Genomic DNA, 115,343 nt, shown 5'->3' with positions numbered 1-115,343 from the left:
TTGCCAGCTTTACAATTAATTCATGCAGCTAAGGGGATGCATCGAGTATCCGGCGCTTTCGTAATGGAAAAGGGCGATGAGCGTTACATTTTTGCCGACTGTGCCATCAACATTAATCCTGATGAAGAAACTTTAGCTGAAATTGGCTATCAATCTGCTCTGACTGCCAAGATGGCCGAAATTGATCCTAAGGTCGCATTTTTGAGCTTTTCAACTAAGGGTTCAGCCGAAGGACCAATGGTTGATAAGGTACATGATGCAGCAGCTATGTTCCAAAAGGATCATCCAGAAATTCCAGCTGATGGTGAATTGCAATTTGATGCCGCTTTTGTACCTGCAGTTAGTGAAAAGAAAGCTCCAAACTCAAAGGTAGCTGGACATGCGAATGTCTTTGTTTTCCCAGAATTACAATCAGGCAATATCGGTTATAAGATGGTTCAAAGATTAGGTGGCTTCACTGCTGTTGGTCCAATTTTGCAAGGTTTAGCAGCTCCAGTGAATGACCTATCTCGAGGCTGCAGTGAACAAGATATTTATGATTTAGCAATTGTTACTGCCGCACAAGCTTTAGCAAAGGATGAAAAGTAATGACAAAGTTAGAAATTAATTCTGCTGATGGAATGCAGAAATTAGGTGCATCCCTAGCCAAAACGGCCCAGCCCCACGATTTATTACTATTAAATGGTGATTTGGGTGCAGGCAAGACAACCATGACTCAAGGATTAGGAAGAGCATTAGGCATACATCGGCCTGTTAAGAGTCCTACATTCACCATTGTGCGTGAATATCGAGAAGCTAAGTTGCCGCTCTTTCATATGGACTTTTATCGTTTGGAAAATGATGATTTATCCTCGATTGATTTGGAGGGCTATTTAGCAGAACCAGGTTTAGTGGTAATTGAATGGCCACAACTAGTAATGAATGATTTGCCAGATGAGTATTTGCAACTCACGATTACCAGAGTGGACGATAGTTGGGATTCAACTAAACGGGTTGTTGAATTTACTCCTCATGGTAAGCGCAATGAAGAATGGGTCAAAGCTGCGTTAACTGAATTTAATAAGTAAAGCAAAAATCTCTAGGATCAAAATTCCTAGAGATTTTTCATATCTGATAAACCAAATTTTTGATTGCTTCATCACCAAATTGCTCTTCTTGCTTGATTAAAATCCCAGCACATGCTTCACTATCACTTAATGCGTTATGGTGGTGCCACAATTCAACGTTTAAGGCCTCAGAAACTGTGTCTAATTTGTGGTCAGGCAGTTCTGGTTCGAGTAATTTACTGCTAGCTAAAGTGTCAATGACCAAATAGTGGGGCTCCTCAATACCGTAACGTGCCAGGCTTTGCCGCATGACATTAGTATCAAAGCGAGCGTTATGTGCGGCTACAAGCATTCCTGGTTGATACAATTCTTTAATGTGGGGCCAGACCTCTGCCATTGTTGGAGCGTTTTTAACGTCCTCAGCTGTAATTTGATGTATTTGAATATTTCGCGCGTCAAATGGCATTTGAGGATTAATTACTGTATAAAAGCGATCAACAATTTTATTATTTCTCACCATTACCAAAGCAAGTGAACAGGCACTTTCTGGATAATGGTTGGCTGTTTCAAAGTCCATTGCAATAAAATTCATAAAATTCTCCTTTTAAAAAAGTATATCATTAATATTAATGAAGCTAACGCCTTTATGCGGTAAAATAAAACAAGAAACTTTAAGGAGGCAACAGCGTGGAATTACTTGATTTGAAAGAAAAAGGGATTGATATTAAAGAGCAAATCCCATTAAGCAGATATACTTTTACTAAGACAGGTGGACCAGCTGAATATTTGGCCTTTCCTAAGACGACTGATGAAGTAGAACAATTAGTAAAAGTCACACGTGAAAATGAAATTCCATTAACAATTATTGGCAATGCCTCAAATCTAATCATCCGTGACGGCGGAATTGATGGGTTAGTAATTATTTTGACTGAATTAAAAGAGATTAAAGTAGAAGATAATCAAGTTACAGCTGATGCTGGTGCACGGATTATCGATACAGCTTTTGCGGCTGCTCATCATGGTTTGAGCGGAATGGAATTTGCTGCTGGAATTCCTGGTAGTATTGGCGGTGGTATTTTTATGAATGCTGGTGCCTATGGCGGTGAGATGCAAGAAGTAGTGCAAAGCGTTAATGTTTTAACCAGAGCAGGAGAATTTAAAACATATTCAAACGCAGAAATGAACTTTTCTTACCGGCATTCATTAGTTCAAGAAAATGGCGATATTGTATTAAGCGCCACTTTTGCACTCAAGTCAGGCGATAAGTTAGAGATCTTAGATCATATGCATTATTTAAATGCTTTACGTCGTTATAAGCAGCCACTTGAATATCCATCTTGTGGCAGTGTCTTTAAGCGGCCTACTGGGCACTTTGTTGGTCCGATGATTATTAAAGCTGGTTTACAAGGTAAACAAATCGGTGGCGCTCAAGATTCAATGAAACATGCAGGTTTTATCGTGAATAAAGGCGGTGCTACTGCAACAGATTATTTGAATTTAATTCATTTGATCCAAAAGGTAATTAAAGAAAAGTTTGACATTGACTTACACACAGAAGTTAGGATTATCGGCAAAGAAAAGTAAAATATTTTAGCAAAGACAAGCTACAGGCTGGAAGGCTTGCAGCTGTTTTTTATGTGAGGGATGGAAATGGATATTATCAAACTAAAACACATCACCAAAAAATATGATGATGGGTTTGTAGCATTAAAAGATATAAATTTAACTATTGAATCTGGTAAATTTTATTCACTACTTGGTCCTAGTGGCTCGGGAAAATCGACAATTTTGCGAATTATTGCTGGCTTTACTCAGCCATCTAGTGGTCAAGTCCTCTTTGATGGTAATGATATTACTGACCTTGATGCTTCAAAAAGACATATCAATACAGTTTTTCAAAATTATGCTTTGTTTCCACACCTGGATGTTTTTCAAAATGTGGCGTTTGGCTTGAAAATTAAGAAAAGACCAATGAGTGAAATCAAGCCAGCTGTTAAAGATGCTTTGCATATGGTTCGTCTAGACGGTTACGCTAACCGCGAAATTTCGGAACTTAGTGGAGGACAGCAGCAGCGTGTAGCTATTGCCCGGGCAATTGTTAATGAACCTAAGGTTTTACTATTAGATGAGTCGCTATCTGCTTTGGATAAACGTTTACGAAAAGACATGCAATTTGAATTACGGGCAATTCAGAAAAAGCTAGGCATTACCTTTATTTTTGTTACGCACGATCAAGAAGAAGCTCTATCAATGAGTGATGAAATTTTTGTTTTAAATGATGGGCAGATTCAACAAAGTGGTAATCCGGTAGCAATTTACGATGAGCCAGTGAATGACTTTGTAGCACGTTTTATTGGTGACTCCAATATTTTATCTGGTCGAATGATTCATGATTACGAAGTGGAATTTGCTAATAATAAATTTAAATGTGCCGATGGTGGGATGAAGCCTAATGAAAAGGTTGAAGTAGTTATTCGTCCCGAAGACTTGGATATTGTTAAACCAGAAGATGGGAAGATTGTGGTTACAGCACAGACGCAATTATTTTTAGGTGATCACTTTGAGATTAAGGCAATTGATGCCAATGAAAATGAATGGCTGATCCATTCTACTAATGGAGTTAAATTGGGACAACGTGTTGGGCTCTTTTTTGATCCAGAAGATATTCACGTCATGCGGTTAAATGAAAGCCAACACGATTTTGATGCTCGACTAGAAAAGTATGAGGCGGATGAAAATGAAAAATAAAAAGATGTTTTTTATGATTCCATATCTGCTGTGGATTATTCTCTTTGTCATTTTGCCGATTTTATTGATTCTCTGGTATTCGTTTACTGATAGTAATAACGCATTCACGCTCAGAAATTACGTTGAATTTTTTAAAAATGGTACCTTTTTAAAAATGATGCTTAATTCATTTTGGTATGCATTTTTGATCACCTTGTTGACGTTGGTAATTTCGTATCCGGCAGCGTATTTTTTAATTAAAATGAAAAACCAGCAGCTGTGGCTGTTATTGATCATTTTGCCAACATGGATTAATTTGCTGCTTAAAGCATATGCATTTATTGGCATTTTAGGTAATGACGGTTTAGTAAATAAATTTTTACATTTATTTGGTATTGGTCCCGTAAATATTTTGTTTACTGATTTTGCTTTTATTTTTGTGGCGACTTACATTGAAATTCCGTTTATGATTTTGCCAATTTTTAATGCGATTAAAGAGATTAATCCTGCAGTCATTCAGGCATCTGAGGATTTGGGTGCTAGTAAATGGCAAACTTTTTGCTATGTTTTATGGCCGCTTTCTCGTCCAGGAGTTGAAAGCGGCGTTCAGGCCATCTTTATCCCATCATTGTCATTATTTATGTTAACAAGGCTGATCGGCGGCAATCGGGTAATCACATTAGGGACTGCTATCGAAGAGTATTTTATGACCACAATGAACTGGAATATGGGGGCCACAATTGGAGTAATTTTAATCGTGCTGATGGTGGTAGTCATGTTGATTACTAGCAAAAAGGCTAGAAGAAAGAAGGTAGATTTATGAGAAACAGACATTTAATCGCTAAGATCTATCTTGTTTTTACTTTGATCCTATTATATGTACCCATTTTTTATTTGATTTACTTTTCATTTTCTAGTGGTAAAAACATGAATAAATTTGAGCACTTTACATGGGCTCATTATCAGACTTTATTTCAAGATAATCGCTTATTAGCGATATTTTTGGAAACTATCCTACTAGCGCTGTTGTCCAGTTTAATAGCAACAATTATTGGGACATTTGGTGCAATTGCAATTGCTGCGATGAAAAAAGAATCTAATAAGAAAACAACCTTAGCATTAAACAATGTCTTAATGGTGTCACCTGATGTAATTATTGGTGCTAGTTTTTTGATCTTTTTTACAGCATTGGGAATTGGCTTAAATTTTGGTTCTGTATTGTTAAGTCATATTGCCTTTTCTATTCCGATTGTGGTTTTGATGGTCTTGCCGCGACTTAATGAAATGGATATGTCGCTTATTGATGCAGCACGTGATTTAGGGGCGAATTCATGGCAGGTTTTTAGTGATGTTTTAATTCCAGTTATTATGCCAGGCATCTTTTCCGGTTTATTTATGGCGTTGACCTATTCACTAGATGATTTTGCCGTAACTTTTTTCGTTACTGGGAATGGTTTTTCAACTCTTTCAGTTGAAATTTATTCTCGGGCACGACAAGGAATCGATCTTGAGATTAATGCTTTAAGTACCGTAATGTTCATTTTTGTCTTGTTGCTTGTAGGAATCTATTATTTTATTACTACTAAAAAGGGCAGAAAGAAAAATCATCGTGTGATGGGAGGCCTAGTTAAATGAAAAAGATTATGATGGCAATTGCAGCTATTTTAATTGCCTGTGCAGGCCTTTGGGGTTTATCCCATCATTTGGAGAAATCGTCTATCGGGAAAAATAAACAAAACTTGATTATCTATAACTGGGGCGACTATCTAGATCCAAAGTTAATAAAAAAGTTTGAAAAGCAGACAGGTTATCATGTTGTCTATGAGACCTTTGATTCCAATGAAGCGATGTATACCAAAATCAAACAAGGCGGAACGGCATATGATTTGACCATTCCTTCTGAGTATATGGTAACTAAAATGCGCAAGGCTCATTTGCTTGATCAGTTGGATCAAAAGCAAATTCCTAATTTGAAATATATTGGCAAGAGTTTTTTACATAAGTCATTTGATCAAAATAATGATTATTCTGTGCCATATTTCTGGGGGACACTAGGAATTGTTTATAATGATAAATTCGTCAAGCCAGGAGCAATTAAGACTTGGAATGACCTGTGGAGTAAAAAGTATCGTAGGCAAATTTTACTAGTTGATTCAGCTAGGGATGCAATGGGGATGGCATTGGTTTCTTTAGGATATTCAATGAATACCACATCTAGTATTAAACTACATTTGGCACAAACTAAGCTTAATAGTCTGGGACCCAATATTAAGGCGATTATTTCAGATGAAATGAAGATGTACCTAGTGCAAAATGAGGCAGCAATTGGCGTTACCTGGTCTGGTGAGGCTTATGAAATGATGGAACAAAATCCTCACTTGCATTATGTTGTGCCTAAGCAAGGATCAAATTTGTGGTTTGATAATTTTGTTATTCCAAAAACTGTACAAAATAAAAAAGCTGCACTTAAGTTTATTAATTTTATGCTTGAACCTAAAAATGCAGCGCAAAATGCGGAATATGTTGGATATGCAACCCCAAATACCGCAGCCCAAAAATTATTGCCGAAAAAAGTTAGAGATGACCGGCAGTTTTATCCTACTCAAAGTACGTTGAAGAATCTACAGGTCTTTAGAGATTTAGGTCCTAAGAAGACCCAAGAATATAATGACCTATTTTTAGAATTTAAAATGTATGCACGGTAAATTGGGGCGGTTATAATTAAAGAAGAAAGGAGCAATCAATGCATTTTAATATTTCTAATCTGTTTACTTGGAATAATTTCTCCATTGCTTTAGATATTTTAATCATTTGGTATTTAGTTTACCGTTTGATCATGATGATTCGTGGTACCAAAGCAGTACAACTGGCAAAAGGGATCGTCTTTATCTTTATTGTTAGAATTATTGCCGGCTTATTGCAACTGCATGCGGTAACTTATATTGTGGACCAAATTGTTTCTTGGGCAGTAATCGGAATTATCGTTATTTTCCAGCCGGAAATTCGTCGTGGACTAGAGCGGCTAGGACGCACGCCGATTTTTAATGGCCGAGGTGAGAGTGCTCATACACAGTCGGTTAAGATGGTGCAGGAGCTCGATAAAGCGATTCAATACATGTCTAAAAGAAGAATTGGTGCCTTAATCACGATTCAACAAGATACGGGGCTAGATGATTATATTGAAACTGGAATCAAGCTGGATGCGGATATTTCTGGTGAATTGTTAATTAATATTTTTATCCCTAATACGCCGTTGCACGATGGTGCGGTAATTATTAATAATAATCGAATTGCTGTTGCGGCAGCATATTTACCACTGTCAGATAACAGCATGATTCCTAAGCGTTTAGGCACGCGTCACAGAGCTGCCGTTGGTATTTCTGAAGTTACCGATGCGGTAACGATCGTCGTCTCAGAGGAAACTGGTGGCGTAACTATTACTAGAAACGGGCGCTTTTTAGTAGATTTGTCTCGTGAAGAATATTTGAAGTATTTGAATGCTCAACTTGTTCCTAAGGAAGAGAAGAAGGTTCCATGGATTCGTCGTGTGATTAATAAAGTCTGGAAATGGGGTGCAGATCGATGAAAGACTTTTGGGATAAACGCTGGGTAATCAGAATAATCTCATTGTTGTTTGCGATCTTATTAGTGGTTTACATTGACTCTACTCAAACAGGTTTTGTTACACAGGGTGAATCTAAGAAGACACGGCAAACTGCTAATGAAACGCAGACAATTAGTGTTCCTCTGCAAGTTTCGGTTAATACAGATAAATACTATGTTGTTGGTTATCCTGAAAAGGTTAAGATAACTTTGGAGGGTTCGAATGCGTTAGTTACTTCGACTGTTAATACTCAAAGCTTCCGTGCTTATATTGATCTAACTCATAAGAAAATAGGTAAGCAAACCGTAAAGGTAGAAGTTACGGGACTAAATAGTCAATTATCTTACACGATTAACCCGGCAACAGTTAATGTTGATATTGAACGGCGAAAATCTCGTACCATGCCCGTTCAAATAGAGTATAATAAAAATGCTGTTGCTAATGGATATAATATTGGTACGGCTAGTGTTGATCCGCAGCAAGTTGAGGTTACTGGTGCTAGAAGCGAAGTAAATCAGATTGATCAGATCGTTGCCAAGTTGCCTTTACCTAATGGCATTAATCATGATTATGAGCGTCAAGTTATTTTGATAGCTGAAGATAAAAAAGGGCGTCAATTAAATGCAGTGATTAATCCATCTACAGTAAAAGCTAGTTTGCCAATATCGCTTTTCAAAAAGAAAGTTAAGCTAAATTTAAAGCCTAAAAATGAAAAAAATAATAAAGTCTATTCGGTTACTGCCAAGAATGATGAGGTAACACTGTATGGACAAAAGGAAACATTAGCAAAGATTAAGCAGTTGGATGTTGATGTAGATCTGAAAGGGATCTCATATTCAACTGTAAAGAATTACCCTTTAGTTTTACCTAAGGGAGTTGCTCGCGTTGATCCTGAAAATGTACAGATATCAATTAAAGTAAAGAATGCAAATAATTAATTTGAGAAAGGTTGTTTATTAAATGTTAAAATATTTCGGAACTGATGGTGTTCGTGGCGTAGCTAATCAAGGCTTAACTCCAGAAATGGCTTTTAAATTAGGTCGTGATGGTGGTTATGTTTTAACTAAGAACAAAAAAGACGGCGAACAAGCTAAGGTCTTAGTATCTCGTGATACTCGTATTTCAGGCCAAATGCTTGAATATGCCTTGATTTCAGGCCTTCTTTCAGTTGGGATTGAAGTGCTTGAGGTTGGCGTAATTACTACTCCAGGTCTTTCATACTTAGTACGAGCACAAGGCGCCGATGCAGGGGTGCAAATTTCAGCTTCACACAACCCTGTAGAAGATAATGGGATTAAGTTCTTTGGTAGCGATGGTTTGAAGCTTTCAGATGAAATGGAAGGCGAAATTGAAAAATTAATTGACGCTAAGGAAGATAAATTACCTCGTCCATCTGCTAAGGGATTAGGTACTGTAACTGACTTCCACGAAGGTTCAGCTAAATACTTGCAATTTATTGAAAATACTATTCCAGAAGACTTGGGTGGAATTAAGGTAGTTATTGATGGAGCTAACGGTGCTTCAAGCGCATTGATCTCAAGACTGTTTGCTGATTGTGGCGTTGACTTTACTACTATTGCAACTCACCCAGATGGTTTGAACATTAACGATCATGTTGGTGCAACGCATACTGAAAAGTTACAAGAAGAAGTTGTTAAGCAAGGTGCTCAACTTGGTTTAGCCTTTGATGGGGATGCTGACCGTTGCATTGCTGTTGATGAAAATGGTAATGAAGTTGATGGTGACCACATCATGTACGTACTCGGCTCATACTTGGCAGAACATGGTCGTTTGAAGAAAGATACCATTGTTACTACTGTAATGAGTAATCTTGGTTTTACTAAGGCTCTTGAAAAAGAAGGCTTGAAGAATGTTCGTACCCAAGTTGGTGACCGTTACGTTTCTGAAGAAATGCGTGCTCACGGCTACAATCTAGGTGGCGAACAATCAGGTCACGTTATTATGAGTGATTATCATAATACTGGTGATGGTATGTTAACCGGTTTGCATTTAATGCTCGTAATGAAGAAGACTGGTAAGTCATTAAGTGAACTTTTGAAAGACTTTAAAGATTACCCACAATGCCTAGTTAATGTTCCGGTTGCTGACAAGAAGAGCTGGAAAGAACACCAACCAATTCTTGATGAAATTGCTGCAGTGGAAAAGGATATGGCTGGAAATGGTCGTGTACTTGTTCGTCCATCAGGTACTCAAGACTTGCTTAGAGTAATGGCTGAAGGACCAACTCAAGAAGAAACTGATGCCTATGTAGACCGTATCGTTAAAGTGGTCGAAAAGGAAATGGGTAAGTAAAATCCTAATTGAATAATCGATAAGTAAAAAGTCGTGAGTTAAATCACGGCTTTTTGTATAATTAATGCTAGATGTAATTTTTAAGATCCGAGGGGTTAAAATGGCTATTAAATTGATCGCGGTTGATTTAGATGGAACTTTATTATCAAGCAATAATACTATTTTGCCAGAAACGCAAAGAATGTTGCGTGTCGCAGTACAAAATGGGATTAAGGTTGTTTTAGCTACTGGACGACCATTATCAGGAGTATTGAACTTTGCTAAGCAATTAGGACTTGAAGGTGATGATCAATACGCAATCGTCTTTAATGGTGCAGTAATTCAAACAATTTCTGGTCGTGTTTTAATGAGTCAGGAATTGAATTATCAAGACTTCAATAATATGTTGCGTTTTCAGCGTTTAAGTCATGTAAATGTACATTTTGAGACGACTAAGTATTTCATTACAACTGATCGGGATTTATCTGTGCAAATGCAAATTAATGCGGCTTTGACCGATAATATTATGAAAGTTAGAGACCGAAAAGAAATTCCAAAAGATTTTACTTTTAACAAAGTCGGTTTTACTTCAACTGAAGGAGCTGACCAGGTAGAAAAACTGTGGAATAGTTTCCCCGACTGGGCTTTTCAGACTTATGACATTGTTCGCAGTTTTGACAGTATTATTGAATTAAATGCCTTGGGAGCTTCAAAAGGTAATGCTTTAATGGATTTGGCTTCACGGCTAAAAATTGCCCAAAAAGACGTGATGATTTTTGGTGATCAAGGCAATGATCTTTCGATGTTTTCTAATCCCGACTTCATGAAAGTAGCGATGGGTAACGCCATTAGTGAGATCAAAGATAAGGCTGATTATGTTACTGATGATAATGATCACAACGGGATTGCAAAGGCTTTGAAAAAATTTGTTCTTTAGTAAAAAATTTGGATTTAGAAGTGATGTTTTATGGCAGAAACTAAAGACGATCGTAATTCTATTACCCAATCAGAATGGGAAGTTATGCGTATTATTTGGACCTTAGGAGAAGTTCGTACTGGCCAAGTAATCAAAGAACTACAAGGTAAAAAGGATTGGTCCGATTCCACAATTAAAACGCTAATGCGGCGTTTAGTGCAAAAGGGCTTGCTAAAGACGCGTAAAGAAGGCCGGTGTTTTGTTTATAAGCCGACTATTAGTCAGCGCAAAATGATGTCTGAAGTTACTTTACATATGATGCAAAACATGTGTGATATGCACAAGGGTGAGGTATTAATTCAGTTGCTAAAAGAAGCACCGCTTTCTAAGGGCGATATTAAGGCGATGCAGCAAGAACTTAAATTGAAAGAAAAGGATGCTCCTGACATGGTGCCTTGCAATTGTTTGCCATCTGAAAAAAGTAGATGTTAGGGGAAGATTTTTAGATGAAGAACATCGTCAAAATAATACTACGTTTGATAATGGTCGGCCTAGCCGCAGTATCTTTTTGGTTATTAATGACTAGCAATGTGAGTTTAAAAATAAACGATACACAGGCGATGGGCAAAGAAGTAATCAATCGAGTAGTGGATGACTCAGATAATCCTAATTTGAAGGCAGGGGTTGAGTTACTCGAAGCATCTGGTTTGGAAAAGACATTGTTAGAACAATTGCCGCCGAAATATCAAGTTAACTTATCGTATGCTGATCTATATAGATTGTGTGAAAAATATAATGATCAGGGAAAATTGACCACTAAAGATTTAGGCTTAACTAGTAAAAGTAAGTTGGAAGAAATTATCAATGAATATTTAGTCAAGCAAATTAATCATAAATTGAAGGAAGATTCAGAAGATGTGAACCATATTATTACAATTTATGAGTATTCAATTTTTGCAGTGGCTTTGTTATTTTTGTTAGCCGCAATTTTGATTTTATTTGGTCGCTCTTCGGCGTCAATTCCACTAGCACTAGCTACTATTGCTTCATTTGTGGCATTGTGGCTTGCCTCAAATGAGGCGATGACCGCATTGCAAAGTCGAGTTTATAGTGGCATTCTTGTAACTTTGTCGCAGGAGATTTGGGTTGGCTTAACAGTTGGAATTATTACGGCAATTATTTGGCCGGTTATAAATAGACTAACTAAGAGGAAGAAAAAGTAATGAAAAAAATTCTGTTTGTTTGTCATGGCAATATTTGCCGCTCACCAATGGCAGAGGCCGTGATGCAATATTTGTTAAAAGAAAATAACCTAGCAGATCAATATACTGCTGAATCTAAAGCAACTACGCAGGATGCTTTAGGTCATGGGATTGATGCTCGTGCACAACGGGAATTAGTTGCAAAACATATTCCATATGATCGTGGTCATCGTGCTAGTCAAATGACTCGCTCAGACTATGATAATTATGAATATTTAATCTGCATGGATGAAGAAAATTTCGCAGATATGAATCGCATTACTGGGGGAGATCCCAAGCATAAGGAACACAAGATTTTAGAGTTTGCTGGCTCTTATGCTGATGTCGATGATCCTTGGTATACAAATGATTTTGAAACAGCGTATAATGAAATTTATCGTGGCTGTGAAGGCTTAATTAAGAAATTAACGAAATAAAATAAGATGGGCATGAGCTCATCTTATTTTTGTACAATTAAACGGACAACATTTTCAGTTGTGCGGGTTACGTTTGTTGGTCCATCTTTTAGGGCTTGCTCAATATCTTCTGCTTTAGCAAGAATCCCGAAAATAGCGGTAAAACCCTCATCGTAGAGTTGATCAATACCTTGACCTAAATAGCCTGCTAAAGAAATAACTGGTACGTGATATTTCTGGGCTATTTTGGCAACTCCGAAAGGGGTTTTACCGAATTTAGTTTGAAAATCAGTTCCGCCTTCGCCGGTAAAAACATAGTCAGCGCCTTTGATCTTGGCTTCAAGCTTAGTTTCTTGGGCAATTAATTGCACGCCTGGATGAATACTGGCGTTAGTAAAGGCGATCAGGCCAGCGCCTAGGCCGCCAGCAGCACCACTACCAGAAATTTGGGCGACGTTTTTATCAATAGTCTGTTCAATTACTTGTGCATAGTGAGATAAATTTTGATCTAGAATTTTAACAGTTGTATCATCTGCGCCTTTTTGTGGGCCGAAGACGCTACTTGCACCATTAGGTCCAGTTAGAGGATTGGTTACGTCACTGGCTAATAAAAATTTGGTATCTTTAATACGAGGATTAATTGAAGAAAGATCAATATTAGCAATTTGATCTAAAGCACCGCCTGCTAACTTTTGGGTGATTTCATGATGATTTTGATCAAAAAATTTAACACCAAGTGCTTGTGCCATACCAGCACCGCCATCATTAGTACTGCTGCCACCAAGGCCGATAATAATCTTTTTGACGTTGTGCTTCAAAGCTGCGTTAATTAATTCGCCGGTTCCATAAGTTGTAGTCTTTAAAATTGTTTCGGGAGTTCGTTTACTTTTTGCAACATAGGAGAGACCACTAGCTTGTGCCATTTCGATGATTGCAGTTTGTCCATCACCTGAGATGCCATAATAAGCTGATACTTTTTGATTAAGCGGACCGGTAACATTTATTTGGTATTTTCGACCGTTTGTAGCATCAACGAGTGAATCAGTTGTACCTTCGCCCCCATCGGCCATTGGTACCGCAATTATTTGTGCATTGGGAATAACTTTTTGAATACCATTTTTCATTGCAATGCAGACTTCTTTTGCTGTCATGCTTTCTTTAAATGAATCAGGTGCAAGAACGAATTTCATTTTAATTACCTCGCTTTTTAGTTTATTGTAAAATATTTTGCATTTTTTCACAAAATTATATTGACACCGCTTACAATATTGGCTATTATAATAACTGTAAGTGAGCGAATTACTGATACGATCAGGTCTTAGCTATTACAAATAATGTTGCGTTGGTATATCATTATTTGTGATAGCTTTTTCTTTTTTTGCTAAGGTGGTGAATTATTATGAAATTTCTTAAAACATTTAATAATAGTGCTGCCTTAATTGAAAATAACCAAGGTCAAGAAGAAATAGTCCTAGGCAAGGGCGTAGGATTTGGTCTAAAAAAAGGTGATCCTGTTGATGAAAGCAAAATTGAACGTCGCTTCGTTACTAAAGACGAAGTGGATCAAGTTAAGGGCTTTGATCCTAAAACAATTGAAGTAACTAATAAGGTACTTCAGCTGGTCGAACCTCTGCTTCAGATTAAGTTCAATGACTTTCAGTATCTTGCTTTAGCAGATCACATTGATTTTGCAGTTACGCGAATTAAAGATCATATTGATATAGCTCCCGCTAACAATAGTTGGGAAGTTCAAAATCTTTTTCCAAAAGAATTTGCGGCAGCTAAAAAAGTGGTCAATCTAATTAATCAGGAGATGCAGATTAAATTGCCGCAGAGTGAGTCGGTTTTGATGACCTATCACCTGGTTAATGCTAAGAGTGATGTTTCTCAAGTACAAGAAACAATTCAGATTACAAATTTGATTCGTGGGATAATCGATATTATTCAATTGCAATATTCAATGCAACTTGATACGAGCTCCTTTAACTATAGTAGGTTTGTTTCGCATTTGCGCATTTTGTTAGTTAGATTTTTACGAAATAAGCAAAAGGAGGAGGCTTCACTTGATCCTGCAATGCTAGGTTTTATGAAAATCAAATATAGCAAAGCGTATGAGACAGCGGAGCGGATAACCACTTACTTACATGCAAAAATGGGATGGGATTTAGATTCAGATGATGAATTTTATCTTGTTTTACATATTTGGCGCGTAACTAGTCGTCAAGATAATTAAATATCTAAGTTACTTAGGTATGTTACTAAGAAGATTAGGCATGAACCCGAGTTACTGAAAGACGTTGAACATTTATGTTCTTTAGTTTTTGAGTAGCTTGGGTTTTTATTTTAAGGAGGAAAGGCAAATGGCTAAGAACTATGATGAATTAGCCAAGACCATCATTCAAAATGTTGGTGGCAAAGATAATGTGACCAGTGTTGTTCACTGTGCAACTCGTTTGCGTTTTAAATTAAAGGATGAAAAAAAGGCTAACGATGATGTTTTAAAAGATACAGATGGTGTTGTAACTGTTGTTAAAGCTGGTGGTCAGTATCAAGTGGTCATTGGTAATGAAGTTGCTGATGTTTACGATGCTGTTGTCAAAGAAGGCGGCTTTAATGGCGGTGGACAAGTTCCTGATGATGACGTTGAAGATAATTTTAGATTTGTGGATAAAGCCGTTGCTTTGATTTCAGGCATTTTTACAGATATTCTAGCTCCACTTAGTGCTGGCGGTATTATTAAAGGTCTAGTAGTTTTAGCAGGTGCAATGGGATGGCTATCTACTAAATCAGGTACTTACCAAATTCTATATGCAATTGGTGATAGTATTTTCTACTTCTTACCAGTATTCTTAGGGGTAACTGCAGCACGTAGATTTCACATGAATCAATTTATCGGATTAGCAATTGGTGCAACCTTAACTTATCCAACTATGGTTCAATTAGCTGCAAGTAAGACTGTTCTAGGTACATTGTTTAAAGGAACGGCTTTTGCCTCAGAGATTCACACGACTTTCTTTGGCATTCCGGTTATCACGATGAATTATACTTCTACAGTTTTACCAGTATTATTTACCGTTTGGTTTGCTTCAATTATTGAGCACTGGGCTAAAAAGTGGATTCCATCAGTTGTTCAAATGTTCTTGGTTCCAGTTGTCACTATGATTATTGCTTTACCAGTTGCATTTATAGTAATTGGTCCTGTAATGACTTGGGTTGGGGACGCAATTGGTGCAGTGATGTCAGGTGTTTACAACTTTAGTCCAATTATTGCTGGTTTATTAATGGGTGCTCTTTGGCAAGTACTTGTTATTTTCGGTGTTCACTGGGGAATCGTTGCCGTAACTACTGCAGATTTAGCCGCATTAGGTTATGACCCAATTCTAGGTTTATCTTGCATGGTTTGTTATGCGCAAATTGGTGTTGTTTTAGCTATTATCCGTCAAACTAAGGACAAAAAACTTAAAGAAACTGCTACTGGTGCATTTTTCTCAGGACTGTTCGGTGTTACTGAACCAGCAATTTATGGTATTACATTACCAAGAAAAACGCCGTTTGTTTTAAGCTGTATTGCTGGTGCAGTCTCAGGTGCAATCATTGGTGCCTTTCATTCAGTATTGTACATTATGCCATCAATGGGATTCTTTGCAATTCCGGCCTACATTAATCCTAAGGGAGGATCAATGACAACAATTGTCGGCGTAATTATTGCCGGTATTGTAGCATTTATAGCTGGTTTTGCACTTCAAATGCTCTTTGGTAAAAAATCAGTTGATGCTGAATATAATAAAAAACAAGCACAAAAAGTTGCTGACGCCGCTAATGAAGCAGCTAATATTACTAAGAGTGCTCCTGTACAAGCAATTTTAAGTGAAGAAAAGGAAAATCCTTCAACCAAATTAGTTTCACCATTAGACGGTGAAGTAAAACCATTGTCAGAAATTAAAGATGAAGTATTCTCAAGCGGTGCAATGGGGGAAGGCGTTGCTATTGAACCAAGCGAAGGTGTGCTTCATGCCCCAGCTGATGGTAAGATTGCTTTAGTTTTCCCAACAGGACACGCTGTCGGACTTAACACTACAGATGGCGCAGAAGTGTTAATGCACATTGGAATGGATACCGTTAATCTGCAAGGTAAGGGCTTCAAGACTTTAGTAGAAAAAGGTCAAGAGGTTAAAGCAGGTGATCCATTGGTTAAATTTAATATTAAAGAAATTAAGGCTGCTGGCTATGAAGTGACTACTCCAGTTGTTGTTACGAATTCTAAGAAATATGAATCTGTACAGCAAGTAGCTCAAGGTGAAGTTAAAGTTGGTCAAGAAATTTTGTCTTTGCAAGGCAGTAACGCAGAAGTTAAAACAACTGGTCAAGTTCAAACCAATTAGTCTATAATTAATGTAAATGCTTTCAGAAAAGGAGAATCATAATGTCATTTCCAAAGAACTTTTTATGGGGCGGAGCAACTGCCGCTAACCAAATCGAAGGTGCATATGATGAAGATGGTAAAGGCCTATCAGTAACAGATATTACTACTGCAGGTAGCTTAGATGCACCTAGAATGTTGACTTACAAGTTAAATGGTAAGTTAGAAAAAACACCAGGAGTTCCAGGTGCGGGACTTCCTGAAGGGGCAGTTGGTGCAATTGATCCTAATGAATATTATCCTAACCATGTAGCGATTGATTTTTATCACCATTACAAAGATGATATTAAGATGTTTGCGGACATGGGTTTCAAAACCTTCCGTTTATCAATTGCTTGGACTCGGATCTTCCCTAAGGGTGATGAGGAAAAGCCAAATCAAGCTGGACTTGACTTTTATCGCAGAGTATTTGAAGAATGTAAAAAATATGATATTGAACCTTTAGTTACTATTTCTCACTATGAAGATCCACTTTACCTCAGTGAAAAATATCATGACTGGCAAGATCGTAAAATGATCGATATGTATGTGAAATATGCTAAGACTTTGTTTGAAGAATACAAGGGATTAGTTAAGTACTGGCTTACTTTTAACGAAATCAATTCAACCCTGTTGATGCTTAGTGCTTTTGGCAATAATGTGACTGATGATAAGGCATACCAACATGCATATCAGAAATTGCACTATCAATTCGTAGCTAGTGCTCGGGCAGTTAAGTTGGCTCATGAAATTGATCCTGATTATGTGGTAGGGAATATGATTTGTGGGATCGTTGATTACCCATTAACCCCAGATCCAAAGGATATTTTGGCTAACCGCCATATGTGGGAACAAAATATTTTCTACTGTGGGGATGCACAATGCAAGGGTAAGTATCCAACATTTGCTAAGCGTCTTTGGAAAGAACACAATGTTCACTTAGACATTACTGAGCAAGATAAGAAGGATATGTTGGAAGGTAAAGTTGATATGTACACCTTTTCTTACTACATGAGCAACGTTATCACAACTCATGAAGTAAAAGATAAGGTTGGCGGTAACTTCGCCGCTGGTGCTAAGAATCCATACCTTAAGTATTCAGAATGGGGTTGGGCAACTGATCCAGATGGCTTGCAATACTACCTTGAAGTTATGTATGACCGTTACGAAATCCCAATGATGGTAGTTGAAAATGGTCTAGGTGCCGTTGATAAGATTAGTGATGATGGTAAGATTCATGACGATTACCGCATTGATTACCTTAGAATGCACATTAAGGCAATGAATCGTGCGATCGAAGATGGCGTTGATGTCCGTGCCTACACTACTTGGGGCTGTATTGATGAAGTATCAGCTGGTACCGGTCAAATGTCTAAGCGTTACGGTTTTATCTATGTTGATCGTGATGATGAAGGTAAAGGTACTTTAGATAGAATGCCAAAGGATTCTTACTACTGGTACAAGAAAGTTATTGCTTCAAATGGTGCAGATTTAGATTAAAGCTATACTAGTTAAAAAGATGATGAGACAGCAGATCTCATCATCTTTTTATTCTAAAATTAGAAGTTTTGTGTACAGGGCTGAGCAATATTTTGATAAAAATGTCAATATACCATATAAAATTTAAAAGCGTATAATTAATTCTATCTGTTTTATATAGGAGTTGACATTTTGAATAGAAAACACAGAAGGAAATTTTGGGTGACGATTGGAATTATCGTTGCTGTATTAGTTGCGTTCATTGGAGTAGGAGAAGCATATTTTTTCAATGTGGCCTTTGTGCCTGGTAAAAAAGCTGTTTTGAATAAATACTCGAGTAAAAATAAAAAAGATCCGTTAGCGGAGAAGAAGCGCTGGTATGAAGATGCTAAAAAACAGAGATGGTATATTAAGTCTAATACTGGTGATTATCGGCTAGATGCAAATTATATTCCGAAGAAAAATTCTGATAAGGCGGTTGTTTTGTTGCACGGCTTTACCAATAACAAGGATACGATGGGACCGTATGCAGCAATGTTCCATCAAATGGGTTATAACGTGTTGATGCCAGACGCGCGTGCACATGGACAAAGTCAGGGAAAGTATATTGGCTATGGTTGGCCTGAAAAGTATGATGTGCGTAAATGGGTGAGAAAGTTGATTGCTGAGGAAGGCAAAAAGCAGAAGATTGTCATCTTCGGTGTCAGCATGGGTGGAGCCACGACGATGATGGCAAGTGGTATTAAGATGCCGAGCCAGGTTAAGGCTTATATTGAAGATTGTGGCTATACTAGTGTTAAGGATGAATTTTTGCATGAAGCTAAGGATATTTATCATTTGCCCGGTCCAGTTGGTCCATTTTTTGTGAATGGATTGAGTGTTATTGCTAAAGCAAATCTAGGCTTTTATTTAGGGGATGCTTCGGCGGTTAATTCTGTCGAGAAAAATAATAAGCCAATGTTGTTTATTCATGGTGGGAAAGATCCGTTTGTGCCGACGAAAATGGTTTATGCAAACTACAAGGCAGCTAAAGGGCCAAAACAGTTGTGGATTGCTAAAAAGGCAAAACATGCTCGTTCTTTTGAGACATACCCTAGAGAATATCAACGTCGTGTAAGTGAATTTTTGAAAAAATATGTATAAGAAAAAGGAAGGTGCGTGCCTTCCTTTTTGAATAAAATAATTTATTATTTCGTAGCATTAGCTGGCTTTCTTCTACCAACTAACCAAGTCAAAATCAAAGCAACAACTGCTTCGATAACAATCAAAGCAATTCTCATCGGTAATTTTGCGCTACCTAACCAAATATCTAAGATGATTGAACCGATAATCAAGATTCCCATCCAAATCCATTGAGCTTTATCAAAAGCAACACCGTATTCAACTTCACGACGTCTAATACCTGGTAAGATAGCACCCAAACCAATTAAGACAACTACGGCAACGATATTAATGATTAATTCATACCACCATAAGCCAGTTCCTTGCTTAACATCTTGTGGTGCAAAGCCAAGGATAGTTGCAGCAGCAGTGACTAATAGTAATAGTAAACCGACAAGCCAAGCTAACTTATCGTTTTTAATATAAACATATTGTGATGGAAACTTCTTGGAATTCTTTCTAATTCGCATAAATGAGTAGAAGATCCAGCAGGTTACACCTGGTGAAATAATTGAGTTAAGGTTCAATAACCAGTTAAAAATATCATTCATATCAGGTAGGAAAATACCCAAGATCATAATGAATGATGAAAGAGCAACAGTTAAGATATAGCCGTTAACTGGCAAGCCATTCTTATCCTTTTTGCGCAAGAATTTAGGCATGTACTTGTCACCAGTGTCTGAAATCAACATTCTGGTCATCGCGTCAAGCAAGACGGCAACCAAAGCACAGTTGAAGAACAATGATGTCCAAGCCCAGAAGTAAAGCAAGAAGTGGCCCATGCCGAATTGTTTACCTAACATATCGAAGAGGTAGTAAGCACCATTCATCTTCAAGTCATTAGGAATATGGTTAGCGTCGAAGTAAATACCTAAGGCAAATGAACCTAAGATAGTCAAGAAGGCAGTCATTACGGCTAAAGCAATCATGGCCTTAGGAAAATCAGTTTTAGGTTTTTTCATCTTGGTTACGTATGGTGCAACCAATTCACAACCATTCATGGCGTAAATCAACATACCAACTGTTGACCAGTAGTGTAAGTTGAAGTTAGGCACAATTGAATGGAAGCCAAAGTTTTTGGTTGCCATATGGCCACCAGATTTAACCAAGCCGAAGAAGGCTAAAATCACGAATAAGATAACCATGATAATCATCAATCCACCACCAATCGTGGAAAGAAATTCCATTGAGTTAGAAAAGTGGTGTTCGACAATGATAAAGACAATAAACACTACAAAGGTTAAAATTGCAAACAATGAAGTTGGAATCTTATCTTGGAAGTCTTTAGTTCCAGTTACAGCCCAACCCAAGTCAACGATAATTTCATTGGCAGAGTCAACTGCATAAGGAATGGAAGCAGCCCAATAAGTCCAAGCCGTGAAGTAACCTAAGAATTCACCGTCAGTACCACGTACCCATGAAGAAAGTCCGCCGCCTTCTTTATCAAAAGTAGAACCTAGTTGCCCTACCATTAGTGAATAAGGTGTGACATAAAGTAAACACATGATAATCCAAGAGGTGATAACAGGCATCCCTTGGTTTTGAAAGTTGTACATGATATCGTCTAAACCGATAACTGTACATAAAGCCATTAGGGTCAAAACAGGCCAAGTGATGGTCTTCATTTTATTTGTTGAAGTTAAATCGTCCAATTAATTCTCATCCTTCTCTTTAAAAACTTTTACTCTCTTAAAAGAATAAGAAGGCTGGCGATTTGTTTTTACATTTTTCGTTCATTTTTTCTCCTCATTGTGAAAGTATCTAAATAGATTCTAACTATTATATGTGTTGATGACTAGTGTTAAACGCTTTCTATTTTTTTGATAAAAATGCTTCACTTATTAAATGTAAGTTGTATAATAATTACTGACGAAAAGTAAGAGACTAATAAAGCAAATTGAAAGGAAGAAAAACGTATGACTGGACAAGTAATGGCAATTGGAATTATTATTTTGGCGTTGGGATTGTTAACTAGAGATAAGAAGCCGGTGCCTCAAAGAATAGAAAGACGTAGATAGAGGTTTAATATGGCAAAAACATCACAAATTATTCGTAATAAGCAAAAAGCAAAATATTCAACTAGAGAGTACACCCGTTGTGAACGCTGCGGGCGACCACATTCAGTTTATCGGAAGTTTGGTTTATGCAGAGAATGCATGAGAGAATTGGCTCATCAAGGTCAACTTCCAGGTGTTAAGAAGGCTAGTTGGTAAACTTCACAATGAATAGGAGAAATTGATTATGCAAGTACTTGTAGCAGGTGCAACAGGTCGTGTTGGTAAGGCTGTCATTAAAAGATTAGTTGATGAAGGATACGATGTAATTGCTGCAGCTAGACGTGAAAATGCTGTAGAAGTCGTCGATCCAGAACATGTGACTGTTCAACATTTAGATTTTCATGATTCATTGGCAAAGATTGAGGATGAAATTGGTCATCCAGATGCAGTGATTTTTGTAGCAGGTTCTCGTGGAAAGGACTTATTGCAAACTGACTTAAATGGCGCAGTTAAGCTGATGAAGGCTGCTGAAGCTAATGGCGTTAAGCGTTACGTTCAACTAAGCTCCGCCTTTGCGCTTGACCAAGACAAGTGGGCAGAAATTCCTTCTCTTGCAAGCATTATTGATTATGATATTGCTAAGTACTTTTCTGATGAATGGTTAATTCATAATACTAATTTGGATTATACGATCATTCAACCAGGTAACTTAATGGAGAAGCCAGCAACGGGTACGACATCATTTACTCCAGAAGGTGGAGAAAATTCGATTGATGATGTTGCTCAGGTATTGGTTGATAGCCTAAAGTATGATAATACGATTCATCAAGTAATTATTATGCATGATGGGGACACACCAATTGATGAAGCATTAAGCAAAGTTAAATAATTTATAAAACGGGTCAAGTTTAACCCGTTTTTTGTTAAAGTAAGAAGTAAAAAAGAGAGAAGAAATAGCAATGGATAAATTTCATTTTACTAAACGAGAAAAAATCTTTTTACTGCTTGCTTTATTGGTGCTAGTTGCATTGTTCATTTCTAGTTCAATGACTTATCAACAGCAGGAAATTCATGACAATAAAATTAACCGTTATTTTGGCTGGTTAGAGAATATCGTTGCTGGCTGGGATTTTACTTACGGTGGTCGTATTCACAATGTGCAAGTTGATGGTCGAGCAGGGCTGGCCCAATTTGTTTTACGTAAAATGGCTCACTTTGGTTCTTATTTTTTACTAGGTGGTTTTGGCTATTTAGGATTAAGAAGAATTTTCAAAATCAAATGGGTAGCACCAGTTTTAACTTGGTTTATGGCAATTGCATTTGCTGCGTTTGATGAATATCATCAATTTTTAACAGGTGATAGAACACCGAGCGTGCACGATGTAATGCTTGATGGAGCAGGGGCTTTAACGGCAATTTTGCTGATAATGCTAGTATTGTTTATTAAACACAGATTTTTTGACCAGAAAAAACAAGTTTAAATGGTTGACACCATTGAATTTTAAAGTACTGTGAGTTAAGATAATAACGTTAATTAATATTAGAAAAAAGAAAGAAGGATCCTTATGTCAGGACATTCAAAATGGCACAATATTCAAGGCCGCAAGAATGCGCAAGACGCAAAGAGAGGTAAAATTTTCCAAAAGTTATCTCGTGAAATTTATATGGCTGCAAAGAGTGGTGGTCCTGATCCTGATGGGAATCCTACATTACGTATGGTAATTGATAAGGCACGTTCAAACAACATGCCTAAGGATAACATCAAGCGTGCCATCAAGAAGGCCGAAGGTGGTTCAGAAGAACACTACGACGAAATTACTTACGAAGGTTACGCTCCAGGTGGTGTTGCAGTCTTTGTTGAAGCTTTGACTGATAACAAGAACCGTACAGCTTCAGACGTTCGTGTTGCTTTCACTCGTAACGGTGGTTCACTTGGTGCTACTGGTTCAGTTGCTTACATGTTTGACCGTAAAGGCTACATTGTAATTGATCGTTCAACTACTGATGCTGATGAAGATCAAGTATTACTTGATGTTATGGATGCTGGTGGTGACGATCTTCAAACTAGTGATGATGCATACGAAATCTACACTGATCCAAAGCAATTTGCAGGTGTACGTGACGCCTTAATTAAGGATGGTTACAAACTAGCAGATGCTGAATTAACTATGATTCCACAAAACACCACTCCAGTTCCAGCAGATAAGAAGGAACAATTTGAACATTTAGTTGATGCTCTTGAAGATAGTGACGATGTTCAAAATGTTTATACTGCAGCGGCTGATGAAGATTAATTAGTTAATGATGAAATAGCTTAGCCAATGGCTAAGCTATTTTTTTGTGTACTTTTTTAATTACTTTTTAATCTTGAAATGCTGTTAGATCAACGTTTTTTAGAGTTGAGAAAATTTTTTTTGTTTTTTTCAATTTCTCACAAAAAAATCGACTTTTTTTGCGTAATAAATAATGTGAGGCAAAAAAGGAGGATTTTTATGAAGATCAAAGAAATTGTCAGTGAATTATTGATTGAGGCAATTAAAGTTAAAGCAAGTGATATTTTCTTTTTCCCGAAAAAAGAAAACTTGATGGTTAAATTTCGGACCGGTAAGGGTCTAATTGAATATGCAGGTTTTACTTTGGAGACGGGAAAGGAAATTATCAATTTTTTTAAGTACAGTGCTCAGATGGATATTGCAGAACATCGTCGCCCGCAGGTTGGCGCAATGACATATGAGAATGAAGGACATGAATATTTCTTGCGTTTATCTAGCTTAGGAGATTTTTCCGATCAAGAGTCACTGGTTATTCGAGTCATCTATGGGATTGACCATAGTCAATATTTTATTCCAGAGCAGCTGGGAACAATTGAAAAGCTGGCTAAGAGTCGCGGATTGATTATTACTAGTGGTCCAACTGGCTCGGGCAAGACAACGACAATGTATGAAATTGCTAAGAAAATGAGCCAAAACAAAGTAGTGATGACAATCGAGGATCCTGTTGAAATTCATGAGTCTTCTTTTTTGCAAGCACAAGTCAATAACGAAGCGGGAATTGATTACCAAAACCTGTTAAAGGCGGCATTACGGCATCGTCCAGATATTTTAATTATTGGAGAAATTCGTGATCAAGGAACAGCACGTTTAGCAGTTGATGCAGCTTTAAGTGGACACCTGGTTTTTGCGACAGTTCATGCTAAAAGTACTTTGCAAACTATTTCTCGACTAGAGGGATTAGGTATTAGGTGTGACGAACTGACAAATTGTCTAACTGCAGTGTCGTATCAGCGATTATTAGTCAGTCAAGGAAAATTAAAGTGCTTGATGGATATTGCGGCAGATTCTTTGCTAAAAAAAGAGCTAGGCAAATCGGTTCGTGGTGAATTCGTTAATTGGCAGGAAAATCTAGAGCGTTTATGGAAAGGAGGAGAAATTAATCATGAAGTATATTGGCAATTCCAAAAAGGATAAGTTAAATGGCGAAGAACAATTGGCCTTTTTGGATTATTTAAAACATAGTTTAGATAATGGTTTTTCTTTGCTCAATTCAATTGAATTAATGCCGGCATTGTGGCCAAAAAGGTGTCAGTTGATGGAAAGAATGGCTAGTCGCATGAAAGAAGGAGCAAGTTTTAGTACTGAACTGCATAAACTAGGCTTTTCTAAAACGACAGTAACTCAGGTTAATTTGGCTTTACAGCAAGGAAACCTAGTTGAATGTTTGCAGCATTTAGCAACGTTGAATCGACTAAAACAGGAGCAGATGAAAAAACTGCGGGCTGAATTATCTTATCCGTTGGTTTTAGCGATAATGATGGTGATTTTACTGGTCTTTATGCAATCGTTTATTTCGACACAATTCAGCGATAGCAGTGATCATTCAGGAGATATGGTCATGATTGGTCTGATCATTATTGTATTGCTGGGCTTATATTTTTTTGCTAAGATCGTTACTTTGCTCAATAAACAGGATTATTCATCAATGAAAAAACTGAGTAAATATCCGTTAATTGGGCAGGTAGTTATGCTGTATATTCATTATTTGTTGGTTTATGACATTGGACTGCTGCTAGCTAGTGGCTTTTCATTGCAGCGAATGTGCGAATATGCGGCAGATCAAGAGAAAGGTTCATTGCAGCAAGCACTGGGACAAAAGATAGGGCACGATTTAGCTGAAGGAAAAAATTTAGAAGAAATTATTAATGCAGAGGATTTTTTGCCTAATAGTTTATTAGTTTTATTGCAGACTGGCTCTGAGCGAAAGAGCTTGAGTAAGCGCTGTTTGTTATTAGGACGTAGCCTATTTTTGGATTTAACTGAAAAAATTGAGAAATTAGTCGTCAATGTTCAACCAGCTTGTTTTATTTTAATTGGCTTATGCATTATTGGAATGTATTTGAAGCTGTTATTACCAATGTATTCAATGATGCAAGGACTATAGAAAAAGTGACGTTAAAGATAAAAGTAAAAAAATAGAGTGAAGAAGAGGATTAAGTTAAAAATGAAAGAGAAGATGAAGAAGTATTTAGCAAACATTATGGCTAAGCGCCGCAAGCAAGAGGGTTTTACTTTGATTGAAATGGTTGTGGTAATTGCCATTATCGTGATTTTGATTTTGCTAATTGTGCCTAATTTGATTAATCAAAAGAAGAATGCTGAAACTAAAACTGCGGATGCATTTAGGACTACTGTGCAAACGCAAGTTGAGTTATATAAGGATAAATATGGTGAACCTAAAGATTTTGAAGATCTAAAAAAGGACGATTACTTAACTGGTGATCAAATTACTAAAGCTAAAAAGAATTTCACGTTAGACAGTGGCGAAGTTGTTGAAAAGAAATAAATTAGCCGGCTTTTCCCTACTAGAAGTAATAATTACACTTGGTGTTTGCTGTGGCATTTTGTTGATTGGTAGTTTGCAGTTAAAAAGATATCAAGAAAAACTGATTTTTGATAATACTGTTAAAAGAGTTACGACGGCACTTGATCAAACTTCGAGGTACAGTACGATCAAGGAGGTTACTATTGGCGTATCATATCTAGCTAGATCCAATCAAATTTTATTCTCTGGCGGAAAATATCACAAAAGTATTCCAGTTGATCAAAATATCAAAATTACTGGCTTGGATCATTTTAAATTCAACCTGACTGGTTATTCTAAACCAGGTACGGTGACTTTTAGTGGCTACGGAATGGAAAAAAGCCTGAAATATCAAATGCTGTGGGGGAGAGTAGCGGAATGATAAAAGTTAAAGGATTTCTAGTAATTGAGAGCTTTATAGCAATTATAATTGCTGTGATTGCTGTTAGTTGCTTTTATATAACTGTAGCTGAAAATCAGAAAAATGGTCGTGAGATGGAATTAAAAACAGATCGTGCTTATGCTTACCATATACTGACTAAAACTGACCTGGAGCAAGTAACAGTTCACGATCGAATTTATCAAAAGGCAGGACGTAATCATGTTTGGGATGCAACGACTAAACAAACTTTTGCGGTCAAAGAGTAAAGGTTTTATGTTAGCTGAAGCAATGTTTTCGCTTTTTATTACTATGATGGTGCTGCTAATTTTACAAAATTTATTGTTGAGTGTTAAAAAAGCAAACTTGAATCAAAATCAGCATGTCAATGAAGTAGCCTATGCTTATGTACAGCTAGAAAATTTTATGCGGGCTGACAAAATTAAGGCAGTGTATCCGGTGACTAAATTAGCTACGAATAATAGTGCTTCCTTTAAGTGCATCGATCAAAAAGGCGATGCAACTACTTACCGAATTGAATACTATAAAAAGAACGTACTTAAAGTATCTGGTGCAGGGAAAGGCTATATGCCGTTATTATTTAACGTTGAAAAGGCTGCTTTTAAAACCACTAAAGATAGCATCATTATTAGGGTAACAGAGAAAAATAAGGGTGCATCAGATTTAGTTTTTCAGCTTGATGAGGAACAGGAAAAGAAAAATGCTAAAACCAAAGAAAAAGACACATAACGTAAAAGGCAGTGCCTTACTAAGTAGTGTATTAGTTTTAATGACCACGCTTTTGTTTATCAAAATGTATCAAGATATTTATCATGCTAGCATGGAGAACAATCGCCTAATTATCGAATGCTTAACGGATGATTGACTTTCCTTGCACCTCTTTATCCCTTTCTATAAAATAATTAAGGTATGGAGGGACCGCTATGGAAAATTTTGAAAAACTTTTTAATCAGTTTTTAGACTGTGTGCAAACTTTGCAAACGGCATTAAATGTTTCATTTACAGAAGCCTTAGTAGAGACTTTTGATAACTTAGAAAGTGGCAAGATTAAGGTTGAAAATGGTGCACCGGATGAAAAAACAGTGGCTGAATTAAGTCAAAAGTATCAAGCAATAGATTATGACGAAATTAGCCAAAAAGAAAAGGCTCAAGTCTTTACTTTTCTAACTTTAAAGGCAGTTAATGATGATGGCTTTGATGTTAACCAAATGCCTACTCCACCTGCAATTGCTACAGTAGTAGCAATGTTGATGCATAAATTATTAAAAGATCAAAAGATGGAAATCGTTGATCCTGCTGTGGGTACAGGGAATTTGTTGTTTTCAATTATTTCTCAACTTAAGGCACTCAATCATTCTAAGGATAATTATCAATTGGTAGGGATTGATAACGATGAAGATATGTTAAGTTTGACAGATGTGGCTGCGCATCTGAATAATATTGACATTGAGTTATATCATCAAGACGCTTTAATGCCTTGGATGTGTCCTAACGCTGATGCAATTGTAAGTGATTTACCTGTAGGCTATTATCCAGTTGATGAGAATGCCAAGAATTTTGAAAATCAGGCTAAGAAAGGTCATTCTTTTGCTCATTTGTTGTTAATCGAACAAATTATTAATAATTTAAAGCCTAATGGCTATGCCTTTTTGGTAGTTCCTAAGTCTATTTTGTCAGGCAAGATTGGCGCTGATTTTATGCCATGGTTAACTAAGAAAGTTTACTTGAAGGCAATTGTAGAATTGCCAGATGATATGTTTAAGAACAAGTTTAATCAAAAATCGGTTTTAGTTTTCCAAAATCACGGTGATGAGGCTAAAGCAAGCGAAGTTTTACTTACCAAACTCGGTTCCTTGAAAAAAGAAGAGGCTTTAATTCAATTTAATGTTAAACTTAACGAGTGGTATGCAAAGATTAACCATTAATTGATAAAGCACTTATTTTTTTGAAAGAAGAGGAATTAATTTTTATGAAAAAAGTTTTGGCAATTAACTCTGGTAGTTCATCTTTTAAGTACAAATTATTCTCATTACCAGATGAAAAGGTTCTTGCCAAAGGAATGGCTGATCGTGTAGGTCTTGAAAATTCATCATTTGAGATTAAGTTAGCTGATGGTACTAAGCACGTTGAAAAAACTGAAATCCCAGATCAAGAAGCTGCAGTTAGCTTATTGATCAAGTTTTTAAAAGGATACCATGTTGTTGAAGAACTAACTGAAATTGTCGGTGTAGGACATCGTGTTGTTAATGGTGGAGAGTACTTTAAGGATTCTACTATTATTACTAAGGAAAATCTGCCTAAGATCTACGAATTGTCAGATTATGCTCCGCTTCACAATCCTGCTGAGGCTCGCGGAATTGAAGCTTTTATGAATGTTTTACCAAATGTGCCAGAAGTTGCGGTTTATGATACTACTTATCACCGTAATCTTGATCCAGTACATTATTTGTATTCACTTCCTTATGAATATTATGAAAAATATGGTGTACGTAAATATGGTGCTCATGGTACTTCAATTCGCTATACAGCACCGCGTGCTGCTAAATTATTAGGTAAAGATTTAAAAGACTTAAAGTTAGTCATCTGTCACTTGGGATCAGGCGCATCAATTACTGCAGTTAAGGATGGCAAGTCTTACGATACCTCAATGGGCTTTAGTCCAATTGCCGGAATTACAATGGCTACTAGAACCGGTGATATCGATCCTTCACTCGTGCAACATCTAATGAAGGTAGAGCATAAGTCGATGGATGAAATGATTTATATCATGAATAATAAGTCTGGTTTGTTGGGCTTGTCAGGAATTTCACCAGATATGCGCGATGTGCGTGAAAGTGATAGCGAACGGGCTAAGTTAGCAAGAAAAATTTTCATTAATCGTATTATTCGCTACGTTGGTGCTTATATTGCCGAAATGGGCGGCGTTGATGCAATTATCTTTACTGCTGGTATTGGTGAACATGATACTGGTGTGAGAAAAGCGGTTCTTGACGCTTTCGCATATATGGGTGTTGTTGTAGATAATGAAGCTAATGAAAGTGTTAGTGAAGGACTAATCACAAAAACAGATTCCAAAGTTGCAGGAATGGTTATCCCAACTAATGAAGAATTGATGATTGAACGTGATGTGGTACGTTTGACTAATATTGATTAAGCATTTTTATCGCATGTAATGTGTGTCTATGCTATAATGAATAAGTATCTCAAGGGGATGTTTTGGGATTCGACAGGCGTAGACCCGCATTGACTGCGGTTCGTAGGTTACGACTACGTAAAAACGTTACAGTTAAATATAACTGCAAATAACAAAAATTCTTACGCATTAGCTGCTTAATTTAAGCGCATGTGTTGCTCCTTGTCGGTTTACTCGTGGCTGACACCGAGTATCAACTTTAGCGAGTTACGTTTAACTACCTCACCTGAATAGTTAAAAAGAGTCTTAACAGGTTAGCTAGCCCATCCTAGCCCTGTTATATGGCGTTTTGAGCTAGTGAAGTTCAAGTAATATAACTATGATCGTAGAGGTCAGTGACGAGATGCGTTTGGACAGGGGTTCAATTCCCCTCATCTCCATAGATAGAAAGATGCTTTGTTAGGAAAGTATCCTAGCAAAGCTTTTTTGTTATTTTTTTACTATAACTTTTAGTTATTTACTAATGCTAAAATAAGTATTAAACATTATTGGCAAGGGCTTGTACAATTATCATAGTTAAAAACGAAATTAAGCATATTAAATACACGGAGAAAAATAATGAGAGGAATTAAGAATAGATATTTTGAAGGGGAAAGAATCCTTTACGGCTTAAATGACGCCAACTTAGAAGGTATAACTTTTGGTGAAGGTGAATCACCATTAAAAGAAGCAACAAATATTACTTTAAAAAATTCAATTTTTAAGTGGAAATATCCTCTTTGGTACGATGAAAATGTCAATGTAGAAAATACAACTTTCGAAACAATGTCTAGAAGTGGTATTTGGTACACTAAAAATATTTCAATTAAAAACAGTGCGTTGCAAGCACCAAAGTTGTTCAGAAGAGCTAGTCATATCATTTTAGATAATGTTCATTTTGCTGATGCTGAAGAAACAATGTGGACTTGTGACGATATTAGAATTACTAATTCTCAAATCAATGGTGATTATTTTGGTAAAGATAGTAAAAATATTTACCTTGATAATGTAAGTGTAATTGGCAACTACGTCTTTGACGGTGCCGAAAATATTGAAGTTCATAATTCAACTTTTGTATCTAAAGATGCGTTTTGGAACTGTAAGAACGTTACAATTTATGATTCAATTATTGATGGTGAATATTTAGCTTGGAATACTAACAATATTAAGCTAATTAATTGTAGAATTGAAAGTGATCAGGGATTGAACTATATTGATCAACTTGAAATCAAAAATAGTTCACTCATCCATACAGATTTGGCTTTCGAAAAAGTTTCTAACATGGATGTGGAACTGGATGCCAAAATTGATAGTGTAAAGAATCCAATTTCAGGTAAGCTTGTCGCTCCTGAAATCGGTACTTTAATCATGGATCCTAACAAGATTGATCCTGCAAAGACGATTATTGATTGTCCAAAAATTGGTAAAAAGGTTGATCAATCAGATATGAATCAAGAACCAAAGGACTGGTGATAATATGCAATATGATTTTGTAAATGCTCCAGACAGAACGCATACTGATTCTGTAAAGTGGGATGTTAAGCCAGGCGAATTGCCAATGTGGATCGCAGACATGGACTTTAAGACTGCACCGGAAATAACTGCTGCGATGAAAGAAAAAATTGCTTTGGGTGCATTTGGCTATGAATTTCCTAAAGATGATTACTTTAATGCAGTAGCTGATTGGTATGAAACTGAACACAACCATCGTCCAAAAAATGAATGGATGATTTTTACTACAGGTGTTGTACCAGCAATTTCTTCAATTGTTCGTCGTATTTCACACATCGGTGACAATGTCTTAGTACAAGAACCTGTTTACAATATTTTTTATAATTCCATTTTGAATAATGGACGTCACGTTTTATCAGGTGATTTGCAATTCGACGGTGAAAAATATGCAGTCGATTGGCAAGACTTAGAACAAAAGTTAGCCGAGCCTTTGACTACCTTAATGATTTTCTGCAATCCTCATAATCCAGTAGGCAAGGTTTGGACGGCAGAAGAAGTACAAAGAATCGCAGATTTGTGTCACAAGCATCACGTAACTTTGCTCTCAGATGAAATTCACGGCGATTTAGTTAGAAAGGGCCCTGATTATACACCAGCATTTTCAGTTGAGGTTCCAGCTAAGCAGAGCGTGATCTCACTTGTTTCACCAAGTAAGACCTTTAATGTGGCTGCTCTTCATGCCGCTACTGCAATTGTTCCAGACGAAAATTTGCGTGAAATGGTGAGCCGCGGCTTAAATAGCGATGAAGTAGCTGAACCTAATCTGTTAGCTATTCCCGCAACCATTGCTGCTTATGAACAAGGCCATGACTGGCTGAAGGGATTGAAAGCACAATTAAATGATAATTTTGATTATGCCGCTGAATTTATTCAGGCTAAAATCCCAACTGCAAAGGTGATTTCAGGTACCGCTACTTACTTAATGTGGATTGATGTACATGAAATAACTGATAACTCAGAAAAACTAGTTAACTTTATTAGAGAAGAAACTGGTTTGATTGTTTCTGCCGGTAGTATTTATCGCGGTGATGGTCATGACTTTATCCGGATTAATTTGGCTTGTCCACTAGAAATCGTAAAAGATGGGATGCAAAGATTAGCAACAGCCATCCATAAGTATAATAAATAGCTTTACATGTAAACTAAATAATATACATAGATTGCAGAAAATGGTTTCATTTATTTTGCCTTAAAGTATATACTTTAATTGAGGTGATTTAAATGGAACCATTATTTTTAACCCCGTACTTTAGACCAAAAATTTGGGGCGGACGCAAATTAGATGATATTTTTCACTATGATATTCCAGAAGGAAAAGTTGGAGAAGCTTGGATTATTTCAGGTTACAAGGATGACGCGTCAACTGTAACAGATGGGCCACTTAAGGGAATGTCATTGCGGGATGTTTACTTGAAGCATCTGGAATTGTTTGGCAACCCTAAGGCCAAGGAATTTCCATTATTGGTAAAATTCTTAGATGCTAATGATAATTTATCAGTTCAAGTACACCCGGATGATGATTATGCTCGCAAAGTAGAAAATGATTCTGGTAAGACTGAGTCTTGGTATGTAATGCAAGCTGATCCAGGTGCTTATATTATTTATGGTCATCATGCAAAAAGCCGTGAAGAATTAGCTGATATGATCCACAAAGGCGAATGGGATAAGCTGCTCAGAAAAGTTCCGGTTAAAGCAGGCGATTTCTTCTATGTGCCAGCAGGTACAATTCATGCTTTAACTAAGGGATGCTTAGTAATTGAAACTCAACAGTCAAGTGATGTAACTTACCGCTTGTATGACTACGATCGTGTGGGCAAGGATGGTAAAAAGCGTGAGCTTCATACTCAAAAGTCAATTGATGTGACCACTGTTCCCCATGTTGATCCTAAGTTAGATGTTAAGACTAGCCAAGATCAAGATGCAGAAATTAAGACATTGGTTGAACCACCACTTTCACCACACTTTTATTTGTGGCAAATTGACCTTGATGGTACTTGGAAGACCGGCTTAAAGGATCATCCATACCTGTTAGTTTCCGTTATCAAAGGCGAAGGAAAATTAGAAGCTGATGGCAAGTCATATGATTTGAAGATGGGAACTAATTTAATTATTCCAAATGAGATGAAGAATTTCACTTTCACTGGTAAAATGAGAATAGTTATGTCTGCACCAGGTGAGGAATAACCGTTTAAATTTATCAGAATTAGGAGTGAGAAATCGTGATCTATGTCGCTTGTGGCTTAGTTATGGTGGCGGTAGGGTTGATTTGGCTGATTACGCCAGCCAAAAGGCCCAACCGAATTTATGGCTATTTATCTTATCTTGCGCAAGTTAACCAGGATAGTTTTAAGTTTGCTCAGAAACGGGCAAGCTGGTATTGTATCCTGTTTGGGTTTATTCAAGCACTGTTAGGAGTAATCATTCACTATTTGAATTGGGATCGCTATTTTCTCATTTGGCTGTTAACATTTTATTTATTTATCTTATTGCCAATTGTTTATACCGAAAAAAGTTTGAAAACATTTTTGTCTAAACGACATGAATTGCCACATGACTATGTCGATCCTGATCAAGTGAAGCATAAGAGAACAAAAGGATTTAGGGATTGATAATGAGTTTGAGAATATTAATGGTTGAAGATGACACTTCCGTAGCTGAAATGATGGGAATGTTTTTCAAAAAAGAAGGTTGGCAACAAGACATTGCTGTCGATGGTGTCGAAGCCGTCGATATGTTTAAAAAGAACGCGGATAAGTATGATCTGATTACGTTAGATTTGAATTTGCCAAAAAAAGATGGGATTCAAGTAGCTAAAGAGGTACGGGCAATTTCGCCGACAGTGCCAATTATTATGCTTACTGCTCGTGGCAGTGAATCAGATCAAGTGTTGGGGCTAGGTATCGGAGCTGATGAGTATGTCACTAAACCATTTAGCCCAATTGCTTTGATTGCCCGCATTAAGGCTTTGCATCGCCGCGTGATGATGGAAGAAGAACCAGCTCATACTCAAGAAGATAATGAAGACTATGAGATTACGACCGATCATTTGAAGATTTCAAAAAATAGACGAGAAGTTTTATTTGATAATCAGCCGGTAATGGGTTTGACACCAAAAGAATTTGATTTGCTGTATACAATGGCACAAAAGCCTAGACAAGTCTTTTCTCGTGACCAATTACTAGAACTAGTTTGGGGCTATGAGTATTATGGTGAAGAAAGAACTGTTGATGCTCATATTAAAAAGCTTCGACAGAAATTAGAGAAGGTTGGTGCCAAGGTGATCCAAACTGTCTGGGGCGTCGGTTACAAGTTTGATGATTCGCAGGTCAAATAATGAAATTAATTTACCAAAATATGTTGAGTTTCTTACTCATTATTGTGACAACTATCTCGATTATTGGTTACTCGGAGATTGGTTATGCGCGTAATCAAGCTTATACGCAAAACTACCAGCGGATGGAAAGCTATGCTAATTCTTTGGGAAACTTGGCGGAAGCTGATAGCCAAAATGGAACTGCATTACTTAGCAATAACTTCTTGAATCAATTAGAATATGTTCTTCGTGGTGATGATGCTCATTTACGTATTTTTAATGATAAAAATGAGCAGATTTATCCCAAAACAAAGGCTAGAATTCAGCTTTCGCGAGAAGTTTTTACTACTTTAAAAAATGGGCAAGAGATTAGAATTCAAAATAATCATAATGAAAATTCACCGATTAGTTCAACTAAGGATGCCTACACGGGGGTTTTGGTTCCATGGATGAATGGCAAAAATCTTGTTGGCATTGTTTGGATAGGATCGAGAGTAAAGCATGTTGAGCGACCGATTTTAATGGCTAAACGCAATTTGTTGCGTGCATTGTTAATTACTGTAGCGGTTGGATTGTTGCTGAGCTTTATTATTTCTTATTATTCAACTAAACGAATTAAGCGATTATCACGTGCTACGCAAAAAGTTGCATCAGGTAACTTTAATGTGCAAATTGAGCATAAAGATAGCGATGAAATTGATCAATTGGCTGAGAATTTCAATAAAATGGTGCAGGCTTTGAAGCAGTCGAACGAAGAGGTTAAGGCTCAAGAAGAGCGACGAGACCAATTCATGGCTGATGCTGCTCATGAAATGCGGACGCCATTGACAACAATTAATGGCATTCTAGAGGGCTTGCAATACGATGCTATCCCAGAGGATTCTAAACCGAAGTCAATCGCGTTAATGCAGCGCGAAACTAAACGATTAATTCGGTTAGTCAATGAAAATTTGGACTATGAAAAGATTCGAAATAATCAAATTATGCTGGTTAAGACTAACTTTAATGCCACAATTATTCTGCATGATTTGAAGTCGCAATTAAAACAAAATGCAACTAAAGCCAACGATGAGCTGGTTGTAGAGGCACCTGATCAGTTGCCTATTTATGCAGATCGTGACCGTTTTACCCAGGTAATGGTTAACTTAGTTCAAAATGCGATTCAATTCACTCATGATGGCAAAATTATTATTTCGGGTAAACGGATAGAGCATGGAACACAATTATCGGTTAAGGATAATGGTATTGGCATGAGCAAGAATCAGACTAAGTATATTTTTGAACGCTTTTTCAAGGCTGATCCATCGCGTGCTCGAATGGGAACTGGCGAATCAGGCTTGGGACTTGCGATTGTTTCTTCTTTGATTAAGCAACATGGTGGCAAAGTAGAAGTATTTTCCACACCAGGTAAAGGTTCCACATTCACCGTGACCTTTTATGACAAGGGCTATGAACAGTTTGTAGCTAAAAACTAAAAAAAGAACGCACAGTTTTTCTTGAAAGGTCTGTGCGTTCTTTTTAGTTATTGGTATTTTCTGAACTGTTTTTGTTTTTCTTATTCTTATTCTCTTTAATATTTTTAACGCTGTCAGGAACTTGGGTAATTTCTTGTTTTCTATCCTTTAGTTCAGCGGCATCAGTACGGTAAAGATTAGTAGTTGTACCGCGATGTCTGCTATAAAGCGAGGTGGAATTGCCAGCTAATTCATTTCTGATAGCGATCATTTTTTGATAATTGACGGAATAATCAAATTGGGTTGGATCAGTTGGAACAAAGTCAGTTGGGGTGTAGAAGCGTAACAAATTGTGGTTGTTTAATAAATCAGAATAGTGTAATGATGCCTTGGCCTTTTGTGCTAGCTCAGAGATTTCTTTTTTCTCTTGAGGAGTAAAATTAATGATTTGTTTACCGCTAACTCGGTCATAAACGGTACCTTTGATTCCTTTAGCACCAACTATGATATATCTGGAGCTGACAATGGTCCCATTACGAAAGACGATCCAATTTTGTCTTTTAGGCGAAAGCATGTCGCTACCGAATTGGACATAGTTTTTATTGTTAATACCGAGCAAATGCATCAGTGTTGGCAAGACATCAATTTCACCAGCAATTTCATGGTTAATTTTTCCTTTCAAATTATTGGCATGAATCATGAATGGAACACGCTGCATTTGAACATTATTGTAAGTATTCCACGTGTCAGAGCTTTCACCAATAATTGGTGCTAAGGTTTCATTTTCAGAATTACTTAACCCATAGTGATCACCATAAATGACTACCATTGAGTTTTTGTAAAGACCAGAAGACTTTAAGTAGCGGAAAAATTCACGCAATGCCTCATCTAGGTAGTGGGCAGTTTCAAAGTAATTGTTGATAGTTTGGTCGGCAGTGTTTGTAGTCTTAAAGTTAGGGTCCTTGTCTTCTTTATCTAAGTTAAACGGAATGTGGTTGGTTACCGTAATGAACTTAGCATAGAAAGGCTGCTGCATCTGCTCTAAATATTTAACGCTTTCGGCAAAAAGCAGCTTATCTTTTAACCCATAGCCGCTTGCATCTTTACTTTGGGAGCTATAGTAATTTTTATCAAAGAAATAATTATAGCCCATATTTTTATAAACATCATTTCGATTCCAAAAACTACCGACGTTGCCGTGAAAGACAGCGGAAGTATAGCCATCTTGACGCAAAATTTGCGGTGCAGCTTGAAAGGTGTTTTCCGAACCTAAAGAAGTGAATAAAGATCCGTCGGGAATACCGTAAGTACTAGTTTCTAGCATGTTTTCCGCGTCACTGGTTCTACCTAGACCAACTTGGTGGTAGAAGTTGTTAAAACTGAGCGTATGTTTATTTTGATAAAGTGAATTTAGAAACGGCGTCACTTCTTTGCCATTAACCTTAAGATTAATTAAAAATTGCTGGAAACTTTCTAAGTGGATGATAATCACATTGCGGTTTTTCTCAATACCAAAATATGAGGAAGATGGAGCAGCATTTTGTTTTTTGGTGAAAGTTAAAATCTGGTTCAAGTCTGCAGCGTTGGCATTTTTAGTGACTTGAACATTTTGCGCACTCTTGAAGCAATCATAAGCGGTAAAGGTGTCAATACCAAGGTATTTAACGACATAGGAGCGATCAAAAGTGTTGCGCAATAAGCGCGGACGAGAAGTTTCTGCCAAAAAAATGTTAAGGGTTAGGATAAATGCACCTACTGAGGTAATCGCAAAGGGAGTGGATAAACCATAAGATCTTTGATCAATTTTGATTTTATGAATGATCAGTAAAGTAACAATAACGATCAAATCAATCCAGATAATAATGTCTGTTGGATGCAGAAGAGCAACGGTACTTTTACCTAGACCCTGCGAAACTTTACCAACGTTAGACATCGTTTTAATTGTTAAAAAGTCCGAAAATTGACGATAGTAGATAATATTTGCAAAAAGCAATGCCGTATTGGCAAAATCTAAAATTAACATTGTGATGTAAGAGATCAGCGGTTTAGGAATATAAAAACCGAAGCTGATTAAAATGATGGCGGACCCTACGGGGCTGAGCCACATAATGAAATGTTGATACGGGTCGCTCAAGCCTAAATTGAAATCAAAATAAGCTGCAAAAATATATTTCAGCCAGAAACAAACAACTAAAAGGGTTAAAAAGCCCGTTCGTGTTTGAATAAAACTGATAATTTTCTTTTTTTCCATATAATGCTCCTTTAACATCTTTTAATTTTAATGGTTCACCTCTTTTAAAACAATAATTTGCTAAGAGTTATCTTTTTTTTAAGATTTTCCAGCCGTGAAAATAGGTATAATCTATAATGAATATTTTGGAAAGAGGCAAAGTATGCTATTTTTGGGCCCACTTTATAGTTTTTTAGCTAAACAGTATGCAACTAATATTAACCACTTTGCATTAGTTAAATTAACCTTATTAGCGCTGGATAAAACAATATTTTATTTTTTAATTTTTGCTGTATTGCGTTTAATTTGGCTTCTTTTGGTGCGCCGCAGAAGATCAATTAGGTCTGAAGCTAGCGTTTGGGTCTTTTCTTTTTACATAATCTTAGTTTTGATGCTGACAACTTTTAGAAATACCTACTTTCCGTGGCAGCTTGATTTTAATTTCTCTAGGCCATTGAGTGATATTAACTTGGTATTCATGAAGGAAACTTGGAAATTAGTCTATGCTCCCAGTCATTTGGATTTCTTTTATAATTCTTTTGGCAATGTCTTGTGCTTTGTGCCGTTTGGCATTTTTTTCCCCATTGTTTTTTCAAAAAGAGCAACGTTTTTAAGGACGGTACTGATGGGGATGCTGTTTTCAGTGGGAATTGAGACTCTGCAGTTTTTGCTGGTGACGGGGGTTAGCGATATTGATGATGTTTTCTTCAATACTTGTGGAGCAATTTTGGGTTATGTGATTTTTAAAATTGTCAAAAAAGCCTGAATGCGCTTATAATGTACTGGTATTTATAAATCAAGATTGTTAAAATAGGTTTGTGAAAAATATTTTATTTAGTTAGGAAGCAGATTTATGAGTTTAATTAAATTTGATAGTAGTAAACTAACACAATTTGTTCATGAAAATGAATTAAGCGAAATGCAAGCTATGGTTAACGCTGCTAATACTGAACTTCGCGATGGAACTGGTGCAGGTAACGATTTCCGTGGTTGGCTTAATTTGCCAGTTGACTATGACAAGGATGAATTTGCCCGCATTAAGAAGGCAGCCAAGAAGATTCAATCAGATTCAGAAGTTTTGATTTGTATTGGTATCGGTGGTTCTTACCTTGGTGCCCAAGCTGCAATTGAATTCTTGAACAGCAATTTCTATGGCAAGGAAAAGAACGGTATGCCAACTGTTGTCTTCTGTGGTAACTCACTTTCAGGCTCATACCTTTATGACTTGATTGAATGGTTAGGCGACAAGGACTTCAGTGTTAACGTAATTTCTAAGTCAGGTACTACTACTGAACCATCAGTAGCCTTCAGAATCTTCAAGGACAAGTTAATCAAGAAGTATGGTAAGGAAGAAGCTGCTAAGAGAATTTATGCAACTACTGACCGTCAAAAGGGTGCTTTAAAGACTGAAGCTGATGCAGAAGGTTACGAAGAATTTGTAGTTCCTGATGATGTTGGTGGTCGTTACAGTGTTCTTTCAGCTGTTGGTTTACTTCCAATCGCTGCTTCAGGTGCTGACATTGACGAATTGATGAAGGGTGCTGCAGACGCACGTGCTGACTACACTGATACTGATTTGTCAAAGGCAACTCCATACCAATACGCAGCACTTCGTAACATCCTTTACCGTAAGGGTTACACTACTGAAATTGTTGAAAACTATGAACCAAGTTTAAGAATGTTCGGTGAATGGTGCAAGCAATTAATGGGTGAATCAGAAGGTAAGGATCAAAAAGGTATTTACCCATCAAGTGCTAACTTTACTACTGACCTTCACTCACTTGGTCAATACATCCAAGAAGGTTTACGTAATTTATTTGAAACTGTTATCCGTGTTGAAAATCCACGTCATGATGTTAAGATCCCAGGCGATGAAAAGAACCTTGACCAACTTAACTTCTTGGAAGGTAAGAGCTTGAACTACGTAAACGATCGTGCTTATGAAGGTGTTGTTTTGGCTCACACTGATGGTGGTGTTCCAGTTATGACTGTTAACATTCCAGACCAAAGTGCACATACTTTAGGTTACATGATTTACTTCTTCGAATTAGCAATTGCTATTTCAGGTTACTTGAACGGTATTAACCCATTCAACCAACCAGGTGTTGAAGCTTACAAGCGTAACATGTTTGGTTTACTTAACAAGCCAGGTTACGAAAACTTACACGACGACTTAGCTAAGCGTCTTTAATATTAGATATACTCAGCATATTTGATAGTATGCGTATTAATATAATTAGCTGTGCTAATTAAAGAAAGAGTAGGAAACAAAGGTTTTTTGCTCTTTCTTTTTTTGTGGAAAGGATTTTTGTGTGAAAGAGAATACTAAAAATGTTTTAGCAGTATTATCAGCTGCGTTTATGTCATTTGTCGGAATTTTGACGGAAACTAGTTTAAACGTCACTTTTCCTACGATGATGAAGCAATTTGGTGTCGGTTTGGATATAATTCAATGGACGACAACAGGATATTTATTGGCGATTGCGATTATTATGATTTGTTCTTCATATTTGAATGAACGTTTTACTGCGCGGCAATTGTTTATTGTTGCTTGCGTTGGTTTTATGATTGGAAGCGTAATTAGTGCTGTAGCACCTAATTTTCCTATTTTACTGTTAGGTCGGCTGATTTCAGCTCTAGGTGCAGGATTAAGTACACCGTTGATGTTTAACTTAGTAACCGAAGTTATGCCTCGCGAAAAATGGGGCGTTTACATGGGAATCGCCGGCTTAGTAGTAGCTATGGCACCGACTTTAGGACCAGCATTTGGCGGTATCACTACTTTTTATCTTAACTGGCGCTGGATTTTTGGTTTTGTTACAATTTTTGCGATCATTGTTTTTGTTGCCGGGCTATTTGTAGTCGGTAAGTATCATGAACAAACTAAAAATAGTTTTGATTGGCTATCATTTATCGTTTTAGCTATAGCATTTATTACTTTGACATTAGGCGTAAATCAAATTAGTAATGGATTTGCTAATCCTTTAATGTGGATTTTATTAATTGTGACTGCAATTTTAATTTGGTTATTTGTTAGATTATCTAAAAAATCATCCAAGAAATTGTTAGATCTAGCCGTATTTAAGCAAAAAGCGTTTGTTTATGGTGCGTTAGCTTACTTTTTATTGCAATTTAATAATATTGGTATCAGTTTTGTATTGCCTAACTACATCCAAATTGTCGGAAAGCAAACATCTTTAGTTGGTGGTTTGATTTTGCTACCAGGTAGTATTATTGCAGGGCTACTCAATCCATATTTTGGTAGCCTATATGATAAAAAAGGAGCTAAATTGCCACTTTATTTAGGTGGCTTCTTAATGGCGATCAGCTGCTTGTTATTTGCTATTTTTGGCTTAAATTTGACTGTGATGATGATCATTATTATTTATGGCATCATGATGTTAGGACACAGAATGTCATTTTCTAACACGCTAGCTGAAGCTTTGAAGGTAGAAAAAGGAGCATTGCGCGCCGATGCAACCGCAGTTTGTCAGACTAGCCAGCAATTAGCCGGTTCTGTAGGAACAACTATCTTAGCAGCAATTATGTCGATTTGGCAGAAAAAGGGTGCAGCGTCCTATGCACTGGCGACAGCTCAAGGTAGTCAGGCAGCCTTTTATTTTACTTTATTAATGGCATTAATCATTTTAATTAGCTACTGGAAAATGTTTAAAGCAGAAAAATAATATTTGACTAGTACATTAGCGTTAAAATAAGTTATAATACTAGGCGGATGATGAAATTTAGTGAGAGATAAAAAGACGACTGACACACAGCCGTCTTTTTCTATAATTTATATTTTGGCGTTTTCGTTGATAAAACTACGGATAATTTTTTCGCGCATAGCTAAGAAAACAGTGTTGTGTCCAGTCGGATGGACTCGATTGGTCAATAAAATTAGACCAGAGCGTTTGATGCGATCAAGAATAATTAAAGTACCAGTAAAACCGGTGTGCAAAATGATCGGATAATTTTGCTTTGGATCAAACCGAAGGTCCCATCCCCAAGAGCGTGGTTTTATGCCTTGGGGATTTTTATTATCAAATAGCTGGCTGACAGTCTTTTGACTATAAGGTAAAACATCCTTTAGTCCTAAATAACCTTGGGCGAAGGTAACTAAGTCTTGAAGATTGGAAAATAAGCCAGCAGAACCGCAATCTATTCCAAGTTGTCTAGCTTTAGGATCATGTGGAATACCTTGCAAGACATGGCCATCAACTAGGGCAGTAGGCACGCAATCATCCTTTTGTGGTGAAAAAGTAGTATTTTCAAGCGGCATTTGATTGAGGACTTGCTCTGTGACTACTTCTTGGACAGGTTTACCAAAAATCTTTTTAATAACTAATCCAAGTAAGATAAAGTTTGTATCGGCATACCGCATCTTGTGTTCAAATTCGTCAGTTACTGGCAGATTGATAATTGCTTGTAGTAAGGCATCATGATCTAGTTTGTCGCGGTGGGGGATCCAGCCACGAATGCCACTAGTATGGGTTAGCAAGTGATAAAGGCGTACACGCGGGTCTTTAAATTCAGGAATAAATTGCTGCAAGGGCTCAGTAAAGTTAAGTTTGCCTTGGTCATAAAGCTTAAGCAAGACATTTTCTGTTGCTAAAACCTTAGTCAAACTAGCTAGGTCGTATTCTGCAAAAGGGCTCAGCTGAGTAACTTCTGGGTAGATACTAGCAAAACCAGTAGTTGATGTAAAAATTTGCTTATTTTTGATAAAAGTGTAATTGACGCCTGGAACAACGCGTTCAAAAACCATTGATTCAATTAAATGCTGTGTTTTATTAAAGTCGATCATGTTTCACCATCCATTAGCATTATTATAGTCAAAATTACTTGACAAGCATAGAAGAAAAAAGCATAATTATAAATGTTGATTCGCCCGTTGGTCAAATGGTTAAGACGCTACCCTCTCAAGGTGGAGTTATGAGTTCAATTCTCGTACGGGTGATTTACTGGGATATAGCCAAATTGGTAAGGCACAGGATTCTGGTTCCTGGATGTTTGGGTTCGAGCCCCAATATCCCAATAATTAGAAAGGCTGTAGCATTAGAGCTACAGCTTTTTTTGTACACAAAAAAGGATTCCCGCGGGAATCCTTTCTATTTACATACCAGCCTTAATGATTTTCTTTTCGGCCATCTTCTTTCTAAGTGCAAGCATTGCAGTATAAGTTGAAAGAATATAGACCTTCTTAGTTGGCAGTTTTTTAATTTCTTCAATTAGGCTATCATCATCTGGATTAGTACTCATTTGTCCTGGATCAAAGCCAGCAATTTCAAGTCTAAAGCCCATATCATGCCAGCGTTGACCACCGACGAGGATCTTTTTAATCTTTTCTTTGTCTAATCCTTCAAAATCAGCATCCCAAATCCAAGAAGTATCAATTCCATCAGCGTGGTTGGCATTAAGCAAGGCAACTAGTGAATAATCATCTTTTTCTGTATTAAGCATGTGCAAGACTTCATCCAAACCAACTGGGTTTTTAACTAGAATTAAATCGATATCCTTATCGCCATAGTGAATTAATTCTTGACGACCAAAGATCCGTTTATTTTCTGCAAAAGCTTGAGCAACTTCAGCTTCAGTTAATCCAAAGTGGCGTGCAACAGAATAGGCGGCTAAGGCATTATAAATGTTATAAGTACCACCAATATTAATGGAATATTGCTTGTTGCCCATTTGGAACGTTGAGCTATTAGGTGTTTGATCAATAATCTTGTTAACTGTAAAAGTTAAATCAGGACGGTGGTAGCCACAGTTAGGACAGAAGAAGTCACCTAAGTTGGCATAAATACGTTCATGATAATGTAAAATGTGGTCGCATTTTGGACAAAGAACACCATCGGTATTGACTGGAGCCTTGAAGTCGTTTTCAGGTTTGTCATCAGGAAGTTTAAAGCCATAAAAAATTTTCTTATTAGGCAATTCAACTGATGAAAAAATGCTTGCATCTCCGTTAGCGATAATTGTAGCGTCAGGTGCTAATTTAATACCATTAACGATCTTGTCATAAGTGGTATAGATTTCACCATAACGGTCCATCTGATCACGGAAAATGTTGGTTAATACAAAGACGCTAGGATGAAGTAATTTGGTCACCATTTTAACATTTGCTTCATCAACTTCTAGAACAGCGATTTTTCTTTTAACTCTCTTGTGCTTGTGAGCCAAAAAAGCGGTCACTATTCCTTGTTGCATGTTGGAACCAGATGGATTAGTTAACACATCACCATACTTTTTCTTTAAAGCTTCAACAATCAAAGCAGTAGTCATTGTCTTACCATTAGTTCCCGTGACAATAACAGTTTCATAGCCTTTGGCTAAAGAATTTAAAACTTCTGGATCAATTTTCATTGCTAATTTGCCTGGAAAACTGGTGCCGCCCTTAAGGGCATTATGCAAAAACCAATAGCTTGATTTACCGGCAACTTTAGCAATTCCTGATTTAAAACTCATGTACATCCCTCACTTTAAAACTATGTCTAAGTTTAGCATAGAGCGAGGATGAAAACGAGGTTTAATACCTACACAAATTTATTTTTTCCTCTATACTATTAAGGCGAAGACTTTTTGTTAAAAGGGAGGGCCAGCATGGCGCAATTATTTTTTCGTTATGGTGCAATGAGCAGTGGCAAAACAATTGAGATCTTGAAAGTAGCTCACAATTATGAAGCACAGGGGCGCAAGATTGCCCTAATGACCAGTGGCTTGGATAATCGTAGCGGTGTAGGAACGGTTGCTTCTAGAATTGGACTTCACCGAGAAGCAATTCCAATTACTGCTGATATGAATCTATTTGATTATATTAAAAAGATGAACAAAGCAGATGTTGCTGATGGTGATGGTAAACTAGCTTGTGTGTTAATTGATGAGGCACAATTTTTGAAGAGACATCATGTCTTAGAATGCGCTAAAATTGTAGATGTGTTCAATATTCCAGTAATGACCTTTGGCTTAAAAAACGATTTTCAAAATCATCTATTTGAAGGTAGTGAAAATTTATTGATTTTTGCTGATAAAATAGAAGAGATGAAGACCATTTGTCATTATTGTGGACACAAGGCAACAATGAATTTAAGAATTAACAATGGCAAGCCTGTTTATGAGGGTGAACAAGTACAAATTGGTGGCGATGAAAGTTATTATCCTGTTTGTCGCTATCATTACTTTCACCCAGGTGTTGAAAGATAGAGAGGATTTTTAGTTTATGGATAAAGTTATGGCTCAATTAGAGGGTCTAGTAGCTCACTATGAAGAACTTCAGGAAATGATGGCCGATCCTGAAGTTATTAATGATACTAAGCGCTACATGGAGATTTCTAAGGAAGAAGCCGATTTGCGTGAAGTAGTACAAAAATATAAGAAGTACAAAGAGGACAAAAAAGAGATTGAAGATAATAAAGAAATTATCTCCAGTGAAACTGATCCTGATTTAATTGAAATGGCTAAGGAAGAAAATTCTGAAATTGAGAAAGAAATTCCCGAGCTTGAAGATCAAATCAAGATTTTGATGTTGCCTAAGGATCCTAACGATGATAAAGATATTATCATGGAAATCCATGGTGCTGCCGGTGGTGACGAAGCTTCTTTGTTTGCTGGCGATTTGCTTAGAATGTATGAAAAATATGCTGAACGTCAAAACTGGAAGGTTTCAATGATTGATTCAGAACCTACTGAGGTTGGCGGCTATAAACGTGTGGCAATCATGATTACTGGTGACAAGGTTTATTCGAAATTAAAGTATGAAAATGGTGCACACCGTGTTCAACGGATTCCAGTAACTGAATCTCAAGGACGTGTTCATACTTCAACTGCCACTGTTGCTGTTATGCCTGAATATGAGCAAGTAGACATTGATATTGATCCTAAGGATATTCGTGTTGATGTTTACCGTTCAAGTGGTGCCGGTGGTCAGCACATTAACAAGACCTCTAGTGCCGTTAGAATGACTCACTTGCCAACCGGGATTGTAGTTGCAATGCAGGATCAACGTAGTCAACAACAGAACCGTGAAAAGGCAATGCAAATTTTGAAATCACGTGTTTATGACTATTATGAAAGTCAAAATCAAGCTCAGTACGATGCTAAGAGAAAGAATGCAGTTGGTACTGGTGATCGTTCCGAAAGAATTAGAACATATAACTATCCACAAAATCGTGTGACAGATCACCGCATCGGCTTAACCATTAACAAGCTTGATCGTGTGATGAACGGTGAACTTGATGAAATTATTGATGCATTAATTCTTTACAACCAAACTAAGCAATTAGAGGAGTTGGCTGATCAAAATGCCTAAAATGACTTTAAAGCAGATGCGTATTAAAGCGGGTGAGAGTGCTGAAAATGCGCGTCCTGAGGATGTTGATTATGTTCTAGCAGAGCGCTTAGGCTTGACACCAAGTGAATTTGAACTGAAGCAAGAAATGGACTTAACTGCTGACCAGATTAAGCAGGCCAATAAAGATATCGAAAAATTGGCTAAGGGCATATCTCCACAGTATATTTTGGGTTATGCTTGGTTTTTGGGCTATAAAATTATGGTGCAACGCGGTGTCTTGATTCCTCGTTTTGAAACTGAAGAATTGGTTGAATGGGCATTGCAGACACTTAAATCAGGTGATCAAGTCCTTGACTTGGGTACCGGTTCTGGCTGTATTACCGTGGCTTTAGCTAAAGAAGCACAGAAAAAAGGCATTACAGATTTAACTTTATATGCTAGTGATGTAACGGATACTGCCTTAAGAACAAGTGAGGAAAACTTTTTAACTTATGATCTTGATGTAACTACTCGTAAAGCCAACGTGCTGTTGGGCTTAGAAGAATTTGATAAGATCATCTCTAATCCGCCGTATATTAAGACAAGCGAAAAGAATGTAATGGATGAAAATGTCTTGCAAAATGAACCTAAAGAAGCTCTTTTTGCTGGCAAAGATGGTCTAGACTTCTATAAGAAATTTGCTAAGCAAGTGCGTGAGCATTTGAATAGCCATGGAGAATTTTTCTTAGAATTTGGTTTTAGCGAAGAAGAACAACTGAAGGAATTGTTTGCTAAAGAATTGCCTGATTTTGAAATCGAATTTAGAAAAGATATGGCCGGCAAGCCACGCATGGTTCATGGAAGGTGGCAAAAATAAGAATGATGGAAACGAAGATTTTTAAAAAAGATCAAATCAATGATGCAGTTAAGTTGTTAGCTAAGGGTGAATTGGTTGCTTTTCCAACTGAGACAGTCTATGGTCTAGGTGCAATTGCAACCAAAGAAAAGTCTGTGAAGGGCGTTTATGCTGCTAAGGGACGTCCAAGTGATAACCCATTGATCGTTACTGTTTCTGACGAAGAAATGATGGCTAAGTATGCTAAAGAAGTTCCAGAAAGAGCTAAGAAATTAATTAAACATTTCTGGCCAGGTCCTTTGACATTGCTATTGTTTGTTAAACCAGGAACTCTGCCAGATGCAGTTACTGGGGGACTTGATACTGTAGCATTTCGTTGTCCTGATGATCAATTGACTCATGATTTAATTGCTAAATTGGGTTATCCAATTGTAGGACCATCGGCTAATACCTCAACTAAGCCTAGTCCTACTACTGCAGAGCACGTTTACCATGATTTAAAAGGGAAGATTGCCGGAATTATTGATGATGGCCCTACTCGTGTGGGATTAGAATCGACAATTATCGACTTATCGGTAGAAACACCAATCGTTCTTCGTCCTGGTGAAATTACTCCAGAAGAGTTAAGCGAAGTTTTAGGTGAAAAAGTTTTAATTAACACGGGCAAAGTGTCAGACAAAGATATACCTAAGGCACCGGGGATGAAATACCGTCATTATGCGCCAAGTGAGCCGGTAGTCGTGGTTGATGATCCTGCTGATTTTGCAAAAATTGATTTTAATGAAAAAACTGGTGTAGCAGCTTTAGCGCCAGTTTTAGCTAAAATTAATTTACCTCAAGCAAATAAATTTGATCTGGGCAACAATTTAGTTGATGCCGACCATAACTTATTTAGTGGCTTGCGCTATTTCGATGATCAAGATGATATCGAAACTATTTATGTACAAGGATTTCATGAAGGTGAAGAAAGTTTAGCTTACATGAATCGATTGAATAAAGCTGCAGGTGGACATCATTTCAATAAATAAAAAATAAAACGCAAAGGGCTTTAAACCCTTTGCGTTTTTGATTAAAATATTTAATGATCATATTATTTTTTATAGGAGGCATATATGGGAAAGTTCGTAGTTTTGGATCACCCATTGATTCAACACAAGTTGACTATTATTCGTCGCAAGGATACGGGGTCAAATGAATTCCGTCGCATTGTTGGTGAAATTGGTGGGTTAATGACCTATGAAATCACTAGAGATTTGCCACTTGAAGATGTTGAAATTGAAACACCAATGGGTAAGACTGTCCAAAAGGAAATTGCTGGTAAGAAGTTGACAATTGTGCCAATTTTACGTGCCGGTATGGGGATGCTTAATGGTGTCCTTGAAATGGTTCCTTCAGCTAAGATTGCCGTTATCGGGATGTACCGTGACGAAAAGACTTTGAAGCCACATGAATATTTCTTCAAGGCTCCAAAGGATATTGCTGAACGTGAATGTTTAGTCGTTGATCCAATGCTTGCAACTGGTGGCTCAGCTAATGATGCCATTGCTGCATTGAAGAAGCGTGGTGTTAAGGAAATTAAGCTTGCTGTTTTGGTAGCTGCTCCAGAAGGTATTAAGGCAGTTCAAGAAGCAAATCCTGACGTTGACATTTATGCAGCTGCTGAAGATGACAAATTGATGGATAATGGTTATATTTTCCCAGGTTTGGGTGATGCTGGTGACAGACTATTTGGTACTAAGTAATCGTCCTTTTTAGAAAAATATTTTCTCTAATGCGCTTTCATTTTACACAAAGACCTTTTTTGGTGTTAAGATGATTTACGTGTTCGAGTTTTATTCAGCACGAGAAGGGAGGTCACGAAGTAATGGAGAAATCATTTGTTTTTAAATTCATGGGCTTGAATTTTGAACTTTCTGGTATTATCGGTTCAACGCTAATGGCTTTAGCAGTTTTATTTATCTGCATTTGGCTTTCAAGAAAAGTTGAAATGAAACCCAATAAGAGACAAAATGTGTTCGAGTATTTACTTGATTTCACTAACGGCATTGTTAAAGATAATGTTAGCGACAAGGATGCTCAAAATCACCTATCACTATATGCATTTGTTTTATTCCTGTTTATTTGGTTTATGAACCAATTAGGGATGTTCATGGAAGTCAAAGTTGATGATTGGATGTTTATTAAATCACCAACTGCTGATCCAGTAGCGACAATGTCGTTTGCAATGATGACCTTGCTTCTATCGTTCACATTCGGCGTACAACGATTTGGTGTTGGCGGATATTTGAAGAGCTATACGCAACCAGTTGGTTTTATGCTTCCAATTAATTTAATTGAAGAGTTTACCAACTTTTTAACCTTATCATTACGTCTATATGGGAATATTTATGCTGGTGAAGTTTTGCTAACTTTAATTGGTAATGATCTAGCACATGCTGGTGGACCATTTACGTTAGTTTTGGCAGCTCCATTAGCCATGATTTGGCAAGGTTTCTCTGTCTTCATTGGCTCTATCCAGGCATATGTTTTTGTAACTTTATCAATGGTTTACATTGGTAAGAAGGTTACTACAGAATAAATTTTTGGAGGTATAAATTTATGTCAGAAGCTTTTAAATATCTTGCTGCATCCATTGCAGCTGGTTTAGCAGCTTTGGCTGCATCATTGGGTAACGGTAAAGTTATTTCAAAGACTCTTGAAGGTATGGCTCGTCAACCTGAAAGTGCAGGTAACTTGAGAGCAACAATGTTTATTGGTGTTGGTTTGATCGAAGCCGTTCCTATTTTAGCTATCGTTGTTGCCTTCTTGATTTTGTTCCTTTAATAAAAAGAGATAATTTTCTGTTTAAAGGAATAGTATTAAAGAGAGAAGGGCAGTAAATGACTATTCAAACATTATTTGCAGCCTCACATATTTACTTAGGTAATGCTATCTGGTATTTGATCTGTTTTGCCATCTTGATGCTTCTTATTAAGCACTTTGCTTGGGGACCAGTATCAGATATGATGGAAAAGCGGCGGCAAAAAGTTATTGATGACTTGGATTCAGCTGCTAGTGAACGAAAGAAAGCTGAAACGCTTGCTAATGAGCGTGAAGCTGCCTTGAAGAACTCAAGACAAGAAGCAACACAAATTCTCTCTGACGCTAAGAGTAACGCGCAAAACACAAGTAAAGAAATCGTAGCAAATGCAAACGAAGATGCTGCAGCAATTCGCAAAAAGGCTAATGAAGATGCCGCTCAGGCAAAAGCAGACGCTTTGAATTCTGCACGCGATCAAGTTGCTGATATTTCTGTAGCAATCGCTGAAAAAGTAATTGCTAAGAATTTATCTGCTAAAGACCAAAAAGATTTAGTCGACCAATTTATTAAGGGGTTGGATGATTAATGGCTTTAAGTAGAGAAGAAATTGCAGCACGCTACGGTGCCGCACTATTTGGTTATGCGCAAGACAATGATGCATTAGACACTGTTTATAATGAAATGGTGGAATTAAAAAAGGCTGCTGAAGCCAATCCACAAATCATTAGTGTCTTGAGCGATCCTATTTTAAGTAATAAAGATAAAAAGGATCTTTTGACTGCAATTGAAAAAGATTTTTCAGATGAGGTTCAAAACTTTTTGAATTTGTTACTTAAATATGATCGTTTTGCTGATTTGATCGATATTATTGATCGCTTTGTCTTACTTTATGATAATGAAAAGAAGGTCGCATCTGGCGTTGCAACTACGGCTGTTAAGCTAGATGATGATCAACTCAAACGTTTAGGTGAAAGTTTTGCTAAGAAATATAACCTAAACGTGGTGCGTCTAGAGAATAAAGTTGATCCAAGTATTTTAGGCGGCGTGGTTCTTCAAGTAGAAGATCGCGTGATTGATGGATCAGTTAAGAATAAACTGAAGAAGATCCGTGCGCAGATAATTGATAAAAATTAAAAGAGGTGAAACCATTGAGCATTAAAGCGGAAGAAATTAGTTCCTTGATCAAGCAACAACTTGAACATTACGACGATAAGCTCGACATCAGCGAAGTTGGTGTTGTAACTTATGTTGGTGATGGTATCGCCCGTGCTCACGGACTTAACGATGTTTTGTCTGGTGAGTTATTGAAGTTTGATAACGGCTCATACGGTATTGCACAAAACCTTGAATCAAATGATGTAGGTATCATTATTTTGGGTCAATTTGACAATATTCGTGAAGGTGACCGTGTTCAAAGAACTGGACGAATCATGGAAGTTCCTGTTGGTGACGCCTTAATCGGTAGAGTAGTTAACCCATTGGGTCAACCAGTGGACGGTTTGGGTGAAATTAAGACTGACAAGAGTCGTCCAATTGAAGCCAAGGCTCCGGGGGTTATGGATCGACAATCAGTTGATCAACCACTTCAAACTGGTATTAAGGCTATCGATGCCTTAGTTCCAATCGGTCGTGGTCAGCGTGAATTGATTATCGGTGACCGTAAGACTGGTAAAACTAGTTTGGCCATCGACACTATCCTTAACCAAAAGGGGCAAGACGTAATTTGTATTTACGTTGCTGTTGGTCAAAAGGAATCAACCGTTAGAACTCAAGTAGAAACTTTAAAGCGTTTTGGCGCAATGGATTATACCATTGTTGTTGAAGCGGGCCCAAGTGAGCCAGCACCAATGCTTTATATTGCACCATATGCTGGTACTGCTATGGGTGAGGAATTTATGTACAATGGCAGGGATGTATTAATCGTATTTGACGACCTATCCAAACAAGCCGTCGCTTACCGTGAACTTTCCTTGCTTCTCCGTCGTCCGCCTGGTCGTGAAGCTTATCCAGGTGATGTCTTCTACTTACACTCACGTTTGCTTGAACGTAGTGCTAAGTTGAATGACAAACTTGGCGGCGGTTCATTAACAGCTTTGCCAATTATTCAAACTGAAGCTGGGGATATTTCTGCATATATTCCAACCAACGTAATTTCAATTACTGATGGACAGATTTTCTTGCAAAGCGATTTGTTCTTTGCTGGTACTCGTCCAGCCATCGATGCTGGTAACTCAGTTTCTCGTGTTGGTGGTAACGCCCAGATCAAGGCAATGAAGAAGGTTGCTGGTACTTTGCGTACTGACCTTGCAGCTTACCGTGAACTTGAAAGTTTCGCTCAATTTGGTAGTGATCTTGATCAAGCTACTCAAGCTAAGTTGAATAGAGGTCAAAGAACCGTTGAAGTATTGAAACAACCACTTCATGATCCAATTCCTGTTGAAAAGCAAGTTGTGATTCTTTATGCTTTGACTCACGGATATCTTGACGCTGTTCCAGTTGAAGATATTGCTCGTTTCCAAAACGAATTATTTGATAACTTTGACAGCAGTCATGCTGATTTGCTCAAGACAATTCGTGAAACTGGTCAATTGCCAGATGATAAGAAATTGTCAGCAGCAATTGAAGAATTCAGTGAGAGCTTTACACCAAGTGAGAAATAGGAGGTAGAATATGCCTGCATCTTTACTTGAGTTAAAGAAAAAAATTGCTTCAGTAAAACAAACTGGTAAGATTACAGAAGCTATGAGAATGGTCTCTGCTTCAAAGTTGAACCAAACTGAAAATCGTGATAAAGGTTATACCGTTTATAACGACCATATTCGTAGAACTATTTCTCGTTTAATTAGCTCAGAAGTAGTTGATAATCTACGTGAAAAAGACGTCTCAATTGATAAGAACAATGTTGCTCAAATTGATTATACTGATGTCTTTGGTTTGGGGATTACAGCAGATATGATTCAGCCACGTAAGAATATCAAGACAACAGGTTTCTTGGTAATTTCAGGTGACCGTGGTCTTGTAGGTTCTTATAACAGCAATGTCATTAAGAATATGATGAGTATCTTTGAGGACGAACGTGCTCAAGGACACGATATCAAAGTTCTTGCTGTAGGTTCGGTTGCGGCACAATTCTTTAAAAAGAACAATATTAACGTTGTTTATGAAAAGAATGGTGTTTCAGATGTACCAACTTTTGATGAAGCATTACCAATTGTTTCAACCGCAATTAAGATGTTTTTGAATGGTGTCTATGACCAGCTTTACGTATGTTATACTCACCACGTTAACTCATTATCATCTGCTTTTCGTGTTGAAAAAATGTTACCAATCGTCGATTTAGATATTGGTGTCAAAGAAGCTGAAGCACATAAAGAATTAGAATACGATATTGAACCAGATCCAAATCAAGTGTTAATGAAGTTGTTACCACAATATGCGCGTTCTACTATTTACGGTGCTATTTTGGATGCTAAGACTGCCGAACATGCTAGTTCAATGACAGCCATGCAGAGTGCGACTGATAATGCTAATGATCTGGTATCAAACTTAACTACAAAATTAAATCGTGCTAGACAGGCACAAATTACTACTGAAATTACTGAAATTATCAGTGGTGCAAATGCCTTAGAGTAAACTTAGAGTAATAAAGAAAAGGAGGTAGATGTTTTGAGTGAAGGTGAAATCGTTCAAGTAATCGGCCCAGTTGTCGATGTTAAATTCCCAATTGATAAGAATTTACCTGATATTAACAATGCCTTGCGTGTAATTAAGTCAGAGGATGAAAGCATTGTCCTTGAAGTTACACTTGAGCTTGGTGATGGTGTCTTAAGAACGATCGCCATGGAATCTACCGATGGTCTTCGTCGTGGTATGAAAGTCGAAGATACTGGCGGTCCAATTTCCGTTCCAGTTGGTGAAGATACTTTAGGACGCGTGTTTAACGTTTTGGGTCAACCAATTGACGGTGGTCCAGAATTTTCAAAAGATCACCCTCGTGAAGGTATCCACAAGGAAGCACCTAAGTACGCAGACTTGACTACTAGTCGTGAAATTCTTGAAACTGGTATCAAGGTTATCGACTTGCTTGAGCCATATGTACGTGGTGGTAAAGTTGGTTTGTTCGGTGGTGCCGGTGTTGGTAAGACTACTATCATTCAGGAATTAATTCACAACATTGCTCAAGAACATGGTGGTATTTCCGTATTTACTGGTGTTGGTGAAAGAACTCGTGAAGGTAACGACCTTTACTTCGAAATGAAAGCTTCAGGCGTTTTAAGTAAAACGGCCATGGTATTTGGTCAGATGAACGAGCCGCCTGGTGCCAGAATGCGTGTTGCGTTAACTGGTTTGACACTTGCTGAATACTTTAGAGATGTTGAGGGTCAAGACGTGTTGCTCTTTATCGACAATATCTTCCGGTTTACTCAGGCTGGTTCAGAAGTTTCAGCTTTGCTTGGTCGTATGCCAAGTGCCGTTGGTTATCAGCCAACTTTAGCAACAGAAATGGGACAATTGCAGGAAAGAATTACTTCTACTAAGAAGGGTTCAATTACTTCAATTCAAGCCGTTTATGTTCCTGCCGATGACTATACTGACCCAGCTCCATCAACCACATTCGCACACTTGGATGCTACTACTAACTTGGAACGTAGCTTAGTAGAACAAGGTATTTATCCAGCTGTTGACCCACTTGAATCTTCATCAAGTGCCCTTGACCCTGAAGTTGTTGGTGAAGAACACTATGAAGTAGCTACTCGAGTACAACATGTTTTACAACGTTACCATGAATTACAGGATATTATTTCTGTTTTAGGTATGGATGAATTGTCTGATGAAGAAAAATTGATCGTTGCACGTGCACGTAAGGTCCAATTCTTCTTGTCACAAAACTTCTTTGTTGCAGAACAATTTACTGGTGTACCAGGTTCATATGTTCCAATTAAGGAAAGCATTAAGGGCTTTAAGCTTATTTTGGATGGTCATCTTGATGACTTACCAGAAGATGCCTTTCGTGGTGTCGGCCCAATTGAAGATGTTTTGAAGAAAGCACAAGAAATGGGTGTAACTCCAAGTGATCCAGAAGCTAAAGCTTTACTAGAAAAGTAGGGTGATGTCAAATGGCAGATCCAGAGAAGCTTTTTAAAGTAGATGTTGTAACTCCTAATGGAATGATTTATTCACATCGTGGAAGTATCGTTGATGTACGTGCCGTTGATGGTGAACGTTCAATCATGTATAACCACGTACCACTTTTAACTCCACTAGTTATTAGTGAGGTTAAGATTAAGCGAAGCCGTGAAATGGATTCAGTAGTTGATCATATTGCGATTTCCGGTGGCTATATTGAGTTTTCGAATAATGTTGCTACGATTATTGCAGATAGTGCTGAACGCGCAAGAAACATTGATGTTTCTCGTGCTGAGGCAGCGAAGCAACGCGCTGAGCAACGTTTGAAGGAAGCACGGGAAAAACATGACGAACAAACTATGGCACGTGCTGAAGTTGCTTTAAGACGAGCAATGAACAGAATTAGCGTGTACAACACTAAAGGTCACTAGAAGAAGAAAGAGACGAATGCACAAAATGCTGCATCCGTCTTTTTTTGTCAAAATTGAGGAAAATATATGTTTCAATTAGGCATTCATGCCATTATTAGTATCATTATATATTTGATTGCGATTGGCTTATCTTTTCAAGCAGTTAAAGCAATTCAACTAGATAAAATTATTCGTAAAGGCCATGTTTTTGAAACGCAATTATTATATTTATTTATTGCAATTGGCTTAGGCTTTTTAGTTGGCAATTTTGTCATTACTTTTATCGATACTTCAATGCAATTGAGTAATTTGTTTTAAAGATTGTGTTAAAACAAGGACAGTAAAGGAAAGTCATGATTATTTATGGTAAAATGGACGATGAATAATTATGGAGGGTTATCGTGGCACGAGATATAGGAATTGATTTGGGGACAGCAAACGTACTGATCAATGTCTCTGGTAAAGGTATCGTATTAAATGAACCTTCTGTTGTAGCTGTAAATACCGATACAAACAAGGTAGTTGCAGTTGGTTCAGAGGCATATGAGATGGTGGGAAGAACTCCAGGTAATATTCGAGTAATTCGCCCCTTGAAGAATGGGGTAATTGCTGATTTTGACATTACCGAAGCAATGCTGTCTTACTTTATTGAAAAATTAAATGTAAAAGGCTTTATGTCCAAGCCAAATATTTTGATTTGTGCTCCTACTGGAGTTACTTCAATTGAACAAAAAGCAATTATTCAGGCAGCTGAAAAGTCTGGTGGCGGCAAGGTTTATTTAGACTTTGAACCTAAAGTTGCGGCTGTTGGTGCAGGCTTGGATATTTTTAAACCGCAAGGTAATATGGTGATTGATATCGGTGGTGGTACCACTGACGTTGCAGTTTTATCAATGGGTGAAATTGTAACTTCTCAATCATTACGTTATGCTGGCGATCGGATGAACCAGGCTGTCATCAGTTACATTAAGAATAAGCATAATTTGTTAATCGGCTCTAGAACTGCTGAACAAATTAAGATTGAAATTGGTAGCGCCTTTGAACCAGACCAAGATGAACAAATTACTGTTCGTGGTCGTGACGTAGTTGATGGTTTGCCTAAGCAGACTACAGTTACTGCACCAGAGATTCAAAAGGCTTTAGAACCAGGCTTGATGTCAATCCTTGCAGCAGCTAAAGAAGTATTGGAAACAACTCCACCAGAGCTTTCAGCAGATATTATTGATCGCGGAATCATGCTAACAGGTGGTGGAGCCCTATTAAAGAATATTGATAAGTTGATTTCTTATTATTTGCAAGTTCCAGTTTTAATTGCTGATCATCCATTGGAAGCAGTAGCTTTAGGAACTGGTACTTTGCTTAAAAATATTGAAAAGCATCAACGTCACTAAGTGAGGAAATTACTTGCGTAAGATTTTGATTTTTATTGTACGTATTTATCAGACAGTGATTTCACCGTTATTACCACCAAGTTGTCGTTATTATCCCACGTGTTCTAATTATATGATTGACGCGTTGAAAAAACATGGCCCAATTTTAGGGTTAATTATGGGAATTTGTCGTATACTAAGGTGTAACCCTTTTATTAGGGGCGGGGTAGATCCAGTTCCTGATAATTTTACTATTTTTCGAAATCCACATCCGGAACGATATGAAGACCCGATTATATCTTCTAAGTTTCATCCGGATAGCAAGTAGGAGGATTTATGTCTAAAAAATTAGAAAATATTGATATTGAAGTTAATGAACTTAAAGGAAAGAATTTACCAACTTGGGAAGTTATTATTCCTAACAAGAAGTCCATTGGTTTAATTGAAAAGGTGGAAGGTCGTTATCGCGCTACTACTTCTAAGACTAGTAATATTTTATTTGCTAATAGTCTTGAAAGCAGTATTAACGATTTACTTTCATACTTCACCTTACATGAAAAATAAAATTTAAGTAGTGATTGTTTAATGGCAAAAGTTGAAAATGAAACGAGTCTATTCGATCGATTAGCCTGGAATATTATTATACCAGTGCTACTCTTGGCTTTAATTAGCTTGTATTGTATCTATGTTGCTGCATTAGGTGATCCTAGTCATATTGGTTCACCTGTTAGGGCAGTAGTTATGCAGGCATTATGGTACTTGATTTCAATTGCAATTATTGTGGTTGTGATGCAGTTTGATGCAGAACAGTTGTTTAAGATTGCGCCAATTTTCTTTGGAATCGGAATATTTTTGCTGATTGCGGTGCTATTCTTATATAACAGAAGCGTAGCTGCAGATACAGGTGCGAAAAGTTGGTTCAAACTAGGGCCCATTACTTTTCAGCCTTCAGAAATTATGAAGCCAGCTTTTATCTTGATGTTGGCTCGAGTGGTCAAAGAGCATAATGATAAATATGGTCACACGATTAAGACCGATTGGTTGTTATTAGGCAAAATTATTGCTTGGCTGGCACCGGTAGCAATTTTACTAAAGTTACAGAATGACTTTGGTACTATGTTAGTATTTATTGCCATCGTTGGTGGCGTGGTTTTAGTATCAGGGATTTCTTGGAAAATTATTGTACCGTTATATGGTATTGTGATTTTAGCAGCTATTGGGGTTATTGTATTAGTAACTACGTCGGCTGGGCAATCATTGTTGAGTCATTTCTTTCAAGCATATCAATTTGAACGAATTAAGTCTTGGCTCGACCCATCTGGTGATACTTCATCAGGAGCTTATCAGTTATGGCAAAGTATGAAGGCAATCGGTTCGGGTCAGCTATTTGGTAATGGCTTTGGCAAAGCTAGTGTTTATGTTCCAGTTCGTGGATCAGACATGGTTTTCTCGGTAATTGGTGAAAACTTTGGTTTTGTCGGCTGTGTAGCATTGATTTTGATTTATTTATACCTGATTATTCAAATGGTAAAAATCTCGTTCGATACCAGAAATGTATTTTATTCATACATTGCAACTGGTGTTATCATGATGATCTTGTTCCACGTATTTGAAAATATTGGGATGAATATTGATTTATTGCCATTGACAGGTATTCCATTGCCATTTGTTTCTCAGGGTGGTTCAGCTCTGATGGGAAACATGATTGGGATTGGATTAATCTTGTCGATGAAGTTCCATAATCGTGATTACATGTTCAGTACGGCTGGCGATTTTTAGAAATAACATTAAAAAAATACCTCCAAAAATTCAAATCTGAATTTTGGAGGTATTTTTTTATCGGTTATTAAAGCTAAATAATTAGCCTTGCAAAGCATCCTTAACTTCTTCAGTACGACATACCAAGACGTCACATTTAGAAGTTCTAGTTACATATTCAGTAACACTACCGATGAGCAGACGTTCAACGGCGTTCAAACCAGTAGCACCCACAACGATTAAATCAATATTGTGCTTCTTAGGGAAGTCATGTCCAATGATTGTCTTAGGTGAACCAAATTCAATAGAGTAGTGAACATCTTCAGCACCAGCCTTAGTAGCACGAGCTTGGTAATCCTTCATTCTCTTTTCAGCATCTTTAGAAACTTGTTCTACCATTGCTGAATCAAAACTTGAAACATTTTGGAAAGAACGAGTATCAATTACGTGTAAGATTTCTAGTGTTGCATGGTTACGCTTGGCGATGGCTACAGCCTTGCTGAAGGCCAAGTCAGCTTCTTTTGAACCATCAACTGCAACTTGAATATTCTTGTATTGTGAAAGCATATATAAGCACCTCTTCCTATATTCTATTTTACCAAAATTTTGCTTGTCATTAGTGAATTATTATTCTTTATTTTGAGTAATTGATAAACCAAAAGCCAAAATAGTTAATGAAGCTAAGAATAAGGTGATTAGATTTAAATATTTATTACCCATAAATAGCAAAATAATCCCTAAAATACTTTCAGCTAAAAGGGCGACTGAAGTCCACTTAAGAATATTGCTCAAGCGTGGATCGCCACCAATGTCATAAATTAAAAAATGTCCGTTCCTTCTGTGCCACATGTACCATGAGGTTAACAGTAGGAGAAGGATAAAAATAATCATTACAATCTTTATTGCCATTTAACAGTCTCCACTATAGAAAAAGACGGTCAATTGAGACCGCCTTTTTTAATATTCTAAAGAAATCCGAGTTGTCTAAACATAGCATAATGACGCTTGTTGAACCCGCAATGTTCAAAATTTTAGCTGGCATCGCAGCGAATATGGATCCTGCAACAAGGCAGTATTCCGATTCGGTAGTTATTTGCCAACTCCCACGTCTTATAGTTTGATCGGTCAACTTTATACATTTAAGCTTGTCGATCAACTCAGATCACTTATTATAATACGCATATTACAGGTGCTTGTCAACCATATTGAATGCGCGAGATTAGTGATTATTGCGCAAGTTATCAGATTGCATTTGTTTTAATTTTTGATAGGTTGCCTTATATCTAGCTTCGATTTTAGAATTGCCTTTAGGTGCAAAGTAGCTGGCATGAAGTAGGTTATTAGGCAAGTATTGCTGTGCTACCCAATCATTTTGATAATCATGAGGATAAAGGTAGTTCACGCCATGTCCAAGCTTTTTGGCACCAGAGTAATGAGCATCTTTTAGGTTGGCGGGAATTGAGTCAACTTTTTTGGTTCGAATATCAGCTAGTGCAGCATCAATTGCTGAAATGGCACTATTGCTTTTGGCAGAAAGAGCTAACTCAATAACCGCATTAGCCAGTGGAATTCGTGCTTCAGGCAAGCCAACCATTTGTGCAGCTTGGATGGCTACTATAGCGTGTTCAGCTGCGGCTGGATCGGCTAGTCCAATATCTTCGTAGGCAATTACTGCTAGTCTTCGACAGATAGAGACTAAGTCACCAGATTCAATTAATCGGGCAAGATAGTGCAGCGCTGCATCTGTATCAGAGCCACGAATTGATTTTTGAAATGCTGAGACTAGATCGTAATGTCCATCACCAGAAGCATCAAAGTTTTGCACCTTCATTTGAATTGAATCAGCCATTTCTTTTTGAGTGATGATAATTTTTTGATCATCTTGGTGTTTATCTTGCAATTCTTGCTTAGTTGAAAGAACAGCTAATTCTAAACTATTCAAAGTAGACCGCAAATCACCGTTGCCTTTTTCAATCAAAAGAGCACGCGCATCATCTGTTAATTCAACATTATATTTGCCTAGACCTTTTTCTTTATCGTTCAATGCGCGATCGATTGCATGAGAAGCATCATCTGTAGAAAGAGGCTTTAATTCAAAAATTTGGCAACGTGAACGAATAGCAGGGGAGATCGAAATATAAGGGTTCTCGGTAGTTGCCCCAATTAAAATGATTTGTCCCGATTCTAGCAAAGGCAGTAAGAAGTCCTGCTTAGTTTTGTCCAAACGATGAATTTCGTCCAGCAATAAGACAACTGTCCCACTCATTTTGCCTTCTTCGGCTACTTGTTGCAATTGCTTTTTGCCGTCAGTAGCTGCATTGAGCTTTCTAAAGGCATATTTAGTTGAGCCTGCAATAGCACTAGCAATACTTGTCTTACCGATGCCAGGAGGGCCGTAAAGGATCATTGAAGACAGAAGTCTAGCTTCCACCATTCGGCGAATAATTTTGCCTGGACCAATCAGATGCCTTTGACCAACAACTTCGTCTAAATTAGTTGGTCGCATACGATATGCTAATGGTTTCATTTACTTATCTCCGTGAAAAAGTTTATGCCAAAAACTTTCTTTTGTTTTAGGTGCGGCTAATTCTTCTTTAGGAAACTCAGGTGGATAAACTTGCTTTAGCTCAATTCGTGGTCGATTGATAGCGTTTTTCGCTACAACTAGTACTGCCGTATCATGTGGTCCTGTTTTTGCGGTTTCATTGTTAACTAAAGTGAAGGGAATATCATAGTTGCTGCAACTGGCTTCAACGTCTCCCAAGAAGCCATCATCAGTGATATTGCCATTGATCAAAATAGTATAGCCCTTAAAGTCAGTGATATGTTTAAGAAATAGGGCAGTTAATTCAGGATTTTTAACTTCAGTATTGTCCATACGGATTAAGCAGCGCTCACGTAATGAACCTAAAAATCTGCGGCGTTCATCAGGCTTAGTTTGTGGAGTAATACCTTGAGCTGCTTGTTCAACACGTTTATTTAAATCTTCAGTCATCTAATCATCCTTTCTTTTTATGTACTTATTGTAGCAAAGAAAAAAGCCTTTCTCGATTGAGAAAGACTTTCGACAAAATAAAATGTAAAAATTAAAGTAACTTGTTGTACCATTCAACAACTAAGGCTTCATCAATTTCTGGTTCCATTTCGTCACGTTCTGGTAAACGTACAAGAGTACCTTCCATTTTGTTTTCATCAAATGAAACAAATGATGGACGAGCAGTAACTGCTTCTAAGGCATCCTTAACTTGTTGTAAGTTCTTTGACTTTTCCTTCAAGCCAATAGTTTGACCAACCTTGACTTCGTATGAAGGAATGTCAACACGCTTGCCATCAACAGTGATGTGACCGTGGTTTACTAATTGTCTAGCTTGTTCTCTAGTAGTAGCTAAACCAAGACGGTAAACAAGACTGTCCAAACGACGTTCAAGCAAGATCATGAAGTTAACGCCGTGTTGACCTTCACGGATCTTACCAGCGCGAGTAAACAAAGTTCTAAATTGACGTTCGTTTAAGCCGTACATCCAACGTAACTTTTGCTTTTCGTGCAATTGTTGACCGTATTCTGACAAACGACCGCGGTTGTTAGGACCGTGTTGACCTGGAGCGTAGTTACGACGAGAAATTTCCTTACCAGTACCTGAAAGGGAAATACCCAATCTTCTTGAACGTTTCCAACTTGGACCTGTATATCTTGACATAAAAAATCCTCCATAAAATTTAAACAATAATTTTTGGAGTAAAATATTAAGCATAAGTTCAACATTCGTGCATCTTGGATTTACATTTTCGCCCAATGCAGCGCGGGTTACTCGTTCACTAAAGCGTTTCAAGATGTTGACGTTCTTGTCACTTATTGCTGCAAATATTTTACACGAATAGTATTATATAGAGTTCAGAATAATAAATCAAGAAAATAGAACAGCTTTTTGCACCTATTAGGGTCAGGTTTTGTTATAATTATGATAGTTTTGGAGGATAAACTATGTCATCAATTCAAGCTATTATAATTATTGCCGTGGTGATCCTAATCATTGTCGTAGTTGCAGCAATGCTATTGATCAATCGTAAACAACTAAAAGAAATTGAAGCGATTGATGCAGCAGTGACTGAAATTGAGAAGATGCATCTAGAAGATGATATTACGCGACTGGATAAAATGGATTTGGCCGGCGAAAGTTTAACTACATTAAATACTTGGCGCAAGAGCTACACTGAAGCAGCTAAGAAAAAATTACCGCGAGTGCATAAGCTAGTTGAAGAAGCTGCTAATGAAAATGCAACTTATCGCTTGTTTAAAGCAAGAAAGAATATTAAACAAGCACAGGAGATTATCAAGCCAACGCTCGAAGATGCTCGTAACACCAAGGCAGTTTTCACGGAACTACTTGAATCAAATAAGGAAAATCAAATTCAATATGATGCTTTGATTAAAGTTTATCGTGAATTAAGAAAAGATATCTTAGCCAATTCCTTTGAATATGGTGCTGCGATTGATCAGGTTGAAGATCAACTAGCATCAATGGAGAGTGACTTTGAAGAAGCAAAAAATCTTTCTTCACAAGGTGATCATGTTGAAGCTAAGCGAGTTTTGTCCAAGATTCGGATGTTTTTGGGTAACTTACAAAAACGCTTAAAACCGCTAAAAGAGGGCTATCATCAACTTGAAGTAGTGTTCCAAGATCAGCTTAAGGAATTGTCTGATGCTTATAAAAAAATGATTTCAGAAAAATATTACCTTACTAGCGTAGATGTTTTGGGCAGAATCAAGGAAATTCATGATGAAATTGATGGTGCGCGCAAATTGCTAGCTGAGACTAAGGTGAATGAATTAGCCAAGGAAAATAAAAAGATCTCTGGCGAAATTGACGATCTATATGATGTTTTAGCTAAGGAATACAAGGCAAGACCATTTGTTGAAAAAAATCAAAGTAAAATGCTGACTTTGATCTCACATCAGCAAACCGCGTCAAAGAAGCTGGTAGAAAAGTTGCGGCATATTGATGAGAGCTATGAATTGACTCATGGCGAATTGGAAAAGAGTAAAGACTTAGAAAAAGAAGTCAATGAAATGTACCATCAGTACACTATTGATACACAGAATATCGCAGATGGTAAGGGTGTTTACTCTGCTATTCAAGATTCATGGCTCCAGATGCTAGATCGCCTGCGTGAAATTGATGCAGAGCAGGCTAAGATGTCAACTGACGTTGATGGACTTTATGATTCTGAAAATGTAGCTAATGATTCAATCAAGCGCTTTAAGCAAGAAGTTTCATTAGTTTACCGTCGACTTGAAAGACGAAATTTGCCAGGTAATCCTGATAGCTTTGTTCAAATGTATACTTTGGTGGTCAACGAGATTGGTCATGTCAGCAACGAATTAAGTCAGGTCCGGATTAATATGGAAAAGATCTCAGCTGAATTAATTCAAATTTCTGATGATGTGGAGCGGCTTAAACGTGAAGCAGATGACATCATTAATTCCGCTAACCTAGTTGAATTGACGATGCAGTATTCAAATAAATATGCAGATAAGGATTCAATTGCGCAAGCACAAAAGACAGCAATGCAGCTATATAATGAATATAACTATAAGGAAGCCCTTGATACAATTGCTACAGCAATTGAAAAGGTAGAGCCAGGTAGTTATCAACGACTTGAAAATGCATATTATTCAGAAGAGAAGAGTAATTAATTGAAGCGATTCATTATTTAAGCTAAAATTGAAAAGTCATGAAACGGTCAAGTGATTGACCGTTTTTTAAATGAAGGGGTAATGATAGTGATTTATTTTGATAATAGTGCAACAACAAAGATAGATCCACAAGTATTGGATACTTACAATAAAGTAGCGACTAGTATTTGGGGCAATCCTTCGAGTTTGCATAAGATGGGTGATCGTGCACACCAATTGCTTGAGGCGTCACGTAAACAAATTGCTGATTTGCTGGGGACTAAGCAGCATGAAATTTTCTTCACTTCTGGTGGAACAGAATCAAATAATGCTGCAATTAAGGGGACCGCAATTCAAAAGCGTGAATTTGGTAAGCATATTATCACTTCTAGCGTGGAACATGCATCTGTAGCCAATAGTTTTAACGCGTTAGAGAATTTGGGTTGGCGCGTTACCAGATTGCCAGTTGATAAGGAAGGCCGAGTTAACGTTAATGACTTAAGAAACGCGATTGATTCTGATACAACTTTGGTTTCAATCATGGGCGTTAATAACGAAATTGGCACCATTCAACCAATTGATGAGATTAGCGATTTGCTTGAAAATTATCCAACGATTCAGTTCCATGTTGATAACGTTCAGGCACTTGGCAAAAATATTTGGGATAAGATTTTCACACCAAGAGTAGACCTCTCAAGCTTATCTGCGCATAAGTTCCATGCACCACGTGGTATAGGTATTTTATATAAAAAAGAGGGCAAGATGCTCACACCTTTACATGATGGTGGTGGCCAAGAAAAGGGCCTGCGTTCAGGTACTGAAAACTTACCAGCAATTGCGGGGATGGCTAAGGCAATTCGTTTGCTTTTGCAAGATGAACCAGAAAAGGCCAAGCGTGAAGCAGAAATTAAGGCTAAAATTGTTGATTATCTAAAAGATAAACCAGGGATTGATATTTTTTCACCAGTAAGCGATGGCTTTGCACCACATATTCTTTGCTTTGCTCTAGAGGGAATTCGGGGCGAAACTTTGGTTCATACGCTAGAAGATCAAGATATTTATACTTCAACTACTTCTGCTTGTGCATCAAAGACGGCAGATGAGGCTAGCACCTTGGTTTCTATGCGAATTGATGATAAGATTGCTACTAGTGCAATTCGTTTAAGTTTTGATGAGACGAATACGCTTCAAGAAGCGGATGAATTTATTAAGGTCTTTGACAAGATCTATAATCATTTTGCTAAAATTAATCATTTGGGAGAAAATTAATGGAATACACAGAAGTTATGGTTCGCTATGGCGAGCTTTCAACTAAGGGGAAGAACAGAAAGGACTTCATCAATCGCTTAGCAAGTAACGTTGAAAAAGTTCTTAAGGATTTCCCACAAATTGAATTTCATCCTCGTCATGATCGGATGCACATTGTCCTGAATGGCGCATCATTCAAGGATGTTGACCAACGTCTGAAGAAGGTATTTGGAATTCAAACTTACTCACCAGCAATTAAGATTCCTAAGACTCTTGAAGATATTGAAAAGACTTCTTTGGAATTGATGCAAGAGACTTTTAAGCCAGGGATGACCTTTAAGGTTAATACTAAGCGTAGTGACCACAAGTTTGAATACGACACTAATCAATTGAATAATCTGGTTGGTGACTACTTGTTTGATCATATGGATGGCTTGAAGGCTGAAATGAAGCATCCTGATTTGGTCTTGAGAATTGAAGTACGTCAAGATGCCGTTTATATTTCTAATCAGTTGCTTCATGGTGTTGGCGGGATGCCCGTTGGTACTGCTGGTAAGGCTGTGATGATGCTTAGTGGTGGGATTGATTCCCCAGTTGCTTCATGGCTAGCCCTTAAGCGCGGAGTAGATATTGAAATGGTTCACTTCTTTAGTCCACCTTACACTACTGAAAAGGCATTGGCTAAGGCTAAGGAATTGACTGGTATTTTGGCAAACTACGCTGGTAAGATTAATTTTATTGCCGTACCGTTTGCTGAAATTCAAGAAACGATCAAGGAAAAACTGCCAGAAGGCTATTTGATGACTGTGCAACGTCGTTTTATGTTGCAGCTTGCTGACCGCATTCGTGCACAACGTGGCGGCTTGGCTATCTTTAATGGTGAGTCAGTTGGTCAAGTTGCTTCTCAAACTTTGCAATCAATGGTGGCTATCAATGATGTAACTACTACTCCGGTTATTCGCCCAGTTGCAACAATGGATAAAACGGAGATTATTGCCAAAGCTGAAGAGATTGGTACCTTTGATTTATCAATTCAACCTTTTGAAGATTGTTGTACAATTTTTGCTCCACCGCGTCCTAAGACTAAGCCAAAGCTAGATAAAGCGCGTGAATATGAAGCTCGTCTTGACGTTGAGGGCTTGATTCAGAGAGCTTTAGATGGTATTGAAGTTACGCCGATTTATCCAAATGAAAAGTTTTTGGATGATAAGGCTCAGGAAGACGCTGACTTGTTATAGAGGATTAATTTCACTGGTGTTTTTGAAATTTAATATGATACAGTTTAATTATTTAGAAAGATATGGTGTTAATATGGAAACTTCTAGTAGTATTATGTATTGATTTAAAGTTAATATAATAGGCACGCGCAAAACGCGCGTAAAAACGGTCGATTTCGTTTTCGACCGTTTTTTTGCGCGTGAAAGAGTATAATTATAAATAAATAGTTTAGAAACGGTGATCTAAATGAGAGAAACCAAAAATTTAGAATTTAAAGAGAAATTGACGAATACTTTTCTGAAAACGGTTAGTGCATTTGCAAATTATGGCAATGGAAAGATTAAATTTGGAATAAAGGATGATGGATCAATCGTTGGTGTGAAAAATCCAGTTGAATTTTGTTTAAATGTTGAAAATAAAATCAACGATTCGATCACACCAAATCCAGATTATAATTTAGAAATTGATCCTAAAACTAATGTGGTTACTTTAACAGTAAAGCAAGGTGTTAATCCTCCATATTTATATAAATCAAAGGCCTATAAGAGAAATGATAGTGCTTCAATTGAAGTTGATCGATCTGAATTATCACAGTTAATCTTAATTGGTGAAAACAGAACCTATGATAGTTTAACCGCGATGAACCAAGATTTGTCATTTAACATTTTAGAAGAAGTATTAAAAGAAAAGATAGGAATTAAAAGTTTAACATCTGATATATTGATTACGCTTAATTTAGAGCGTAAGGATACTAGTTACACTAACGCCGGTGAGCTTTTGGCAGACAAAAATAATTATCGTGGAATTGATATTGTTCGGTTTGGTGAAAGCATTAATATTATGCTTGATCGAGCAAGTTATGAGCATGAATCTATTCTTAAAGAGTATAAGCAAGCAATTCAAAAATATCGTCAGTATTATCAACATGAAGAAATACAGGGAGCAACGCGAAATATTGTAAGTCAGATTCCAGAAGAAGCTTTTCGTGAGGCAATAGCCAATGCCTTAGTTCATCGAGTTTGGAACATTAACTCGCAAATTAAAATTTCTATGTATGATGACAGAATTGAAGTAGTATCTCCAGGTGGATTGCCACAAGGACTTAGCAAAGAAGAATATCTTTCAGGTCAGATTTCCATTTTGCGTAATCCAATTATTGCTAATGTTTTCTTTAGGTTAGGATTAATTGAGCAATTTGGTACAGGTGTAAGAAGAATAAATGATTCTTATAGAAGTAGTTTGGTTCAACCGCAGTTTGAAATTTTTGAAAATTCGATAAAGATAATATTGCCAGTTTTAAAATTTATTACGGACGATCTGTCTAATGATGAAAAGAAAGTATATCAAATAATTCATGAAGGTGCGGATACTACGAAGCAAATTAGCCAAATGAGTAAGTTTGGTAAGACGAAAGTTTTGAAGATTTTGCGGCAACTAGAAAAACAAGGTTATATTAGAAGAATGGGTGAAGGCAGAGCTACAAAATATATTTTAAGCAAATAATCGCGCGCAAAACGCGCGTAAAAACGGTCGAAAACAAAATCGACCGTTTTTGATTAGTGTCGCAATTCGAAATTGGGTTAACTTTCTTATATAATTAATATTAATCAACATATAAGAACGAAAGAAAGACATAATGCGCATAGATAAATATTTGGCCAATATGAATGTTGGCTCACGAAAAGAAGTACACCAATTAATTAAAAAAGGAATTGTTGCGGTTAATGATGTGATTGTTAAAACGCCAAAGCAGCAAGTTAAAGAAAGCGATCAGGTCACTGTTAACGGAGATGCTGTTGCTTATCAAAAATATCATTATTTCTTATTGAATAAACCTAAAGGTGTTTTGTCAGCGACGGAAGACCGCAGTCAGCCAACAGTGATTTCCATACTGGCGCCGCAAGATCGCTATCAAGGAATCGTACCCGTTGGTCGTTTGGACAAGGATACTACTGGCTTGCTCCTTTTGACGAATGATGGTCAGTTGAATCATGAATTGCTTGCACCTGGTAAGCATGTTGATAAAGTTTATCGTGCTGAAATTGCTGGTGTAGCTAATGATGCAACTGTTAAAACTTTTGCTTCAGGAATGACACTAGGCGATGGGACCAAACTGCAGCCAGCAGAATTGAAGATATTATCCCAGGATGAAGAGCACAATAGGTCTACAACTGAAATTAAAATTCGTGAAGGTAAATATCACCAGATCAAGCGTATGTTTGGTGCGGTAGGGATGAAAGTCGTTGAGCTAGAGCGAATTTCGATGGGAAAGTTAACCTTGCCTGCTAACTTAAAGCGGGGAGAATATCTGGAATTGAAGTTGGAAGATATAATAAAGTGATGGCAAAGATCAAAGAATTCAATGAAGATCCGGAATGGAGTGATTATATCATGGATTACGAAGAGAAAATACTGGAGCGAGAACAAGACGCGCGTGAGGAAGGCTTGATAAAAGGGCGTGAGGAAGGTAAAGAAGAAGGCTTCAAAGAAGGCATAGTATACGGGATTCACAATTTGATTACCATAATGCGAGATTACGGTGAGAATAATCAGAGAATTCTTCAACGGCTTAAACAGAAGTACGGCTCTGATTTTACTGATGAACAATTAGAGAACTTCTTGAAACAAAATTAAAACATCAAAATTAATGGCAATAATCCCTTATTTAGAAATTCTAAATGAGGGTATTTTTCTATTTAAAGTTTTAACTTTAATAATGAAAACGTAGAGCTTAAAAACAATGATATAATTAAGACCATATCAGTTAAATATGTTGAAATCCAGGACCTCTTGTCTGGATTTTTTATTAGGAATAATTATGGAAAAAATCAAAACAGCAATCTATTCAGAAGATTTTGTTCAATTAGTAAAGTATGTTCTAATTGGCGTATTAGGGCTAGTCGTTGATTTTGGAATTTATACAATTTTGACGCATTTCAAGATGAATGTTGAAATAGCTAACATTATTTCGTCTACCTGCGGGATCATCAATAACTTTTTATGGAATTCTTATACTAACTTTAAAGTTCATGATCGCATGATATTAAGATTTATTTCTTATTTTATCGTTGGCCAGATTACCACAGTGTTTACTACGATTTCCCTATTTGTTTTCGTTACCAAATTGGGTTATCCGCACTTAATGGTCAAGGTTATAGCTACTTTTATGGCTACTTTAATTCAATTTGTAATAAATAAAGTAGTTACTTTTAGAAAAGTTAAGAAAGAAGAAATCTAATGGAAAAATTATCAATTGTGGTCCCTTGTTTTAATGAACAAGAGACAATTCCACTTTTTTATCCAGCAGTGCAAAAAGTATTAGCTAAAATGCCCAAAGTGACGCCCGAATATTGGTTTGTAGATGATGGCTCCAATGATAACACACTGACCGAATTGAAAAAATTGCATGAGCAGGACAAACATGTTCACTATATTTCTTTTTCTCGTAACTTTGGTAAGGAATCCGCTATCTATGCGGGCCTATCAGCTGCAACGGGAGATTATATTGTCTTAATGGATGTAGATTTGCAAGATCCGCCTTCACTTTTACCAAAAATGTATAAAATTTTGCAGACTGGTGACTATGATGCAGTTGGCTGCAGACGAGTAGATCGTAAAGGGGAAGGTAAGTTTAAGTCTTTCTTGAGCAATCAATTTTATAAGGTGATTAATCGCATTTCTAAAGTGGAAATTGTTTCAGGCGTACGCGACTATCGCATGATGACCAGGCAGATGGTTAACGCAGTTTTATCAATGAAAGAATACAGCCGCTTTTCTAAAGGTATTTTTGCTTGGGTTGGTTTTAAGACTAAGTATCTTGAGTACCACAATGTCGAGCGCGTAGCTGGTGAAACTGATTGGACGACTCACAAATTATTCAAATATGCGTTGGGCGGGATTGCTGATTTTTCTCAAGCACCGCTTAACTTAGCTGTTTGGATTGGGACAACTTCATTCATTTTGTCAATTATTGGTCTCCTGGTTGTGATTGTTCGTAAACTAATAGTTCCTGGTTCTAGTATTTTGGGTTGGGCCAGCACAATTTCAATTATTTTATTGATTGGTGGCTTGCAGCTTTTGTGTATCGGAATTATTGGCCGTTATATTGGTAAAATCTATTTACAAGTTAAAGAACGACCAATTTATATTGTGAAGGAAAAGAAATGAGAAAGAGCCATAAATTGTTGAATGTCTGGGATATAATTCTCAGACATTTTTGTTTGTAAATTTTAATTTCTCACAAAAAAAGCGTGCTTTTTTGCGTAATAAATAGTGGAGAATAATTCTGTCCTACTATTTATGAAAGAGGTGCGCAATGGAAAATACGCATACATCACGATTCATGAAAAGCAATACCAAAGTCATTTTGTATCATGGAAGCAATCAGGCTGTTTATCAGCCTCGTATAAATAAAAATGTTTTTACAACTGATTTTGGTAATGGCTTTTATGTGACTTCTAATCGTAGACAAGCAGAAAAATGGGCAAAGCGTAAGGCTAGATATTCAGGTCAACCGACATTAAATAGATATGTATTCGATGCTGATCAACCCGACTTGAAAATATTAGTTTACCAAGCAGATATTGATTGGATTAAGTTTGTCATTCAAAATAGAATGAATAATATAAAAGATAATTCTGATATCGTCATTGGCCCAACAGCAGATGGTAAACTTTTTTCTGTTGTTAATTGCTGGAAACATGGTAATCTAGATTTAGATGAGGCTCTGCTAAAATTAAAACCGAGTGTTTATTCGGAGCAGTATTGTTTCAAGACAGAAAGAGCTCTCAAAGCTTTAACGTTCATAGATAAGGAGTTGGTTAGATGATTCCCGAAATTAGTGAAAAGCAATTTCATCAGCAACTAGCTGAAGCAATTAGCGACTTAATTGCTAAGAGATTAAACATTTATCCTAAGCAGGCTCTAAATTTATTTGAGAAGTCACGTGTTTATAAGGATTTAATGAATTCAGATGATGAATTTGATCAAATGATGCCAGCTGATTTTTTTGATTTGTGGCAAAATGAGCGTTTAGTCGGTGTACCAGTTAGTTCGGCCGATATTGCTAACGGATTATTGAAAGATAAGAAGTACAAATGATTATCTTATTGCTCGAAATGGAGTGATTATATCATGGACTACGAAGAGAAAATACTGGAGCGAGAACAAGACGCGCGTGAGGAAGGTAAAGAAGAGGGACTTAAACGAGGCGTCAAAATTTTAGTTTCTTCACTTAAAAGAGCTGGTAATACCAAGCAAGAGATCATGCATCTCCTTGAACAAAATTACGGTTCTGATTTTAGCGATGAACAATTAGAAAACTTCCTAAAAGAAAGTTAAAATAGCTTGCCAACTACCTACTTGATATGGTTTAATTATGTACAAGTAAATAGGGAGTAATCGGCATAAATTGTATTTACGGCGTCAGAACGAAATTTATTTTCCGCTGTAAGTTTAAATGATGAGACTATTGACTAAACAGTGTTTTAGCCAGTAGTCTCTATTTTTTTGCTTAAATTACTCTTATGTTTAGGGAGGGCTTTACATGGAATACTATCGTCAGAAAAAAGACGAGATAGCTAAAGAGTTAAATACCGATTTAAAGCAGGGGCTGAGCGCTAAAGAGGCTCAAGAGAAATTAGCTCAAGTTGGTCCAAATGCTTTAGTTGAAGGAAAGAAGAAAAGTACTTTTCAGGTCTTTTTAGAACAATTTAAAGACTTAATGGTGATCATCCTAATTATCGCGGCAATAATTTCTGCTTTTACGGGCAGTCTGGAAAGTACGTTGGTAATTATTGTTGTATTGATTCTGAATGCGATTTTGGGTACGGTACAACATGTTAAGGCGGAAAAGTCGCTAGAATCGCTAAAGTCATTATCTGCGCCAACGGCTAAAGTTTTGCGTAATGGCCAAAAAATGGAGATTGAGGCCAAGGACTTGGTACCTGGCGACATTCTTTTGTTAGAAGCAGGTGACTTAGTTACTGCAGATGGTCGAATTTTAGAAAATTATTCTCTGCAAGTCAACGAAAGTTCATTAACTGGTGAATCGACTAATGTTGACAAGTTGGACACTGATTTTGAAAAAGAAGTGCCGCTGGCTGATCGGGTTAACATGGTTTACTCCAGTTCCTTAGTAACTTATGGGCGTGCTACGGTTGTGGTAACGGCAACGGGGATGCAGACTGAAATTGGTAAGATTGCTTCCTTGATGAATGAAACTAAGGAACGTCGCACTCCGCTGCAAGTATCACTTGACCAGTTTTCATCACGATTGGCTACTGCTATTTTAATCTTGTGTGCTGTGATCTTTGGTATTCAAATGTGGCGTGGTCAACCGCTGCTTGATTCACTGCTATTTGCAGTAGCTTTAGCTGTTGCTGCAATTCCTGAAGCTTTGAGTTCTATCGTAACTATTGTGCAAGCAATGGGTACGCAAAAAATGGCTAAAGAAAATGCTATTATTAAAAACTTGGCAGCCGTAGAATCTTTAGGGTCTGTATCAGTAATTTGTTCAGATAAGACTGGTACGTTAACTCAAAATAAGATGACTGTTGAGGACATCTATATTGGTGGTAAAGTTTTAAAGCCAAATGAGCTGGATTTGAGTAATCAACTTCACCGCTACTTGTTGTATGATGTAGTACTTAATAATGACTCTAGTCTGTCAAAGGGCAAAGCAATTGGCGATCCAACTGAGTCGGCTTTACTTGAGATGTACCGCCAAGTGCCAGGAATTGACTTAGGTAACGGTGTTTTAGGCTTATCAGAACAAGAATTACGCGAACATTCTAAGCGTCTGGAAGAAGTACCATTTGACTCAGATCGTAAGCTGATGAGTACTAAGCATTTGATTCATACTGTACCAACTATTTTTGTTAAAGGTGCAATTGATGTGCTCTTGAAACGCTGTGTCAATATTCGTTTCGGCGATGAAATTCGTCCAATGACTGAAGAAGATCGTAAAGAAATTTTGGCACAAAACAATTACTTTTCAGAAAATGGTTTGCGTGTTTTGGCTTTTGCTTATAAAGAAAGTGATGAAGAGCTTTCTACTGAATCAGAAGATGGCTTAACTTTTATTGGCCTTGTTTCAGAAATGGATCCACCACGTGAAGAAAGTGTAGCTGCAGTTGCTCGTGCTAAGGAAGCCGGGATTAGGACTGTGATGATTACTGGTGACCATAAGGTGACTGCCGTTGCAATTGCTAAGAAAATTGGTATTTTCAATGAAGGTGACATGGCTTTAACCGGCCTTGAATTAGATGCTTTGAGCGATGAAGAACTTGATCAAAACATTGAGAAGATTTCGGTTTATGCTCGTGTATCGCCTGAAAACAAGATCAGAATTGTTAATGCATGGCAGAGAAAAGATCGTATCGTATCAATGACTGGTGACGGTGTTAACGATGCCCCAGCCTTGAAGAAGGCCGATGTTGGTGTCGCGATGGGGATTACTGGTACTGAAGTATCTAAAGATGCTGCCAGCATGATTTTAGCTGATGATAACTTTGCTACAATCATCAAGGCTGTTGCTAACGGACGAACTGTTTATGAAAATATCAAGAATGCGATCGGCTACTTGTTGTCTGGTAACCTTTCTGCGATTATCACAGTTTTGTTTGCTTCATTAGCTGGTTTACCAGTGCCATTTGTAGCTGTGCAGTTGCTCTTCATTAACTTAGTAACTGACTCACTTCCAGCACTTGCAATCGGGATGGAGCCAGGTGATCCAGATATTTTGAAGCGTAAGCCGCGTGATCCTAAGGCTGGTATTTTGGACAAAGCCTTTGTGAGTCAAATTACTATTCAAGGTTTGATCATTTCAGTAAGTGTTATTGCAGCATTCTTGATTGGCTTAAAGGATAATCCTGCTGTGGCTACTACTATGGCTTTTTCAACTTTGACTTTTGCTAGATTGTTGCATGGTTTCAATTGTCGTTCACAACATAGTATTTTCAAGATCGGTTTCAAAAATAACTGGTATAGTTTAGCTGCCTTTGCTTTAGGCACCGCTTTGCTTTCCTTAATCTTATTTGTACCAGCATTGCATAGCTTGTTTGCGGTAACACCATTGACTGGTCAAGAAGTATTATGGATTGCTGGTTTAGCATTGATCCCAACTATTTTAATTCAAGCAGTTAAGATGATTAGAAAGTAGAATATTTTAGATAATCCTCATGAAGTAGTAACTACTTGATGAGGATTATTTATATTTTAAACAGATTTTACGTATAAAATGCAAAAATATGATAAAATTTAGCCTGAATAAAACAATTTTAGGTGAATAATTATGAATAAAAATAAATTATACTTTTTAAAATTAGAAATTCAAAATCATCCGCTATTTGAGGATGATCTTGAATTTTCACTGGTCAGTGATGCAAGGGTTACTTCTAATACCTCTGATCGATTAACTCACTTGCTCGGCAGTTTATGGGTGAATAATTTAATCACTCTAGTAGGGACTAATGCTACTGGAAAGACTACGATCATGAAACTCTTGATAGGAATTCTTCAAACAGTTGTGATGGAAAAGTCAATTGATCAAACTAAGCTAACGGATGTGCTAATAGGAAATGAGCCTATTAGTGTTACAACTTATTTTTATGGAACTGATCATGTAGTTTATAAGGATAGTTTAGTTTTCAAGTTAAAGAAAACTTTAAGTAAAAGCTGGCATATTGAGTCTGAAACGGTATATCGAAAAAAGGTAACTGTTAATCTTTCAAAGAAAAAATTATTTGATTTCAAAAATATAAAACCAGAATTAGACAGAAAAGAATTAGGCGACCTAGCTTCTTCAATTTTGTCGTCTGATGATTCGATTTTTAGAGCGATTATTTCGAAAAATAAGTATTATCCTCAAATACCATTTGATACTTTGTTCTTTACTGACTTTAATGCATTGATGTATGGTTCTGGCAATGTGCCTGGAGAAATTTTAAACTTTTTAGATCCAACAATTGAATATCTTAAAATTGAAAACAAGCCTGAGGGCTCTGGTGCTACTAAACAATTGTTTAAGCTGAAGTTTAAAGGGAAAGATACAGAGATTGCAGAAAATGATTTTACAACGATTGCAAAATACTTGTCTTCTGGTACAGCTAAAGGGATAACTCTTTATGGCGAGGTAATTAATGCACTTTCCGTTGGTGGCATCATCTTTATTGATGAGTTGGAGAATCACTTTAATCACGCTATTGTAGATTCTTTTATTGAGTATTTTACTAATCCTAAAATCAACATAAATAGAGCTACTTTGGTATTTAGTACGCACTATACTGAAATTTTGGATAAAATTGAAAGAACTGATGAAGAATATATTACTAAGAGAGAAGGCAAGATTCAGCTTCAAAGATATTCAACTGCTGATGTAAGAAGCGATCTAAATAAAGCCGATGTTTTTGAATCAGATTATTTAGGTGGGACAGCTCCAGATTATGATGCCTACATGGCTTTAAAGAAGGCTACAGAAAAGGCGGTTAAAATGGATGAGTAACTCTACAGATCTAATCGCTATTATTGTAGAAGGTCATACTGAACGAGCAATTATGGAAGTTCTATTGGAACACGATGCACTAAAATTCAACGAGGATGATCTTCTTGAAGGTGAAGTAATTAGAGCACGAAATGCTAAAAAGTTTGCTAAAGAATTTTTGAATAAAGGGTTTAGAAGTAGAAAGGTTAAAATTTATAGGATACTTGATTCCAAAACCGAAAAGTTTAATCTTCCAGAAGTGTATAAAAAGAAAGTATCCGAAGTAGTAGAACTTCGTACTAGACCTGAGATTGAAATTCTAGACATTCTTTATCATCAAGACTATCAGCGATATACAAATAACTATAAAAGTAAAGTGAAGCCTAGTGATTTTGTTAAGCAGTATTATCACGATCTTAAGAGTGTGAAATCTTATGATGAAAATTATTATTTTTGGAATAGTCACTATGATGATTTAATCAACGTGTTAAAACAATATAAGCAATATCATTCATCGGAAAAATGTATTGCTGATTTATTAAAAGAATAAAGACATATGGCTAACTTAATTACGACTAATTCCTAACCCTTTTTTCTGAGTGAAGTTCATGCTATAATCATAACCAAAGCAAGAATCAAGAGGGGTCGACTTTATTAACAGAGAAAAGCCAGACAGCTGAGAGGCCGAAGGTTGACTAGTAGCTTGATTAGCTGATTAATTGAAAATAAAAAGTAGGTTAATCCGGTATACGCCGTTATCGTCTTCAAGAGAAGCATGTTTGATACATGCTTAACGTAGGTGGTACCGCGGTTTAACTGATCGTCCTAGACAATATGTCTAGGACTTTTTTATTGGAGGAATTTTATGACAGATTTAGCACCTAAATACAACCCAAACGAGGTTGAAAAAGGTAGATATCAAACCTGGCTTGATGAAGATTTATTTAAGCCATCAGGTAACAAAAAAGCTCACCCATATTCAATTGTTATTCCACCACCAAATGTAACTGGTAAGTTGCACTTGGGTCACGCTTGGGATACTGCAATTCAAGATACTTTAATTCGTTTTAAGCGGATGCAAGGCTATGATACTCTTTACCTTCCTGGTATGGACCATGCTGGTATTGCTACCCAAGCTAAGGTCGAAGCAAAATTGCGTAAACAAGGCAAAGACCGTCACCAAATGGGACGTGAAGCTTTTGTTAAACAGGTTTGGGATTGGAAAGATGAATACGCATCAATCATCAAAGGTCAATGGGCTAAGATGGGTCTTTCACTTGATTATTCAAGAGAGAGATTTACTTTAGACAAGGGTCTTTCTAAAGCTGTTAAAAAGGTTTTTGTTCAGCTTTACAATGAAGGCTTAATTTATCGTGGTGAATACATCATCAACTGGGATCCAGCACTTCAAACCGCTTTAAGTGATATCGAAGTTATTCACAAAGATGATAAGGGTGCCTTTTACCATATTAAGTATCCATTTGCAGATGGTTCAGGTTATGTAGAAATTGCTACTACTCGTCCTGAAACGATGTTTGGTGATACTGCTGTTGCGGTAGCACCTGGTGATAAGCGCTACAAGGATATTGTTGGCAAAGAATTGATCTTGCCATTAGTTGGCCGCCATATTCCAATTATTGAGGATCAACATGTTGACCCAGAATTTGGTACTGGTTTAGTTAAAATTACTCCAGCTCACGACCCTAATGACTTCCAAGTAGGTAATCGTCATAACTTGAAGAGAATCAACGTGATGAACGATGACGGTACGATGAACGAAGAATGTGGCAAGTATGCTGGTATGGATCGTTTCGACTGTCGTGAAGCCTTAGTTAAAGATCTTAAAGAAGAAGGCTACTTGATTAAGATTGAACCAATCGTTCACTCAGTAGGTCACTCAGAACGTTCAGGTGTTCAAGTTGAACCACGCCTTTCTAAGCAATGGTTCGTTAAGATGAAGCCACTTGCTGACAAAGTTTTGGAAAATCAAAAGACTGATGGCAAAGTAAACTTTGTTCCAGAACGATTTGAACAAACTCTTGATCACTGGATGGAAGATGTTCACGACTGGTGTATTTCACGTCAATTGTGGTGGGGGCACCGAATTCCAGCTTGGTACAATAAGAAAACTGGTGAAACTTATGTAGGTGAAGAAGCACCTAAGGATATTGAAAACTGGGAACAAGATCCAGACGTACTTGACACTTGGTTCTCAAGTGCATTATGGCCATTTTCAACTTTAGGTTGGCCGGATACTAATGCGGAAGACTTTAAGCGCTACTTCCCAACTAATGCCTTGGTAACTGGTTACGATATTATCTTCTTCTGGGTATCAAGAATGATGTTCCAAAGTTTACATTTCACCGGCAAGCGTCCATTTAATGATGTTGTTTTACACGGTTTAATGCGTGATGAACAAGGTCGCAAGATGAGTAAATCACTTGGTAACGGTGTTGACCCAATGGATGTAGTTGATAAATACGGTGCCGACGCCCTTCGTTGGTTCTTGCTTAATGGTACTGCTCCTGGTCAAGATACTCGTTATGATCCTAAGAAATTATCTGCTGCTTGGAACTTCATTAACAAGATTTGGAATGCAAGTCGTTTCGTAATTATGAACTTGCCAAAAGATGCTAAGCCAGCTCATATGCCAGATGCTTCTAAATTTGATTTATCAGATCGTTGGATTTTCGATCGCTTGAATCACACGGTTAGTGAAGTAACTCGCTTGTTTGATGAATATCAATTTGGTGAAGCTGGTCGTGAAGCTTACAACTTTATCTGGAATGACTTCTGTGACTGGTACATCGAAATTTCTAAGGTTGCTTTGAATGGTGACGATGAAGAATTAAAGGCAAGAAAGCAAGAAAACTTAATTTGGATTCTTGACCAAATCTTGCGTTTGCTTCACCCAATTATGCCATTTGTAACTGAAAAATTATGGCTTTCAATGCCACATGAAGGTAAGTCAATTATGGTTGCTGAATATCCAACTACTCACAAGGAATTTGAAAACAAGCAAGCAGATCAAGACATGGCCTTCTTAATTGAAACTATTAAAGCAGTACGTAACATCCGCATGGAAGTTAATGCACCAATGTCAAGTCAAATCGACATCATGATTCAATTAGACGATGAAGCTAACAAGCGCGTTTTGGACGAAAATGCTGATTATGTTGAAAACTTCTTGCATCCAAAGGAATTGACTGTAGCTAGTGAAGTTGAAGCACCAAAATTAGCTAAGACTGCTGTAATTCCAGGCGCACAAATTTTTGTTCCATTAACTGAACTTGTTAATGTTGACGATGAGCTAGAAAAGATGGAAAAAGAAGAGAAGCGTCTTGAAGACGAAGTTGCTCGTTGTGAAAAGAAGCTGGCTAACAAAGGCTTTGTTGATCACGCTCCAGAAGCTGTTGTCAACAAGGAAAAAGAAAAGAAGGCTGACTACGAAAGTCAATTAGCCGGTGTTCGTGAAAGAATTCAAGATTTGAAAGAGAGTAAATAATTGAAATTTACTAAAGCTCAAGAAGTAATCGATTACTTATATGCTTTGCCTCATTTACATCCTAAAAATAATTTGTCTTTTATTAAGCGGTTATTGTTGGAATTAGGCAATCCTCAAGATCTAGTTAAAACGATTCACATTACGGGCACTAATGGTAAAGGTTCAACTTCATACTATTTATCAAACCTACTAAAAAAGGCTGGTCAAAAGACTGGCCTTTTTGTCTCACCGTATGTCTATGAATTTAATGAGAGAATACAGTTAAATAATCAAAATATTAGTGATCAGGATTTAGTTAAAACAGCTAATATTGTGCAGGGTACTTATGAGAAATTGCAGCAGCAGGACTCAACTTTTTCGTTAGTAACCTTTGAATATGAAGTCGCACTGGCTTTCGTCTATTTTGCTCAAAAAAAGTGTGATTATGCTGTTATCGAGGTAGGAATTGGTGGAGAACATGACAAGACTAATGTAATTATGCCAGAAGTAAGTGTTATTACTACAATTGGTCTCGATCATGAAAAAATTATTGGACCTACAATTCAGGATATTGCACGTGAGAAAAGCGGCATTATTAAGGCAAAAAGACCAGTAGTTTTAGGTAACGTGCCAGAAGTTGTTTGTCCAATTTTGAAAAGTAAAGCCGAAGAAGAACATGCGATAGTTTATCAATTGGGACGAGACTTTAGTGTTTTGCTTGATAATCAAATTGTTTATCAAGATCACAAAAGAAAGCTAGTTTTTGCTTTACGACCACAAGTTGAAGCCTATGATATTGCCGTTGCCTGCCAGGCGTTCTTTTTGTTGAAACTGCCTTTATCAAATGAAGAAGTTGAAACAGCGATTAATCAAACGATTATTCCAGGGCGCTATCAAATTTTACGAGAAAATCCGCTAATCATTTTAGATGGAGCACATAATATTCAGGCAATGAGTAATTTGCTGGCAGTCGTTCATCGTATGACCCAGCAAAAGCATGGCAAGCTTTATGCTTTAGTGACTATGATGAAAGATAAGGATCTTGAGCAGGTGTTTAGCTTGTTTGATGATAAAGATGAAGTTTTACTGACAACTTTATCTTATCCGCGAGTAGCTAAAAAAGATGATTTTCCAATTGATGTACAAAAAAGATATAATTATGAAAAAGATTATCGAGCTGCTTTTACCCAGCTGCGAGATCACTTGGGAGCTAATGATATTTTAATTGTTAGTGGATCCTTTTATTTGGTTAGTGCTATTTTAAATTGGAAAGGAAAACGTGATGCGCGTACAAGGGCTAGATGATGATATTCAAGGCATTATCTTTGATATGGACGGTTTGCTAGTTAATTCAGAGAAGCTGTATTGGGATGCTAATATTCAGGCGGCAGAAGAAGAGAATTTGGGTACGCCGCGGGATGCTTATCTCAAGTTAACTGGTGCTACAGTTAAAGAGATGCAGGATTTTTATCATAAATATTTTAAAACTGAAGCAGACCGTGATCGTTTTATTAAGCGAACTGATGACTTGGTGTGGCAATGGACTGATGAGGGAAAGTTAAAGCTGCAACCTGGTGTTCAAGAAGCATTAGACGAATTTGAAAAGCGTGGCTTGAAGATGGCGATTGCTTCAAGTAATTATGAAAATGTAGTTCAGCATGCTATGTGGGCGACTGGAATCAGAAATTATTTTGATTTTCATCTTAGTTATCTTGATGTACAAAGAGGTCACATTAAGGCTAAGCCGGCACCAGATATTTATCTAGAAGCAGCTAAGAAAATGAATTTATCTAAAGAAAATATTTTAGTTTTTGAAGATTCATCAACCGGTGTTCAAGCAGCTGCTAATGCAGGGTTAAAATGTGTGATGGTACCAGATTTGAAAGCACCATCTGTTAAAGATAAGCAGAATGCAACGATGATTTGTCAAAACTTTTTTGAATTTCTGAAAAAAATTTAGCTCTTTTTTGCGTAATAAGTAATGAGGGGGATTTTATGTTAAAAAGAAAACCAAATCATTACTTTGTCAAAACAGATTTAGAGCTATTGACACAATTATTTGAACAACTAGAAAATAAAGGAATTCATACGTTGCAGGACTTAAATGTTTTTCTGAAAAACGCAGGGTTAAATTCGTTTAATGATCTATTAAAGTTTATTACCAGTTCAGAATGCTCGGATGAACTTGCTATTACGGCTGAGGCAGTACTAGATCGTTTGCGCTGCGCTTCACCTAAGAGAAAGACAATTTTGACATCTAGCATTGAAGTAGGTACGTATTTAGCTGATAAGCTGATAGGGCACAAGCAGGAAGAATTGTGGGCATTGTATATTGACAATAGCAACCACATTATTGCTGAGAAGAAACTATTTCAAGGGACTTTGAATAGATCAATTGCTCATCCGCGGGAAATTTTTCGGTGGGCAGTTATTTATGGCTGCTCTGGAATTTTTATTGCTCATAATCATCCTAGTGGTAAATTAACGCCATCTGCAAGTGACTTGGAATTAACTGAAAGTTTACGTCAAGCTGCAAAAATGATGAAAATTGATTTCTTAGACCATTTTATCGTGGGAGAAGGTCAATATTTAAGTTTGCGTGAGAAAAATTGTTTTAAAGTTCTTTAAAATTTGTGTGAAAGGCGCCTTTAAAGTTATAGTATGCTATAATTATTCAAGATTTAGAGACCGCAACAATTAAGGAGAGATTTTTGTGTTTGGATTAGGTACAAAGAATATTGGTATCGATTTAGGTACAGCCAATACACTTGTTTACATGGAAGGAAAAGGAATTGTCTTAAGAGAACCTTCTGTAGTAGCAAAGAATACACAAACAGGCGAAGTAATCGCTGTTGGTTCAGAAGCTAAAGAAATGATTGGTAGAACGCCAGGTAGTATCGTAGCTATCCGTCCAATGAAGGATGGTGTGATTGCTGATTATGATACTACAGCAGCAATGCTTAAGTACTTTATGGAAAAAACTGTTGGTAATTCTAAGCCATCAGTAATGGTATGTGTTCCTTCAGGTGTTACTGAAGTTGAAAAACGTGCTGTAATTGATGCAGCTAGAGTTGCAGGTGCGCGTGAAGCATTTGTAATTGAAGAACCGTTCGCAGCTGCAATTGGTGCTGGCTTGCCAGTTATGGATCCTACTGGTTCAATGGTTGTTGATATCGGTGGTGGTACTACTGATGTTGCTACAATTTCATTAGGTGGAATCGTTTCATCAACTTCAATTCGTCAAGCCGGTGATAAGTTTAATAATGCGATTATTAACTATGTTCACTCAAACTTTAACTTATTAATCGGTGAAAGAACTGCAGAAGACATTAAAATTCAAATTGGTTCAGCTTCAGTTGAAAAGGCTAAAGAAATTGAATCAATGAATATTCGTGGTCGTGATTTAGTAACTGGTTTACCAAAATCTGTTGATATTGAAGCAGTTGATGTTGCCAAGGCTATTCAAGATGTAGTTCAAGACATTATCGTAGCTATTAAGGAGACTTTGGAACAAACTTCACCAGAAATTGCTGCCGATGTTATTGATCATGGTATTGTTTTAACTGGTGGTGGTGCACTCTTGAAGAATTTGCCAGAAGTTATTTCTGAAGCAACTAAGGTTCCTGTGTTTATTGCTCAAGATCCACTTGATTGTGTAGCAATTGGTACTGGTGAATCACTCAAGAATATTGAAGTAATGCGTAGAAGTCGCAAATAATAAAAAAGCCGGCTGTTGCCGGTTTTTCTATAGGATCAATTCTTAATGAAAAAATTTCTGCAAAATAAAAAGTTATTATCAGCATTTATTATAGTAGTTGTTATTTTAGCCGTTTTGGGTGGTAGTGTTAGCTTGCGCAATAGGCGCAATACACCTTTACTGATTCAAAGCTTGGGTAACGATGTCGTTGCTTTAGGTACTAGAATTGTTGATGTACCAGTAGGGCTCGTGTCAGGCGGATTAAATAGTGTTCATGATATTTTAAATACGCAAGAAGAAAACAATCATCTAAAGCGAGAAGTTACTAATTTAGGCCAGACGAAGGCTCGCAATTCAGCTCTTGAAAAAGAAAATAGGCAATTGAAGTCTGCATTGAAATTAAAAGATACGTTAAGTGGCTATACCATGGTCAACGCCTCTGTTATTTCTCGGTCGCCTGATACATGGTCAGATTTATTAGTGATTAATAAAGGAAGTTCAGCTGGAATTAAAAAGAATATGGCTGTCATGTGCGATGGCGGTGTTATTGGTCGAATTGTAGAAGCAAATGCTGCTTCTTCCAAGGTGGAATTACTTACTACTACTGATGAGTCGGCTAATCGCTTCTCTGTTCAAGCGGATGCTGCGAATGGAAAAACAGTACATGGTATTATTACAGTTACTTCCAATAATTATCTTGCCTTTACACAGGTGGTTGATGGTCGCAAACTGAAGGCCGGCACGAGAGTTTATACTAGTGGTATGGGCGGTAACTCACCAAAAGGCTTGTTAATTGGGACAGTTACTACGACAACTCGTGATTCATTTGGTCTATCTGATCAGATTAGAATTAAACCAGCAGGTGATATTAGTGATCCATCTGTTGTAACTGTAATTGAAAGACAGGTGGCTAATTAATGTCTACGTTTCGAAAATGGGTTTTGGCAATTGGCTTATTTATTGCATTGGTAGTAGACGGTGTATGTGCACTTTACTTACATCAGTTTATGACTTATGACAACTTTGCAGCGTCAAGCGTCATTTTGCCAATCAGTGTAATGTTGATTGGTCTGTTTGATGATACTAATGATAATGAAATTTGGTTAGCATTAGGTGCAGGAATTGTTGCTGATATCTATTTTTATGGCATTATCGGTGTTTATACAGTTTTCCTACCTGCAAGTTGCTGGATCTGTCAAAAAACAGCTCGTTTTTTACCGGAAATGTTATGGGCTAGATTAATTGTCGTTTTATTAGGAACTGCAGTTTTTGTTGCGTATAGTTGGCTCATTTTTAATATGGTGGGTATTAGTGCTGCATCAGCACACGTATTATTAATGAGCATTTTAGTCAGTTTAGGTTGGGCAGTTGTCTTCTTTTTTCTCTTGTATTGGATTTGGGGCAATTTAGCTCAGGATTATCCATTCTTAATTGATTTAAACGCTTATCGAGTTTAAAAAAGACGCGGAAGATTTTTTCTTTCGCGTCTTTTTAATCCTTAAAAACTTTGAAGTGAGATAGCAGCTTGAGCAATAACAGCTGCTAAAGTAATAATTGCCATGATCCAAGCCATTGCAATAGTTAATTTTTGAAAACCTGATTTCTTTTTCTTTTTTCGTGCCATAAACAGCCCTCCTATTTGAACAATATTTTATGCTTATTAACGGTTTTTTTCAAATCAATTATAGTTTAGAATAAAAAGAATGGAGGAATGCTTATGCTTTATATTTTCCTAATTCCAATTATTGGCTTAGTAGTTGCTTTTTTTATCAATAAAATTTTCCCTAAAGCACAGTTTAGAGGGTACGATGTTATGCCATTTTTCTTTCTTTCAGCTTGTGGATTAATTACTTTACATATGAATAAACCTTCTTTTTTACCTTATGGTTTTTTATGCTATTTTGTATTAGTGATTGTTGTGTCGCTGAACGATGCAATTAGAAATAAAAATATTTCTTTAGGAAAAACAGTTAGAAAATTATGGGATTATTTGACTGCCTGTACTGTTTTCTGGTATATCGGACTTTTATTGATGCTAGTGTTATAAAATAAAATTACTTGTATATGCTTAAGTCGCAAAATTTCAATATTTTGTGACTTTTTTTTATTTTGAAAAATCACAATAAAAAAGAAATTTAAAAATTTGTATTTTTTTCTTATGAATGTGGTAGAGAGTGGGGAATTGTGGTAAATTATTTAGTGGAAGGGGGCTAGACCATGTTCATGGGTGAATATCACCACAATCTTGATAGCAAGGGTCGCCTGATTATACCAGCGAAACTTCGCGATCAGATTGGCGACAAGATGATATTCACGCGAGGAATGGAAGGCTGCATTTTTGGCTACTCGATGGAGGAGTGGTCGAAGATTGAAGCTAAATTAGCAAAACTTCCGTTGACTAAGAGGAATACACGTAAATTTATGCGTTTATTCTACTCTGGTGCGATGGAATGTGAGTTTGATAAGCAAGGTCGCGTTAATCTGACAACAACGTTGAAAATGCATGCCAAACTCATTAAAGAATGTGTCATCATTGGTGTCTCTGATCGAATTGAAATTTGGTCAAAAGAACGTTGGACTAGTTTTGAAGAAGAAGCTAACGAAGACTATGATGATATTGCTGAAAATTTGGACGACATTGAACTATAAAAAATATGAAATTCAAACACACCAGTGTACTCTTACACGAAACTATCGACAATTTGAAACCAAAAAACGGTGGTCTTTATGTAGATGCAACTTTTGGCGGTGGTGGACACGCTAGATATTTGCTCAGCAAAATTGACACCGGTACGCTTGTAGGTTTTGACCAAGATGAATATGCGATAAAATCGGCGAAGTTGAACTTTGCGAATTTATTACAACCGGATAGTGAGCCAAGGTTAGAATTGGTACATGACAACTTTAGTAATCTGGAAAAGGACCTGGTAAAACTGGGTTACTCAGATGGAATAGATGGCATTTACTATGACCTAGGTGTATCTTCCCCTCAATTTGATCAAGCAGATCGCGGTTTTTCATATCGTTATGATGCGCGATTAGATATGAGGATGGATCAAAGTCAGGACTTAGATGCTTATCAGTTAGTTAATACTTTAAGTCAAAAAGAACTGGCAGATATTTTGTATCAATATGGCGATGAAAAGTTTTCTCGTCAAATTGCTCACAGAATCGTAGAAAGACGACGGGAAAAGCCAATTGCAACGACTTTTGAATTAGTTGATGTGATTAAAGATGCGATTCCTGCGTATGCACGAAGGACTGGAGGGCACCCGGCAAAGAAGAGTTTTCAAGCTTTGCGGGTCGCTGTTAATCACGAACTTGATGTTTTACAAGCTTCGCTAGAGGAAGCAATTAAGATATTGCGTCCAGGTGGTCGAATCAGTGTAATTACGTTTCAGTCTCATGAAGACAAGATCGTTAAAAGGATTTTTAAGAAGTATTCAGAAGTTGAGGTGCCAAGAGGAATGCCATTTATACCGGACGGTATGAAGCCAACGCTACGTTTGGTAAATCACAAACCAATTGTAGCCTCTACTTCTGAGTTAGAGAACAACAACCGCTCACACAGTGCAAAACTACGGGTTGCAGAGAAGTTATAAAGAGGAAAATGTTATGGCTGATAGCTCAGCAAGAAAAATTGAATATGAACCAAGTAGTAGAAATGGTTCGCAAAGACGACAACGAATTATCCTTGATCCGCGTAAAGTTCCTTATAGTGGCATAGAAAAAGCTTTGATGATTATTGGAAGCGTCATTACGTTGGGCATGATGATCTTTCTAGTTTCTTCTAGTATTTCTGCAACTTCGGCTCAACATGAATTGACTAGAACTCAACAAACAGTTGCTAAGGAACAGAATAAGATTACCGATTTACGTCAAGAGATTGGGGAGTTGACCTCTACTTCACGTTTAAATAAAATTGCACGTGAAAAAGGATTAACTCTAATTAACAAAAATATTAGGACGATTCGTTAATGAAAAAAAACAGTAATTTAAAATTACAAAAATCCAAAGCCCACGGCTACCGCTTTACGGTGGGGAGATTTCTCCAAATGGCCGTGGCTTTGGTTTTTCTTGTATTTACGGCTAGATTTTTATATATCGGAATATCCAAGACAGTTAATGGTCAAAATTTATCACAGCGTACCAAGCAGCTTTATAAGCGCAATCAGGTAATTAAGGCCACGCGAGGGACTATCTATGATCGAAATGGATTAACAATTGCGGAAGATTCGCATTTGTATACGGTTTATGCGATTTTAGATAAGACTTCGATCAACTATAAGAATAAACCTGAGTATGTAGTGAATAAAACCAAGACAGCTGAAAAGCTGGCACAGGTTTTACCATTGTCTGCGGAAAAAATTTACCAATATTTAACCCCAAAAAAGAAGGTCTTTCAGGTACAATTTGGGACAGGTGGTAGTGGACTGACATTGCGGCAAAAGAAAAAGATTGAAGCAATGAAATTACCAGGAATTAAGTTCTTGGAAACACCATCTAGATTGTATCCCAATGGTGTTTTTGCATCACATACTGTTGGATTGGCTCAACCAATTTGGAATAAAAAGACTAATGCACAAAACTTAGTCGGAACTATGGGAATTGAAGCCTATTTCAATAAGACTTTGACTGGGACAGATGGTTACCGGATTTCTTCGGTAGATGCATCTGAATATCAGCTTCCAAATAGTAATCAGGTTTATAAGCCTGCTAAAAATGGAAACAACTTGTATTTAACACTAGATTCTCAGTTGCAGAGTTTGCTTGAGACTCGCTTAAGTGAAGTACAGAAAACTTACCGACCAACATCAATTACTGCTACAGTTGAAGACATGAAGACTGGGAAAATTTTGGCAGCTTCTCAACGCCCTACTTTTAATCCTCAAACTATGAAGGGATTAACTAAGTCGTATCGGGATATCTTGGTGCAAGATACTTATGAACCAGGATCAGTTTTCAAGCTTTTGTCATTCCCTGCAGTAGTCAACAGTGGCAATTACAACCCTAATGAGTATTTCCGGTCTGGTTCTGTTAATATTGCTGGTTCGACTATCCATGACTGGCTGACTTCAGGTTGGGGCACAATTCCATTTTCTCAAGCTTTTGAACGTTCAAGTAACACTGGTTTTGTTAAGTTAGAACAAAAGATGGGTGCTAAGACTTGGAAGAAGTACTTGAAGAAGTTCAGAATTGGTGAAAAGACGGGAGTCAGTCTTCCAGGTGAGCAGCCGGGGATGATTTCGTTTAAAACACCACTTGACCAAGCAATTACTGCTTTTGGTCAAGCCGTTACTGTGAATGTAATGCAAATGATGCAAGCTTATAGTTCTTTGGCTAATAATGGTCAAATGGTAAAGCCACAGTTGGTTAATAAAATTACTGACTCTGATGGCAATACAATTCAAGGCTATCAGATTAAAAAGGTTGGTACTCCAGTATATAGTGCTAAAACCAGAAAAGTAATTGTGGCTAACATGAGAAAGGTACTTAATAAGCAATCAGGAACTGGTTCTGCTTATAAGATGGGAAACGCCGATATTGCTGTTAAGACGGGGACTGCGCAGATTGCTAACCCTAAAGGTGGAGGTTATCTAAAGGGTGATAGTAATTATATTTTCTCTGTTGTTGGTATTTATCCAGCAAGTAAACCACGTTACTGTATTTATTTGACAATTAAGCAACCACACTTAATTGGAGGCGGAGCTGAAAAGATTTTGGCTTCAATTTTCAAACCGATGATGCAGAGAATCATTTCGATTGCTAAAAATGATGATGTATCAACTACTGTAAAAGTACCAAACTTAAAAGCTAAAACCGTTGCACAAGCTGAAAGTCAAACTAAGCAATTAGGACTTAATTTGGTTAAAATTGGTAGCGGTGATCGGATTAGCAATCAAGGAGTTAAGAGTGGCGAAAAGTTAGAGTCTGGGTCTAAGATTTTTGTCAATACTTCAGGAAAAATCATTTGTCCTGATATGACGGGATGGACTTATAGTGATTTACACCAATTTGCTAGTTTGACAGATATTAAGTTAAGCATAAAAGGTACCGGCACTGTTGCGAGTCAAAGCGTGGCTAAAGGAACAGAATTAAAAGCTGGAAGAAAATTAAACATTAAGTTAAAGGAGTAACTCAGAATGAATATGATGTTGGCAAGTTGTATTGCCCTAGTTAGTTCACTGGTTTTGACAGTGATCTTTATTCCATTGTTGATTAAATTTATGCGGTCACATCACGAAGGACAAGAAATTCGTGATGAAGGTCCTAAATGGCATCAAAAAAAGTCTGGCACACCTACAATGGGTGGGACCGTTTTTGTAATTGCAGCAGTTATTTCTGTTATTTGGGTAGCTGCTATGCAGCACAGCTTGAATAAAGTTGTTTGGATTTTGGTAATCAGTCTCTTAGGCTACGGTATTATCGGTTTCCTTGATGATGGTATTAAGCTTTACTTCAAACGTAATTTAGGCTTGCGTGCATGGCAAAAATTAGCATTACAGATTATAATTGCAATTTTAATTGTCTTGATTGCTACAAGTGATCATTTTCAATTTGGGTTATATATTCCTTTTGCTGGGGTTGTCCATAGCTTAGTTTTATTTGTGGCATTTATTATTTTTTGGCTGGTTGGTTTTTCAAATGCTGTTAACTTGTCCGATGGTCTTGATGGTTTAGCAACAGGTTTATCAGTTGTAGCATATGGTACATATGCCTATATCGCATTCAAACAAAAGAATTTTGCTATTTTGGCCTTTTGTATGAGTGTAATTGGTGGTTTAATTGCCTTCTTTATTTTTAACCATAAGCCGGCTAAAATTTTCATGGGTGATGCTGGCTCACTTGCTTTAGGTGGCGGTTTAGCAACAATCAGTATTATGCTTAACCGTCCCTGGTCATTATTGTTAGTTGGGATTGTTTTTGTTTGTGAAACTGCTAGTGTAATTTTACAAGTAATTTCTTTCCAAACTACGGGTAAGCGTATTTTTAAGATGACACCTATCCATCACCACTTTGAAATGTTGGGTTGGTCAGAATGGAAAGTAGATATTGTCTTCTGGTTAGTTGGATTAATTGGCAGTATTTTGTATTTAGTAATTTGGGGATAATCATAAAATGAAGGATATTAAAACTTATAATAATAAAAACATTTTGGTTCTAGGCTTGGGTAAAAGTGGTTTTGCTGTTAGCGAACTCCTTTTGCAATTAGGAGCAAATTTAACTTTAAATGATAAAGCTGATTTGGAGAAAAATGCTAAGGCACAAGAATTGAAAAGTCGCGGCGTACGCGTAATTGGCGGTCATCATCCAGTTGATTTGCTTGAAAAAGAACATTTTGATTATTTAGTTAAAAATCCAGGTATTCCCTATGAAAATCCGATGGTTCAAAAAGCTGAGGAGTTGAATATCCCGATTATTACTGAACCAGAAGTTGCTTTAAGTTGTAGTGATGCTCCCTATGTTTGTGTGACTGGTTCAAATGGAAAAACTACTACGGTAATGCTGACACAAAGAATTTTGGACCATCATTTGCAAAAATCTGGTCATCATGCTTATGCAGTTGGTAATATTGGCGTACCGATTTCTGAAGTTGTACCTAAGGCAACTAAGGATGATATTTTAGTAGTTGAAATTTCTAGTTTCCAGCTTTTGGGTGTAACTGATATTGATCCTAAAGTTGCAGCGATTGTTGATATTTACAACAACGTCCACTTAGATTATCACAAGACTTTCGAAAATTATGTCAATGCAAAGTTGAATGTAACTAGAACGCAAAACAGTAATGATTACTTTATTGCTAATTATGATCAAAAAGATATTTTGGCTAAGGAAAAAGAAGTTTCACTAGCTAAAATGCAAACTTTTTCTGAGACAGATCATAATGCTGATTATTTCATTGGCGATGAATATCTTGAAAGTCAAAACGAAAAGATTATGAAGATTTCTGATATTAAATTACCAGGTATTCATAATTTGCAAAATAGTTTAGTCGCTATTGCAATTTCTAAAATTATGGGCGCTGATAATGATGATATCGCCGCAGTATTGAGCACCTTTACTGGCGCTAAGCATCGTTTGCAATACGTAACAACACTTGATGGCTGCAAGGTTTATAATGATTCTAAGTCAACTAATATTGAAGCAGCAACTGTAGCTATTCCATCATTTAAGCAACCGGAAGTATTGATTGCTGGTGGGTTAGACCGTGGCTTCACTTTTGATGATTTGGTACCATTATTTAAAAAACATGTTAAGTCAATTGTTCTTTATGGTGAAACTAGATATTTGTTAGCTGACGCAGCTAGAAAAGCAGGAATTAAGGACATTGTAATTGTTAATACACTACAAGAGGCCGTTCCTCGTGCTTGGGAATTAGTTGAACCAGGCGATGTACTATTGTTCTCACCAGCATGTGCTTCTTGGGATCAATTTAGAACATTTGAAGAACGTGGCGATTACTTTGTTAGATTTGTTGAGGAATTAAAGACTAAATAAAATGAGAGTTATTTTTACAGGTGGCGGTACAGGCGGTCACATTTACCCAATTATGGCAATTATTGAACGTTTGAAAGAACGCGGTATTAGTAAAAACGATGAAATCTTATTTGTAGGTACACAAAAAGGATTGGAATCAAAAATTGTTCCAGCAGCCGGTGTTAACTTTAAAACAATTAAGATTCAAGGCTTTAACCGTAAACATCCGTTAAAAAACTTTGAGACTATCAAGCTATTTTTACAAGCTACTAAAAGCGCACGCCAAATTTTACGGGACTTTAAACCAGATGTCGTTTTAGGTACAGGTGGTTACGTTAGCGGTGCTATGGTTTATGAAGCAGCTAAAATGCATATTCCAACAATGATTCATGAATCTAATTCAGTGGTTGGATTAGCTAATAAATTTTTGGGTCATTATGTGGATAAAATTTGTTATACATTTGATGATGCTGCAAAGGAATTCTCAGAAAAGAAGAAACTAGTTAAGACAGGTAATCCACGGTCACAACAAGTTTTAAGCTTGCACGAAGAAAAAATTGATCTTGAAAAAACATGGGGATTAAATCCAAAAATGCCAACTGTTTTAGTATTTGGTGGGTCCCGTGGAGCATTAGCAATTAACAGAATTATGCTTAAGTCATTAATGACGCTAAAGCAAAAGCCATATCAAATTATTTGGGCAACAGGTACTTTTTATTTTGATAAGGTACAAGAAAAAATTAAGAACGTTGATATTGGTAATAATATTAAAGTTTTGCCATACATTAAAAACATGCCAGGTCTATTGCCAGAAATGACTTGTGTTGTTTCAAGATCTGGTGCAACAAGTATTGCAGAATTTACTGCATTAGGTGTACCCGTTATTTTGATTCCAAGCCCTAATGTAACTCATAATCATCAAATGAAGAATGCGCTTGATTTAGAAAAAGCTGGTGCAGCATTGGTTATTCCAGAAGATGATTTAAATCCAAATAATTTTGTCTCTTCAATTGACCATATTTTGCTCGATGAAAAGTATGCTACTGAAATGAGCAAAGCTTCTAAGGCATTAGGCGTACCTGATGCATCTGATCAAGTGATTAAGGTGATGGAAGAAATTTCACGCTAGGAGGTAGGTGAGGCAGATGGCCAAAAAGCCAGTAACTAAGATTGATCCAAGGAAAGAATTGTCTCCGTACTTGAATCATGAATTTAACCAACAAAGGAATAGTCGAAAATCGCAGACCAAGATTTCTGCCTCACTCTCAAATTTACAGGCAGAAAGACGACGATCATTACGACGTAGGCTAGGTCTGATAATGACGGTTTCAGTTTTGGCGATAGCTGGTTTAGGATACTATATTTCACCTTTAGCGAATATCAGTACTGTTAAAATAATTGGTGCAGAGCATTTACCTGCTAAAGAAATTGTTAAGGTATCCAAGATCAAGGCTAGCGATAAAGTTTTTGATTACTTGTTTCAACAAAAAGATTTGAGTCAAAGATTATCCCAAAAATATCCAGAAATTCAAAGTGCACAAGTTCATTTAGGTCATATTAATCAATTGATTTTACAAATTAATGAACGTAAAACCGTGGGCTACTTAAAAGATGGTGATTCTTACCGAAAGATTTTGGATAATGGAAAAATAGGTACGAGAGCTCTACCTTGGACAAAAGTGAACCAAGATAAACCTATTTTTGTTGGCTATAATAAATCAGATGAATTAAAAAATGATTTAAAGTTATTTAACAGTTTACCTAATTCATTTAAAAATCATGTAAAATTATTAAGTGGGAATACCAGACGAAATTCACAAATTATTTTAGTAATGAAGGACGGTAATGTAGTGATTGGCAATACTGCTACTTTGAATAGCAAACTAAAATATTATGATACTATTAGAATTAAAGCTGGTAAACATAGCCTTATTGATTTAGAAATAGGTGCATTTAGTAGACCATTAACTTCTAGTGAAAAGAAAGCTTATGGCATATCGTAGCTGTTTTGCAAGTTTATTTATGTTAGAATTTTTTCAAGGCAAATATTAATGGGGGCTTAATTTTGGAGAATTCAAATCTTTTAGTGGGTTTAGATATAGGAACCACAAGTGTAAAAGCCGTTGTTGCAGATTCTGGTAAGGTTATCGGTGCAGTTACAACGCCAAATTCAGGAATGCGACACGGTCAAATAGTAGATATTGATCAAACTGCTAGTGCAATTAGTCGTGCATTAAAAGGTGTAGCAGAAAAAACAAACGCCAAGATTTATAGTGTAGTTACAGGAATTCCGGTAGGGATGTTACAACTGGAAACTGCAACTGGTTTTGCTAATGTTGGTGAACAAGGGCAAGAAGTAAATAATGATGATGTAAAAAGAACGATTAGATCTGCGATTCATTCAGCAGCTAAGGATGATCGTGAAGCAATTACATTTTTGCCGAGTCGCTTTTTGATTGATGGTAAAACTGAAGTTGATGATCCAAGAAAAATGATTGCACGTTCCTTGGGTGTTAGTGGAATTTTATTAACTGCACCTACTAGTCCTTTGCACAATATCAAGAAGGCTATTGAAAGAGCCGGTTATCATAATAATTTCTTTGTGCCAACGCCTTTAGCAATTTCAAGTGTAGCATTGAATGAAAGTGAAAAAACTTTTGGTTCGGTAATTATCGATCTTGGTGGTGGCGTAAGTACGGCAACTGTTATTAAAAATGGCCAAATTAAGTATGCCAACATCGATTTAGAAGGCGGAAGCGATATTACTAATGATATCTCTGCTGTTTTAAGTATTTCGAAAAAGGACGCTGAACAAATTAAGTTGGACTATGGATTTGCGGATCCACAATTTGCCTCAAAAAACGATAAATTTGCTATTAATAGTGTTGGTGCAAATAGTCAGCAAATGGTTGACGAAGTATATCTTAGTGAAATTATTAATGCACGCTTAGAACAAATTTTGACTCGTTTAGGAAAAGGTTTAGTTAAGCATAATGCATTGAAGCAACCAGGTGGTATTGTGATTACAGGTGGTAGTAGCCTATTACAAGGAATTGATAGTCTGACTGCTAATGGGTTAAATGTTAAGGCCCGAATTTATGAACCAGATCAAATTGGTATGCGTAATCCGATTTATACAGCTGCTTATGGTATCGTCCACTATTCATATAAGATGTCTGAAGTTGACTATCTTGTTAATGGCGTAATCTATGGTTTTGGTGAACCCGCTGTGGAAGACCCCGTTTCTCAGCCAAAAAGTACCAAGATTTCTAAAAGTACGACTTCTAATAGTGAAAGTGAAGCCAAAGAAGCTTATAATAGAAGCAAAATGTCTGCCAGAACAGAATCTGCGCCAGACGATGAAAATAATACTAAGCAAGAAAAAACTAATAGCTTGAAGAGTTTCTTTAAGAAATTCTTTGATTAAAGGTGGTTAATTTAATGGATTTTACATTCGATTCAGACGACAATAAGAATGCTGTCATCAAAGTAATTGGTGTCGGTGGTGCCGGCGGCAATGCTGTTAACCGAATGATTGACGATGGCGTACAAGGTGTTTCTTTTATTGCAGCAAACACTGATGTTCAGGCTTTGAACAGCAACAAAGCTGAAAACAAGATTCAACTAGGGCCTAAGTTGACCCGTGGGTTGGGTGCTGGTTCACATCCTGAAGTAGGACAAAAAGCTGCAGAAGAGAGTGAACAAACGATTGAAGATGCACTTAAGGGTGCAGATATGATCTTTATTACTGCTGGTATGGGTGGCGGTACCGGTACTGGTGCGGCTCCTGTAGTGGCAAAAATTGCGCGTGAGACGGGCGCATTAACTGTAGGCGTAGTTACGCGTCCATTCAGTTTTGAAGGCCCTAAGCGCTCTAAAAACGCTGCAGAAGGTATTACTCAGCTAAAGCAATATGTTGATACTTTGGTTATTATAGCTAACAATCGTTTGCTTGAAATGGTTGACAAGAAGACTCCTATGATGGATGCCTTCAAGGAAGCTGATAATGTCTTGAAGCAAGGTGTTCAAGGTATTTCTGATTTGATTACTTCAACTGACTACGTAAACTTGGACTTTGCTGATGTGAAGACTGTAATGGAAAATCAAGGTGCAGCTTTAATGGGAATTGGCCGTGCTAGCGGTGAAAATAGAACAGTTGAAGCTACTAAGCTGGCGATTTCTTCACCATTATTAGAAGTTTCTATTGATGGTGCTAAGCAAGTGTTACTTAACATTACTGGTGGACCTGACCTTACATTATTTGAGGCTCAAGATGCTTCAGAGATTGTTTCTAAGGCTGCTGGTGACGATGTAAACATTATTTTCGGTACTTCAATTAATCCTAACTTGGGCGATGAGGTGGTAGTAACTGTAATCGCTACTGGAATTGATTCTAAGGTTGAAGAAGCTGCTTCTAAGCAATTACCAGGTCGTAGCCACCAAATTAAGGCTCAACCAGTTAAAGAAAAAGAAGAAGCTCCTAAGGCTGAAGAACCTAAGCAACTAGTTGATCGACCACAAACAGTTCAGCCTGCTGCTGAAAAACAAGAACCTGAGCAGCCTAAGCAAACGATGGTTGATCCAACCAGTGTTTGGGGACTAAATGATAGCGAAGACAATCAAAGAAGAAATACCCAACCTACTGAGCCTAAGAAAGATTATGAGGGTTTTGATACTTTTAGTGATGAAGACCAGGATAGTATTTCTCAAATTGAAACTAGCGCTCAGGACGATAGTGACGATAACAGTGATATTCCATTTTTTAAACATCGTAGTGAAAACTAGTTTTGGAGGTAGTATAAATGGCTTTTGATAAATTAGGAAGATTTTTCGGAATTTCTAATGATGATGAATTAGAAAATGACGAAGAATATGCCTCACAGACTAAAAATGAAAATGAAGACTTGCCTCTGAACTCAGTTAATCGCGATAATGTGGTTTCAATTAAATCAGGCTTGAATTCGGCTAAAAGCAAGATTGTTTTATATGAACCACGGGTATATTCCGATGCTAAGGATGTTGCACAAAATTTATTAAATAATAAAGCAGTAGTGATTAATTTTAGCAGAATGGAAGACAGTTCAGCACGTCGGATTGTTGATTTCATCACGGGTACTGTATATGCATTAAATGGTGAAATCCAACGTATTGGTGATAAAATCTTTTTAGCAACTCCACCAAAGTTTGTTACTGATGGCAAAATTAGTGATTTAGTGGATAAGAAAGACAATTTAAGCTAATGGTTAATATATTAAATTTAATCTACTTGGCACTTACGTGGATTTTATGGCTTTATAGTCTGCTGATCGTGATTGATGCAATTATGAGTTGGCTACCAATGCTAAGTAATTCTGTTGTTGGTCGCTTTTTAGACAAGGTTGTAAATCCATATTTAAATTTGTTTCGAAAAGGTCCATTTGCGAGATTAGCTTATTCAACTGGAATTGATGTCTCGCCAATTATTGCTTTATTTATCTTATATTTCATTCAAAACTATGTTTTAAGATGGATATTTGATATTTTATTGAGGATGATGGTGTAATGGAACGCAGACAGGCAAGTAAGTTTTACCCACATTTTAATCAAGAGGAAAGACCAGTAATTGACTATTTTACTGGTCTTTTTAATCAGCTGATTTTTAAGCATGAGCCAATTTTGACTGATTTTTTGGATCCGGGAAAACGAGCAATTTTAAGAACAATTGTTGGTAATGATGCATTTGTTCAAGAGTATGGTGGCTATCCTAATGCAGAGAAAAAGCGAGTTTATTTAAGTGAAGAATGGCTTAATCTGCGACCGAGTGATTATCAGATTCAGCCGTATGAAATTGAATATCCGCAAAAATTTACTAAAATAAATCATAGTGTTATTTTAGGTACCTTGGCGAATTCGGGTATTGATACAAGTATTTTTGGCGATATTATTACTGATAATCAAGGAAAATGGCAGTTTTTCACTAAAAAAGAAATGACGGAATTTTTTGAAGAGCAAATTGACCGCATTGGCAGAGCAAAAGTAAAGCTGAGACCGATTAGCTTCAAAGAAGTTTTGGTTCCTGAGGATGATTCGATTGAAAAAACGGAAATAGTTGCCTCAATGCGAATTGATGCTGTATTATCGGGTATTAGCAGACAAAGCCGCGGTCAAATTCAAAAGATGATTAATAGTCAGCTGGTTAAATTAAATTGGCATGAAATAGCAGATTCTAATATAATGATTAAAGAAGACGATGTCTTGAGTTTAAGACACTTTGGTCGGATTTTGATTGAGGATGTTTCGACTACAAGAAAAGGTAAATATAAGGTGGTGCTCAGACTTTGGCAGACAAAGAAACACAATTGACCCCGATGGATATTCACAACAAGGAATTTAAACGGCGTGGTCGTAATGGATATGATCGTCTTGAAGTAGATAGCTTCTTAGATCAGATTGTTGATGATTATGGTGATACACTTGATCAAGTGGTTGACTTGAAGAATGAAGTAGTTTCTTTAAATAAAAAGTTAACTGATTTACAAGAAAAAGTAGATGATTATCAAGATCAAGTTAATGAATATAACGAAAAAAAGCGTTCTTTAAATAAATCATTAATTTCGGCACAACAAACTGCTGATGAAATGAGAGAGAAAGCAGAAGCAGAGGCTAAGCAGATTATTGCGGATGCCAAAAAGCAAGCGGAAGATAATATTAACTTCCAAAAGCATCAACAAGATACTATTTCTACGGATTATATGCGTGTAAAAGAGCAAGTTAGTGAATTTCGTAGTAATATTCAAGAAATGCTACAGACTGAAATCGATAATTTGAATGATGAAAAGTGGCAACATGCATTGGATGATTACTTCAACTTAGAGCGTTATTATCCAGATGATGGTTCGGAGCCAGTAAGTGCTGATGATGAAGACGTTGAAGATGAAGATGTTGACAATGATGATGAAAATGACGTAAACTCTTCTCAAGGCCCTGATGATTTGGAGTTGGATCAACCGGATGATTCTGACGATGCAGATAATGAAGAAAATGCTGCACCTAAACCAATGACCGGGGACAGTCCAAGTCATGAAACAATTAATGTTAAGCCTGAAATGAAATCAGATCCTTTAGGCCCAACAATTGTTTTTCCTGACGACTATAAAAAATAAGCATATTAGATTGACAGTAAAGCTTGAAGGCAATTCAGCGAGCTAGTGATGGTGGAAGACTAGCATAAGAGCCTAAGAGCTGATCAGCTGCCTAATTAATCTAAACGGTATTTGCACGTTACGCAAAGTTAAGTGGAACTTATAATAAGTTCAATTTAGGTGGTACCACGGTTAGCCTCGTCCTAATTTTAGGATGAGGCTTTCTTTTTTAGAAAGGAATTTTGTTAATGAGAATCAAAGATACTCTTAATTTAGGTAAAACTAAATTTAAGATGCGCGGTAATCTACCTGTTCGTGAAGCTGAATGGCAAAAAGAATGGGAAGATAACAAGTTATATGAACAAAGATTAAAGTTAAACGAAGGTAAGCCTCGTTTTGATTTACATGATGGCCCTCCATTTGCTAATGGTAATATTCATATGGGACATGCGTTGAACAAGATTTCTAAAGACATCATTGTTCGCTACAAGAATATGAACGGTTATTATGCACCATACGTACCAGGTTGGGATACTCATGGCTTGCCTGTTGAACAACAATTAGCTAAGCAAGGCGTTGACCGTAAGACAATGGATCGTGCTAAGTATCGCGAGCTTTGTCGACAATATGCTGAAGAACAAGTTCAAAAGCAAATGGCCGATTTTAAGCGTCTAGGCGTTATGGCAGATTGGGATAATCCATATATTACCTTGCAACATGACTTTGAAGCACAAGAAATTCGCGTCTTTGGAGAAATGTATAAAAAAGGTTATATTTATAAGGGCTTGAAGCCAGTTTACTGGTCATGGTCAAGTGAATCCACTTTAGCTGAAGCTGAAGTAGAATACCATGATATTAAATCACCTAGAATTTATGTTGCTTTTCCAATTAAAGATGGTAAAGGTATCTTAGATTCAGATGTTTCATTAGTAATTTGGACTACTACTCCTTGGACTATTCCAAGTAACGTGGGTATTACCGTTAATCCAAGATTTGACTACTCCTTAGTAGAAGTTGACGGTAAGAAGTATGTAATTGGTTCAGATCGTTTGCCAGTCGTTGCAGAAGACTTAGGCTGGAAGGACTACAAAGTACTTAAACAATTAAAAGGTACTGATTTTGATGGGATGACTTATAAGCATCCCCTTTATGGTAAGACTGGTGTAGGCCAATATGGTTTGGTAATGAATGACACCTATGTTACTGATGATGACGGTACCGGCTTAGTTCACAACGCTACTGGTTTTGGTGAAGATGACTACCGTGTTGGTCAAAAGTATGGTATCCCGGTCTTCAGTCCAATGGACGCACAAGGTCGCTTTACTAAAGATATTCCAGATCCAGATCTTGTAGGAATGTTCTATGATGATGCTAACAAGGTGGTAGCAGATAAGCTTAAAAAGGCTGGCGCTTTGCTCAAGTTAAGCTTCTTTACTCACTCATACCCACATGATTGGCGTACTAAGAAGCCCGTTGTCTTCAGAGCAACTACTCAATGGTTTGCTTCAATTTCTAAGTTTAGAGATCAAATTCTGGATCAAATTGAACAAGCTAACTTTATTCCTTCATGGGGGAAGACTCGTCTTTACAACATGATTAAAGATCGTGGCGACTGGGTAATTTCTCGTCAGCGTGCTTGGGGTGTACCATTGCCGATCTTCTATGCAGAAGACGGTACCCCAATTGTTACTCCAGAAACGATTGACCATATTGCCAAGATCTTTGAAAAAGAAGGTTCAAATGCTTGGTACACTCATACAGCTAAGGAACTGTTGCCAGAAGGCTTTACTTCAGAACATTCACCAAATGGCGAGTTTACTAAAGAAAAAGATATTCTTGATGTTTGGTTCGACTCTGGTTCATCTTGGGCAGGCGTAATGGAAAAACGTGATGGTTTACACTATCCAGCTGATCTTTATCTTGAAGGTAGTGACCAATACCGTGGTTGGTTCAATTCAAGTTTGATTACGTCTGTTGCAGTAACTGGTAAGGCACCTTATAAAGAAGTATTATCACAAGGCTTTGTGCTTGATGATAAGGGACACAAGATGTCTAAGTCACTTGGCAATGTAATTTCACCAAACGATGTAATTAAGAAGATGGGTGCTGAAATTATTCGTCTTTGGGTAGCTCAAGCTGATACTACTTCTGATGTTGCAGTCTCAATGGGAATTTTGCAGCAGTCTGCAGAAAGTTACCGTAAGATCAGAAATACCTTCCGTTACATGTTGGCCAACACTAGTGATTTTGATCCAAAAGAAAATCGCGTTGCTTATGCTGATCTTCGTTCAGTTGATCAATACATGGAAGTGAAATTAAATGACTTAGTTAAAGACTGTCTTGCTGCTTACGACAAGTTTGATTTTACTACTGTCTTCAAGAAGGTCTTCAACTTTGTTTCTAATGATCTTTCTGCATTTTATCTTGATTTTGCTAAGGATGTACTTTACATTGATGGTGAAAACAGCCATGATCGTCGCTCAATGCAAACTGTTATTTACGACGCTGCTGTTAAATTGGCTAAGATCTTAACACCAATTTTGCCACACACTATGGAAGAAATCTGGGGCTTCTTGAAAGAACCTGAAGATTACGTTCAACTTGCTAATATGCCAGAAGTTGAAGAATATGCTAACCATGATGATTTGCTTGAAAATTGGGGTAAATTCATGAAGTTGCGTGATGACGTCTTGAAGGCTCTAGAAGATGCAAGAAATAAGAAGTTAATTGGTAAATCGTTTGAAGCAACAGTAACTATTTACCCAGATAAGGAAACTAAGGCAATGCTCCAAGACTTGGATGCTGATTTCAGACAAATTCTAATTGTATCTAAGTTAACTATTGCTGACGGCGAAGCTCCAGCAGAAGCGGAGAAGCTTAATAATGCAAGTATTGTAGTAGAACGTGCTGATGGCGAAGTTTGTCCGCGGTGCCGAATGATTAGAACTGATATTGGCGTAGATCCAAAGTTACCAATGCTTTGTGGTCGTTGTGCTAAAATCGTTGAAGCAGATTACCCAGAAGCTGTTCAAGAAGGATTTGAAAACTAATGCGGTTAGGTACTGTAAAACAATTTGATGAAGGAAGTAGCTATGGCTTTATTGAAGATGATCGTAATCATAAGTCATATTTTGTCTTCTATAAAGCAATTAAAGAGGAAGGCTATAAAACTTTGCAAGTAGGTCAAAGAGTTAAATATCAGTTAGCTCAAGGTAAAAATGGTCTGCAATGTGTAAATGTTTATTTAGCCTAAAAAGGAGCTGGGATTTTGGATTTAAAGGAAACAGAAATCTCGTCACAGCAGATTTTTCAAGGACGTATTTTGGATCTGGCTGTTCGCACAATTAAGCTTCCTAATGGTGAAACTGCAACTAGAGAAGTTATTAAGCATAAGCCTGCATCGGCTGTTATTGCAATTAATGATGAACAAAAGATGTTGTTAGTAAAGCAATGGCGGGAACCAATTAAGCAGATTACTTTGGAAATTCCAGCTGGTTTGGTTGATTCCACTGATGCAAGTCCGCTTGATGCAATGAAGCGTGAGCTGAATGAAGAAGGTGGCTATCGCGCAGATTACTGGGAAAAGGTCAGTGAATTCTATTCTTCTCCTGGTTTTTGTGATGAAAAGATGTATCTTTTCTATTGTGATACCTTAACTAAATTGACTGATAAGCGGGCACTGGATGCAGATGAATTTTTAACTTCTAGTTGGTATAGCTTAGATGAATTAAAAACTTTATTGGCTGAAGGAAAAATTGTTGATGCAAAGACAATTTATGCAATTACTGTTTGGGAAAATATGATGTTGCGTAATGCTCAGACCGATAATAAGGATTAGTTATGGTAGAAAAACGCTCTGATTATCGTAAAAGGCAGAAAAAAAGCCTACTTAGTAAGCTAAAATCTTCCTTTTCTGATAATGATTCAGAAGAAGTAGATGTAAATCCTGACTTTAAGCGGGATGGCTCTGAAGAAGAACCTAGAAGACGCCCTCTGGCTGGGGATGGACAAGAATTTTATCAGCATAATCAATCGAGTGATAAGGAAACGATTCGCCAAGAGAAGTCTTTAAGACTGAAAAAAAGATTGAATCGTGCTATCCTGATAGTGATTGTTTTAATTATATTGGTGCTATTAGCACTATTTCATTTATAGTGGAACTGAGGAAATAAATTGAAGATTGCGATTATCGTCCCAATGGCGGAAGAAGCTGAATTTTATCGTGATCATTTCCATGCAGAAACAAAAGAAACGTTCGGATCAACAGAATTCGAACATTTTTCTGTTAATGGCAATGATGTATATTTAGGTTTAAGTGGTATCGGTAAAGTGAATGCCGCTATGAATCTGACTAGTTTACTAACTAAAGAAAAAATTGATGTAATTTTTATGACTGGTTCTGCTGGATCATTACAAGATGATGTTCATCGTAAAGATGTGATTTTAGTAAATGATTTTGCCTATCACGATGCTCACTGTGTTAGTGCCGGTGAATATGTAGAAGGTCAGATTCCAAGAGAGCCTGCTACCTTTAAGTTGAATTCGCCTGAAAGGGAAGCATTTAAGAAATATTTAGGTGAAGAAGACGTAGATTTTAAGGAAGGGCTTGTTGTTACTGGAGATACTTTTGTTCAATCAGAAGAACAAAAAGAGTTAATCAAGAAAAACTTTCCAGAAGCTTTAGGAGTAGAAATGGAAGGAGCCGCTTTTGCACAAGTTGCTCGTCATTTTAAAACTCCGTTGGTTGCTATGCGTGCAATTTCCGATAATGGGGATGCTAATGCAGACAATGATTTTGACAAGTTTGTCAAGGAAGTCGGCGCTAAGGCAGCTAAGTTAATTAGTGATTATGTAGAAAAGATGAATTAAACGTGCGTGAAATTTATTTAGATAATGCGGCAACGACACCAATGTCACCCAAGGTAATTGATATTATTACCGATGAAATGAAAAATGATTTTGGTAATGCCTCTAGTACCTATGAATTAGGTCGTAGGGCCAGAAATGTAATTGATCGAGCTCGTCACCAGATTGCTCAAGATATTAATGCTCAAGATGGAGAGATTATTTTTACTTCAGGTGGTTCAGAAAGCAATAATACAGCGATTCTTGGAACTGCCTATGCTCGTAAAAATATTGGTAAAAAGATTATTACTACGCCGATCGAACATCCCTCGGTTCTTAATCCAATGAAACGTTTGGAAAATGAGGGCTACAACATTGTCTATTTGAATGTCGATGAAAACGGGCAAATTTCTTTAGAACAGTTAAAAAAGGAATTAACGCCAGACACTATTTTAGTATCGATTATGGCCGTTAACAATGAAGTTGGTACCATTATGCCGCTCAAAGAAATCGGGGCAATGGTAAAGGACTCCAATGCATATTTTCATGTTGACAATGTTCAGGGAATGGGCACAATTAAAATTGATGTTAAGGACATGAACATTGATTTTCTGTCTGTTTCTGCACATAAAATTAATGGACCTAAGTTTTTAGGCTTTTTATATGAAAATGCGGATATCGATATTCCAAATTTGATTTTAGGCGGTGAGCAGGAAACCAAACGTCGAGCTGGAACAGAGAACGTACCAGGAATTGCCGGCTTTGGCGAAGCTGTCCGTGAAGTATCCGAGATTGGTCGTGATGCTTTGCAAAAGAAATATGCTCATTATCAAGACATTATTTTAAAGGAATTAGACGATCATCAAATTAATTATGAAATTAATGGTGGGTATGGTCCGGGTTACTCACATCATGTGCTTAATCTGCATCTCAATGGTGTATCTACTACTTCTTTACAAACAAATCTTGATTTGAATGGATTTGCCGTGTCAGGCGGTTCAGCATGTACTGCTGGTTCTTTGGAGCCATCACATGTTTTAATTGCTTGTTTTGGAGAAAATTCACCAAGAATAAATGAGTCGATCCGAATTTCATTTGGGCGTTATAATACGGATGAAGAAATTGAGCAATTCGCCCAAGAATTAGTAAAAATTGTACAAAGAATTCAATCTAAAAATAAATAGTTGCTTTCAAAAAGAAAGTATCTTATTATAAATAAGTGAGGAAAATTATGGCAAATACAGTTGTGATTAATGGTGATAAACGTAAGTTTACTTTGAATCCTGAGTTGAAGCTTTATGCTTTGATTGATGCTGGCTTTGTGAAGACAGCTAAGAGTAATTTTAATTATGAACATCCCCTTTACAATGATTCACCTTATAACGCGCCTACTAAGTTAAAGATGACCATTAATAAGGACTTGTCGCATTTAACTATGGTTATTACTGATCGCAACGGTTTGCAGAAGGTTAATATTTTTAAAAATAAGCAATTAGCTCCTACTGTAGAACTTTTAGATTATATTTTAAAGGATCTTGAGGAGCGTAAGATTTTGCTTGAAGTAAAGGATTGATTGAATAATGGTTGACAATAGCAAGACTAGAGTAGTTGTAGGTATGAGTGGTGGCGTTGACTCGTCTGTTTCAGCACTTTTACTTAAACAACAAGGCTACGATGTTGTTGGTGTCTTTATGAAGAATTGGGATGATACCGATGATTCAGGCGTCTGTACAGCTACTGAAGACTATGAAGATGTAAAAAAGGTTGCCGATAAGATTGGTATTCCATATTATTCAATTAATTTTGAAAAAGAGTATTGGCACCGCGTTTTTGAATATTTCTTGGATGAATACAAGAAGGGAAGAACCCCTAATCCTGATGTAATGTGCAATAGTCAGATTAAGTTCAAGTCGTTCTTGGAGTTTGCGATGGACTTGGATGCTGACTACATTGCAATGGGGCACTATGCTAAGACTGTTAAGGATGCCAATGGTGTTACTCATATGATGCGTCCTAAGGATGGTAACAAGGACCAGACGTACTTTTTGAGCCAATTGAGTCAAGAGCAGATTAGTAAGGTTATTTTCCCTCTAGCTAACCTAACTAAGCCACAAGTTAGAGAGATTGCTTTGGCTAATGGTTTAGCTACCGCGAAGAAAAAAGATTCTACAGGTATCTGCTTTATTGGTGAGAGAAACTTTAGAAAGTTTTTAAGTGAATTCTTACCAGCTAAATCAGGTAAGATGGTCACTCCTGATGGTAAGGTAGTTGGTGAGCATGCTGGTTTAATGTACTACACCATTGGTCAAAGACAGGGCTTGGGCTTGGGCTCAACTAAGGAATCAACTGATCCATGGTTCGTGGTCGGCAAGGATCTTAAGAAGAATGAATTAATTGTAGAGCAGGGCTATGATAGTCCACTTCTATATGCTAGTCGCTTGAAGGCAAGTGATATGTCATTCTTTACTGGTAAGCCAGATCATGATTTTGAGATGCACTGTACTGCAAAGTTCCGTTATCGTCAATGTGATATCGGCGTGACTGTTAAGTATCATGCCGCAGACAATACTGCTGATGTTTACTTTGATGAGCCAGCTCGTGCAGTTACACCAGGTCAAGCACTTGTTTTATACAAGGGTGAAGAATGTTTAGGCGGCGGTAATATTGATGCTGCTTACCAAGAAGAAAAGCAATTACAATTAGTTTAAAAAATATGCAAAAAGAGCGTTCGATTTTTCGAACGCCTTTTTCTTTGTGCTAAACTATTCTTATTGATTAGACAATTAGGGGGATTTAAGCAATGCAAATTTATTTTGTTCGTCATGGCAAAACTGAGTGGAATTTAGCTAGTCGCTTCCAAGGAGGACATGGAGATTCACCACTTTTGCCACAAAGCTTAGAAGATATAAAAAAATTAGGTCATCACTTGCAAGGAACTAAATTTAGAGGAATTTTTGCCAGTCCGCTTGATCGGGCCTTTAATACCGCTCAGGGCATCGATGATGCAATGAACGCTAACTTACCTGTTGTGATCGATGAACGACTCAGAGAGTTTAATTTGGGTGATATGGAGGGAATGAAGTTTGGGGATGCAGAGAAAAAATTCCCTAAACAAATGGATAATTTTTGGCACCATCCAGATAAATATGATCCGACTGAACTTCATGGTGAGGATTATCCACATGTTATTGCTCGTGGAAAAGCATTTGCTCAAGAAATGGCACAAAGATTTCCTGACGATGATGATAAGATTCTAGCAGTTAGTCATGGTGCGGCATTATCAGCTATTATGGGTGGACTTTTAGGCTATCCATTGAAAGATATTCGCAAAAATGGCGGCCTTAGCAATACCTCTTTAACTGTCTTAGAAACACTAGATGGCGGAAAGACTTTTAAACCGGTAGTGTGGAATGAAACTAGTTATTTAGGACGTAAATTATCGAAGACGGACTCGTTATAATGGATCAAAAAATAGCGCAACTTTATGATGAAGGTAAAGTAGAACAAGCCATTCATCTTTTAATCAAAAAAATCGATCAGCATCCACAACAAGTTGCTAATTATTTGCAGCTATCGACGTATTTAATTGAGCAAGGAAGCTTGGATCAAGCACAGAAGCTATTGGAGCAGGCCCAGCATCTGGTTAAAGAGCCACAAGAATTAAATTATAATCTGGCAGTGTGTTATTACATGCAAGGCGATTTTGATAAGGCACTGGCTTTATTAGATCAGATACCTAATGATGACTTAACTCTTTATCAAAAGGCACTAACTTACTTAAAATTAGGGCAAGGCCAAAAAGCTTTAGCTTATGCTTTGACGATCAAAAAAATTGATGAGCGAATTCAGGAATTGCTAGGCGATATTTGGTTAAGTTTGGGTGAGAATCAACAGGCTCAGCAAATGTATTTGGCAATTCCTGATAATAAGAAAAATGCGAAAGTTTATTTTTTACTAGGTGTCACTACATTAGAAAAAGATCGTGACCAGGCTCAGAAATATTTTGCTCAAGCTAAGCAGATGGATGCTAAGTATTATCAGCAAGCAATGAATCAGTATGCTTCAATTATGAAGATGCTAAATGACAAGGAAAAGAAAAATTATGAATGAATTTACCGGTAAGGTTAACGGGATTGTTTTTGAAAATAGTAAAGACTTGTATAAAATTCTTGACGTTGAAATTATCGGCACTTTATCCGATTATTCTCGTCCCGATATTAAGGTGACAGGGAATTTTGGCGATATTCAAATTAATAGCAGCTATCGCTTCGAGGGTAAACTAGTAATGCATGAAAAATTTGGCTTGCAGTTTAGAGCAAATAACTATAAGCAAGTCTTGCCACATGAAGAGGGATCTTTAACTAAGTATTTGAGTTCGAATAAGTTCCCTGGAATTGGTAAAAAGGCTGCGACTACGATTATTGATGAATTAGGGCTAAATGCCTTAGATGTATTGAAGGAAAGTCCAGCTAAGATTGATAAGCTTTCTTTAACTAGAAAGCAAAAGGATAGTCTTTTGGCAGGACTAAATGCGATGGATTCTTATTCAGAAGTAATTTTAAAATTGGCTAAATACGGCATTAATAAGCGTATTGCAGGACGGGTTTACCAGCTTTACCATGGTGAAGCATTAGCAAAACTAGAGAAAGATCCTTATGCAGCAGTTAATGATATTTCGGGTTTTGCATTTAAAACCGCGGATATGATGGGAAGCCAATTAGATATTGCTAGTGATGATCCACGTAGAATTAAAGGTGCTGTTTATCAAGTATTACTCGATGCTTTAAATGGTGAGGGAGATACTTATGTAGGCTTAGCTGAGTTATTAACAGAAGCAAGTAAATTGCTTCAAATCAATCAATTCGACCCAATTGCTAGCTGTATTAATAGTTTACAAGAAGCTGGCAAAGTAATAGTTGATGGTGAGAATGCTGCTCTACAAAATATTTATCAAACAGAAGTTGATATTGCTCGCTTGATGAAAAACTTGGTAGAAAAAAAAGAAGATAAAAAAAGAGAACAATATGATGATAAAAAGGTAGAGCAAGCAATCAAGGATGCTGAAAAGGAACTTAAGATTCACTACGACGATACACAGAAGTTGGCCATCAAAAACGCAGTTAACCAACCGATTTCTATTTTGACAGGTGGACCAGGTACAGGTAAAACTACTATCATTAATGGAATTTTATTAGTATTACGCAAGCTGGCTGAGATTCCTTCCTCCGCTCTTTACAGTGAAGATCCTCCGTTTTTACTAGCAGCACCGACTGGACGTGCAGCTAAAAGAATGGGTGAAATTACCGGAATCAGTGCTAAAACAATTCACCGAATGTTGGGGTTAGGTATTGGTGATACTAACACTCAGGACTTGAATGAGTTAAATGGTGAAATCTTAATTGTTGATGAAATGTCGATGGTTGACATGTTCCTTTTTAAACAACTTTTGGCAAGTATTCATGATACGCGGCATATTGTTTTCGTTGGTGATAAGGATCAGTTACCTTCGGTTGGAGCTGGCAATGTCTTCAGTGACCTGATTAAATCGCAAGCGTTTCCAACTACTATTTTGAAGCAGATTCATAGACAGGGTGATGATTCAACGATTATTACTTTGGCGCATGATGTTAATGAGGGTAAAGATCAGCAAGCCTTGTTTAAGAAAACAAAGAATTATTCTTTTATTAGCTGTCGTCCCGAATTAGTAGGGGATGCAGTTGGACAAATTGTTAAACTTGCTTTAAAACGTGGATTTGCAAAAGATGATATTCAAGTGCTTAGCGCGATGTATCTTGGCAATGGTGGTGTAACTAACCTTAATAATGTTATTCAGGCAATTTTAAACCCATCTCAGCCTAAAAGTAAGGTATTAGAAGCACATAATGAAGTTTTCCGAATTGGCGATCGTATTCTGCAATTGCAAAATAATCCTGAAAAAGATATTTATAATGGACAAATTGGTAAGATCATTAGCATTGATGAAGATGATGCCAAGGAATGCATGATTGCAGATTTTGATGGAAGAGAAGTTGCCTTTTCTAGAAAAGATTTAAATGATCTGACCCGGGCTTATGCAATCACTATTCATAAATCACAAGGTTCAGAATTTCCATTGGTAATCTTGAATCTAACCATGCAGAATTTTGTGATGCTAAAACGAAATCTTTTGTATACTGCAATAACGCGAGCTGAGAAAAACTTAGTGTTAGTTGGTGATCCACGGGCATTTGTGGCAGCTTTTAAGACGCCGGGAAATGATCGTAAGACTGGCTTAGCAGCGAAGATTTGTCAGCAATTGGGTATTACAAAATCATTGGATAAATCTGATCAAAGCAAGCAGCACGAAAAAGCTCAAGAAATGGAGAATGAAACCGATAAAGCAGAAGTAGCAGAAGATTTTGTTCTAACCCCGGAAAAAATATATTCTGGTGAAATTGATCCAATGATTGGAATGGAAAATATCAAATTATAAGGATAAAAGCCCCTTGAATTGTTAAAACAAGGGGCTTTTTCATTATACAAAATCATGGTATAATTATTGCTGTCTAAACATACGTTCCAAAATATGGATAATTAACATGGATATTACAATAATTACACTAACAGTAGGCATATTAACCTATTATTTTTTTCAAAAGCGAAAAAAGAAGAAAATGAAAAAAATAGAATTATCTGTAACAGATAAGAAAGAAATAACTAAAATTGAAAAAATTGCAGGCAAAAGATTACCATACCGTTTTCCTAATCATAAGAACTTGACCTTTCAGATCATTGAATTAATGCGACCAGGTTATATTAAGCGACGCATTTTTGACAATAAAGGCCATTGTCATTATTTGATTAAGTACTATTTAGATCGTTCAGTGGCGGAATTAGTTGAATTTGGTAAGACGGATGGTCATTATTGGCGTAAGACTAGTTGGAATGGAGAAACTAAGGTAACTTACCATTATGGCAAACATGAATTCAATGAGTTAGACGAAATTACAAAAAATTTGCGCTATTATGGCTCAATAGTCAAAGAAGGTAGAAACAAAATTTTGCCTTTGGAAAATGACTTAAATCAGTATGTGAATGAGTTAGAAAATCATGCTAGCTATCAAAAAGCTTGGATTACACATAAAAAAGTAACTGATTCACAGACTGTTCATGATGCTATGATAGTTGAAAAAACTTTGTTGAATAATAAACGTGATTTGAAACGAGCTTTGGCTCTGCAAAATGTTTTACGAATTCGGGCAATTAATTCTGGCTATAAGGTTTACAATCAAAAAGTAAACGCATTTCAGAAAAGAATGACTGAACTACATTTGAATCAAATAAAAAATTTGCGACCTATGAATATTTTATCTCAACGTGATTTGCGCCATCTTAGCAATCTCTTGGCAGGCGCTGCCGCAGAAGAATTAGTGAATTCTCGTTTACGTGAAGTGCAGACAGGGAAAGAAATAATTCATAATTTACTGTTACCATATCCCTATGAAAAAAAGAATAGTTTAGGGAGTAACCAAATTGATCATGTGATAATTACGACTAGCGGGATTTTTTGCTTGGAAACCAAAGCACGAACAAGTAAAAATGGACAGTATAATGTGCAGGCTGATTATGATCAGATAGCTGATCAAGTGGCCAAGCATAAAGAAAGTATTAAATATGTCCTAGAAAAAAGCAACAACCCAGTGATTATTAATTTATTGAGACGCTTGCCAAATATAGATCAATTAATCAGAAACGTGGTTGTATTTGTAAGTAGAACAGATGATGAGTTCACATTGACTGATTCGAACCGTTATCAAAAAATGGGAATAGATGTTGTGCAATTGGCAGATATTCAGTCGTTATTAGTCAAAGCTAAAACTGGAATTGGATTACAGCCAGACGAAATTGCAGCTATCAAAGAAGAAATGGATAATAGTAAACAATTGCAAGAAGAAAAAAATTATCAAGAAAATGTTCTATTTTTTGAAGATCAGGAGTCAACGTTAACTCAAAAGCAGGTGGAAGAGCAATTGTATCATGCTAATCAGGTGATTAAACATATCGATCAGATTAATGGACTTCTTGGTAATTACTTGCAAGAAGCACGGGAGTGGCAAAAGCAGTATCAAAAATACCGTTATTGGAAGAAATTTTATGATCAAGTACATGATTTCATTGATCAGGACCAATATTATCAAAATCATAATTCGAAAAGAGATATTTTAGATAAGATATAAAAAAGGAAGAATTTGGAATTCTTCCTTATTTTAATAAATTAAAATGATCAACTTTAAATGTTACTTTGAAGGGCTGCTTTTCAATATCTTCACCATCAATTTGAGCATATTCACTTTTATTGGTTTGAACTAGGATTTCTTTAGCTTCAATATAATGAAATTCTGGTGCATTAACGTGTGAACCATCTTTGATCAGCTTACCAAAAAGCCAGAGAAACTTGCGTAAACTTGGTTTTTCAACAATTACTGTATCAAGATGGTGACTGTAAATGTCCGCTTTTGGCAAAATAGCAAAACCACCGCCAAAGTAGGGATGGTTAGTAGTAGTGACAAAGTATGCATCTCCGTAACGAAGAGTTTCGTTTTTAGTTTTAACAGTCACTGTAAAGGTATCCTGCTTAATTAGTGCCTTGATTATATTTAGGCCATAAATCATATTTCCAGAATTGAGGTGATTGAGGTGTTTTTTTAATTGCTCATGATTACTCTGATGAACAACAAAGGCATCAAAACCAATACCGAAATTATTAACAAAGTAACCCTTAGGAATTTGTTTAATATTTGATGTGAAAAAACCACAATCAACTTGTTCCGGTTCAGGATCTCGGAGCAAATTATTGATTAATTGCCTGGGATCTGCGGTTAATCCAGCACCACGGGCAAAATCGTTGCCTGTTCCTGCAGGCAAATAAGTAATAGCTGTCTCAGGATAATTAGAAGTCTTTATTCCATTTAAAACTTCATTAAAGGAGCCATCTCCACCAACTACGATTAAAACATGTTCAGAAGAGAGATGTAAATTAGCGTAATTTTGTGCTAGAACGACTAATTCTCCAGGATAATGACTTTTTTGTCGCTTAAAAGGAATATTCATTTCTTTTAGTATATCTTGTAATTCTTTATCAGCTTTAATAGCATTGCCATTCCCAGCGACCTCATTAACTAATAACTGAACTTTAATTTTTTTATGCATATTGTTCATTTTCTAAAATAAAAGACTCCCTAAGGAGTCTTTTTTACTATTTCTTTTCGATAATGATTGGTAAAATCATAGGCCGTCGTTCAGTCTTGGAATACAAGAAGTCTGAAAGATTTTCGGTGATCGCCTTTTTAATGTCACTTTCTTTTGGTCTATTTGATTTAGCCATTTCATTTCTAAGCACATGATAAACATGCTTTTGCGCTTGACTAATTAACTCAGTTGATTCACGCATGTAGACAAATCCGCGACTGAGAATATCAGGACCAGCTAAGACTCGCTTGTGCTTATAATCAACTGTAGCAACTGCAACAACTAAACCTTCTTCAGAAAGAATTTGACGATCATGAACAACAACGTTGCCAACGTCTGCAGTACCAGAAGTATCAACGTAAACGTCACCTGCAGGAATATGTCCTGCGATTCTAGCGCCATCAGGGCCAAAGCAGACAACTTCACCATTAGATAAAACAAAAGTGTTTTCAGCGGGTACACCGGCTTGTTGAGCAAGCTGGGTGTGAATAACCTGCATTCTGTACTCACCATGAACAGGAATCATGTACTTAGGCTTAACTAAGCGAACCATCATCTTTAACTCTTCTTGGCCGCCGTGTCCGGAAGTATGAACGTTATTTACTCTTCCGTGAATAACATCGGCTCCGCCTTCCATTAACTTATTGATTAAGTGGTTAACACTTAATGTGTTACCTGGAATTGGGTTAGAGGAGAAGATGACTGTATCACCAGGTTGTAAGCTGATTTGACGGTGAGTACCATTAGCAATTCGCGATAAAGCGGCTAATGGTTCACCTTGAGAACCAGTACATAAAATCATTACTTTTTCAGGTGGTAATTTGTTGATCTCATCTGCGTCAACAATTAGATCCTTAGGCAAATTTAAGTAGCCCAAGTCGACCCCATTATCAACGCCATTTTCCATACTACGTCCAAAAATTGCAACCTTTCTACCGGTATCAATTGCAGCTTGAATAGCAGTTGATACACGATAAAGATTAGATGCAAAAGTGGCAAAAATAATTCTACCGTGGATTCCAGTGATGATATTATGTAGTGACTTAGCTACAAATCGTTCAGACTTAGTAAATTGTGTTACTTCAGCATTAGTTGAATCTGAGAGAAGAGCAAGTACACCTTCATTGCCTAATTTAGCCATCTTTTGAAAATCTGGTGCAGGTTGATCCATTACTGGTGTTAAGTCAAACTTAAAGTCACCAGTAAAGACAACGGCACCGAGTGGTGTATGAACGGCAATACCTAAAGTATCAGGAATAGAGTGAGTAGTTCTAAAGAAAGAAACGGAAAGTTTCTTAAACTTCAAAACAGTATCCTCATGCTCTTCGTGTAGTTCAGTTGTCTTTAAAATTCCGTGTTCTTCCAATTTGCCTCTAATTAATGAAAGGGCAAATGGTGTCGCATAGACAGGAATTTCAGGAATTTTTTCTAACAAAAATGGAATACCACCGATATGGTCTTCATGTCCGTGACTAACTACAAGAGCTTTGATTTTCTTACGATTCTTGATTAGGTAAGAATAGTCTGAAATAACGTAATTAATACCTAATAGGTCATCTTCGGGGAATTTAATACCACAGTCCATGATGATAATTTCATCCTGATACTGAACACAATACATATTTTTGCCGATTTCATGCAAACCCCCGATTGCATAAACGGCTACTTCATTATTTTTAATTCGCACTCTTTATTACTTCTTGTCGAACGTTGTTAACTTAAAGTCAGCATGTTCTTTTTCGTAAGTTAACGAATTACCAGTTAATTCTTGGATGAGTTCAATGTTATAGGGGGTATTGTCCTCAACCATACTTCTTGCTTCGACCATGTTGTCTGCTTCCATGTAAAGAGTTTGTGTAGTTTCTCTACGAGGATTGACAATCTTGTTTTTTTGATACAAAACTTTGTAGATCATAAATGATTCTCCTTATTAATGTATAAACGTTCAATGTAGAGTAAAAATTACTCAATAGCTATAAAAATTTTATCATAATTATAAAGTTAAGTATATAATTATGTTTCTTTTGATTTTTACCGATTAAATTTGGGAAACTGTCAAATCTTTT

Annotated in this window: 120 protein-coding genes, 2 tRNA genes and 1 other RNA gene (1 of these 123 running past the window's edge); 108 read left to right on the top strand and 15 right to left on the bottom strand. The window is 37.0% G+C overall.

Annotation, left to right across the window (positions count from 1 at the left end; all coding sequences use genetic code 11):
• Positions 1-588, top strand: the 3' portion of a protein-coding gene (gene pta, locus CP367_RS04065; protein WP_089142993.1) for a phosphate acetyltransferase. 402 nt of this gene lie to the left of the window's left edge; the window shows 588 of its 990 coding nt (coding positions 403-990); its start codon lies off the left edge, out of view; its stop codon occupies positions 586-588.
• A complete protein-coding gene (gene tsaE / locus CP367_RS04060; protein ID WP_013086076.1) occupies positions 588-1,067 on the top strand; it encodes a tRNA (adenosine(37)-N6)-threonylcarbamoyltransferase complex ATPase subunit type 1 TsaE in 480 nt (159 codons plus the stop codon). The genes pta and tsaE overlap by 1 nt, the downstream gene beginning before the upstream one ends.
• A 37-nt stretch (positions 1,068-1,104) precedes the next feature.
• Here the strand turns inward: tsaE and CP367_RS04055 are convergent, their stop codons facing one another.
• Positions 1,105-1,638: a 3'-5' exonuclease gene (locus CP367_RS04055; RefSeq protein ID WP_013086077.1), complete on the bottom strand. Its 534-nt coding sequence runs from the start codon at positions 1,636-1,638 to the stop codon at positions 1,105-1,107.
• A 95-nt stretch (positions 1,639-1,733) separates the two neighbouring features.
• Here CP367_RS04055 and murB point away from each other — a divergent pair, with 95 nt between their 5' ends.
• The 12 genes from murB (at position 1,734) to CP367_RS03995 (ending at position 12,263) form a co-directional block, all read left to right on the top strand.
• Positions 1,734-2,630, top strand: coding sequence for a UDP-N-acetylmuramate dehydrogenase (gene murB / locus CP367_RS04050; RefSeq protein ID WP_013086078.1), 897 nt, complete (start codon positions 1,734-1,736; stop codon positions 2,628-2,630).
• 66 nt (positions 2,631-2,696) lie between these two features.
• A complete protein-coding gene (locus tag CP367_RS04045; RefSeq protein ID WP_005721487.1) occupies positions 2,697-3,794 on the top strand; it encodes an ABC transporter ATP-binding protein in 1,098 nt (365 codons plus the stop codon).
• On the top strand, positions 3,784-4,596 hold the full coding sequence (locus tag CP367_RS04040; protein WP_089146326.1) for an ABC transporter permease: 813 nt from the start codon (positions 3,784-3,786) through the stop codon (positions 4,594-4,596). Before CP367_RS04045 ends, CP367_RS04040 begins: the two co-directional genes overlap by 11 nt.
• A complete protein-coding gene (locus tag CP367_RS04035; RefSeq protein WP_013086080.1) occupies positions 4,593-5,408 on the top strand; it encodes an ABC transporter permease in 816 nt (271 codons plus the stop codon). The genes CP367_RS04040 and CP367_RS04035 overlap by 4 nt, the downstream gene beginning before the upstream one ends.
• Complete coding sequence (locus CP367_RS04030; RefSeq protein ID WP_065990277.1) at positions 5,405-6,478, top strand: ABC transporter substrate-binding protein; 1,074 nt, start codon at positions 5,405-5,407, stop codon at positions 6,476-6,478. Before CP367_RS04035 ends, CP367_RS04030 begins: the two co-directional genes overlap by 4 nt.
• Positions 6,479-6,516: 38 nt before the next feature.
• The gene (cdaA, locus tag CP367_RS04025; protein ID WP_005718712.1) at positions 6,517-7,359 is read left to right on the top strand and encodes a diadenylate cyclase CdaA; all 843 of its coding nucleotides are present in this window, start codon (positions 6,517-6,519) and stop codon (positions 7,357-7,359) included.
• The gene (locus CP367_RS04020) at positions 7,356-8,315 is read left to right on the top strand and encodes a YbbR-like domain-containing protein (protein ID WP_005718713.1); all 960 of its coding nucleotides are present in this window, start codon (positions 7,356-7,358) and stop codon (positions 8,313-8,315) included. Before cdaA ends, CP367_RS04020 begins: the two co-directional genes overlap by 4 nt.
• Before the next feature lie 22 nt (positions 8,316-8,337).
• Positions 8,338-9,690, top strand: a complete 1,353-nt coding sequence (glmM, locus tag CP367_RS04015; protein ID WP_005718714.1) for a phosphoglucosamine mutase — start codon at positions 8,338-8,340, stop codon at positions 9,688-9,690.
• A 100-nt stretch (positions 9,691-9,790) separates the two neighbouring features.
• Positions 9,791-10,606 (top strand): Cof-type HAD-IIB family hydrolase, encoded by an 816-nt coding sequence (locus tag CP367_RS04010; protein ID WP_089146325.1) that lies wholly within the window; start codon positions 9,791-9,793, stop codon positions 10,604-10,606.
• 30 nt (positions 10,607-10,636) lie between these two features.
• Entirely contained in the window at positions 10,637-11,077 is a 441-nt protein-coding gene (locus tag CP367_RS04005) for a CopY/TcrY family copper transport repressor (RefSeq protein ID WP_089146324.1), read from the top strand.
• A 14-nt stretch (positions 11,078-11,091) separates the two neighbouring features.
• Positions 11,092-11,808, top strand: a complete 717-nt coding sequence (locus tag CP367_RS04000; protein ID WP_065990272.1) for a hypothetical protein — start codon at positions 11,092-11,094, stop codon at positions 11,806-11,808.
• Positions 11,808-12,263, top strand: coding sequence for a low molecular weight protein-tyrosine-phosphatase (locus CP367_RS03995; RefSeq protein WP_065990270.1), 456 nt, complete (start codon positions 11,808-11,810; stop codon positions 12,261-12,263). Before CP367_RS04000 ends, CP367_RS03995 begins: the two co-directional genes overlap by 1 nt.
• 23 nt (positions 12,264-12,286) lie before the next feature.
• Here the strand turns inward: CP367_RS03995 and CP367_RS03990 are convergent, their stop codons facing one another.
• Positions 12,287-13,432: a glycerate kinase gene (locus tag CP367_RS03990; protein WP_089146323.1), complete on the bottom strand. Its 1,146-nt coding sequence runs from the start codon at positions 13,430-13,432 to the stop codon at positions 12,287-12,289.
• A gap of 209 nt (positions 13,433-13,641) precedes the next feature.
• Here CP367_RS03990 and CP367_RS03985 point away from each other — a divergent pair, with 209 nt between their 5' ends.
• The 4 genes from CP367_RS03985 (at position 13,642) to CP367_RS03970 (ending at position 19,263) form a co-directional block, all read left to right on the top strand.
• A complete protein-coding gene (locus CP367_RS03985; RefSeq protein WP_013086086.1) occupies positions 13,642-14,475 on the top strand; it encodes a PRD domain-containing protein in 834 nt (277 codons plus the stop codon).
• Positions 14,476-14,602: 127 nt separating this feature from the next.
• Positions 14,603-16,624 (top strand): beta-glucoside-specific PTS transporter subunit IIABC, encoded by a 2,022-nt coding sequence (locus CP367_RS03980; protein ID WP_089146322.1) that lies wholly within the window; start codon positions 14,603-14,605, stop codon positions 16,622-16,624.
• A gap of 41 nt (positions 16,625-16,665) precedes the next feature.
• On the top strand, positions 16,666-18,141 hold the full coding sequence (locus tag CP367_RS03975) for a glycoside hydrolase family 1 protein (RefSeq protein ID WP_057726474.1): 1,476 nt from the start codon (positions 16,666-16,668) through the stop codon (positions 18,139-18,141).
• Between the two features lie 171 nt (positions 18,142-18,312).
• On the top strand, positions 18,313-19,263 hold the full coding sequence (locus CP367_RS03970; protein WP_089146321.1) for an alpha/beta hydrolase: 951 nt from the start codon (positions 18,313-18,315) through the stop codon (positions 19,261-19,263).
• Between the two features lie 44 nt (positions 19,264-19,307).
• Here CP367_RS03970 and CP367_RS03965 read toward each other — a convergent pair whose 3' ends face one another.
• Positions 19,308-20,933, bottom strand: a complete 1,626-nt coding sequence (locus tag CP367_RS03965) for an APC family permease (protein ID WP_089146320.1) — start codon at positions 20,931-20,933, stop codon at positions 19,308-19,310.
• Positions 20,934-21,308: 375 nt separating this feature from the next.
• Here CP367_RS03965 and CP367_RS03960 point away from each other — a divergent pair, with 375 nt between their 5' ends.
• The 19 genes from CP367_RS03960 (at position 21,309) to CP367_RS03870 (ending at position 36,007) form a co-directional block, all read left to right on the top strand.
• A complete protein-coding gene (locus tag CP367_RS03960) occupies positions 21,309-21,494 on the top strand; it encodes a type Z 30S ribosomal protein S14 (protein ID WP_005718732.1) in 186 nt (61 codons plus the stop codon).
• A 28-nt stretch (positions 21,495-21,522) separates the two neighbouring features.
• Positions 21,523-22,167, top strand: coding sequence for an SDR family oxidoreductase (locus CP367_RS03955; protein ID WP_089146319.1), 645 nt, complete (start codon positions 21,523-21,525; stop codon positions 22,165-22,167).
• 70 nt (positions 22,168-22,237) lie between these two features.
• Complete coding sequence (locus CP367_RS03950) at positions 22,238-22,759, top strand: VanZ family protein (protein ID WP_005722771.1); 522 nt, start codon at positions 22,238-22,240, stop codon at positions 22,757-22,759.
• A gap of 84 nt (positions 22,760-22,843) precedes the next feature.
• On the top strand, positions 22,844-23,572 hold the full coding sequence (locus tag CP367_RS03945) for a YebC/PmpR family DNA-binding transcriptional regulator (RefSeq protein WP_005718738.1): 729 nt from the start codon (positions 22,844-22,846) through the stop codon (positions 23,570-23,572).
• A gap of 198 nt (positions 23,573-23,770) precedes the next feature.
• On the top strand, positions 23,771-24,745 hold the full coding sequence (comGA, locus tag CP367_RS03940) for a competence type IV pilus ATPase ComGA (protein ID WP_005718739.1): 975 nt from the start codon (positions 23,771-23,773) through the stop codon (positions 24,743-24,745).
• Positions 24,714-25,715: a type II secretion system F family protein gene (locus tag CP367_RS03935; protein WP_089146318.1), complete on the top strand. Its 1,002-nt coding sequence runs from the start codon at positions 24,714-24,716 to the stop codon at positions 25,713-25,715. The genes comGA and CP367_RS03935 overlap by 32 nt, the downstream gene beginning before the upstream one ends.
• 60 nt (positions 25,716-25,775) lie before the next feature.
• Positions 25,776-26,117, top strand: a complete 342-nt coding sequence (gene comGC / locus CP367_RS03930; protein WP_005721477.1) for a competence type IV pilus major pilin ComGC — start codon at positions 25,776-25,778, stop codon at positions 26,115-26,117.
• On the top strand, positions 26,092-26,517 hold the full coding sequence (locus CP367_RS03925; protein ID WP_005721476.1) for a hypothetical protein: 426 nt from the start codon (positions 26,092-26,094) through the stop codon (positions 26,515-26,517). Before comGC ends, CP367_RS03925 begins: the two co-directional genes overlap by 26 nt.
• Complete coding sequence (locus CP367_RS03920) at positions 26,514-26,783, top strand: hypothetical protein (RefSeq protein ID WP_005728527.1); 270 nt, start codon at positions 26,514-26,516, stop codon at positions 26,781-26,783. Before CP367_RS03925 ends, CP367_RS03920 begins: the two co-directional genes overlap by 4 nt.
• Positions 26,737-27,264 (top strand): ComGF family competence protein, encoded by a 528-nt coding sequence (locus tag CP367_RS03915; protein ID WP_089146317.1) that lies wholly within the window; start codon positions 26,737-26,739, stop codon positions 27,262-27,264. The genes CP367_RS03920 and CP367_RS03915 overlap by 47 nt, the downstream gene beginning before the upstream one ends.
• Positions 27,265-27,458: 194 nt before the next feature.
• Positions 27,459-28,460: a class I SAM-dependent methyltransferase gene (locus tag CP367_RS03910; RefSeq protein ID WP_005718747.1), complete on the top strand. Its 1,002-nt coding sequence runs from the start codon at positions 27,459-27,461 to the stop codon at positions 28,458-28,460.
• Between the two features lie 44 nt (positions 28,461-28,504).
• Positions 28,505-29,689: an acetate/propionate family kinase gene (locus CP367_RS03905; RefSeq protein WP_057726486.1), complete on the top strand. Its 1,185-nt coding sequence runs from the start codon at positions 28,505-28,507 to the stop codon at positions 29,687-29,689.
• Positions 29,690-29,742: 53 nt separating this feature from the next.
• Positions 29,743-30,111, top strand: a transfer-messenger RNA (tmRNA) gene (gene ssrA, locus CP367_RS03900).
• A gap of 175 nt (positions 30,112-30,286) precedes the next feature.
• Entirely contained in the window at positions 30,287-31,180 is an 894-nt protein-coding gene (locus CP367_RS03895) for a DUF3737 family protein (RefSeq protein ID WP_089146316.1), read from the top strand.
• A 4-nt stretch (positions 31,181-31,184) separates the two neighbouring features.
• Positions 31,185-32,348, top strand: a complete 1,164-nt coding sequence (locus tag CP367_RS03890) for a MalY/PatB family protein (protein ID WP_089146315.1) — start codon at positions 31,185-31,187, stop codon at positions 32,346-32,348.
• A 92-nt stretch (positions 32,349-32,440) separates the two neighbouring features.
• Positions 32,441-33,403 (top strand): mannose-6-phosphate isomerase, class I, encoded by a 963-nt coding sequence (gene manA / locus CP367_RS03885; RefSeq protein ID WP_089146314.1) that lies wholly within the window; start codon positions 32,441-32,443, stop codon positions 33,401-33,403.
• A 35-nt stretch (positions 33,404-33,438) separates the two neighbouring features.
• Positions 33,439-33,828, top strand: coding sequence for an SdpI family protein (locus tag CP367_RS03880; RefSeq protein ID WP_005721386.1), 390 nt, complete (start codon positions 33,439-33,441; stop codon positions 33,826-33,828).
• 2 nt (positions 33,829-33,830) lie between these two features.
• The gene (locus tag CP367_RS03875) at positions 33,831-34,553 is read left to right on the top strand and encodes a response regulator transcription factor (RefSeq protein WP_023488054.1); all 723 of its coding nucleotides are present in this window, start codon (positions 33,831-33,833) and stop codon (positions 34,551-34,553) included.
• The gene (locus tag CP367_RS03870; RefSeq protein WP_089146313.1) at positions 34,553-36,007 is read left to right on the top strand and encodes a HAMP domain-containing sensor histidine kinase; all 1,455 of its coding nucleotides are present in this window, start codon (positions 34,553-34,555) and stop codon (positions 36,005-36,007) included. The genes CP367_RS03875 and CP367_RS03870 overlap by 1 nt, the downstream gene beginning before the upstream one ends.
• Before the next feature lie 43 nt (positions 36,008-36,050).
• On the opposite strand, the gene CP367_RS03865 is transcribed toward CP367_RS03870, so the two are convergent.
• Positions 36,051-38,255 (bottom strand): LTA synthase family protein, encoded by a 2,205-nt coding sequence (locus tag CP367_RS03865; protein ID WP_180707097.1) that lies wholly within the window; start codon positions 38,253-38,255, stop codon positions 36,051-36,053.
• A 124-nt stretch (positions 38,256-38,379) separates the two neighbouring features.
• Here CP367_RS03865 and CP367_RS03860 point away from each other — a divergent pair, with 124 nt between their 5' ends.
• The 3 genes from CP367_RS03860 (at position 38,380) to CP367_RS03850 (ending at position 41,902) form a co-directional block, all read left to right on the top strand.
• A complete protein-coding gene (locus tag CP367_RS03860) occupies positions 38,380-38,982 on the top strand; it encodes a VanZ family protein (RefSeq protein ID WP_005721383.1) in 603 nt (200 codons plus the stop codon).
• An 87-nt stretch (positions 38,983-39,069) separates the two neighbouring features.
• Positions 39,070-40,407 (top strand): glucose-6-phosphate isomerase, encoded by a 1,338-nt coding sequence (locus tag CP367_RS03855; protein WP_005718758.1) that lies wholly within the window; start codon positions 39,070-39,072, stop codon positions 40,405-40,407.
• Positions 40,408-40,528: 121 nt separating this feature from the next.
• Positions 40,529-41,902, top strand: a complete 1,374-nt coding sequence (locus CP367_RS03850; protein ID WP_089146311.1) for a DHA2 family efflux MFS transporter permease subunit — start codon at positions 40,529-40,531, stop codon at positions 41,900-41,902.
• Between the two features lie 107 nt (positions 41,903-42,009).
• Here CP367_RS03850 and CP367_RS03845 read toward each other — a convergent pair whose 3' ends face one another.
• The gene (locus CP367_RS03845; RefSeq protein WP_057726800.1) at positions 42,010-43,020 is read right to left on the bottom strand and encodes a serine hydrolase; all 1,011 of its coding nucleotides are present in this window, start codon (positions 43,018-43,020) and stop codon (positions 42,010-42,012) included.
• An 81-nt stretch (positions 43,021-43,101) separates the two neighbouring features.
• On the opposite strand from CP367_RS03845, the gene CP367_RS03840 reads away from it, so the two are divergent.
• Positions 43,102-43,173: transfer RNA gene (locus CP367_RS03840), tRNA-Glu, on the top strand.
• Between the two features lie 5 nt (positions 43,174-43,178).
• Positions 43,179-43,251: transfer RNA gene (locus CP367_RS03835), tRNA-Gln, on the top strand.
• Positions 43,252-43,328: 77 nt separating this feature from the next.
• Here the strand turns inward: CP367_RS03835 and CP367_RS03830 are convergent.
• Complete coding sequence (locus tag CP367_RS03830; RefSeq protein ID WP_005718761.1) at positions 43,329-44,681, bottom strand: Mur ligase family protein; 1,353 nt, start codon at positions 44,679-44,681, stop codon at positions 43,329-43,331.
• A gap of 135 nt (positions 44,682-44,816) precedes the next feature.
• Here CP367_RS03830 and CP367_RS03825 point away from each other — a divergent pair, with 135 nt between their 5' ends.
• The 18 genes from CP367_RS03825 to CP367_RS03740 all read left to right on the top strand — a co-directional run bounded on the left by CP367_RS03825 (position 44,817) and on the right by CP367_RS03740 (position 58,824).
• Positions 44,817-45,416, top strand: coding sequence for a thymidine kinase (locus CP367_RS03825; RefSeq protein ID WP_005718762.1), 600 nt, complete (start codon positions 44,817-44,819; stop codon positions 45,414-45,416).
• A 16-nt stretch (positions 45,417-45,432) separates the two neighbouring features.
• A complete protein-coding gene (prfA, locus tag CP367_RS03820) occupies positions 45,433-46,521 on the top strand; it encodes a peptide chain release factor 1 (RefSeq protein ID WP_089146310.1) in 1,089 nt (362 codons plus the stop codon).
• Positions 46,514-47,359, top strand: coding sequence for a peptide chain release factor N(5)-glutamine methyltransferase (gene prmC / locus CP367_RS03815; RefSeq protein WP_005718764.1), 846 nt, complete (start codon positions 46,514-46,516; stop codon positions 47,357-47,359). Before prfA ends, prmC begins: the two co-directional genes overlap by 8 nt.
• 5 nt (positions 47,360-47,364) lie before the next feature.
• Complete coding sequence (locus tag CP367_RS03810; protein WP_180707098.1) at positions 47,365-48,366, top strand: L-threonylcarbamoyladenylate synthase; 1,002 nt, start codon at positions 47,365-47,367, stop codon at positions 48,364-48,366.
• An 84-nt stretch (positions 48,367-48,450) separates the two neighbouring features.
• Entirely contained in the window at positions 48,451-49,080 is a 630-nt protein-coding gene (gene upp / locus CP367_RS03805; RefSeq protein WP_005718766.1) for a uracil phosphoribosyltransferase, read from the top strand.
• A gap of 122 nt (positions 49,081-49,202) precedes the next feature.
• The gene (gene atpB, locus CP367_RS03800) at positions 49,203-49,916 is read left to right on the top strand and encodes a F0F1 ATP synthase subunit A (RefSeq protein ID WP_005728516.1); all 714 of its coding nucleotides are present in this window, start codon (positions 49,203-49,205) and stop codon (positions 49,914-49,916) included.
• 20 nt (positions 49,917-49,936) lie between these two features.
• Complete coding sequence (gene atpE, locus CP367_RS03795) at positions 49,937-50,161, top strand: F0F1 ATP synthase subunit C (RefSeq protein ID WP_005718768.1); 225 nt, start codon at positions 49,937-49,939, stop codon at positions 50,159-50,161.
• Positions 50,162-50,217: 56 nt separating this feature from the next.
• The gene (gene atpF / locus CP367_RS03790) at positions 50,218-50,724 is read left to right on the top strand and encodes a F0F1 ATP synthase subunit B (RefSeq protein ID WP_005718771.1); all 507 of its coding nucleotides are present in this window, start codon (positions 50,218-50,220) and stop codon (positions 50,722-50,724) included.
• Positions 50,724-51,272: an ATP synthase F1 subunit delta gene (atpH, locus tag CP367_RS03785; RefSeq protein ID WP_013086110.1), complete on the top strand. Its 549-nt coding sequence runs from the start codon at positions 50,724-50,726 to the stop codon at positions 51,270-51,272. The genes atpF and atpH overlap by 1 nt, the downstream gene beginning before the upstream one ends.
• A gap of 14 nt (positions 51,273-51,286) precedes the next feature.
• Positions 51,287-52,798: a F0F1 ATP synthase subunit alpha gene (gene atpA / locus CP367_RS03780; RefSeq protein WP_005721378.1), complete on the top strand. Its 1,512-nt coding sequence runs from the start codon at positions 51,287-51,289 to the stop codon at positions 52,796-52,798.
• A 10-nt stretch (positions 52,799-52,808) separates the two neighbouring features.
• Positions 52,809-53,771 (top strand): F0F1 ATP synthase subunit gamma, encoded by a 963-nt coding sequence (locus CP367_RS03775; protein WP_005728513.1) that lies wholly within the window; start codon positions 52,809-52,811, stop codon positions 53,769-53,771.
• A 33-nt stretch (positions 53,772-53,804) separates the two neighbouring features.
• The gene (gene atpD / locus CP367_RS03770; protein ID WP_005718775.1) at positions 53,805-55,244 is read left to right on the top strand and encodes a F0F1 ATP synthase subunit beta; all 1,440 of its coding nucleotides are present in this window, start codon (positions 53,805-53,807) and stop codon (positions 55,242-55,244) included.
• A gap of 11 nt (positions 55,245-55,255) precedes the next feature.
• Entirely contained in the window at positions 55,256-55,696 is a 441-nt protein-coding gene (locus tag CP367_RS03765; RefSeq protein ID WP_005718776.1) for a F0F1 ATP synthase subunit epsilon, read from the top strand.
• 66 nt (positions 55,697-55,762) lie between these two features.
• The gene (locus CP367_RS03760) at positions 55,763-55,993 is read left to right on the top strand and encodes a DUF1146 family protein (protein ID WP_089146308.1); all 231 of its coding nucleotides are present in this window, start codon (positions 55,763-55,765) and stop codon (positions 55,991-55,993) included.
• Positions 55,994-56,076: 83 nt separating this feature from the next.
• Positions 56,077-57,066 (top strand): rod shape-determining protein, encoded by a 990-nt coding sequence (locus CP367_RS03755; protein WP_089146307.1) that lies wholly within the window; start codon positions 56,077-56,079, stop codon positions 57,064-57,066.
• A 13-nt stretch (positions 57,067-57,079) separates the two neighbouring features.
• Positions 57,080-57,373 carry a membrane protein insertion efficiency factor YidD gene (gene yidD / locus CP367_RS03750; protein ID WP_013086113.1) on the top strand — a complete coding sequence of 98 codons (294 nt, stop codon included), beginning with the start codon at positions 57,080-57,082 and terminating at the stop codon, positions 57,371-57,373.
• 8 nt (positions 57,374-57,381) lie between these two features.
• Positions 57,382-57,609 (top strand): DUF2969 domain-containing protein, encoded by a 228-nt coding sequence (locus CP367_RS03745; RefSeq protein ID WP_013086114.1) that lies wholly within the window; start codon positions 57,382-57,384, stop codon positions 57,607-57,609.
• A gap of 21 nt (positions 57,610-57,630) precedes the next feature.
• A complete protein-coding gene (locus CP367_RS03740) occupies positions 57,631-58,824 on the top strand; it encodes an FtsW/RodA/SpoVE family cell cycle protein (RefSeq protein ID WP_013086115.1) in 1,194 nt (397 codons plus the stop codon).
• An 81-nt stretch (positions 58,825-58,905) separates the two neighbouring features.
• Here CP367_RS03740 and CP367_RS03735 read toward each other — a convergent pair whose 3' ends face one another.
• The 5 genes from CP367_RS03735 to rpsD form a co-directional block, all read right to left on the bottom strand.
• On the bottom strand, positions 58,906-59,370 hold the full coding sequence (locus tag CP367_RS03735) for a universal stress protein (protein ID WP_005718784.1): 465 nt from the start codon (positions 59,368-59,370) through the stop codon (positions 58,906-58,908).
• A gap of 60 nt (positions 59,371-59,430) precedes the next feature.
• Positions 59,431-59,712 carry a hypothetical protein gene (locus CP367_RS03730; RefSeq protein ID WP_005718786.1) on the bottom strand — a complete coding sequence of 94 codons (282 nt, stop codon included), beginning with the start codon at positions 59,710-59,712 and terminating at the stop codon, positions 59,431-59,433.
• A gap of 310 nt (positions 59,713-60,022) precedes the next feature.
• A complete protein-coding gene (locus CP367_RS03720) occupies positions 60,023-61,330 on the bottom strand; it encodes a replication-associated recombination protein A (protein ID WP_013086116.1) in 1,308 nt (435 codons plus the stop codon).
• Positions 61,331-61,798 carry a YueI family protein gene (locus CP367_RS03715; protein WP_089146306.1) on the bottom strand — a complete coding sequence of 156 codons (468 nt, stop codon included), beginning with the start codon at positions 61,796-61,798 and terminating at the stop codon, positions 61,331-61,333.
• Between the two features lie 91 nt (positions 61,799-61,889).
• The gene (rpsD, locus tag CP367_RS03710; RefSeq protein WP_005721374.1) at positions 61,890-62,501 is read right to left on the bottom strand and encodes a 30S ribosomal protein S4; all 612 of its coding nucleotides are present in this window, start codon (positions 62,499-62,501) and stop codon (positions 61,890-61,892) included.
• Between the two features lie 284 nt (positions 62,502-62,785).
• On the opposite strand from rpsD, the gene ezrA reads away from it, so the two are divergent.
• The 21 genes from ezrA (at position 62,786) to mreD (ending at position 85,062) form a co-directional block, all read left to right on the top strand.
• Positions 62,786-64,498 (top strand): septation ring formation regulator EzrA, encoded by a 1,713-nt coding sequence (ezrA, locus tag CP367_RS03705; protein WP_089146305.1) that lies wholly within the window; start codon positions 62,786-62,788, stop codon positions 64,496-64,498.
• An 87-nt stretch (positions 64,499-64,585) separates the two neighbouring features.
• Positions 64,586-65,746, top strand: coding sequence for a cysteine desulfurase family protein (locus tag CP367_RS03700; protein ID WP_089146304.1), 1,161 nt, complete (start codon positions 64,586-64,588; stop codon positions 65,744-65,746).
• Positions 65,746-66,963 (top strand): tRNA uracil 4-sulfurtransferase ThiI, encoded by a 1,218-nt coding sequence (gene thiI / locus CP367_RS03695; RefSeq protein WP_089146303.1) that lies wholly within the window; start codon positions 65,746-65,748, stop codon positions 66,961-66,963. The genes CP367_RS03700 and thiI overlap by 1 nt, the downstream gene beginning before the upstream one ends.
• A 226-nt stretch (positions 66,964-67,189) precedes the next feature.
• A complete protein-coding gene (locus tag CP367_RS03690) occupies positions 67,190-68,446 on the top strand; it encodes an ATP-binding protein (RefSeq protein ID WP_089146302.1) in 1,257 nt (418 codons plus the stop codon).
• Positions 68,447-68,579: 133 nt separating this feature from the next.
• On the top strand, positions 68,580-69,284 hold the full coding sequence (locus tag CP367_RS03685) for a pseudouridine synthase (protein WP_089146301.1): 705 nt from the start codon (positions 68,580-68,582) through the stop codon (positions 69,282-69,284).
• Complete coding sequence (locus CP367_RS03680; RefSeq protein ID WP_223845443.1) at positions 69,284-69,577, top strand: hypothetical protein; 294 nt, start codon at positions 69,284-69,286, stop codon at positions 69,575-69,577. Before CP367_RS03685 ends, CP367_RS03680 begins: the two co-directional genes overlap by 1 nt.
• A 184-nt stretch (positions 69,578-69,761) precedes the next feature.
• Complete coding sequence (locus CP367_RS03675) at positions 69,762-70,181, top strand: GtrA family protein (protein WP_013086136.1); 420 nt, start codon at positions 69,762-69,764, stop codon at positions 70,179-70,181.
• Entirely contained in the window at positions 70,181-71,110 is a 930-nt protein-coding gene (locus CP367_RS03670; RefSeq protein WP_089146300.1) for a glycosyltransferase family 2 protein, read from the top strand. Before CP367_RS03675 ends, CP367_RS03670 begins: the two co-directional genes overlap by 1 nt.
• A gap of 148 nt (positions 71,111-71,258) precedes the next feature.
• The gene (locus CP367_RS03665; protein WP_089146299.1) at positions 71,259-71,771 is read left to right on the top strand and encodes a DUF3990 domain-containing protein; all 513 of its coding nucleotides are present in this window, start codon (positions 71,259-71,261) and stop codon (positions 71,769-71,771) included.
• Positions 71,768-72,043 (top strand): hypothetical protein, encoded by a 276-nt coding sequence (locus tag CP367_RS03660; protein WP_005718809.1) that lies wholly within the window; start codon positions 71,768-71,770, stop codon positions 72,041-72,043. Before CP367_RS03665 ends, CP367_RS03660 begins: the two co-directional genes overlap by 4 nt.
• 33 nt (positions 72,044-72,076) lie before the next feature.
• On the top strand, positions 72,077-72,283 hold the full coding sequence (locus tag CP367_RS03655; RefSeq protein ID WP_068813541.1) for a hypothetical protein: 207 nt from the start codon (positions 72,077-72,079) through the stop codon (positions 72,281-72,283).
• 205 nt (positions 72,284-72,488) lie between these two features.
• Positions 72,489-75,104, top strand: a complete 2,616-nt coding sequence (locus CP367_RS03650; protein ID WP_089146298.1) for a cation-translocating P-type ATPase — start codon at positions 72,489-72,491, stop codon at positions 75,102-75,104.
• Between the two features lie 132 nt (positions 75,105-75,236).
• Positions 75,237-76,445 (top strand): ATP/GTP-binding protein, encoded by a 1,209-nt coding sequence (locus CP367_RS03645; RefSeq protein ID WP_005722797.1) that lies wholly within the window; start codon positions 75,237-75,239, stop codon positions 76,443-76,445.
• Positions 76,438-76,974 carry an N-6 DNA methylase gene (locus tag CP367_RS03640; protein ID WP_089143170.1) on the top strand — a complete coding sequence of 179 codons (537 nt, stop codon included), beginning with the start codon at positions 76,438-76,440 and terminating at the stop codon, positions 76,972-76,974. The genes CP367_RS03645 and CP367_RS03640 overlap by 8 nt, the downstream gene beginning before the upstream one ends.
• Before the next feature lie 315 nt (positions 76,975-77,289).
• The gene (locus CP367_RS03635; protein WP_089146006.1) at positions 77,290-79,929 is read left to right on the top strand and encodes a valine--tRNA ligase; all 2,640 of its coding nucleotides are present in this window, start codon (positions 77,290-77,292) and stop codon (positions 79,927-79,929) included.
• Positions 79,930-81,213: a folylpolyglutamate synthase/dihydrofolate synthase family protein gene (locus tag CP367_RS03630; RefSeq protein ID WP_065990448.1), complete on the top strand. Its 1,284-nt coding sequence runs from the start codon at positions 79,930-79,932 to the stop codon at positions 81,211-81,213. It abuts the gene before it with no gap.
• On the top strand, positions 81,191-81,868 hold the full coding sequence (locus tag CP367_RS03625) for an HAD family phosphatase (protein ID WP_089146005.1): 678 nt from the start codon (positions 81,191-81,193) through the stop codon (positions 81,866-81,868). Before CP367_RS03630 ends, CP367_RS03625 begins: the two co-directional genes overlap by 23 nt.
• 35 nt (positions 81,869-81,903) lie before the next feature.
• Positions 81,904-82,536, top strand: coding sequence for a RadC family protein (locus CP367_RS03620; protein WP_013086147.1), 633 nt, complete (start codon positions 81,904-81,906; stop codon positions 82,534-82,536).
• Between the two features lie 85 nt (positions 82,537-82,621).
• A complete protein-coding gene (locus CP367_RS03615) occupies positions 82,622-83,626 on the top strand; it encodes a rod shape-determining protein (RefSeq protein ID WP_013086148.1) in 1,005 nt (334 codons plus the stop codon).
• Between the two features lie 45 nt (positions 83,627-83,671).
• Entirely contained in the window at positions 83,672-84,523 is an 852-nt protein-coding gene (mreC, locus tag CP367_RS03610; protein ID WP_023488114.1) for a rod shape-determining protein MreC, read from the top strand.
• Positions 84,523-85,062 (top strand): rod shape-determining protein MreD, encoded by a 540-nt coding sequence (gene mreD, locus CP367_RS03605; protein WP_005718830.1) that lies wholly within the window; start codon positions 84,523-84,525, stop codon positions 85,060-85,062. The genes mreC and mreD overlap by 1 nt, the downstream gene beginning before the upstream one ends.
• Before the next feature lie 41 nt (positions 85,063-85,103).
• Here the strand turns inward: mreD and CP367_RS03600 are convergent, their stop codons facing one another.
• On the bottom strand, positions 85,104-85,229 hold the full coding sequence (locus CP367_RS03600; RefSeq protein ID WP_005718831.1) for a DUF4044 domain-containing protein: 126 nt from the start codon (positions 85,227-85,229) through the stop codon (positions 85,104-85,106).
• Between the two features lie 93 nt (positions 85,230-85,322).
• Between CP367_RS03600 and CP367_RS03595 the strand changes: the two genes are divergently transcribed.
• From CP367_RS03595 to CP367_RS03465, 27 genes are all read left to right on the top strand, one after another.
• Entirely contained in the window at positions 85,323-85,652 is a 330-nt protein-coding gene (locus CP367_RS03595) for a DUF3397 domain-containing protein (RefSeq protein ID WP_005718832.1), read from the top strand.
• Positions 85,653-85,822: 170 nt separating this feature from the next.
• The gene (gene mraZ, locus CP367_RS03590) at positions 85,823-86,254 is read left to right on the top strand and encodes a division/cell wall cluster transcriptional repressor MraZ (protein ID WP_005718833.1); all 432 of its coding nucleotides are present in this window, start codon (positions 85,823-85,825) and stop codon (positions 86,252-86,254) included.
• A gap of 5 nt (positions 86,255-86,259) precedes the next feature.
• Positions 86,260-87,207: a 16S rRNA (cytosine(1402)-N(4))-methyltransferase RsmH gene (gene rsmH, locus CP367_RS03585; RefSeq protein WP_013086151.1), complete on the top strand. Its 948-nt coding sequence runs from the start codon at positions 86,260-86,262 to the stop codon at positions 87,205-87,207.
• A 13-nt stretch (positions 87,208-87,220) separates the two neighbouring features.
• The gene (gene ftsL / locus CP367_RS03580) at positions 87,221-87,583 is read left to right on the top strand and encodes a cell division protein FtsL (protein ID WP_005721343.1); all 363 of its coding nucleotides are present in this window, start codon (positions 87,221-87,223) and stop codon (positions 87,581-87,583) included.
• Positions 87,583-89,742: a penicillin-binding transpeptidase domain-containing protein gene (locus CP367_RS03575; protein ID WP_089146004.1), complete on the top strand. Its 2,160-nt coding sequence runs from the start codon at positions 87,583-87,585 to the stop codon at positions 89,740-89,742. The genes ftsL and CP367_RS03575 overlap by 1 nt, the downstream gene beginning before the upstream one ends.
• A 6-nt stretch (positions 89,743-89,748) precedes the next feature.
• Entirely contained in the window at positions 89,749-90,717 is a 969-nt protein-coding gene (gene mraY / locus CP367_RS03570; protein WP_013086153.1) for a phospho-N-acetylmuramoyl-pentapeptide-transferase, read from the top strand.
• Positions 90,718-90,724: 7 nt separating this feature from the next.
• Entirely contained in the window at positions 90,725-92,104 is a 1,380-nt protein-coding gene (gene murD / locus CP367_RS03565) for a UDP-N-acetylmuramoyl-L-alanine--D-glutamate ligase (protein ID WP_023488120.1), read from the top strand.
• Position 92,105: 1 nt separating this feature from the next.
• Positions 92,106-93,212 (top strand): undecaprenyldiphospho-muramoylpentapeptide beta-N-acetylglucosaminyltransferase, encoded by a 1,107-nt coding sequence (murG, locus tag CP367_RS03560; RefSeq protein WP_023488121.1) that lies wholly within the window; start codon positions 92,106-92,108, stop codon positions 93,210-93,212.
• Positions 93,213-93,228: 16 nt separating this feature from the next.
• On the top strand, positions 93,229-94,086 hold the full coding sequence (locus CP367_RS03555) for a cell division protein FtsQ/DivIB (RefSeq protein ID WP_089143176.1): 858 nt from the start codon (positions 93,229-93,231) through the stop codon (positions 94,084-94,086).
• 62 nt (positions 94,087-94,148) lie between these two features.
• On the top strand, positions 94,149-95,510 hold the full coding sequence (gene ftsA, locus CP367_RS03550) for a cell division protein FtsA (RefSeq protein WP_013086157.1): 1,362 nt from the start codon (positions 94,149-94,151) through the stop codon (positions 95,508-95,510).
• A 14-nt stretch (positions 95,511-95,524) separates the two neighbouring features.
• Positions 95,525-96,868, top strand: coding sequence for a cell division protein FtsZ (gene ftsZ, locus CP367_RS03545; RefSeq protein ID WP_013086158.1), 1,344 nt, complete (start codon positions 95,525-95,527; stop codon positions 96,866-96,868).
• 17 nt (positions 96,869-96,885) lie between these two features.
• On the top strand, positions 96,886-97,323 hold the full coding sequence (locus tag CP367_RS03540) for a cell division protein SepF (protein ID WP_005718844.1): 438 nt from the start codon (positions 96,886-96,888) through the stop codon (positions 97,321-97,323).
• Complete coding sequence (locus tag CP367_RS03535; protein ID WP_005718845.1) at positions 97,323-97,625, top strand: YggT family protein; 303 nt, start codon at positions 97,323-97,325, stop codon at positions 97,623-97,625. The genes CP367_RS03540 and CP367_RS03535 overlap by 1 nt, the downstream gene beginning before the upstream one ends.
• Positions 97,625-98,425, top strand: coding sequence for an RNA-binding protein (locus CP367_RS03530; RefSeq protein ID WP_013086159.1), 801 nt, complete (start codon positions 97,625-97,627; stop codon positions 98,423-98,425). Before CP367_RS03535 ends, CP367_RS03530 begins: the two co-directional genes overlap by 1 nt.
• Positions 98,401-99,225: a DivIVA domain-containing protein gene (locus tag CP367_RS03525; RefSeq protein WP_013086160.1), complete on the top strand. Its 825-nt coding sequence runs from the start codon at positions 98,401-98,403 to the stop codon at positions 99,223-99,225. The genes CP367_RS03530 and CP367_RS03525 overlap by 25 nt, the downstream gene beginning before the upstream one ends.
• 227 nt (positions 99,226-99,452) lie before the next feature.
• Positions 99,453-102,254, top strand: coding sequence for an isoleucine--tRNA ligase (gene ileS, locus CP367_RS03520; RefSeq protein ID WP_089146003.1), 2,802 nt, complete (start codon positions 99,453-99,455; stop codon positions 102,252-102,254).
• Positions 102,254-102,457, top strand: a complete 204-nt coding sequence (locus tag CP367_RS03515; protein ID WP_005721332.1) for a cold-shock protein — start codon at positions 102,254-102,256, stop codon at positions 102,455-102,457. Before ileS ends, CP367_RS03515 begins: the two co-directional genes overlap by 1 nt.
• Positions 102,458-102,472: 15 nt before the next feature.
• Entirely contained in the window at positions 102,473-103,042 is a 570-nt protein-coding gene (locus tag CP367_RS03510; protein ID WP_005724551.1) for an NUDIX hydrolase, read from the top strand.
• A 2-nt stretch (positions 103,043-103,044) separates the two neighbouring features.
• A complete protein-coding gene (locus CP367_RS03505) occupies positions 103,045-103,359 on the top strand; it encodes a hypothetical protein (protein WP_013086162.1) in 315 nt (104 codons plus the stop codon).
• Between the two features lie 18 nt (positions 103,360-103,377).
• A complete protein-coding gene (locus tag CP367_RS03500) occupies positions 103,378-104,073 on the top strand; it encodes a 5'-methylthioadenosine/adenosylhomocysteine nucleosidase (RefSeq protein ID WP_089146002.1) in 696 nt (231 codons plus the stop codon).
• A 2-nt stretch (positions 104,074-104,075) separates the two neighbouring features.
• Positions 104,076-105,233 (top strand): cysteine desulfurase family protein, encoded by a 1,158-nt coding sequence (locus tag CP367_RS03495; RefSeq protein ID WP_005718858.1) that lies wholly within the window; start codon positions 104,076-104,078, stop codon positions 105,231-105,233.
• 47 nt (positions 105,234-105,280) lie between these two features.
• A complete protein-coding gene (locus CP367_RS03490) occupies positions 105,281-105,622 on the top strand; it encodes a DUF1831 domain-containing protein (RefSeq protein ID WP_089146001.1) in 342 nt (113 codons plus the stop codon).
• A 7-nt stretch (positions 105,623-105,629) separates the two neighbouring features.
• Entirely contained in the window at positions 105,630-106,757 is a 1,128-nt protein-coding gene (mnmA, locus tag CP367_RS03485; protein ID WP_013086164.1) for a tRNA 2-thiouridine(34) synthase MnmA, read from the top strand.
• Positions 106,758-106,849: 92 nt separating this feature from the next.
• The gene (locus CP367_RS03480; RefSeq protein WP_005718864.1) at positions 106,850-107,509 is read left to right on the top strand and encodes a histidine phosphatase family protein; all 660 of its coding nucleotides are present in this window, start codon (positions 106,850-106,852) and stop codon (positions 107,507-107,509) included.
• Complete coding sequence (locus tag CP367_RS03475) at positions 107,509-108,159, top strand: lipopolysaccharide assembly protein LapB (protein WP_005718865.1); 651 nt, start codon at positions 107,509-107,511, stop codon at positions 108,157-108,159. Before CP367_RS03480 ends, CP367_RS03475 begins: the two co-directional genes overlap by 1 nt.
• On the top strand, positions 108,152-110,521 hold the full coding sequence (locus CP367_RS03470) for an ATP-dependent RecD-like DNA helicase (protein WP_023488129.1): 2,370 nt from the start codon (positions 108,152-108,154) through the stop codon (positions 110,519-110,521). The genes CP367_RS03475 and CP367_RS03470 overlap by 8 nt, the downstream gene beginning before the upstream one ends.
• A 106-nt stretch (positions 110,522-110,627) precedes the next feature.
• Entirely contained in the window at positions 110,628-112,265 is a 1,638-nt protein-coding gene (locus CP367_RS03465) for a nuclease-related domain-containing protein (RefSeq protein WP_057726413.1), read from the top strand.
• Between the two features lie 25 nt (positions 112,266-112,290).
• Here the strand turns inward: CP367_RS03465 and CP367_RS03460 are convergent, their stop codons facing one another.
• Genes CP367_RS03460 through CP367_RS03450 form a run of 3 tightly spaced genes read right to left on the bottom strand, consistent with a single transcriptional unit; the run spans position 112,291 to position 115,192 of the window.
• Complete coding sequence (locus CP367_RS03460) at positions 112,291-113,238, bottom strand: diacylglycerol kinase family protein (RefSeq protein ID WP_005721329.1); 948 nt, start codon at positions 113,236-113,238, stop codon at positions 112,291-112,293.
• A gap of 46 nt (positions 113,239-113,284) precedes the next feature.
• Positions 113,285-114,964 (bottom strand): ribonuclease J1, encoded by a 1,680-nt coding sequence (gene rnjA / locus CP367_RS03455; RefSeq protein WP_089146000.1) that lies wholly within the window; start codon positions 114,962-114,964, stop codon positions 113,285-113,287.
• A gap of 6 nt (positions 114,965-114,970) precedes the next feature.
• On the bottom strand, positions 114,971-115,192 hold the full coding sequence (locus CP367_RS03450) for a DNA-dependent RNA polymerase subunit epsilon (RefSeq protein ID WP_013086168.1): 222 nt from the start codon (positions 115,190-115,192) through the stop codon (positions 114,971-114,973).
• Positions 115,193-115,343: the final 151 nt, after the last annotated feature.

Origin of the sequence: Lactobacillus sp. UMNPBX16 (assembly GCF_002553775.1) — a bacterium.
GTDB lineage: Bacteria > Bacillota > Bacilli > Lactobacillales > Lactobacillaceae > Lactobacillus > Lactobacillus crispatus.
This window is presented reverse-complemented; position numbering and strand designations above follow the sequence as displayed.

Bases quoted from the DNA above. Each gene is read 5' to 3' on its own strand.
- tsaE (WP_013086076.1), top strand. From the start codon at position 588: ATGACAAAGTTAGAAATTAATTCTGCTGATGGAATGCAGAAATTAGGT.
- CP367_RS04055 (WP_013086077.1), bottom strand. From the start codon at position 1,638: ATGAATTTTATTGCAATGGACTTTGAAACAGCCAACCATTATCCAGAA.
- CP367_RS04045 (WP_005721487.1), top strand. From the start codon at position 2,697: ATGGATATTATCAAACTAAAACACATCACCAAAAAATATGATGATGGG.
- CP367_RS04040 (WP_089146326.1), top strand. From the start codon at position 3,784: ATGAAAAATAAAAAGATGTTTTTTATGATTCCATATCTGCTGTGGATT.
- CP367_RS04035 (WP_013086080.1), top strand. From the start codon at position 4,593: ATGAGAAACAGACATTTAATCGCTAAGATCTATCTTGTTTTTACTTTG.
- CP367_RS04030 (WP_065990277.1), top strand. From the start codon at position 5,405: ATGAAAAAGATTATGATGGCAATTGCAGCTATTTTAATTGCCTGTGCA.
- cdaA (WP_005718712.1), top strand. From the start codon at position 6,517: ATGCATTTTAATATTTCTAATCTGTTTACTTGGAATAATTTCTCCATT.
- CP367_RS04020 (WP_005718713.1), top strand. From the start codon at position 7,356: ATGAAAGACTTTTGGGATAAACGCTGGGTAATCAGAATAATCTCATTG.
- glmM (WP_005718714.1), top strand. From the start codon at position 8,338: ATGTTAAAATATTTCGGAACTGATGGTGTTCGTGGCGTAGCTAATCAA.
- CP367_RS04010 (WP_089146325.1), top strand. From the start codon at position 9,791: ATGGCTATTAAATTGATCGCGGTTGATTTAGATGGAACTTTATTATCA.
- CP367_RS04005 (WP_089146324.1), top strand. From the start codon at position 10,637: ATGGCAGAAACTAAAGACGATCGTAATTCTATTACCCAATCAGAATGG.
- CP367_RS04000 (WP_065990272.1), top strand. From the start codon at position 11,092: ATGAAGAACATCGTCAAAATAATACTACGTTTGATAATGGTCGGCCTA.
- CP367_RS03995 (WP_065990270.1), top strand. From the start codon at position 11,808: ATGAAAAAAATTCTGTTTGTTTGTCATGGCAATATTTGCCGCTCACCA.
- CP367_RS03990 (WP_089146323.1), bottom strand. From the start codon at position 13,432: ATGAAATTCGTTCTTGCACCTGATTCATTTAAAGAAAGCATGACAGCA.
- CP367_RS03985 (WP_013086086.1), top strand. From the start codon at position 13,642: ATGAAATTTCTTAAAACATTTAATAATAGTGCTGCCTTAATTGAAAAT.
- CP367_RS03980 (WP_089146322.1), top strand. From the start codon at position 14,603: ATGGCTAAGAACTATGATGAATTAGCCAAGACCATCATTCAAAATGTT.
- CP367_RS03975 (WP_057726474.1), top strand. From the start codon at position 16,666: ATGTCATTTCCAAAGAACTTTTTATGGGGCGGAGCAACTGCCGCTAAC.
- CP367_RS03960 (WP_005718732.1), top strand. From the start codon at position 21,309: ATGGCAAAAACATCACAAATTATTCGTAATAAGCAAAAAGCAAAATAT.
- CP367_RS03955 (WP_089146319.1), top strand. From the start codon at position 21,523: ATGCAAGTACTTGTAGCAGGTGCAACAGGTCGTGTTGGTAAGGCTGTC.
- CP367_RS03950 (WP_005722771.1), top strand. From the start codon at position 22,238: ATGGATAAATTTCATTTTACTAAACGAGAAAAAATCTTTTTACTGCTT.
- CP367_RS03945 (WP_005718738.1), top strand. From the start codon at position 22,844: ATGTCAGGACATTCAAAATGGCACAATATTCAAGGCCGCAAGAATGCG.
- comGA (WP_005718739.1), top strand. From the start codon at position 23,771: ATGAAGATCAAAGAAATTGTCAGTGAATTATTGATTGAGGCAATTAAA.
- CP367_RS03935 (WP_089146318.1), top strand. From the start codon at position 24,714: ATGAAGTATATTGGCAATTCCAAAAAGGATAAGTTAAATGGCGAAGAA.
- comGC (WP_005721477.1), top strand. From the start codon at position 25,776: ATGAAAGAGAAGATGAAGAAGTATTTAGCAAACATTATGGCTAAGCGC.
- CP367_RS03920 (WP_005728527.1), top strand. From the start codon at position 26,514: ATGATAAAAGTTAAAGGATTTCTAGTAATTGAGAGCTTTATAGCAATT.
- CP367_RS03915 (WP_089146317.1), top strand. From the start codon at position 26,737: ATGTTTGGGATGCAACGACTAAACAAACTTTTGCGGTCAAAGAGTAAA.
- CP367_RS03910 (WP_005718747.1), top strand. From the start codon at position 27,459: ATGGAAAATTTTGAAAAACTTTTTAATCAGTTTTTAGACTGTGTGCAA.
- CP367_RS03905 (WP_057726486.1), top strand. From the start codon at position 28,505: ATGAAAAAAGTTTTGGCAATTAACTCTGGTAGTTCATCTTTTAAGTAC.
- CP367_RS03895 (WP_089146316.1), top strand. From the start codon at position 30,287: ATGAGAGGAATTAAGAATAGATATTTTGAAGGGGAAAGAATCCTTTAC.
- CP367_RS03890 (WP_089146315.1), top strand. From the start codon at position 31,185: ATGCAATATGATTTTGTAAATGCTCCAGACAGAACGCATACTGATTCT.
- manA (WP_089146314.1), top strand. From the start codon at position 32,441: ATGGAACCATTATTTTTAACCCCGTACTTTAGACCAAAAATTTGGGGC.
- CP367_RS03875 (WP_023488054.1), top strand. From the start codon at position 33,831: ATGAGTTTGAGAATATTAATGGTTGAAGATGACACTTCCGTAGCTGAA.
- CP367_RS03870 (WP_089146313.1), top strand. From the start codon at position 34,553: ATGAAATTAATTTACCAAAATATGTTGAGTTTCTTACTCATTATTGTG.
- CP367_RS03865 (WP_180707097.1), bottom strand. From the start codon at position 38,255: ATGTTAAAGGAGCATTATATGGAAAAAAAGAAAATTATCAGTTTTATT.
- CP367_RS03860 (WP_005721383.1), top strand. From the start codon at position 38,380: ATGCTATTTTTGGGCCCACTTTATAGTTTTTTAGCTAAACAGTATGCA.
- CP367_RS03855 (WP_005718758.1), top strand. From the start codon at position 39,070: ATGAGTTTAATTAAATTTGATAGTAGTAAACTAACACAATTTGTTCAT.
- CP367_RS03845 (WP_057726800.1), bottom strand. From the start codon at position 43,020: ATGATCGACTTTAATAAAACACAGCATTTAATTGAATCAATGGTTTTT.
- CP367_RS03830 (WP_005718761.1), bottom strand. From the start codon at position 44,681: ATGAGTTTTAAATCAGGAATTGCTAAAGTTGCCGGTAAATCAAGCTAT.
- CP367_RS03825 (WP_005718762.1), top strand. From the start codon at position 44,817: ATGGCGCAATTATTTTTTCGTTATGGTGCAATGAGCAGTGGCAAAACA.
- prfA (WP_089146310.1), top strand. From the start codon at position 45,433: ATGGATAAAGTTATGGCTCAATTAGAGGGTCTAGTAGCTCACTATGAA.
- prmC (WP_005718764.1), top strand. From the start codon at position 46,514: ATGCCTAAAATGACTTTAAAGCAGATGCGTATTAAAGCGGGTGAGAGT.
- CP367_RS03810 (WP_180707098.1), top strand. From the start codon at position 47,365: ATGGAAACGAAGATTTTTAAAAAAGATCAAATCAATGATGCAGTTAAG.
- upp (WP_005718766.1), top strand. From the start codon at position 48,451: ATGGGAAAGTTCGTAGTTTTGGATCACCCATTGATTCAACACAAGTTG.
- atpB (WP_005728516.1), top strand. From the start codon at position 49,203: ATGGAGAAATCATTTGTTTTTAAATTCATGGGCTTGAATTTTGAACTT.
- atpE (WP_005718768.1), top strand. From the start codon at position 49,937: ATGTCAGAAGCTTTTAAATATCTTGCTGCATCCATTGCAGCTGGTTTA.
- atpF (WP_005718771.1), top strand. From the start codon at position 50,218: ATGACTATTCAAACATTATTTGCAGCCTCACATATTTACTTAGGTAAT.
- atpH (WP_013086110.1), top strand. From the start codon at position 50,724: ATGGCTTTAAGTAGAGAAGAAATTGCAGCACGCTACGGTGCCGCACTA.
- CP367_RS03775 (WP_005728513.1), top strand. From the start codon at position 52,809: ATGCCTGCATCTTTACTTGAGTTAAAGAAAAAAATTGCTTCAGTAAAA.
- CP367_RS03765 (WP_005718776.1), top strand. From the start codon at position 55,256: ATGGCAGATCCAGAGAAGCTTTTTAAAGTAGATGTTGTAACTCCTAAT.
- CP367_RS03760 (WP_089146308.1), top strand. From the start codon at position 55,763: ATGTTTCAATTAGGCATTCATGCCATTATTAGTATCATTATATATTTG.
- CP367_RS03745 (WP_013086114.1), top strand. From the start codon at position 57,382: ATGTCTAAAAAATTAGAAAATATTGATATTGAAGTTAATGAACTTAAA.
- CP367_RS03740 (WP_013086115.1), top strand. From the start codon at position 57,631: ATGGCAAAAGTTGAAAATGAAACGAGTCTATTCGATCGATTAGCCTGG.
- CP367_RS03735 (WP_005718784.1), bottom strand. From the start codon at position 59,370: ATGCTTTCACAATACAAGAATATTCAAGTTGCAGTTGATGGTTCAAAA.
- CP367_RS03730 (WP_005718786.1), bottom strand. From the start codon at position 59,712: ATGGCAATAAAGATTGTAATGATTATTTTTATCCTTCTCCTACTGTTA.
- CP367_RS03720 (WP_013086116.1), bottom strand. From the start codon at position 61,330: ATGAAACCATTAGCATATCGTATGCGACCAACTAATTTAGACGAAGTT.
- CP367_RS03715 (WP_089146306.1), bottom strand. From the start codon at position 61,798: ATGACTGAAGATTTAAATAAACGTGTTGAACAAGCAGCTCAAGGTATT.
- rpsD (WP_005721374.1), bottom strand. From the start codon at position 62,501: ATGTCAAGATATACAGGTCCAAGTTGGAAACGTTCAAGAAGATTGGGT.
- ezrA (WP_089146305.1), top strand. From the start codon at position 62,786: ATGTCATCAATTCAAGCTATTATAATTATTGCCGTGGTGATCCTAATC.
- thiI (WP_089146303.1), top strand. From the start codon at position 65,746: ATGGAATACACAGAAGTTATGGTTCGCTATGGCGAGCTTTCAACTAAG.
- CP367_RS03690 (WP_089146302.1), top strand. From the start codon at position 67,190: ATGAGAGAAACCAAAAATTTAGAATTTAAAGAGAAATTGACGAATACT.
- CP367_RS03685 (WP_089146301.1), top strand. From the start codon at position 68,580: ATGCGCATAGATAAATATTTGGCCAATATGAATGTTGGCTCACGAAAA.
- CP367_RS03680 (WP_223845443.1), top strand. From the start codon at position 69,284: ATGGCAAAGATCAAAGAATTCAATGAAGATCCGGAATGGAGTGATTAT.
- CP367_RS03675 (WP_013086136.1), top strand. From the start codon at position 69,762: ATGGAAAAAATCAAAACAGCAATCTATTCAGAAGATTTTGTTCAATTA.
- CP367_RS03670 (WP_089146300.1), top strand. From the start codon at position 70,181: ATGGAAAAATTATCAATTGTGGTCCCTTGTTTTAATGAACAAGAGACA.
- CP367_RS03665 (WP_089146299.1), top strand. From the start codon at position 71,259: ATGGAAAATACGCATACATCACGATTCATGAAAAGCAATACCAAAGTC.
- CP367_RS03660 (WP_005718809.1), top strand. From the start codon at position 71,768: ATGATTCCCGAAATTAGTGAAAAGCAATTTCATCAGCAACTAGCTGAA.
- CP367_RS03655 (WP_068813541.1), top strand. From the start codon at position 72,077: ATGGACTACGAAGAGAAAATACTGGAGCGAGAACAAGACGCGCGTGAG.
- CP367_RS03650 (WP_089146298.1), top strand. From the start codon at position 72,489: ATGGAATACTATCGTCAGAAAAAAGACGAGATAGCTAAAGAGTTAAAT.
- CP367_RS03645 (WP_005722797.1), top strand. From the start codon at position 75,237: ATGAATAAAAATAAATTATACTTTTTAAAATTAGAAATTCAAAATCAT.
- CP367_RS03640 (WP_089143170.1), top strand. From the start codon at position 76,438: ATGAGTAACTCTACAGATCTAATCGCTATTATTGTAGAAGGTCATACT.
- CP367_RS03635 (WP_089146006.1), top strand. From the start codon at position 77,290: ATGACAGATTTAGCACCTAAATACAACCCAAACGAGGTTGAAAAAGGT.
- CP367_RS03625 (WP_089146005.1), top strand. From the start codon at position 81,191: ATGCGCGTACAAGGGCTAGATGATGATATTCAAGGCATTATCTTTGAT.
- CP367_RS03620 (WP_013086147.1), top strand. From the start codon at position 81,904: ATGTTAAAAAGAAAACCAAATCATTACTTTGTCAAAACAGATTTAGAG.
- mreC (WP_023488114.1), top strand. From the start codon at position 83,672: ATGAAAAAATTTCTGCAAAATAAAAAGTTATTATCAGCATTTATTATA.
- mreD (WP_005718830.1), top strand. From the start codon at position 84,523: ATGTCTACGTTTCGAAAATGGGTTTTGGCAATTGGCTTATTTATTGCA.
- CP367_RS03600 (WP_005718831.1), bottom strand. From the start codon at position 85,229: ATGGCACGAAAAAAGAAAAAGAAATCAGGTTTTCAAAAATTAACTATT.
- CP367_RS03595 (WP_005718832.1), top strand. From the start codon at position 85,323: ATGCTTTATATTTTCCTAATTCCAATTATTGGCTTAGTAGTTGCTTTT.
- mraZ (WP_005718833.1), top strand. From the start codon at position 85,823: ATGTTCATGGGTGAATATCACCACAATCTTGATAGCAAGGGTCGCCTG.
- rsmH (WP_013086151.1), top strand. From the start codon at position 86,260: ATGAAATTCAAACACACCAGTGTACTCTTACACGAAACTATCGACAAT.
- ftsL (WP_005721343.1), top strand. From the start codon at position 87,221: ATGGCTGATAGCTCAGCAAGAAAAATTGAATATGAACCAAGTAGTAGA.
- CP367_RS03575 (WP_089146004.1), top strand. From the start codon at position 87,583: ATGAAAAAAAACAGTAATTTAAAATTACAAAAATCCAAAGCCCACGGC.
- mraY (WP_013086153.1), top strand. From the start codon at position 89,749: ATGAATATGATGTTGGCAAGTTGTATTGCCCTAGTTAGTTCACTGGTT.
- murD (WP_023488120.1), top strand. From the start codon at position 90,725: ATGAAGGATATTAAAACTTATAATAATAAAAACATTTTGGTTCTAGGC.
- murG (WP_023488121.1), top strand. From the start codon at position 92,106: ATGAGAGTTATTTTTACAGGTGGCGGTACAGGCGGTCACATTTACCCA.
- CP367_RS03555 (WP_089143176.1), top strand. From the start codon at position 93,229: ATGGCCAAAAAGCCAGTAACTAAGATTGATCCAAGGAAAGAATTGTCT.
- ftsZ (WP_013086158.1), top strand. From the start codon at position 95,525: ATGGATTTTACATTCGATTCAGACGACAATAAGAATGCTGTCATCAAA.
- CP367_RS03540 (WP_005718844.1), top strand. From the start codon at position 96,886: ATGGCTTTTGATAAATTAGGAAGATTTTTCGGAATTTCTAATGATGAT.
- CP367_RS03535 (WP_005718845.1), top strand. From the start codon at position 97,323: ATGGTTAATATATTAAATTTAATCTACTTGGCACTTACGTGGATTTTA.
- CP367_RS03530 (WP_013086159.1), top strand. From the start codon at position 97,625: ATGGAACGCAGACAGGCAAGTAAGTTTTACCCACATTTTAATCAAGAG.
- ileS (WP_089146003.1), top strand. From the start codon at position 99,453: ATGAGAATCAAAGATACTCTTAATTTAGGTAAAACTAAATTTAAGATG.
- CP367_RS03515 (WP_005721332.1), top strand. From the start codon at position 102,254: ATGCGGTTAGGTACTGTAAAACAATTTGATGAAGGAAGTAGCTATGGC.
- CP367_RS03505 (WP_013086162.1), top strand. From the start codon at position 103,045: ATGGTAGAAAAACGCTCTGATTATCGTAAAAGGCAGAAAAAAAGCCTA.
- CP367_RS03490 (WP_089146001.1), top strand. From the start codon at position 105,281: ATGGCAAATACAGTTGTGATTAATGGTGATAAACGTAAGTTTACTTTG.
- mnmA (WP_013086164.1), top strand. From the start codon at position 105,630: ATGGTTGACAATAGCAAGACTAGAGTAGTTGTAGGTATGAGTGGTGGC.
- CP367_RS03480 (WP_005718864.1), top strand. From the start codon at position 106,850: ATGCAAATTTATTTTGTTCGTCATGGCAAAACTGAGTGGAATTTAGCT.
- CP367_RS03475 (WP_005718865.1), top strand. From the start codon at position 107,509: ATGGATCAAAAAATAGCGCAACTTTATGATGAAGGTAAAGTAGAACAA.
- CP367_RS03470 (WP_023488129.1), top strand. From the start codon at position 108,152: ATGAATGAATTTACCGGTAAGGTTAACGGGATTGTTTTTGAAAATAGT.
- CP367_RS03465 (WP_057726413.1), top strand. From the start codon at position 110,628: ATGGATATTACAATAATTACACTAACAGTAGGCATATTAACCTATTAT.
- CP367_RS03460 (WP_005721329.1), bottom strand. From the start codon at position 113,238: ATGCATAAAAAAATTAAAGTTCAGTTATTAGTTAATGAGGTCGCTGGG.
- CP367_RS03450 (WP_013086168.1), bottom strand. From the start codon at position 115,192: ATGATCTACAAAGTTTTGTATCAAAAAAACAAGATTGTCAATCCTCGT.